General features: G+C 68.9%; 96 protein-coding genes, 1 tRNA gene and 1 pseudogene (1 of these 98 running past the window's edge). 65 read left to right on the forward strand and 33 right to left on the reverse strand.

From position 1 onward, the window contains the following. From EDC29_RS10895 to EDC29_RS10925, 6 genes and pseudogenes are all read left to right on the forward strand, one after another. Window positions 1–165, forward strand: a pseudogene (locus EDC29_RS10895) (IS110 family transposase); the annotation flags it as partial. Between the two features lie 295 nt (window positions 166–460). Continuing rightward, window positions 461–1,594 carry a bifunctional 3,4-dihydroxy-2-butanone-4-phosphate synthase/GTP cyclohydrolase II gene (gene ribBA, locus EDC29_RS10905; protein WP_123140393.1) on the forward strand — a complete coding sequence of 378 codons (1,134 nt, stop codon included), beginning with the start codon at window positions 461–463 and terminating at the stop codon, window positions 1,592–1,594. Between the two features lie 14 nt (window positions 1,595–1,608). Beyond that, window positions 1,609–2,079, forward strand: a complete 471-nt coding sequence (gene ribH / locus EDC29_RS10910; RefSeq protein ID WP_123142589.1) for a 6,7-dimethyl-8-ribityllumazine synthase — start codon at window positions 1,609–1,611, stop codon at window positions 2,077–2,079. A gap of 1 nt (window position 2,080) precedes the next feature. After that, window positions 2,081–2,590 (forward strand): transcription antitermination factor NusB, encoded by a 510-nt coding sequence (gene nusB / locus EDC29_RS10915; protein WP_123140392.1) that lies wholly within the window; start codon window positions 2,081–2,083, stop codon window positions 2,588–2,590. Continuing rightward, window positions 2,580–3,542: a thiamine-phosphate kinase gene (gene thiL, locus EDC29_RS10920; RefSeq protein ID WP_132229813.1), complete on the forward strand. Its 963-nt coding sequence runs from the start codon at window positions 2,580–2,582 to the stop codon at window positions 3,540–3,542. The genes nusB and thiL overlap by 11 nt, the downstream gene beginning before the upstream one ends. Next, window positions 3,520–4,017, forward strand: coding sequence for a phosphatidylglycerophosphatase A family protein (locus EDC29_RS10925; RefSeq protein ID WP_123140390.1), 498 nt, complete (start codon window positions 3,520–3,522; stop codon window positions 4,015–4,017). Before thiL ends, EDC29_RS10925 begins: the two co-directional genes overlap by 23 nt. A 55-nt stretch (window positions 4,018–4,072) precedes the next feature. Here EDC29_RS10925 and EDC29_RS10930 read toward each other — a convergent pair whose 3' ends face one another. From EDC29_RS10930 to EDC29_RS10940, 3 genes are all read right to left on the reverse strand, one after another. Next, a complete protein-coding gene (locus EDC29_RS10930; protein WP_123140389.1) occupies window positions 4,073–4,444 on the reverse strand; it encodes a PilZ domain-containing protein in 372 nt (123 codons plus the stop codon). Between the two features lie 239 nt (window positions 4,445–4,683). Beyond that, window positions 4,684–6,417 (reverse strand): cation acetate symporter, encoded by a 1,734-nt coding sequence (locus EDC29_RS10935; RefSeq protein WP_123140388.1) that lies wholly within the window; start codon window positions 6,415–6,417, stop codon window positions 4,684–4,686. After that, on the reverse strand, window positions 6,414–6,722 hold the full coding sequence (locus EDC29_RS10940) for a DUF485 domain-containing protein (RefSeq protein ID WP_123140387.1): 309 nt from the start codon (window positions 6,720–6,722) through the stop codon (window positions 6,414–6,416). Before EDC29_RS10940 ends, EDC29_RS10935 begins: the two co-directional genes overlap by 4 nt. A gap of 673 nt (window positions 6,723–7,395) precedes the next feature. Between EDC29_RS10940 and EDC29_RS10945 the strand changes: the two genes are divergently transcribed. Next, window positions 7,396–8,412 (forward strand): DUF2333 family protein, encoded by a 1,017-nt coding sequence (locus EDC29_RS10945; RefSeq protein WP_223806094.1) that lies wholly within the window; start codon window positions 7,396–7,398, stop codon window positions 8,410–8,412. A 55-nt stretch (window positions 8,413–8,467) separates the two neighbouring features. Here EDC29_RS10945 and EDC29_RS10950 read toward each other — a convergent pair whose 3' ends face one another. Together EDC29_RS10950 and EDC29_RS10955 are read right to left on the reverse strand one after the other, a co-directional pair. Beyond that, on the reverse strand, window positions 8,468–8,878 hold the full coding sequence (locus EDC29_RS10950) for a hypothetical protein (RefSeq protein WP_123140385.1): 411 nt from the start codon (window positions 8,876–8,878) through the stop codon (window positions 8,468–8,470). 92 nt (window positions 8,879–8,970) lie between these two features. Next, window positions 8,971–9,930, reverse strand: a complete 960-nt coding sequence (locus EDC29_RS10955) for a hydrolase (protein WP_132229815.1) — start codon at window positions 9,928–9,930, stop codon at window positions 8,971–8,973. Window positions 9,931–10,153: 223 nt separating this feature from the next. On the opposite strand from EDC29_RS10955, the gene EDC29_RS10960 reads away from it, so the two are divergent. From EDC29_RS10960 to pufA (EDC29_RS11005), 10 genes are all read left to right on the forward strand, one after another. After that, window positions 10,154–11,503 (forward strand): TolC family outer membrane protein, encoded by a 1,350-nt coding sequence (locus EDC29_RS10960; protein ID WP_123140383.1) that lies wholly within the window; start codon window positions 10,154–10,156, stop codon window positions 11,501–11,503. A 77-nt stretch (window positions 11,504–11,580) separates the two neighbouring features. After that, complete coding sequence (gene aroC / locus EDC29_RS10965) at window positions 11,581–12,687, forward strand: chorismate synthase (RefSeq protein ID WP_123140382.1); 1,107 nt, start codon at window positions 11,581–11,583, stop codon at window positions 12,685–12,687. A 39-nt stretch (window positions 12,688–12,726) separates the two neighbouring features. Continuing rightward, on the forward strand, window positions 12,727–13,881 hold the full coding sequence (locus EDC29_RS10970) for an MFS transporter (RefSeq protein WP_123140430.1): 1,155 nt from the start codon (window positions 12,727–12,729) through the stop codon (window positions 13,879–13,881). Between the two features lie 114 nt (window positions 13,882–13,995). Continuing rightward, window positions 13,996–16,092, forward strand: a complete 2,097-nt coding sequence (glgX, locus tag EDC29_RS10975; RefSeq protein ID WP_132229817.1) for a glycogen debranching protein GlgX — start codon at window positions 13,996–13,998, stop codon at window positions 16,090–16,092. A gap of 265 nt (window positions 16,093–16,357) precedes the next feature. Next, a complete protein-coding gene (locus EDC29_RS10980; RefSeq protein WP_132229819.1) occupies window positions 16,358–17,587 on the forward strand; it encodes a polysaccharide deacetylase family protein in 1,230 nt (409 codons plus the stop codon). A gap of 99 nt (window positions 17,588–17,686) precedes the next feature. After that, window positions 17,687–18,442 (forward strand): hypothetical protein, encoded by a 756-nt coding sequence (locus EDC29_RS10985; protein ID WP_132229821.1) that lies wholly within the window; start codon window positions 17,687–17,689, stop codon window positions 18,440–18,442. Between the two features lie 3 nt (window positions 18,443–18,445). Next, complete coding sequence (locus EDC29_RS10990) at window positions 18,446–19,909, forward strand: glycogen synthase (protein ID WP_132229823.1); 1,464 nt, start codon at window positions 18,446–18,448, stop codon at window positions 19,907–19,909. Between the two features lie 376 nt (window positions 19,910–20,285). Beyond that, window positions 20,286–20,630, forward strand: coding sequence for a light-harvesting antenna LH1, alpha subunit (gene pufA, locus EDC29_RS10995; RefSeq protein WP_132229825.1), 345 nt, complete (start codon window positions 20,286–20,288; stop codon window positions 20,628–20,630). 88 nt (window positions 20,631–20,718) lie between these two features. After that, window positions 20,719–20,859, forward strand: a complete 141-nt coding sequence (pufB, locus tag EDC29_RS11000; protein ID WP_062277812.1) for a light-harvesting antenna LH1, beta subunit — start codon at window positions 20,719–20,721, stop codon at window positions 20,857–20,859. A gap of 48 nt (window positions 20,860–20,907) precedes the next feature. After that, a complete protein-coding gene (gene pufA, locus EDC29_RS11005; protein ID WP_123140376.1) occupies window positions 20,908–21,063 on the forward strand; it encodes a light-harvesting antenna LH1, alpha subunit in 156 nt (51 codons plus the stop codon). Window positions 21,064–21,157: 94 nt separating this feature from the next. Here pufA (EDC29_RS11005) and EDC29_RS11010 read toward each other — a convergent pair whose 3' ends face one another. The 7 genes from EDC29_RS11010 to hoxE all read right to left on the reverse strand — a co-directional run bounded on the left by EDC29_RS11010 (window position 21,158) and on the right by hoxE (window position 26,991). Continuing rightward, window positions 21,158–21,628: a hydrogenase maturation protease gene (locus EDC29_RS11010; RefSeq protein WP_123140375.1), complete on the reverse strand. Its 471-nt coding sequence runs from the start codon at window positions 21,626–21,628 to the stop codon at window positions 21,158–21,160. Further along, a complete protein-coding gene (locus tag EDC29_RS11015; protein WP_132229827.1) occupies window positions 21,616–23,052 on the reverse strand; it encodes a Ni/Fe hydrogenase subunit alpha in 1,437 nt (478 codons plus the stop codon). Before EDC29_RS11015 ends, EDC29_RS11010 begins: the two co-directional genes overlap by 13 nt. A gap of 28 nt (window positions 23,053–23,080) precedes the next feature. Further along, on the reverse strand, window positions 23,081–23,371 hold the full coding sequence (locus EDC29_RS11020) for a hypothetical protein (protein WP_132229829.1): 291 nt from the start codon (window positions 23,369–23,371) through the stop codon (window positions 23,081–23,083). A gap of 23 nt (window positions 23,372–23,394) precedes the next feature. Then, entirely contained in the window at window positions 23,395–23,937 is a 543-nt protein-coding gene (locus EDC29_RS11025) for an NADH-quinone oxidoreductase subunit B family protein (RefSeq protein WP_132229831.1), read from the reverse strand. Then, the gene (gene hoxU / locus EDC29_RS11030; RefSeq protein WP_123140371.1) at window positions 23,934–24,665 is read right to left on the reverse strand and encodes a bidirectional hydrogenase complex protein HoxU; all 732 of its coding nucleotides are present in this window, start codon (window positions 24,663–24,665) and stop codon (window positions 23,934–23,936) included. Before hoxU ends, EDC29_RS11025 begins: the two co-directional genes overlap by 4 nt. 16 nt (window positions 24,666–24,681) lie before the next feature. Further along, complete coding sequence (locus EDC29_RS11035) at window positions 24,682–26,292, reverse strand: (2Fe-2S) ferredoxin domain-containing protein (RefSeq protein WP_123142577.1); 1,611 nt, start codon at window positions 26,290–26,292, stop codon at window positions 24,682–24,684. 156 nt (window positions 26,293–26,448) lie between these two features. Further along, window positions 26,449–26,991 (reverse strand): bidirectional hydrogenase complex protein HoxE, encoded by a 543-nt coding sequence (gene hoxE, locus EDC29_RS11040; RefSeq protein ID WP_123140369.1) that lies wholly within the window; start codon window positions 26,989–26,991, stop codon window positions 26,449–26,451. Between the two features lie 168 nt (window positions 26,992–27,159). Here hoxE and pssA point away from each other — a divergent pair, with 168 nt between their 5' ends. Further along, on the forward strand, window positions 27,160–27,903 hold the full coding sequence (pssA, locus tag EDC29_RS11045) for a CDP-diacylglycerol--serine O-phosphatidyltransferase (RefSeq protein WP_123140368.1): 744 nt from the start codon (window positions 27,160–27,162) through the stop codon (window positions 27,901–27,903). Window positions 27,904–27,922: 19 nt separating this feature from the next. Next, window positions 27,923–28,825 carry a patatin-like phospholipase family protein gene (locus tag EDC29_RS11050; protein ID WP_123140367.1) on the forward strand — a complete coding sequence of 301 codons (903 nt, stop codon included), beginning with the start codon at window positions 27,923–27,925 and terminating at the stop codon, window positions 28,823–28,825. Window positions 28,826–28,841: 16 nt separating this feature from the next. On the opposite strand, the gene EDC29_RS11055 is transcribed toward EDC29_RS11050, so the two are convergent. Beyond that, window positions 28,842–29,093 (reverse strand): hypothetical protein, encoded by a 252-nt coding sequence (locus EDC29_RS11055; protein WP_223806093.1) that lies wholly within the window; start codon window positions 29,091–29,093, stop codon window positions 28,842–28,844. A gap of 322 nt (window positions 29,094–29,415) precedes the next feature. Further along, window positions 29,416–29,880 carry an Lrp/AsnC family transcriptional regulator gene (locus EDC29_RS11060; RefSeq protein WP_123140366.1) on the reverse strand — a complete coding sequence of 155 codons (465 nt, stop codon included), beginning with the start codon at window positions 29,878–29,880 and terminating at the stop codon, window positions 29,416–29,418. 419 nt (window positions 29,881–30,299) lie between these two features. On the opposite strand from EDC29_RS11060, the gene leuA reads away from it, so the two are divergent. The 21 genes from leuA (at window position 30,300) to EDC29_RS11165 (ending at window position 58,913) form a co-directional block, all read left to right on the forward strand. Further along, the gene (leuA, locus tag EDC29_RS11065) at window positions 30,300–31,967 is read left to right on the forward strand and encodes a 2-isopropylmalate synthase (RefSeq protein WP_132229833.1); all 1,668 of its coding nucleotides are present in this window, start codon (window positions 30,300–30,302) and stop codon (window positions 31,965–31,967) included. A gap of 179 nt (window positions 31,968–32,146) precedes the next feature. Beyond that, the gene (locus EDC29_RS11070) at window positions 32,147–35,041 is read left to right on the forward strand and encodes a DUF2868 domain-containing protein (protein ID WP_132229835.1); all 2,895 of its coding nucleotides are present in this window, start codon (window positions 32,147–32,149) and stop codon (window positions 35,039–35,041) included. Beyond that, the gene (locus EDC29_RS11075; protein WP_123142573.1) at window positions 35,041–36,477 is read left to right on the forward strand and encodes a GTPase/DUF3482 domain-containing protein; all 1,437 of its coding nucleotides are present in this window, start codon (window positions 35,041–35,043) and stop codon (window positions 36,475–36,477) included. Before EDC29_RS11070 ends, EDC29_RS11075 begins: the two co-directional genes overlap by 1 nt. Window positions 36,478–36,573: 96 nt before the next feature. Further along, window positions 36,574–37,863: an adenosylmethionine--8-amino-7-oxononanoate transaminase gene (bioA, locus tag EDC29_RS11080; RefSeq protein ID WP_132229837.1), complete on the forward strand. Its 1,290-nt coding sequence runs from the start codon at window positions 36,574–36,576 to the stop codon at window positions 37,861–37,863. Between the two features lie 227 nt (window positions 37,864–38,090). Next, window positions 38,091–39,323 carry an HlyD family secretion protein gene (locus EDC29_RS11085; protein ID WP_132229839.1) on the forward strand — a complete coding sequence of 411 codons (1,233 nt, stop codon included), beginning with the start codon at window positions 38,091–38,093 and terminating at the stop codon, window positions 39,321–39,323. Beyond that, the gene (locus tag EDC29_RS11090; RefSeq protein WP_123140360.1) at window positions 39,320–42,445 is read left to right on the forward strand and encodes an efflux RND transporter permease subunit; all 3,126 of its coding nucleotides are present in this window, start codon (window positions 39,320–39,322) and stop codon (window positions 42,443–42,445) included. Before EDC29_RS11085 ends, EDC29_RS11090 begins: the two co-directional genes overlap by 4 nt. A 196-nt stretch (window positions 42,446–42,641) precedes the next feature. Next, a complete protein-coding gene (locus EDC29_RS11095) occupies window positions 42,642–44,399 on the forward strand; it encodes an asparagine synthetase B family protein (RefSeq protein WP_165913493.1) in 1,758 nt (585 codons plus the stop codon). Beyond that, window positions 44,392–45,507, forward strand: a complete 1,116-nt coding sequence (locus EDC29_RS11100) for a glycosyltransferase family 4 protein (protein WP_165913494.1) — start codon at window positions 44,392–44,394, stop codon at window positions 45,505–45,507. The genes EDC29_RS11095 and EDC29_RS11100 overlap by 8 nt, the downstream gene beginning before the upstream one ends. Beyond that, on the forward strand, window positions 45,504–46,778 hold the full coding sequence (locus EDC29_RS11105) for a putative O-glycosylation ligase, exosortase A system-associated (RefSeq protein ID WP_123140357.1): 1,275 nt from the start codon (window positions 45,504–45,506) through the stop codon (window positions 46,776–46,778). Before EDC29_RS11100 ends, EDC29_RS11105 begins: the two co-directional genes overlap by 4 nt. After that, window positions 46,775–47,998 (forward strand): glycosyl hydrolase, encoded by a 1,224-nt coding sequence (locus EDC29_RS11110; RefSeq protein WP_132229845.1) that lies wholly within the window; start codon window positions 46,775–46,777, stop codon window positions 47,996–47,998. The genes EDC29_RS11105 and EDC29_RS11110 overlap by 4 nt, the downstream gene beginning before the upstream one ends. Next, window positions 47,995–49,137 carry a glycosyltransferase family 4 protein gene (locus EDC29_RS11115; RefSeq protein WP_132229847.1) on the forward strand — a complete coding sequence of 381 codons (1,143 nt, stop codon included), beginning with the start codon at window positions 47,995–47,997 and terminating at the stop codon, window positions 49,135–49,137. Before EDC29_RS11110 ends, EDC29_RS11115 begins: the two co-directional genes overlap by 4 nt. Beyond that, a complete protein-coding gene (locus tag EDC29_RS11120; protein ID WP_132229849.1) occupies window positions 49,137–50,540 on the forward strand; it encodes a phenylacetate--CoA ligase family protein in 1,404 nt (467 codons plus the stop codon). The genes EDC29_RS11115 and EDC29_RS11120 overlap by 1 nt, the downstream gene beginning before the upstream one ends. Next, complete coding sequence (locus EDC29_RS11125) at window positions 50,537–51,757, forward strand: prenyltransferase/squalene oxidase repeat-containing protein (protein ID WP_123140353.1); 1,221 nt, start codon at window positions 50,537–50,539, stop codon at window positions 51,755–51,757. Before EDC29_RS11120 ends, EDC29_RS11125 begins: the two co-directional genes overlap by 4 nt. Continuing rightward, window positions 51,754–52,566, forward strand: a complete 813-nt coding sequence (locus EDC29_RS11130; RefSeq protein ID WP_132229851.1) for a formyl transferase — start codon at window positions 51,754–51,756, stop codon at window positions 52,564–52,566. Before EDC29_RS11125 ends, EDC29_RS11130 begins: the two co-directional genes overlap by 4 nt. A gap of 7 nt (window positions 52,567–52,573) precedes the next feature. Then, entirely contained in the window at window positions 52,574–53,002 is a 429-nt protein-coding gene (locus tag EDC29_RS11135) for a hypothetical protein (protein ID WP_123140351.1), read from the forward strand. Further along, window positions 52,999–53,853, forward strand: coding sequence for an ABC transporter permease (locus EDC29_RS11140; RefSeq protein ID WP_132229853.1), 855 nt, complete (start codon window positions 52,999–53,001; stop codon window positions 53,851–53,853). The genes EDC29_RS11135 and EDC29_RS11140 overlap by 4 nt, the downstream gene beginning before the upstream one ends. 130 nt (window positions 53,854–53,983) lie before the next feature. Next, window positions 53,984–55,042, forward strand: a complete 1,059-nt coding sequence (locus EDC29_RS11145) for a glycosyltransferase (RefSeq protein WP_132229854.1) — start codon at window positions 53,984–53,986, stop codon at window positions 55,040–55,042. 99 nt (window positions 55,043–55,141) lie between these two features. Continuing rightward, complete coding sequence (locus EDC29_RS11150; RefSeq protein WP_242465928.1) at window positions 55,142–56,236, forward strand: glycosyltransferase WbsX family protein; 1,095 nt, start codon at window positions 55,142–55,144, stop codon at window positions 56,234–56,236. 24 nt (window positions 56,237–56,260) lie between these two features. Next, window positions 56,261–57,217: a glycosyltransferase gene (locus tag EDC29_RS11155; RefSeq protein WP_123142563.1), complete on the forward strand. Its 957-nt coding sequence runs from the start codon at window positions 56,261–56,263 to the stop codon at window positions 57,215–57,217. Further along, window positions 57,214–57,984, forward strand: coding sequence for a polysaccharide deacetylase family protein (locus EDC29_RS11160; RefSeq protein ID WP_243695643.1), 771 nt, complete (start codon window positions 57,214–57,216; stop codon window positions 57,982–57,984). The genes EDC29_RS11155 and EDC29_RS11160 overlap by 4 nt, the downstream gene beginning before the upstream one ends. Before the next feature lie 2 nt (window positions 57,985–57,986). Further along, the gene (locus EDC29_RS11165) at window positions 57,987–58,913 is read left to right on the forward strand and encodes a glycosyltransferase family 2 protein (RefSeq protein WP_123140347.1); all 927 of its coding nucleotides are present in this window, start codon (window positions 57,987–57,989) and stop codon (window positions 58,911–58,913) included. A 9-nt stretch (window positions 58,914–58,922) separates the two neighbouring features. Here EDC29_RS11165 and EDC29_RS11170 read toward each other — a convergent pair whose 3' ends face one another. From EDC29_RS11170 to EDC29_RS11195, 6 genes are read right to left on the reverse strand one after another with little or no spacing between them, the layout of a single operon-like run. Next, a complete protein-coding gene (locus EDC29_RS11170) occupies window positions 58,923–60,995 on the reverse strand; it encodes a sulfatase family protein (protein ID WP_132229856.1) in 2,073 nt (690 codons plus the stop codon). Then, the gene (locus EDC29_RS11175; protein ID WP_123142511.1) at window positions 60,992–61,897 is read right to left on the reverse strand and encodes a glycosyltransferase family 2 protein; all 906 of its coding nucleotides are present in this window, start codon (window positions 61,895–61,897) and stop codon (window positions 60,992–60,994) included. The genes EDC29_RS11170 and EDC29_RS11175 overlap by 4 nt, the downstream gene beginning before the upstream one ends. After that, complete coding sequence (locus tag EDC29_RS11180; RefSeq protein ID WP_132229858.1) at window positions 61,881–62,837, reverse strand: sulfotransferase family protein; 957 nt, start codon at window positions 62,835–62,837, stop codon at window positions 61,881–61,883. The genes EDC29_RS11175 and EDC29_RS11180 overlap by 17 nt, the downstream gene beginning before the upstream one ends. After that, window positions 62,821–63,873 (reverse strand): glycosyltransferase family 2 protein, encoded by a 1,053-nt coding sequence (locus EDC29_RS11185; RefSeq protein WP_132229860.1) that lies wholly within the window; start codon window positions 63,871–63,873, stop codon window positions 62,821–62,823. The genes EDC29_RS11180 and EDC29_RS11185 overlap by 17 nt, the downstream gene beginning before the upstream one ends. A 45-nt stretch (window positions 63,874–63,918) precedes the next feature. Further along, window positions 63,919–64,797 (reverse strand): putative capsular polysaccharide synthesis family protein, encoded by an 879-nt coding sequence (locus EDC29_RS11190; protein WP_165913495.1) that lies wholly within the window; start codon window positions 64,795–64,797, stop codon window positions 63,919–63,921. Window positions 64,798–64,836: 39 nt separating this feature from the next. Further along, window positions 64,837–66,051 (reverse strand): TIGR04063 family PEP-CTERM/XrtA system glycosyltransferase, encoded by a 1,215-nt coding sequence (locus EDC29_RS11195; protein WP_132229863.1) that lies wholly within the window; start codon window positions 66,049–66,051, stop codon window positions 64,837–64,839. A 534-nt stretch (window positions 66,052–66,585) separates the two neighbouring features. Between EDC29_RS11195 and EDC29_RS11200 the strand changes: the two genes are divergently transcribed. The 5 genes from EDC29_RS11200 (at window position 66,586) to EDC29_RS11220 (ending at window position 71,087) form a co-directional block, all read left to right on the forward strand. After that, a complete protein-coding gene (locus EDC29_RS11200) occupies window positions 66,586–66,900 on the forward strand; it encodes a hypothetical protein (RefSeq protein WP_123140340.1) in 315 nt (104 codons plus the stop codon). 116 nt (window positions 66,901–67,016) lie between these two features. After that, a complete protein-coding gene (locus tag EDC29_RS11205; RefSeq protein WP_165913496.1) occupies window positions 67,017–67,283 on the forward strand; it encodes an HPr-rel-A system PqqD family peptide chaperone in 267 nt (88 codons plus the stop codon). Between the two features lie 2 nt (window positions 67,284–67,285). Then, complete coding sequence (locus EDC29_RS11210) at window positions 67,286–68,197, forward strand: HprK-related kinase A (RefSeq protein ID WP_243695646.1); 912 nt, start codon at window positions 67,286–67,288, stop codon at window positions 68,195–68,197. Between the two features lie 8 nt (window positions 68,198–68,205). After that, window positions 68,206–69,333 (forward strand): nucleotidyltransferase domain-containing protein, encoded by a 1,128-nt coding sequence (locus EDC29_RS11215; RefSeq protein WP_223806083.1) that lies wholly within the window; start codon window positions 68,206–68,208, stop codon window positions 69,331–69,333. Window positions 69,334–69,698: 365 nt separating this feature from the next. Continuing rightward, entirely contained in the window at window positions 69,699–71,087 is a 1,389-nt protein-coding gene (locus EDC29_RS11220) for a TIGR03013 family XrtA/PEP-CTERM system glycosyltransferase (protein ID WP_123142506.1), read from the forward strand. A 36-nt stretch (window positions 71,088–71,123) separates the two neighbouring features. On the opposite strand, the gene EDC29_RS11225 is transcribed toward EDC29_RS11220, so the two are convergent. From EDC29_RS11225 to EDC29_RS11235, 3 genes are all read right to left on the reverse strand, one after another. Continuing rightward, window positions 71,124–72,065 (reverse strand): HDOD domain-containing protein, encoded by a 942-nt coding sequence (locus EDC29_RS11225; protein ID WP_243695644.1) that lies wholly within the window; start codon window positions 72,063–72,065, stop codon window positions 71,124–71,126. Then, window positions 72,055–73,407: a sigma-54 interaction domain-containing protein gene (locus tag EDC29_RS11230; RefSeq protein WP_132229867.1), complete on the reverse strand. Its 1,353-nt coding sequence runs from the start codon at window positions 73,405–73,407 to the stop codon at window positions 72,055–72,057. The genes EDC29_RS11225 and EDC29_RS11230 overlap by 11 nt, the downstream gene beginning before the upstream one ends. Before the next feature lie 404 nt (window positions 73,408–73,811). Further along, entirely contained in the window at window positions 73,812–74,705 is an 894-nt protein-coding gene (locus tag EDC29_RS11235) for a S1 family peptidase (protein WP_132229869.1), read from the reverse strand. 244 nt (window positions 74,706–74,949) lie between these two features. Here EDC29_RS11235 and EDC29_RS11240 point away from each other — a divergent pair, with 244 nt between their 5' ends. Next, window positions 74,950–75,687 (forward strand): PEP-CTERM/exosortase system-associated acyltransferase, encoded by a 738-nt coding sequence (locus tag EDC29_RS11240; RefSeq protein WP_165913497.1) that lies wholly within the window; start codon window positions 74,950–74,952, stop codon window positions 75,685–75,687. A gap of 14 nt (window positions 75,688–75,701) precedes the next feature. On the opposite strand, the gene EDC29_RS11245 is transcribed toward EDC29_RS11240, so the two are convergent. Then, on the reverse strand, window positions 75,702–76,409 hold the full coding sequence (locus EDC29_RS11245) for an N-acyl amino acid synthase FeeM domain-containing protein (RefSeq protein ID WP_420870442.1): 708 nt from the start codon (window positions 76,407–76,409) through the stop codon (window positions 75,702–75,704). A 92-nt stretch (window positions 76,410–76,501) separates the two neighbouring features. Here EDC29_RS11245 and EDC29_RS11250 point away from each other — a divergent pair, with 92 nt between their 5' ends. The 3 genes from EDC29_RS11250 to prsT all read left to right on the forward strand — a co-directional run bounded on the left by EDC29_RS11250 (window position 76,502) and on the right by prsT (window position 82,812). Beyond that, window positions 76,502–78,118 carry an FAD-binding oxidoreductase gene (locus EDC29_RS11250; protein ID WP_132229875.1) on the forward strand — a complete coding sequence of 539 codons (1,617 nt, stop codon included), beginning with the start codon at window positions 76,502–76,504 and terminating at the stop codon, window positions 78,116–78,118. A gap of 49 nt (window positions 78,119–78,167) precedes the next feature. Beyond that, entirely contained in the window at window positions 78,168–78,956 is a 789-nt protein-coding gene (locus EDC29_RS11255) for a class I SAM-dependent methyltransferase (protein ID WP_123140331.1), read from the forward strand. A 130-nt stretch (window positions 78,957–79,086) separates the two neighbouring features. Beyond that, on the forward strand, window positions 79,087–82,812 hold the full coding sequence (prsT, locus tag EDC29_RS11260; protein ID WP_132229877.1) for an XrtA/PEP-CTERM system TPR-repeat protein PrsT: 3,726 nt from the start codon (window positions 79,087–79,089) through the stop codon (window positions 82,810–82,812). Between the two features lie 134 nt (window positions 82,813–82,946). Here prsT and EDC29_RS11265 read toward each other — a convergent pair whose 3' ends face one another. Then, a complete protein-coding gene (locus EDC29_RS11265) occupies window positions 82,947–83,144 on the reverse strand; it encodes a hypothetical protein (RefSeq protein WP_132229879.1) in 198 nt (65 codons plus the stop codon). 569 nt (window positions 83,145–83,713) lie between these two features. On the opposite strand from EDC29_RS11265, the gene EDC29_RS11270 reads away from it, so the two are divergent. The 13 genes from EDC29_RS11270 (at window position 83,714) to EDC29_RS11330 (ending at window position 102,016) form a co-directional block, all read left to right on the forward strand. Next, window positions 83,714–85,825 (forward strand): AAA family ATPase, encoded by a 2,112-nt coding sequence (locus EDC29_RS11270; protein ID WP_132229881.1) that lies wholly within the window; start codon window positions 83,714–83,716, stop codon window positions 85,823–85,825. Continuing rightward, on the forward strand, window positions 85,822–87,915 hold the full coding sequence (gene prsK, locus EDC29_RS11275) for an XrtA/PEP-CTERM system histidine kinase PrsK (RefSeq protein WP_132229883.1): 2,094 nt from the start codon (window positions 85,822–85,824) through the stop codon (window positions 87,913–87,915). Before EDC29_RS11270 ends, prsK begins: the two co-directional genes overlap by 4 nt. Further along, window positions 87,912–89,270 (forward strand): PEP-CTERM-box response regulator transcription factor, encoded by a 1,359-nt coding sequence (gene prsR, locus EDC29_RS11280; RefSeq protein WP_123142499.1) that lies wholly within the window; start codon window positions 87,912–87,914, stop codon window positions 89,268–89,270. The genes prsK and prsR overlap by 4 nt, the downstream gene beginning before the upstream one ends. Before the next feature lie 256 nt (window positions 89,271–89,526). Beyond that, complete coding sequence (locus tag EDC29_RS11285) at window positions 89,527–90,129, forward strand: XrtA/PEP-CTERM system exopolysaccharide export protein (protein WP_062277964.1); 603 nt, start codon at window positions 89,527–89,529, stop codon at window positions 90,127–90,129. Between the two features lie 51 nt (window positions 90,130–90,180). Then, window positions 90,181–91,719, forward strand: a complete 1,539-nt coding sequence (locus tag EDC29_RS11290; protein ID WP_123140325.1) for an XrtA system polysaccharide chain length determinant — start codon at window positions 90,181–90,183, stop codon at window positions 91,717–91,719. Window positions 91,720–91,933: 214 nt separating this feature from the next. Then, window positions 91,934–92,680 (forward strand): XrtA-associated tyrosine autokinase, encoded by a 747-nt coding sequence (locus tag EDC29_RS11295; RefSeq protein WP_242465929.1) that lies wholly within the window; start codon window positions 91,934–91,936, stop codon window positions 92,678–92,680. 30 nt (window positions 92,681–92,710) lie between these two features. Continuing rightward, the gene (locus tag EDC29_RS11300; protein ID WP_123140323.1) at window positions 92,711–94,156 is read left to right on the forward strand and encodes a TIGR03016 family PEP-CTERM system-associated outer membrane protein; all 1,446 of its coding nucleotides are present in this window, start codon (window positions 92,711–92,713) and stop codon (window positions 94,154–94,156) included. A gap of 92 nt (window positions 94,157–94,248) precedes the next feature. After that, window positions 94,249–95,106, forward strand: coding sequence for an XrtA system polysaccharide deacetylase (locus EDC29_RS11305; RefSeq protein ID WP_123140322.1), 858 nt, complete (start codon window positions 94,249–94,251; stop codon window positions 95,104–95,106). After that, the gene (locus EDC29_RS11310; RefSeq protein WP_123142497.1) at window positions 95,103–96,182 is read left to right on the forward strand and encodes a FemAB family XrtA/PEP-CTERM system-associated protein; all 1,080 of its coding nucleotides are present in this window, start codon (window positions 95,103–95,105) and stop codon (window positions 96,180–96,182) included. The genes EDC29_RS11305 and EDC29_RS11310 overlap by 4 nt, the downstream gene beginning before the upstream one ends. A gap of 15 nt (window positions 96,183–96,197) precedes the next feature. Further along, the gene (locus EDC29_RS11315; protein WP_123142496.1) at window positions 96,198–97,400 is read left to right on the forward strand and encodes a TIGR03087 family PEP-CTERM/XrtA system glycosyltransferase; all 1,203 of its coding nucleotides are present in this window, start codon (window positions 96,198–96,200) and stop codon (window positions 97,398–97,400) included. After that, the gene (gene xrtA, locus EDC29_RS11320; protein WP_132229885.1) at window positions 97,397–98,956 is read left to right on the forward strand and encodes an exosortase A; all 1,560 of its coding nucleotides are present in this window, start codon (window positions 97,397–97,399) and stop codon (window positions 98,954–98,956) included. Before EDC29_RS11315 ends, xrtA begins: the two co-directional genes overlap by 4 nt. Further along, window positions 98,943–100,103 carry a TIGR03088 family PEP-CTERM/XrtA system glycosyltransferase gene (locus tag EDC29_RS11325; RefSeq protein WP_132229887.1) on the forward strand — a complete coding sequence of 387 codons (1,161 nt, stop codon included), beginning with the start codon at window positions 98,943–98,945 and terminating at the stop codon, window positions 100,101–100,103. Before xrtA ends, EDC29_RS11325 begins: the two co-directional genes overlap by 14 nt. Window positions 100,104–100,114: 11 nt before the next feature. Continuing rightward, window positions 100,115–102,016, forward strand: coding sequence for an XrtA/PEP-CTERM system amidotransferase (locus EDC29_RS11330; RefSeq protein WP_132229889.1), 1,902 nt, complete (start codon window positions 100,115–100,117; stop codon window positions 102,014–102,016). A gap of 52 nt (window positions 102,017–102,068) precedes the next feature. On the opposite strand, the gene EDC29_RS11335 is transcribed toward EDC29_RS11330, so the two are convergent. The 5 genes from EDC29_RS11335 to soxX form a co-directional block, all read right to left on the reverse strand. After that, window positions 102,069–102,153, reverse strand: a tRNA-Leu gene (locus EDC29_RS11335). A 71-nt stretch (window positions 102,154–102,224) separates the two neighbouring features. Next, the gene (locus tag EDC29_RS11340) at window positions 102,225–102,896 is read right to left on the reverse strand and encodes a rhodanese-like domain-containing protein (protein WP_132229891.1); all 672 of its coding nucleotides are present in this window, start codon (window positions 102,894–102,896) and stop codon (window positions 102,225–102,227) included. A gap of 15 nt (window positions 102,897–102,911) precedes the next feature. Then, window positions 102,912–103,457 (reverse strand): hypothetical protein, encoded by a 546-nt coding sequence (locus EDC29_RS11345; RefSeq protein ID WP_132229893.1) that lies wholly within the window; start codon window positions 103,455–103,457, stop codon window positions 102,912–102,914. 31 nt (window positions 103,458–103,488) lie between these two features. Further along, window positions 103,489–104,328 (reverse strand): sulfur oxidation c-type cytochrome SoxA, encoded by an 840-nt coding sequence (gene soxA / locus EDC29_RS11350; RefSeq protein ID WP_123142491.1) that lies wholly within the window; start codon window positions 104,326–104,328, stop codon window positions 103,489–103,491. Between the two features lie 41 nt (window positions 104,329–104,369). Beyond that, window positions 104,370–104,750, reverse strand: coding sequence for a sulfur oxidation c-type cytochrome SoxX (gene soxX / locus EDC29_RS11355; RefSeq protein ID WP_132229895.1), 381 nt, complete (start codon window positions 104,748–104,750; stop codon window positions 104,370–104,372). A 334-nt stretch (window positions 104,751–105,084) separates the two neighbouring features. Here soxX and soxB point away from each other — a divergent pair, with 334 nt between their 5' ends. Together soxB and EDC29_RS11365 are read left to right on the forward strand one after the other, a co-directional pair. Continuing rightward, complete coding sequence (gene soxB / locus EDC29_RS11360) at window positions 105,085–106,866, forward strand: thiosulfohydrolase SoxB (protein WP_132229897.1); 1,782 nt, start codon at window positions 105,085–105,087, stop codon at window positions 106,864–106,866. Continuing rightward, on the forward strand, window positions 106,866–108,374 hold the full coding sequence (locus tag EDC29_RS11365) for a diguanylate cyclase domain-containing protein (RefSeq protein ID WP_132229899.1): 1,509 nt from the start codon (window positions 106,866–106,868) through the stop codon (window positions 108,372–108,374). The genes soxB and EDC29_RS11365 overlap by 1 nt, the downstream gene beginning before the upstream one ends. Before the next feature lie 3 nt (window positions 108,375–108,377). On the opposite strand, the gene EDC29_RS11370 is transcribed toward EDC29_RS11365, so the two are convergent. Together EDC29_RS11370 and nifJ are read right to left on the reverse strand one after the other, a co-directional pair. Then, the gene (locus tag EDC29_RS11370; protein WP_132229901.1) at window positions 108,378–109,394 is read right to left on the reverse strand and encodes a dihydroorotate dehydrogenase-like protein; all 1,017 of its coding nucleotides are present in this window, start codon (window positions 109,392–109,394) and stop codon (window positions 108,378–108,380) included. Between the two features lie 33 nt (window positions 109,395–109,427). Then, window positions 109,428–113,027: a pyruvate:ferredoxin (flavodoxin) oxidoreductase gene (gene nifJ, locus EDC29_RS11375; RefSeq protein ID WP_132229903.1), complete on the reverse strand. Its 3,600-nt coding sequence runs from the start codon at window positions 113,025–113,027 to the stop codon at window positions 109,428–109,430. A 212-nt stretch (window positions 113,028–113,239) separates the two neighbouring features. On the opposite strand from nifJ, the gene rimI reads away from it, so the two are divergent. Next, window positions 113,240–113,734, forward strand: coding sequence for a ribosomal protein S18-alanine N-acetyltransferase (gene rimI / locus EDC29_RS11380; RefSeq protein ID WP_132229905.1), 495 nt, complete (start codon window positions 113,240–113,242; stop codon window positions 113,732–113,734). 143 nt (window positions 113,735–113,877) lie between these two features. Here the strand turns inward: rimI and EDC29_RS11385 are convergent, their stop codons facing one another. Continuing rightward, window positions 113,878–114,233, reverse strand: partial view of a peptide chain release factor 3 gene (locus EDC29_RS11385; RefSeq protein WP_132229907.1) — the 3' portion only. It continues 1,225 nt past the right edge of the window; only the last 356 of its 1,581 coding nucleotides appear in the window; its start codon lies beyond the right edge, outside the window; the stop codon is at window positions 113,878–113,880.

Genomic DNA, 114,233 nt, shown 5'->3' on the forward strand with positions numbered 1-114,233 from the left:
ATTCGCTACAACCCTCACGTCAAGGACCTCTACGAACGCCTCCTGGCGCGCGGCAAGCCCAAGATGGTCGCCCTCGGCGCTGCCATGCGGAAACTTGCCCACATCTGTTTCGGCGTGTTCAAGAACCGTCGTCCCTACCAGCCCGATTACGCTTCCGCGGCTTGACGGGAAAGACGGTATCTTTGCGGTTTCAATCTCCTGGTCGCTGGTCGCTGGTCGCTGGTCGCTGGTCGCTGGTCGCTGGTCGCTGGTCGCTGGTCGCTGAACCCTTGATGGGCGCGCTGCGCTTTGTTCATCCTAGGGTGTGGCGGGGCGTCGTTCCATTGGCGACGGCGGGAGAGAACGCCTGCTGGCGGCTGGATGCCGATGGCTGGAGGCTGACTTGCGGCCGCTTCCGTCCACGCAGGTGCTTGGCCGTCTGTTAAACTTAACGGCTTCGCTCGAAAAGACCCAATTTGCTATGAGCCATACCGGCCTGAACACGACCGAGGAGATCATCGCCGAGCTGCGCGCCGGGCGCATGGTGGTGATCATGGACGACGAGGATCGCGAGAACGAGGGCGATCTGCTGCTTCCGGCCGACTGCGTCACCCCGGAGGCGATCAACTTCATGGCCAAGTACGGTCGCGGGCTGATCTGTCTGACCCTCACCCGTGAGCGCTGCGAGCAGCTGCGTCTGGCGCCGATGGTCAACGACAACCAGGCCCCGCACGCGACCGCCTTCACCGTCTCGATCGAGGCCGCCCGGGGCGTCACCACAGGCATCTCCGCAGCCGATCGTGCGACCACGGTGCGCGCCGCGGTCGCGCCTGACGCGACCGAGCGCGATCTGGTGCAGCCCGGACACATCTTTCCGCTGATCGCCCAACCCGGCGGGGTGCTGGTGCGCGCCGGTCATACCGAGGCCGGCTGCGATCTCGCCCGGCTCGCCGGTTTCACCCCGGCGGCGGTGATCGTCGAGGTCCTCAACGAGGACGGCACCATGGCGCGCCGCCCCGATCTCGAGCGCTTCGCCGAGACCCACGGGCTGAAGATCGGCACCATCGCCGATCTCATCCACTATCGGGTGCGCAACGAGCGCGCGGTGGTGCGCGAGAGCGGCTGCGAGCTGCCCACGCCCTACGGGACCTTCAAGCTGCACGCCTATCGCGACAGCATCGATCACGAGCTGCACCTGGCGCTGACCCTCGGCGAGATCGATCCGGAGCACCCCACCCTGGTACGGGTGCACCTGCAAAACAGCCTCTGCGATCTGTTCGAGGCCGATCACGGCGCCTGCGGCTGGCCGCTGCGCGACGTGATGCGTCAGGTCGGCGAGGCCGGCGAGGGGGTGATCGTGGTGCTGCGCAACCGCGATCGAGCCGAGGATCTGCTGGCGCGGATCAAGGATTTCGATTTCCATGACCGTGACGACGAGGTGCCGCCGCGCCGGCAGCAGGACGGTCATACGCTGCGCACCTTCGGTATCGGCGCGCAGATCCTCGCCGATCTCGGCGTGCGCAAGATGCGCGTGATGAGCGCGCCGAAGTCGATGCATGCCATCTCCGGGTTCGACCTGGAGGTGGTTGAGTACACCGGTGGTCGCCAATCCTGAGAGGACAAACCGAGATGACCATTCATACCATCGAAGGCACCATGCGTGCCGATGGCGCCCGCTTCTGTCTGCTGGTGGCGCGCTGGAACAACTTCGTCGTCGATAGCCTGGAGCGGGGCGCGATCGACGCGCTGCGTCGTCACGGTGTCGAGGAGTCGGACATCACCATCGTGCGCGTGCCCGGTGCCTTCGAGATGCCGGTGGCCGCCGAACAGATCGCCACGCGCGGCGGTTTCGACGCCATCGTCGCCCTCGGCGCGGTGATCCGTGGCGGCACCCCCCACTTCGAGTACGTCGCCAACGAGTGCGTCAAGGGGCTCGCCCAGGTCGGTCTCAGCCACCGGCTGCCGATCGCCTTCGGCGTGCTCACCGTCGACAGCATCGAGCAGGCGATCGAGCGTGCCGGCACCAAGGCCGGCAACAAGGGCGCCGAGGCCGCGCTCTCGGCGCTGGAGATGGTCTCGCTGGCACGGCAGTTCGACTGAAATGGTGAGTCCACGCACCCAGGCGCGTCGCTATGCGGCGCTGGCCCTCTACCAGTGGCGTCTCACCGGTGAGGACCCGATGGCGATCAAGCGCCACATGCTCGATGACCCGGATTGGCTCGATGCCGTCTCGGCATCGCTGCAGGGCATCGATGAGGACGAGACGCTGGCCTCGGCGCACCGTTTTCGCTTCAACCTCGAGCTGTTCGAGCAGCTGCTCGCCGGGGTCCCCGAGCGCATCGAGCCGATCGACGCCCAGCTCACCCGCTTTCTCGATCGCCCGATCGAGCAGGTCGATCCGGTGGAGCTGGCGATCCTGCGTATCGGCGCCTTCGAGATCCTGTTCTCGGCGGCGATCCCCGACGGGGTGGCGATCAACGAGGCCGTCGAGCTCACCAAGTTGCTCGGCGCCCACGAGGGCCACAAGTACGTCAACGGCGTACTCGACAAGATCGCCCGTCATCAGGCGGTGGCGCGGCGCGCCGCCGAACGTCCCGACGGTGACGGCTGAACCCGGCGCCGAGTTCGCGCTGATCGGGGCGCACTTCGCCGGGCTCGGCGCGGCACGCGAGGATGTGCTGCTCGGGGTCGGCGACGACTGCGCCCTGTTGCGGGTGCCGCCGGGGCAGTCGTTGGCCGTCAGCCTCGACACCCTGGTCGCCGGCGTCCACTTCTTCCCCGACTGCGATCCCCACGCGCTCGGTCACAAGACCCTGGCGGTGAGCCTCAGCGATCTCGCCGCGATGGGCGCGGAGCCCGCCTGGGCGACCCTGGCGCTGACCCTCCCTGCCTCCGATCCGGCGTGGCTCGCGGCCTTCGCCGCCGGGCTCGGCGAGCTGGCCCGCGCCCACGGAGTGCGGCTGGTCGGTGGCGACACCACTCGGGGGCCGCTGACCATCACCCTGCAGCTCCAGGGGCTGGTGCCGCCCGAAGCGGCGCTGCGTCGTGATGGCGCATGTGCGGGCGATCGCATCTGGGTCAGCGGCACCCTGGGCGACGCGGCGCTGGCGCTCGTCGAGCTGCAGGCCGGTCGCGATCCCGATCCGGCGCTGCGCGCGCGGCTCGAACGTCCGACCCCGAGGGTCGCGCTCGGGCGCGGGTTGCGCGGCATCGCCAGCGCCGCGATCGATCTCTCCGATGGGCTCGTCGCCGACCTCGGGCATGTGCTCGCCGCCTCCGGCGTCGGCGCCGAGCTGCAGCTCGGCGCGCTGCCGCTCGGTGAGGCGGTGGCCGCGCGCGCGGACTGGTCGCTCGCGCTCGCCGGCGGCGACGACTACGAGCTCTGTTTCTGCGCGCCGCCCGGTCGCGACGGTGAGATCCTGGCGCTGGGGCAGCGTCTCGGCTGTCGTCTGACCCCGGTCGGTATCATCCGCGGCGATGACGACGCGCTGCGTTGCCTGCTGCCAGACGGCACCGTGCTGAACCCCACGAGGAAGGGCTATGACCACTTCGCCGGCGCCTGAGCGCCCGGCGCGCGCGGGCTTCGATCCGCGTCGCGCACACCATTGGATCGCCTTCGGGTTCGGCTCGGGGCTGGCGCCGCGCGCGCCCGGCACCTTCGGTACCCTGGCGGCGATCCCGCTCTATCTGCTGTTCGCCGGGCTGTCCTGGCCCTTCTATCTCGGCTTGCTGGTGCTCGCCACCGGCATCGGTATCTGGGCCTGTGGGCGCACCGCGCGCGAGTTGGGGCTGCATGATCCCTCGGCGATCGTGTGGGACGAGTTCGTCGGTTTCTGGCTGACGATGGCGGTCGCCCCCGCCGGCTGGGGCTGGATCCTCGCCGGGTTCCTGTTGTTCCGGCTGTTCGATATCTGGAAGCCCTGGCCGGTGCGCCTCGCCGATCGTCACGTCGAGGGCGGGCTCGGCATCATGCTCGATGACCTGATCGCCGGTGCCATGGCCGCGCTGGTGCTCCTCGGCGCGGTCTGGTTGCTCTGATCGGAAGGGGGGTGATGAGACTGGGCGCGCCGTCCTGCTGGCGCGTGCGGCGGACTCAGTGGGCGTGGGTCTCGGCGGTGGTGTGACGGTCGATGCGCGGCGGATAGGCCGGCGGCGCACAGAAGGCGATGCCGATCATCCAGCGCTGGGCATCGTGTCCGGCCTCGACCCAGACCACCGAGCCGGTCACCTGCAGCGGCTCGATCGTATCCTCGAGCGCCATCTCCAGCAGCAGTCGCGAGCGGATGGCGAAGCGCTCGCCGGCGCTGATGCACATCCCCCCCTCGCCGATGTCGTGGCCGTTGACGTGATAGATGTGCTGACGTCGCTCGATCCGTTCTCCGGAAAGCGGGATCAGCCGCGCCTCACCGGTCCATTCGCGGCGCTCGTAGCGGCGGCGTTCGGCATCATCGCGATTTGCGTACATGGTGTTTTCATCCTCCCGGGGCTGCCTGTTTAATCCGCTGTTTTTCTTGTTTTTATCCAGTATAGACGCTGCTGCGTCCGGTGCTGCCGGGTGAGTGGGCCGTAGATGGCGAAAACGGGAGGGATGCGGGGCGGGAGATGAGGGGCGTCCGGGCGTTGCGCCCGGACGATCGGAGCAGTGGTGGCGCGTCCCTGCGCCTCGACGCCCACCGCCCGCGTGCGCGGGCGGTGAGTGGGACCTCAGTGGCTCGCGGCCCCCTCGGCGCCGATCCCGGTCTCGCAGCGGATGCGCTGGGCACGATAGGCGCTGCGCTCGCGCTGGGCCTGCTCGGAGTTGTCGAGCAGCGAGACCAGCCAGATGAAGAAGAAGGCCATCGGGATGGAGACGATCGCCGGGTTGTCGAGCCCGATCAGGCCGACCGGCACCGGGGTGCCGTCGGGGCCGGGCGCGGTGTGACCGAGCACATCGCCCCACACCGCCTTCGACAGCACCGTCAGCACCACCGCGCTGAGCAGACCGGCGAGACCGCCGGCCAGTGCTCCGCGGGTGGTCATCCGCCCCCAGAAGATCGAGGCGGCCAGCACCGGGAAGTTGGCGCTGGCAGCGATCGCGAAGGCCAGGCCGACCATGAAGGCGACGTTCTGGCTCTCGAAGGCGATGCCGAGTGCGATGGCGACCAGTCCCAGCCCGAAGGTGGCGAAACGCGAGATGCGGATCTCGGTGGCTTCGTTGCCGCGACCGCGCGCGATCACGCTGGCATAGAGGTCGTGGGAGATGGCCGAGGCGCCGGCCAGGGTCAGCCCGGCGACCACGGCGAGGATGGTGGCGAAGGCCACCGCCGAGATGAAGCCGAGGAAGAGGTTGCCGCCGACGGCCTCGGCCAGCCGGATCGCGACCATGTTGGAGCCGCCCTCGACCCCGCTGACCAGGCGCTCGCTGAGTACCGCACCCTCGGCGCTCAGTGCCTCGGGCTTGAAGAACTCGGGGTGCTGGGCGAGCAGCACGATCGAGGCGAAGCCGATGATGAAGGTGAGGATGTAGAAGTAGCCGATGAAGCCGGTGGCGTAGAACACCGACTTGCGCGCCTCCTTGGCATCCGGGACGGTGAAGAAGCGCATCAGGATGTGCGGCAGGCCGGCGGTGCCGAACATCAGCGCCAGCCCCAGCGAGATGGCGTTGATCGGATCCTGCACCAGCGAGCCCGGTCCCATGATGTCGAGACCGTTGGGGTGGATCTCGGTGGCCTGGCGGAACATCTCCTCGGGGGAGAAGCCGAAGGCCGAGAGCGCGGCGAAGGCCATGAAGGTGGCGCCGGAGAGCAGCAGCACCGCCTTGATGATCTGCACCCAGGTGGTGGCGGTCATGCCGCCGAAGATGACGTAGACCATCATCAGCACGCCGACGGCGACCACCGCCATCCAGTACTCGAGACCGAACAGCAACTGAATCAGCTTGCCGGCGCCGACCATCTGCGCGATCAGATAGAAGGCGACCACGACCAGCGAGGAGAGCGCGGCCATGGTGCGGATCTGGGTCTGGCCGAAGCGGTAGGAGGCAACGTCGGCGAAGGTGAACTTGCCGAGGTTACGGATCTGCTCGGCGAGCAGGAACATGATCACCGGCCAGCCGACGAGGAAGCCGATCGAGTAGATCAGGCCGTCGTAGCCGGAGGCGAAGACCAGCCCGGAGATGCCGAGGAAGGAGGCCGCCGACATGTAGTCGCCGGCGATCGCCAGACCGTTCTGGAAGCCGGTGATGCCGCCGCCGGCGGTATAGAAATCCTTGGCGCTGCGGGTGCGGCGCGCCGCCCAGTAGGTGATGCCGAGGGTGCCGACGACGAAGGCGACGAACATGCTGATGGCGGTGACGTTGACCGCCTGTTTCTCCACCGCGCCGCTCATTGCCGGGGCGGCGGCGAGACCGAAGGGGATGAGCAGGGCGGCGAGTACGCCCCAGGGTGCGAAGCGTCTCATCGTGCCTCCTCCTGGATCTCTTTGGTCAGGCGGTCGAAGTGACCGTTGGCGCGCACCACGTAGATGCCGGTGAGCAGGAAGGCGCTGAGGATGATGACCACACCGAGCGGCATGCCGATGGTCATGATCGCGCCCTCGGCGACCGGGATCGCCAGGAGTTCAGGGGCGAAGGCGATGGTGAGGATGAAGCCGTAATAGATGCCCAGCATCAGCAGGGTCAGCACCCAGGCGAAGCGCTTGCGTGATCTGACCAGCTGTTGATAGCGCGGATTCGCCTCGATAGCGTCGATCGATTCTCGTTGCATGGGTTTATCCGAAACACGATGAGTGGGGTCTGTGCCTCGACTCGGCGCCGCGCGCCGCTGCCTGCGGCCCCAGACCAGTGCCGCTCGGCGCTCGATGTCTGTGTTTCGGGTCCAGCTCAGCGGGGACGCGGTGCGCTTGTCGCTTTCCGCACAAAACAAAAGGAAAGACCGATTCTCTTGGTCATTCCTCGCCGATGTCAACAAAAAGTTGATGCGTTATCTCAATCGGGTGGATTGTGAAACTGCACCGGCGCACACAGCATCAAAGGTGGACGAGACGTGTCTTCCGTGCGCGAGCATGGTGGTTACCGATGGCGATGGCGCATGTGTCTTGGGGAACGTTCGGCGCATGGTGCAGTCTCTAGGCAACACCGCATGGACCCGGGGCCGGTCTCGGGGCGAGAATGGTAGGGTCGGGTTTGATGTCAGGGCGGGTTGCGCCCGACACGCCCGGTTGTCTGTCCGCAATCACTCGAGGTGGGCGCGGGCCTCTCGCTCGTCGGGTAGCGCATCGGCGTGGCCCGGGCCGCGGTACGACGAATTTCGGGACGCTGTCCCCCGTACCGCCATGGGGGCTGCGTCCTTGTCAGACTTTCAGTCAGTAAGGAGTCAAGTGATGGACCTGAATCTATCCGGCCTCAGGGCCGCGATCCGTCGACGAGCCAAGAATTTAATGGAACTCTACAACCCGCGCATCTGGCGCGAACGGGGCCTCTGGTGGACCAGCGGAGTATTTCTGGTCACCTATCTGTTGGTGGTACTGGTGCTCGGCATCGTCTGGTCGCGCTCGCCCGGCGAGTTCGATGTGCGCGAGAGCGCACTGGAGATGGTCGGGGGCGACGAGGCCCGACTGGTCCCGGGCACCCTGACCACGGCCACCGCCATCCGCATCGTCGAGACCCTGCTCGACAAGCCCGGTGGCTATCTCTCCAATGATGTGATGCCGCCCGGGGTCTATCTCGACAATATCCCCAGTTGGGAGTTCGGTGCCCTGACCGAGGTGCGCGACCTCGTCGACTCGCTGCGCAATCACCTCAGCCGTGCCCAGTCGCAGTCGATCGAGGACGTCGACCTGCAGATCGCCCAGCCGCAGTTCAACTACAACGCCAACTCCTGGATCCTGCCCTCGAGCGAGTCCGAGTACCGCAAGGGTGCCGATGCGCTCTATCGTTATCTTGAGCGACTCTCCGACGAGCGCGCTCAGGATGGTCAGTTCTTTGCCCGCGCCGACAACCTGACGATGTATCTGGGGCTGGTGGAGAAGCGTCTGGGGAGTCTGGCGCAGCGTCTGTCCTATGCCGTGGGGCAGCGTCAGCTCAACACCGACCTGGCTGGCGACCCAAGCGCGCGTCAGTCGACGGCGGTCCCCGAGGAGCGGGTGCAGAAGACGCCGTGGAACCAGATCGACGACGTCTTCTTCGAGGCGCGTGGTTACACCTGGGCGTTGCTCCACACCCTCCAGGCAATCGAGGGTGATTTCAAGTCGGTGCTCGAGAACAAGAACGCGCTGGTCTCGCTGCGCCAGATCATCCGCAAGCTCGAGGAGACGCAGAGCCCGATCTGGAGCCCGCTGATCCTTAACGGTACCGGCTTCGGCCCGATGGCCAATCACTCGCTGGTGATGGCCTCCTACATCTCACGGGCCAACGCGGCGATCATCGAGCTGCGCACGCTGCTCGAGATGGGCTGAACGGGGCGGGCGGCACGACCGCCGCCCGTTCGTCATCCTACCTGGCCGGGGGCGTTCAGCCCTCGGCCTGCTCTTCCTTCTCAGCGGACGCTGCCGCCTCGACGTCGCTCGGTGCGGTGGTGGCGCGGTGGCTCGCCGCGCAGGCGGCCACGCACTCTTCGCGCTGGATACGGCAGATGCGCAGGTCCGCGCCAAGACAGACGTCGGGCTTCAGGCAGCCGGCGCCGCGATTGGCGACACAGGTCTCGTAGTCTTCCCCGATCATGCGAATATGGGTCTGGCACTCGGTCTCGCGGATCTGCTGGCGCTGCTCGCAATGCGTGCTGGCGATCTCGCAGCGTGCCAGGCAGGTCTGTGACTGCGGGTCCTGGGCCTTGAAGTCACTGCTGGTCTCGGGGGTGGCGCAACCGCCCAGGCTCAGTGCGAGCAGGGCGGCGGCGAGGACGGGGGCGAATGCAAGCGGCATCGGCGGGACTCTCCTTCGAAAATGGGCGAAGACTAGCATAGAAGCCCCGGGCTGAACGCCGCTCGGCGATACCCGGGGCTGAGGGTGGCGATTCAGCCGCGCAGGTCGCGCAACTGCGCGAGGATACGCTGCTCGAGCCAATAGATCGGGCGCCAGGGATGGCTGCCGGAGACGAAGCCGACATGGCCGCCGTGGCGGCTGAGCTCCAGGGTGACGCCGGGGCCGAGTTCGTGTGCCATCGGGACCGTGGACGGATACATGAAGGGGTCGTCGGCGGCGTGGATGATCAGCGTCGGGGTGGTGATCCCGCGCAGATAGCCGCGACAGCTCGAGCGGCTGTAGTAGTCGAAGACACCGGCAAAGCCGTTGAGCGGTGCGGTGATCTGGTCGTCGAAGTCGTTGAAGTCGCCGATCCGCTCGAGGTCGACCGCCAGCGGCAGGGGGCGGTCGGCGAACTTGCGTCGCAGGTTGGCCTTGAGCCGGTCGAGCAGATAGCGACGATAGACCCTCGAGAGCCCACGATTGAAACGCAGCATGCCGTCGCGCAGCACGAAGGGGACGGAGACGGCGATCGCTGCGCCGACCCGCGCGGTGTCGCGCTCGCCGAGATACTTGAGCAACAGGTTGGCGCCGAGCGAGAAGCCGACCGCCGCAAGCGGCTCGCCCTCGGGGTCGGCGGCGAGCTGCTCGAGCACCTCGGCGAGGTCCTCCGAGGCCCCCGAGTGATAGGAGCGATCGAGCCGATTGGGCGCCTCCGAGCAGCCGCGCAGGTGCATGAACACCGGCTGGAAGCCGGTGCCCTCGAGGGCGTGGATCAGTGAGCCGGCGTAGTGCGACTCGAGGTTGCCCTCGAGCCCGTGGATCAACACCACCCGCGGACCGACGGGGCGACCGATGGCGAGATCGATGAAGTCGCCATCGCTGAGCTCGATGCGTCTCGGGGTCAGGTCGAGCGGCGGGCGTCGGCGCATCAGCGCCGGCCAGACGGTCTGCAGATGGGCGCCGGGCAACCACCAGGCGGGACGGAAGTCGCTAGCGACGAGACGTGCCATCGTTGGGGGAATCCTTGTGAGCGGGGAACGGCGGGCGGTCTGCGCGGTGCGGGGACGTCCGGTCGGGGCAGGGCGCCGACGCATTGAGGGCGGGCCCGCTTCTCCCCTATACTGCAATCCAAGCATGATGACGGAATCCCGTCTCGATTGGAACCATCGCCTCCGGATCCAAGCACGATCTCCAGCCGTCGTGCGCGGGTCTGCACCCAGGAAACCAAATCCGATGCGGAAAACCCTTCCGACCCTGATCACGGCTCTTCTGTGCGGGATCGCGCCGCTGAGCCAGGCCGAGGATCTGCTGCAGATCTATGACATGGCCGCGCAGAGCGCGCCCACCCTGCGCGAGGCCGAACAGCGTCTGTTCGCCTCCCGCGAAGCCCGCCCCCAGGCTCAGGCACTGCTGCTGCCGAACCTGAGCGTGCAGGGCGACATCGACTATCAGAGCGTCGACAGCAGCGGTACCAGCACCTTCGGCAGCTTCGACCGCTATGACAAGTACGGCACCCAGGGGCTGCAGGCGGTGGTCAACCAGACCGTCTACGACCGCGCCAGCTGGATGACCCTGAAGCAATCCGATCATGTCATCGCCCAGGCCGAGGCCGAGTTCCGCGACTCCCAGCTCGAACTCATGGTCCAGACCACCGAGGCCTATTTCAACGTGCTGCGCGCTGCCGACGCGGTGACCGTGCAGGAGGCGCTGCTGCGCGCCAACGAGCGCCAGCTCGAGCAGTCGCGCCAGCGCTTCGAGGTCGGTCTGGTGGCGATCACCGACGTCAACGAGAGTCAGGCCGCCTACGACCGCTCGCGCGCCGACCTGATCACCGCGCGCAACGATCTCGACAACGCCTGGGAGGCGCTGCGCACCATCGTCGGCCCGATCCAGGTACCGCTGGCGCGCCTCGGCGACCGCCTGCCGCTCTCGCCGCCCGAACCCAACGAGATCGACGTCTGGGCCAAGACCGCACTGCGCAGCAACTACGGCATCATCGCCGCGAGCGAGGCGGCCAACGCCGCGCGCAAGGGCATCGAGATCGAGCGCTCCGGCCACTACCCCTCGGTCAACCTCCAGGCCGGCTACGACATCTCGCGCTCCGATGCGACCTTCGACACCGACTCCGACACCGGTTTCGTCGGTCTGAGCGTCAACATCCCGGTGTTCCAGGGTGGGGCGGTGAGTTCGCGCACCCGTGAGGCCGGCTACAACTTCCGCGCCGCTCAGGATCGACTCGACCAGACCCGTCGTCAGGTCAGCCAGCAGGTCAAGGACGCCTATCGCGGCATCCTCTCGAGCATCGAGGACGTCAAGGCCCGTCAGGCCTCGATCGTCTCGGCGCGCTCGGCGCTGGAATCGACCCAGGCCGGGCTCGAGGTCGGCACCCGCACCCAGGTCGACGTGCTCAACGCCCAGCGCAACCTGTTCCAGGCCGAGTTCGAGTACCTGAGCGCGCGCTACAACTACATCGTCAATGGGGTCAAGCTTCACCAGGCCACCAGTACCCTGAGTCGCGAGGTGCTGGCCAAGGGCAATGCCTGGCTCGATCCCGACGACATGGTGGCGCCGCCGACCTATTGATCCGTCGGGCCGCGCCGGTGTGCTCGGCGTGGCTCGATCCGTTGTCCTGAATCCTTCTCGTTGCCTGGATCCCGATCATGTCTGGAAGCAGTCTCGGTAAACTGTTCGTCGTCTCCGGTTTCGGCGAGAGCCACGGGCCGGCTATCGGCGGCATGGTCGACGGCTGCCCGCCCGGGCTGGCGCTGTGCGCGGCCGATCTGCAGCGCGACCTCGATCGGCGCAAGCCGGGGCAGTCTCGCCACACCACCCAGCGGCGCGAGTCCGACACCGTCGAGATCCTCTCCGGGGTGTTCGAGGGGCGTACCACGGGGGCACCGATCGGGCTGCTGATCCGTAACGAGGACCAGCGCTCCAAGGACTACTCCGAGATCGCCACCCGCTATCGTCCCGGCCACGCCGACTACTGCTACGACCAGAAGTACGGTCATCGCGACTATCGCGGCGGCGGTCGTTCCTCGGCGCGCGAGACGGCGGTGCGGGTCGCCGCCGGGGCGATCGCCAAGAAGTATCTGGCCGAGCAGGTCGGGGTGCGGATCCGCGGTCATCTCTCCCAGCTCGGCCCGATCCGTCCGCGCGGCTTCGACTGGGCGGCGGTCGAGTCCAACCCCTTCTTCTGGCCGTGTCGCGAGAGCGTGCCCGAGCTCGAGCGCTTCATGGACGAGCTGCGCAAGTCCGGCGATTCGATCGGGGCGGCGCTCACCGTGGTCGCCGAGGGGATGCCCACCGGGCTCGGCGAGCCGATCTACGACCGGCTCGACGCCGACATCGCCCACGCGATGATGGGGATCAACGCGGTCAAGGGGGTCGAGATCGGTGACGGCTTCGCCTGTGTCGAGCAGCGCGGCAGTGAGCATCGCGACGAGATGACCCCGGAGGGCTTCCTCTCCAACCATGCCGGCGGGGTACTCGGCGGCATCTCCTCGGGCCAGGACCTGGTGGTCCGTATCGCGCTCAAGCCGACCTCGAGCATCCGCATTCCCGGGCGCTCGATCGATCGTGACGGCAACCCCGTCGAGGTGGTCACCAAGGGGCGTCACGACCCCTGCGTGGGGATCCGCGCCACGCCGATCGCCGAGGCGGTGTTGGCAATCGTGTTGATGGATCATCTGCTGCGCCACCGCGCCCAGAACGCCGCCACCCAGGCGCCGATCCCACCGATCGCCGCGCGCGCGCCCGGCGCCTGAGTCCGCGTGCGCGCCCCCGTGGCGCCGCGCGCCCCCGTCATGCCCTACTGGCGTCTCTCCGGCTACTACTTCTTCTATTTCGCCTCGCTCGGGGCGTTGGTGCCCTATTGGGGGCTCTATCTGCAGGATCGCGGCTTCGATGCCCTGGCCATCGGCCAGTTGATGGCGATCCTCTACGCCACCAAGGTCGTCGCCCCGCTGGTCTGGGGTCAGCTGGCCGACCGCAGCGGCCGGCGGATGCCCTTGGTGCGGCTCGCCGCGCTGCTCTCGGTCGTGCTCTTCGGGCTGATCTTCTTCGGCGAAGGGTTCTGGGCCACGGCGCTGGCGATGGCGCTGTTCAGCTTTTTCTGGAACGCCTCGTTGCCGCAGCTCGAGGCGGTGACCTTCAATCATCTCCGCCGTCGGCCGACGCGCTATGCGCTGGTGCGGGTGTGGGGTTCGGTCGGCTTCGTGCTGGTGGTGGTGGCGCTGGGGATGGCGCTGCACGTGCAGTCGTTCGCGATCCTGCCCTGGTGGGTGCTGGCGCTGCTCCTTGGGATCTGGTTGACCAGTCTGGTGATCCCCGACAGTGCGCCAGTGCATGCCAAGGGCACCGAGCCCCGGATCGGGGCCTTGTTGCGCCGGCCCGCGGTGCTCGCCTTCTTCGCCGCCTGTCTGCTGATGCAGCTCGCCCATGGCATCTATTACGCCTTCTACTCGATCCATCTCGAGGCCAACGGCTACGGTACCGACGCCGTCGGCGGGCTGTGGGCGTTGGGGGTGGTGGCCGAGGTGGCGATCTTTCTGGTGATGCACCGCCTGCTCGAGCGCTTCGGGGCGCGTCGGGTGCTGCTCTGGAGTCTGGCCCTGGCGGTGGTGCGCTGGCTGGTGATCGGCGCCTGGGTCGAGCTGCTGTGGCTGCAGGTGCTCGCCCAGTTGCTCCATGCCGCGACCTTTGCCACCTTCCATGCCGCGGCGATCCATTGGGTCCACCATGCCTTTCCGGGGCGCACCCAGGGGCGCGGGCAGGCGCTCTACAGCGCGCTGAGCTTCGGCGCCGGCGGCGCCGCCGGCAGCCTGATCGGTGGGTTGTTGTGGGAGGACGCCGGTGCGCTGGTGACCTTCGGCGGCGCGGCGCTGGCCTCGGCGGTGGCCTGGGTGCTGGCCTGGGGCTGGGTCGATCGTCCTGCGCCGGCGGCGGTGCGGCACGCCTGAGGCGGTCGGGGCGAGCGCCCGTGCTATGCTCGCGGTGCCTGTGACGCCGCGGCTGCGTCACCTCTTCAGCTGTCCCTTCCGGCAGCATTCGCAACCGGGGCTGCGTATTCCGTCATGGTCGTTCTCAATGCTCCGTATCACACCCTGCCCGGGCACCGTCACCCGCCGGGGGCGACCGTGGAGGACGCCGGGGTCAACTTCTCGGTGTTCAGTCGTCATGCCACCGGTGCCGAGCTGCTGCTCTATGCCGGTGCCGACAGCGCCGAGCCCTTCCAGGTCATCCGTCTCGACCCCGAGGTCAACCACACCTTCTTCTCCTGGCACGTGCTGGTGGTCGATCTGCCGCCGGGGACCCACTACACCTGGCGCATGGACGGTCCCTTCGATCCGCAGGGCAACGGCTGGCGCTTCGACACGGAGGTCGAGCTGGTCGACCCCTGGGCGCGCGCGGTCAACGTCTGTGACTGGGACCGCTGGCGCCGTCAGGACGAGGGCGTGCGCCCCCACGACTCGCCGCGCGGCGTGGTGCTGGCCGAGGAGTACGACTGGGAGGGCGACACCCCGCTGCGCCGAGCCTGGGAGGAGACCATCATCTACGAGCTGCACGTCGGCGGCTTCACCCGACATCCCAGTGCCGGGGTCGCGCACCCGGGGACCTTCCTCGGGCTGATCGAGAAGATCCCCTATCTGCGCGCGCTCGGCATCAGCCATGTCGAGTTGATGCCGGTGATGGCCTTCGACGAGCAGGACGTGCCGCCGGCGGTGTGGCGAGCGGGGCTGCGCAATTACTGGGGCTACAGCAGCTACGGCTTCTTCTCGCCACACCCGGGCTATTGCGTCGACCCCGAGGCCGGCTGCCACCGGCGCGAGTTCCGTGACTTGGTCAAGGCGCTGCATCGCGCCGGGATCGGGGTGATCCTCGATGTGGTCTTCAACCACACCAGCGAGGGCGGGGCGGGGGGACCGACCCTGACCTTCAAGGGCTTCGGCAACGAGACCTTCTACTGTCTCGACGTGCTCGATCGGCGCATCTATCTCGATTTCACCGGTTGTGGCAATACCGTCAACGCCAATCACCCGCTGGTGGCGCGCTATATCATCGACGCGCTCGAGTACTGGGTGCGCGAGATGCACGTCGACGGCTTTCGCTTCGACCTGGCCAGCGCCATGGCGCGCGACGCCGACGGTCAGCCGCTGGCCAACCCGCCGGTGTTGTGGGGGATCGAGCTCTCCGACACCCTGGCCACCAGCCGGATCATCGCCGAGGCCTGGGACGCCGCCGGGCTCTATCAGGTCGGCAGCTTCCCCGGCTATCGCTGGATGGAGTGGAACGGTCGCTATCGTGACGTGATCCGTCGTTTCGTGCGCGGCGATCCCGGGCTGGTGGCCGAGGTCGCCACCCGGCTCGCCGGCAGCAGTGATCTCTACCAGGCCAACCTCCGCCATCCGCTCAACAGCGTCAACTTCGTCACCTGTCATGACGGTTTCACCCTCTGGGATCTGGTTTCCTATAACCGCAAGCGCAACCTCGCCAACGCCGAGGACAGCCGCGACGGCACCGACGACGATCTGAGCTGGAACTGCGGCATCGAGGGCGAGACCGACGACCCCGAGGTGCTGGCGCTGCGTCGGCGTCAGGCCAAGAACCTGCTTGCGCTGCTGCTGCTCAGTCAGGGGGTGCCGATGCTGCTCGCCGGCGACGAGGTGCTGCGTACCCAGGGCGGCAACAACAACGCCTGGTGTCAGGACAACGCCGAGAACTGGTTCGATTGGTCGCTGGTCGAGCGCAACGCCAGCATGTTGGGTTTCGTGCGCGGCCTGATCGCGCTGCGCCAGCGTCATCCGAGCCTGCGCCGGCGGCGCTTTCTCAGCGGTCGGGCGCGCGCTGGCGGGGGGCTGCCCGACATCCGCTGGCACGGACTCGAACCCGATCAACCCCCCTGGGATGACCCCGAGGCGCGGGTGCTCGCCTTTACCCTGGCGCCGTTGCACAAGACCGAGGCGGTGCTCCATGTCGCTATCAACATGGAGCCCTGTGCCCGCCGCTTCACCCTGCCGCAGCTCCCGGGCGTTGCCTGGTTCCGTGCGCTCGATACCGCCAGGGCCTCACCGACCGACCTGATCGAGCCCGACCTCCAGCCGCCGCACCCGGCCTCGGTGCTGCTGGTGCGCGGCCGTAGCCTGGTGGTGCTCGAGGGGCGGGCCGAGTAGGGCGCGTCGATCGTCAGCCTCCAGCGGCCAGCTTTCAGCCTCCAGGGGCGAGGGCTGGCGTCGGCGGCTGACGGCTGGTGGCTCTTGCCTGTCTCGCGCTCTTTGCGCCATTGCGGTTCAATCCTCCTGGCCGCTGGCCGCTGGCCGCTGGCCGCTGGCCGCTGGCCGCTATCCCGCGCTTTACCCGTCCCGCCCCATTGTTTAATGTGGGATTGCTCTAGCCCGTGGATGTCACGGGACTCGTCGACCCGCTGTTCAGATCCGGATGACCGTCACCAATATCGCCCACGCGCTCGGGCTCCACATGCACCAGCCCCCGGGCAATCTGCGCCTGCTGATCGAGGTCAGCCCCTGGGAGGCCGAGCAGATCATCCGTTGTTACGAACGGGTCCTGCGCTATGCCGAGCACTTTCGCGATGTCGCGGTGTTGCATGTCGGTTTCTCCGGGGTGCTGCTCGAGCAGCTGCTCGATCCTGAGGTGGTCGCGCGCTATCGCGCCATCGTCGACATCCCGGCGATGCTCGAGCGATATCGCCGGGCGGCCAACATCGAGCTGGTGGGGACGGGGTATTCGCATCCGATCTTCCCGTTGATCGCGCGCGCCGACTGGTCCGAGCAACTGGTGCGGGGGCGGGCCCTGATTGAGCGCGCCTTCGGCCGCGCGCCGCGTGGGTTCTGGCCGCCGGAGCTGGCCTTCACCATGGAGATGATCCCGGCGCTGGTGAAGGCTGGTTACGACTATGTGGTGGTCGACGGTGGCCATGTGCGCCCGGCAGATGGCATGAGCGACGTGCTGCGCCCCTATCTGGCCTGTCATGATGGCGCCTGCATCCGTGTGGTGCCGCGCGATCGCGCCCTCTCCGGCGCGCAGCAATCGGGACTGGAGCCCGATGGTTTCGAGCGCGAGGTCTGTGTCCGCGCCGCCCGCTCGCCGCGTCCCCGCGAGCCGCGTTTGCTCACCACCTGGTGCGACGGTGAGAATGGTGCCTGGCTGCGTCAGACCCAGGAGCAGGCTGGCTTCTTCGGTCATTTCTTCGCGCCGCAGATGACGCGCTGGCGCGCCGGCGAGAGCATGATCCGTCCGGTCTCGCTCGGACGCTATCTCGATGCCTTTCATCCACGTGTCCACGCGCGGGTCCAGACCGGTTGCTGGAACACCGACGCCGATGTCGGCGCCGCGCTCTCGCGCTGGACCGGTAGTCGGGCGCAGCGTGCGGCGGTGACCGAGCTGGTGCGACTGAGCGAGCGGTATTGGAGTCTGTTGCGCGAATATCGCGAGGATGACGATGATGGCCACCTGACGCGCGCCCGGCAGTTGATCCTCGAGGCCGAGACCAGCTGCTATCTGTACTGGGGCGAGTCCTGGCTGCCGTATCTGCATCAACGCCTGGAGGCTGCTGCATCCGCCTTGGCCGAGTTCGCGGGAGAGAGCGGCTCGGCGCCGCCTCCGATATGCTGCGCGGTCGACTTGACGTCGGCCGACGCCGAGGCCTGATGGGGCTGATTTGAAGAGGAGCGCAGAGCGATCGATATCCACCAAGACTTCAGCGCGGACGAGGTCAGTGCGCGTCCCGGCGATGCCGCCGATGCGGTGATGGTCGATCCATCGCTGATGTCGTATCCGGTGTCGCTGGATTTCCCTGCGCCCCGGCGTGGCAGTGAGGTGACCCTGTTCGAGCACGCCGCCGGTGGTATCGGGGCGAGCTGGTGTCTCGCCTCGACCGATGTGGCTCGCGCCGCCGCGCTCTTTGGTCCTGGAGGGGCGAGTCCGGTGGTGCGGTTGCTGCGTGCGGATCCGGGCGCCGGCGATCGGCTGGTGGCGGAGCGGGTGGTGCGGGCACGGGTGAGCGGTGGCGCGCATGGGCTGATGGGACTCGTGGAGAGACCGCCGAGCGGTGATTATTGCGCCGAGCTCGGGCTCTCCGACGGCGCCGAGGGCTGGGTGATGATCGCCCGCTCCGAGCCCTTCGCGCATGGACTCGGGCTCGAGGTCGATGTCGAGCGGGTGCGCCGCGGTGTCGTGGCGCGAGGCGATGTCGCCGCCTCGGTGTCGATCGCCGCGCCTGCCGATGTGTCGCGGCCGGAGGAGGCGCGACTGGTCGGTCAGGCCCCGCCGAGATTGGAGTACGCGCAGCCCTCGCCGCGCGCCGAGGATGTCGTGGTCGAGGCGCGGTTGTGCGTCTCGGGCTGGGCGCCGCCGGGGCGCGAGATCGATCTCTTCGGTCAGCCGTATCGGGTGGGGCCCGGTGGGCGCTTCCAGTTCGAGTGTCGGGTCGAGGATCCTGAGTTGCTGCGTGCGATCCTGGCGCAGCATCCGCCAGCGCTGGCGTCGCGCACCGAGGAGGACTGAGCGATGCGCGTGGTCATGGTCGGCGCCGAGTGTGCGCCCTTTGCCAAGGTCGGTGGGCTCGGTGACTTCATCCAGGGGCTGGCGCGCGCCCTGGCCGCGACCGGTGTCGAGGTCCAGGTGCTGCTGCCCTATTATCGCGGGCTGCTGCCGGAGCCTTTCGTCTCGCGGCTCGAGCCGCTCGACGTCGCAGTATCGATCCCGCTCGATGGCGCCGCGCTCGAGTGCACCTGCTGGCGTCTGCGCGCCGAGGGACTCGACTGTGTCCTGATCGATCCGGCGGGTGACTGGTTCCGCCGCCCGCACGTCTACGGTGAGCCCGACGACGGGCTGCGCTTCGCGCTGTTCGCGCGCGCGGCCGATGCGCTGCTGCGCCGCCCCGGATGGCGGCCCGACATCATCCATTGTCACGACTGGCAGAGTGCGCAGCTGCCGGCGCTGCAATGGGCCGTGACGGATGCCGGCGAGCCCCCGGTCCGGGTCTGTCTCACCCTGCACAACCTCGCCCATCAGGGGCTGATCGAGCCGGCGGTGTTGGCCCGTCTCGGGGTCGATGTCGGGACGCTGCTCGGTCCGGGGCCGCTCGACGATCCCGCCGCGCCGGGGCGGGCCAATCTGTTGCGTGGCGCCATCCACTGTGCCGACTTCGTCAATACCGTCTCGCCGCGCTATGCCTGGGAGGTCCTGCACACCGGGCAGGGCATGGGGCTGCAGGGGGTGCTACAGGCCCATGTCGACAAGTTCGGCGGCATCCTCAACGGCATCGACGACGCGCTCTGGGATCCGCGGACCGATCCGCTGATCCCCGTCCACTATGGCCCCGACAGCCTGTCGCTCAAGGCCCGCAACGGCGAGGCGTTACGCCGGCGTCTGGGGTTGCGCGCGCGCGCCGCGCCGATCCTCGCCGTGGTCAGTCGGCTCGACGCGCAGAAGGGTGTCGAGCTGATCCTCGGCGGGATCGACAGCGCGCTCGCGCTCGGCTGTCAGGTGGTGCTGCTCGGCGCCGCGCCGGATGCGGCGGTGGCCGCGCGCTTCGCCGCCAAGCGCGAGGCGCTGGCCGACTGTCCCGATGCCCATCTCGAACTCGCCTTCGACGAGGGGCTGGCCCATCTCATCTATGCCGGTGCCGACATGATCCTGGTGCCGAGCCGCTATGAGCCCTGCGGGCTGACCCAGCTGATCGCGATGCGCTACGGCACCGTCCCCCTGGTGCGTCGGGTCGGCGGTCTGGCCGATACCGTGGTCGACGCCAACCACAGCGATCGCCCGGTGGGTGAGCGCAACGGTTATCTGTTCGAGGCGCAGACGACCGAGGCGGTGCATGCCGTCCTGGGTCGCGCCGCTTGGCTGTGGCGCCATCACCCGGATCACTTCGATCGTCTCCGGGACAACGGGATGCGTGCCGATCACGGTTGGCGGCGCCCGGCGGCGCGTTATCTCGACCTCTATCGCGGGCTGCTCGGCGCGTGATCCCGATGTCTGGCGCGGCGTGCGTGCCGCGCCAGGTTCGGGACGTGAGAGATGGTTCCGGGACCTTCCTGACGTCTGTGGCTTCAGCCTCACCGGGGAGTGGGGTGCGTCGATTTCCGGGTGTCATGGTCGTCTCGGGAAACTAGCAATTATCGAACCATGAAATGTCTTGCGAATTGAAATGAAAGCCGATTCAGCGGCTTGTCTGTCCATTAAAAACATCTGTCCAATTTTATTGACATCACAAGGCGTCAAGCTAATATGACACCTGGGATCCCCAAGGGGTTCTGAGGAATTTCAAGGTCTGGCTGATTGCCAGGCCATTCGGTTCTCGATCACCGAACTCTCAATTCGCAATCCGCCGAGGAGGAGAATCATGCAGGTATTCGACTACAAGCCGATGGAACAGGATTACCGGATCTGGTTGGTCGTCAATCCCTCAACCTGGCTGATTCCGATCCTTGCCGCGGTGCTGGTCGTCGCGCTCGCAGTCCACGTCTATGCCTTCTCGCTCCCGGATCAGGGTTGGGCGGCGCCCGAGGCGGCTGCCGCGCCCGAAGAGGTCGTGGTCGTCGAGGAGGTGGTCATCGTCGAGGAGCCGGCCGCAGTCGAAGAGGCTGCGCCTGCCGCCGAAGAGGCCGCGCCGGTCGAGGACGCTGCACCTGCCGAGGAGGCCGCACCGGCTGAAGAAGCCGCTCCGGCCATGCCCGAGACCGCTTGATCCGTCTCCGTCGTGACGGCGAGCCGTTCGTCGTCGCGGCACACCCGCCGCGGCCCCGGTCGCGGTAACCCATGACCCATCTTGGAGGATGACCCCAATGAGTCTTTCCGGACTGACCGATCAGCAGGCGAAGGAATTCCACGAGCAGTTCAAGGTGACCTACACCGCGTTCGTCGGGCTTGCTGCGCTCGCCCATCTGTTCGTCATCGCGGCCAATCCCTGGTTCTGATCTCACGCCCACCGGCGTCCCTGACCATCACTCAAAGAGAGAGTTGTCATGAGCGATATCGCAAAGCCGAAAAACCCCGATGACGATTGGAAGATCTGGCTCGTCGTCAATCCTGCCACCTGGCTGATGCCGATCCTGTTCTCCGTGCTGGTCATCGCGCTCGCGGTGCACGCGGTGGTGTTCTCGATCGGTCTGGGCTGGTAACGGCCACCGATCCGGTGTCGCCGAGCGGTCTCTGACGGCCGTCGGTGAACCAGATCAACGGGGATGCGTTCGCGCATCCCCGTTTTTCATTGGCTCATGCCTCGCTCCCGGTCTCGGTCGGCGTCTGTTCGAGCAGGCGCTCGATGTGGACCCGCACTGCCGGGATCACCCGCGCGACCTCGGGCGAGAGCCGGTAGCTGGCGTAGTCGAGCGAGGCGGCGCCGACCGAGAGCAGCCAGGCCCTCGGGCGGTGGTCATAGAGGGCCTCGCACCAGGCGAGCAGTTCGCGCGGATCGAGGAAGTGGGCCATGCTCGATCCGCCGGTGCGGCTCGGGTCGAGACGTTGACAACGGATCTCGCCGGGCGCGGTATCGAGCGCGGCGTCGAGGAAGATCACCCGGTCGCAGTCGAGCAGCTCCGGGATCAGGTCGGCGGTGAGGATATGACGGGCATGGATCCGCAGGCGCGGGTCGCTCGTCTCCGCCCCGAGTTGTTCGGCGAGCAGCGGGCCGAAGGCGTCGTCGCCGCGGATCGGGCTGCCGTAGCCGAGGATCAGGACTGGCATGTGCGCTCCAGGCGGTCGAGCAGCCGCTCGCGCTGATCGCGCAGCTCGATGACCAGTGGCATCTGACCGACGGCGTGCGAGGCGCAGGACAGACAGGGATCGTAGCAGCGGATCACCGCCTCGACCCGGTTGAGCATGCCCTCGTTCAAGCTGTTGCCGTCGACATAGGCTGCGGCGACCTGACGGATGCTCTGGTTCATCGCCAGGTTGTTGTGACCGGTGGCGATCACCAGATCGACCCAGGTGATCAGCCCCGTCTCGTCGATGCGGTAGTGGTGCATCAGGGTGCCGCGCGGGGCCTCGGCGACACCGATCCCTTCGTCGCGATTGCTGCGCGCGCGGGCACGCACCCGGGTGTCGAGGATCTCGGGGTGTCTGAGCAGTCGCTCCATCATCTCCAGGGCATAGATGATCTCGACCAGCCGCGCGTAGTGATAGTGGAAGCTGCTGCTCACCGGTCCGGACTCCTGCAGCATGCGGAACTCGGCGAGGGCGACGTCGGCATAGGGGGTGCCGCAGGCGTCGGCGTTGTTGAGCCGCGCCAGCGGGCCGACGCGATAGATCCCCTGCGGATAGCCGTGCGGCTTGTAGTAGGGGAACTTCATGTAGCTGAAGTCCTCGACCGCCTCGCCGATCAGCCGGGGGTATTCGTGCGGCGGCACCTGATCCTCGAGGATTCGACCCTCGGCGTCCTTCACCCGCAACAGCCCGTCGTAGTGCTCGAGCCGTCCCTCGGGGCTGACCAGGCTGAGAAACAGGGTGGGGAAGTTGCCAAAGCGCGTCGCCTCGTCGCGAAAACGCGGCAGCAGTCCCTTGTAGAGGTCGTAGGTGCGCTTGGCAATCTCCAGCCCCTCGGGGAGCAGGCCGAGGATGGCGTCGCGTTGCTCGGCGCCGAGCGGCTCGCTCACCCCGCCGGGCACCACCCAGGTCGGGTGGATCTTCTTGCCGCCCAGGGTCTCGATGATCTGCTGACCGATCTGGCGCAGCCGGATGCCGTCGCGCGCGAGTTCGGGGTGCTGGCGCATCACCCCGAAGATGTTGCGGCTGGCCGGGTCGGCGTCCCAGCCGAGCAGCAGGTCGGGCGAGGAGAGATGGAAGAAGGAGAGCGCGTGCGATTGCGCCAGCTGGGCAAGGTTCATCACCCGGCGCAGCCGCTCGGCCGCCGGCGGGATGCTCACCGAGAGCAGATGATCGCAGGCCTTGTTGGAGGCGAGCAGGTGACTGACCGGGCAGATCCCGCAGGTGCGCGCGGTGAGCGCCGGCATCTCGCGATAGGGCCGACCCTCGCAGAACTTCTCGAAGCCGCGGAACTGGGTGAGATGGAAGCGGGCGTCGGCGACCTCGCCCTGGTCGTCGAGCTGGAGGCTGATCCGGGCGTGTCCCTCGATGCGGGTGACCGGCTCGATGGTGATGGTGCGGCTCATGGTGTCCTCTTGCTCGTGGCGTGCCGGCTCAGGTGCCCGTCTCGCGCCCCTGCTCGTTGGCGAGCGCCCGGGTGGTGATCTCGTGGTAGAGATGGATCATCGAGGCGATGATGCCGCCGAGCTCGGGGTGATCGCGCCAGCGTGGCTGCAGCGACCGGGCGTCGGCGAAGACCTCCTCGAGAAAGCTCAGGTCGAAGGTGTCGAGCGCCTCGCCACGCTCGACCTTGGCCTTGATGTCGAGCGCGCGCGGCAGGCGCTGGGTGCGCAGTCGCCCGAGCAGGGCGACGATCACGCCTTGTTCGGTCTCGGGGTCGGACATGGCCGGTGGTCTCCTGGGGTTGGTCAGGCGCCGAAGCGGGTGAAGGCGCTGGGGTCGGGGTCGCGCCCCTCGAGCAGGGCGACGAGCACCTGCCAGATCGCCTCGGCGCTCGGGGGGCAGCCGGGGACGAAGACGTCGACGGTGACCTCGCCGTGGATCGGCACCACGCGCTGGCGCAGCGCCGGCACCCCGCGCTCGGGCAGCTGTGGCTGCAGGGTGACGTTCTCGCGATAGGCGCGGGCGAGCACCTGCTCGAGCGGGAAGTGGTTGCGCATCGCCGGCACGTTGCCGTTGACCGCGCAGTCGCCGAGGCTCACCAGCACCCGGCAGTGCGCACGGAAGCGGCGGGCGAGCGCGAGGTCGTCGGCGTTGCTGATCGAGCCCTCGAGGATGCCGACGTCGACCCGTTCGGGCAGCACCTTGGCATCGACCAGCGGGCTGTAGACGATATCGATGCGCTCGCTGAGCTCGATCAGCCGCTGGTCCATGTCGAGCAGCGACATGTGACAGCCCGAGCAGCCGTCGAGCCAGGCGGTGGCGACCTTGAGTTTGGGGGTGGCGCTCATCGTGGATGCCTCCGGCGCGCGAGGATCGGCAGGAAGTGCTGGTCCTTGACCATCTCGCCGACCGAGGTGCCCTGCTTGACCAGCGCTCCGGTGGGACAGACCTGGACGCACTTGCCGCAGCTGGTACAGGTCTCGCTCTCGGCCCAGGGCTGAGCCATGTCGGTGATCACCCGACAGTCGCTGCCCCGACCCATCACGTCCCAGGTGTGGGCGCCCTCGATCTCGTCGCACACCCGCACGCAGCGGGTGCAGAGGATGCAGCGGTCGTGATCGACCCGGAACATCTCGTGCGAGCTGTCGACCGGGTAGGAGACGGCGCGTCTGGGCATGCGCATGTGGTCTACCCCGCAGCGTTGCGCCAGAGTCTGCAGCTCGCAGTGACCGTTGGAGACGCACACCGAGCAGACATGGGCGCGCTCGGCGAACAGCAGCTCGACCAGGGTGCGGCGGTAGCGGCGCAGCCGCTCGGTGTCGGTGTGCACCTCCATGCCCTCGACCACCCGCGTCGAGCAGGCGGCGGCCAGGCGTGGTTGGCCGACGATCTCGACCATGCACAAGCGGCACCCGCCCCAGGCCGAGAGCCCCTCGAGGTAGCAGAGGCTGGGGATCGGGATGCGGTGCTCGCGACAGACCTCGATCAGGGTCTCGTCCTCGCGGGCGGAGAGGTCCTGGTCGTCGACCCTGAAGGTGACGACACGGACCTTGGGCTGGCTGGCTGGACCTGGCATGCTCCCTCCCGTGCCTTCAGTCGACGAGTCGCGACTCGTACTCGTCGCGGAAATAGCGTAGCGTGCTCAGCACCGGATTGGGCGCGGTCTGACCGAGCCCGCACAGGCTGGTGGCCTGCACCACCTCGCACAGCTCCTCGAGCAGCGCCAGCTCGGCGCGCCCGGCCTCGGCGGCGGCGATGCGTTCGAGCAGGGCGTGCATCTGCTGGGTGCCGGTGCGACAAGGCACGCACTTGCCGCACGACTCGGTCATGCAGAACTCCATGAAGTAGCGCGCGACATCGACCATGCTCGAGCGCTCGTCCATCACGATCATCCCCCCCGACCCCATGATGGTGCCCAGGCCCTTGAGGCTGTCGTAGTCGACCGGGGTGTCGAGATGGGCGCGGGGGATGCAGCCGCCCGAGGGGCCGCCGGTCTGTACCGCCTTGACCCGACCGCCGCCGGGGATGCCGCCGCCGATGACCTCGATGATGTGCGCCAGGCGGGTGCCCATGGGCACCTCGATCAGCCCGGTGTTGACGATGGTGCCGGCGAGCGCGAAGACCTTGGTGCCCTTGGAGCCCTCGGTGCCGAGGGCGGCGAACCAGTCGCCGCCCTCGCGCACGATGGGGGCGATGTTGGCGAAGGTCTCGACGTTGTTGATCAGCGTCGGACAGCCCCACAGCCCGGCCTCGGCGGGGTAGGGCGGGCGTGGCCGTGGCTGGCCGCGCAGCCCCTGGATCGAGGCCATCAGCGCGGTCTCCTCGCCGCAGACGAAGGCGCCGGCGCCGAGACGGAGCTCGATCTCGAAGCCGAACTGGGTGTCGGCGATCTGGCTGCCGAGGAAGCCGGCGCGCTTGGCCTTGCGGATGGCGTTGGTGAGCCGCTCGACGGCCAGCGGGTACTCGGCGCGGACATAGACATAGCCCTTGCTCGCGCCGACGGCATAGCCGGCGATGGCCATGCCCTCGATCACCCGATGGGGGTCTGACTCGAGCACCGCGCGATCCATGAAGGCGCCGGGGTCGCCCTCGTCGGCGTTGCACACGACATATTTCTGCCCGCCCGGCATCTTCGCCACCGTCGACCACTTCAGTCCGGTCGGGTAGCCGCCGCCGCCGCGACCGCGCAGGCCGCTGCTGGTGACCTCGCGGAGCACCTCGGCCGGGGTCAGCTCGGTGAGCGCGCGCACCAGGGCGCTGTAGCCGCCGACGGCGATGGCGTCGTCGAGGCTGTCGGGGTCGATCCGGCCCGAGTGTTCGAGCACGATGCGATGCTGGGCGGTGAAGAAGGGCTGGTCGGTGGGGCAGTGCAGCCGCTCGATGGGCTCTGGGTTGCCGAGGTTGTCGAGGATCGCCGGGGCGTCGGTGGGGGCGACGTCGCGATAGAGGCGCGAGGCGTTCAGCGTGTCGCCGGGTGCGGCCACCGCGACCAGCGGACCGGCCGAGCACAGCCCCATGCACCCGACCCCCTTGACCCGACAGCTCTGGGTCTGCGGCTCGACCCCGGCACGCAGCGCATCGAGCACCTGGCCGGAGCCCGAGGACTGACAGCTCGCGGCCATGCACACCCGGATCTCGTGTTCGGTCTCCGCGTCGCGGGCGCGGATGGTGGCGGCCTGTTCGGCGAGGTCGTCCAGATGCATCGCTCTGTCGCGGGGAGCCCGGCTGTGGCCGGGTGGGATAGCACGGCTCGTTGGCAAGCCCCGGTCCCGCTCTCCTCTTGAGGTTGGCTATCTCGGTGGCTGACTGGTCGGTGGCGCCTGACGGTGCCCGCCGCCCCCTGTGCTGAGGCCGCCGCCTCAGGCCGGCGCGCGGGCGCGTGGTGGCGGCGCTGGTGCGGTCTTCGCGTGTTCGAGCTGATCGAGCCGTTCGAGCAGTGCTTCCGGGGCGAGCTTGCCGACGACCTCGCCGTCGACCACCGCCGCCGGGGCCAGTCCGCAGGCGCCGACACAGCGCGCGGTGAGCACCGAGAGCGCGCCGTCGGCGGTGGTCTCGCCGGGCTCGACCTGGTGGTGCGCGCGCAGCGCATCGACCAGCACGCCCGCCCCCTTGATATAGCAGGCGGTGCCGGTGCACACCACACAGGTGTGACGTCCCTTGGGCTTGAGTCGGAACAGATGATAGAAGGTGGCGACACCGAAGACCTTGCTCAACGGGACGTCGAGCGAGGCGGCGACGAACCTGAGCGCGGTCTCGTCGAGAAAGCCGAAGGCGTCCTGGACGCTGTGCAGGGTCTCGATCAGGGCGTGATCGGCATAGCCGTTGCGGCGCATGGTGGCGTTGACCAGCTTCCAGCGGGTGTCGTCACTGGGCAGCGGCGGTTTGGGTCGATGCAGGCTCATGTCCCCTCCGTCCGTCTGGCGACGGTGCGTGGATTCGAGCGCGTTCGGTGTCTGTCCCCGGATGATCGCACCCGGATGCGCGTGCCGCTCCTCGCTTTCGGACGGGGTCGGCTCCCGGCTATACTCGCGCCAGTGCAAGTCCTGCTGCGCATCCAGACAAAGGAGACTATGGACGAAACGCTCGCATCCCGCAAACGGGCCCGCGGCATCTATCTGCTGCCCAACCTGTTCACCACTGCCGCGCTGTTCGCGGGCTTCTATGCCGTGCTCTCGGCCACCCATGGGCGTTTCGAAGCCGCTGCGCTGGCGGTGCTCGCGGCCATGGTGCTCGATGGTTTCGACGGGCGCATCGCGCGACTGACCCATACCCAGACCGATTTCGGCGCCGAGTACGACAGCCTCTCGGACATGGTCGCCTTCGGCGTCGCCCCGGCGCTGGTCGCCTATCACTGGGCGCTCTCCGGGCTGGGCAAGGTCGGCTGGCTCGCCGCCTTCGTCTATACCGCCGCCGCCGCGCTGCGGCTGGCGCGTTTCAATACCCAGGTCGGGATCGCCGACAAGCGCTACTTCCAGGGGCTGGCGAGTCCGGCGGCTGCCTCGATCATCGCCACTGGTGTGTGGCTGGGCACCGACCTGGGGGTCGATGGGGCGAGTCTGTCATGGCTCGCCGCGCTGCTCACCGCCGGGGCCGGCCTGTTGATGGTGAGCAATTTCCGCTATCAGAGCTTCAAGCAGGTCAATCTGCAGGGGCGCGTGCCCTTCCTGCTCGCCGTGGTCATCATGCTCAGCTTCGCGGTGGTCTACATCAACCCGCCGCTGGTGCTGTTTGTGATGTCGGTCAGCTATGCGCTCTCGGGTCCGGCATGGACCCAGATCCGTCTGCGTCAGCGTCGCGCGCGGCGGCGCCAGTGAGCGCCCGGGGGTAACCGCGGTGTCGGGACAACTCGTCTCCCTGGTGCTCGGCAGCGGTGGCGCGCGCGGGCTGGTCCACATCGGCGTGATCGAGTGGCTGAATGCCCATGGTTATCGGATCGCCTCGATCAGCGGCGCCTCGATGGGCGCGCTGGTCGGAGGCATCCACGCCGCCGGCGAGCTCGACGCCTACAAGCATTGGGTGTGTGCGCTGCGCCGTCCCGACGTGCTGCGCTTCCTCGACTTCGCCTTCAGCGGCGACGGGCTGATCAAGGGCAACCGCATCATGGACACCCTGCGGGCGATGGTCGGTGACTTCGCCATCGAGGATCTGCCGATCGTCTTCACCGCGGTGGCCACCGACCTCGACCGCCAGCGCGAGGTGTGGATCTCGCGCGGCGCGCTGTTCGACGCCATCCGCGCCTCGATCTCGATCCCCGGTGTGTTCCGCCCGCACTGCTATCTGGGCAAGACCCTGGTCGATGGCGGATTGCTCAATCCGGTGCCGATCGCCCCGACCTTTCGCGACCTCACCGACCTGACCATTGCGGTCAACCTCAATGCCCAGCCCATCCCCGAGGCGCCACGCCCCCGGGTCGAGCGCCGGAATGATGCCGCGGCCTCGGCCACGCCCCCTGCCGAGATCGGTTACGAGCAACGGATTCGCCAGTTTCTCGACGCCATCGGACTCGATCTCGCCCGCGAGGACGAGGACAAGCTGGGGATGTTCGAGCTGATGAACCGCTCCTTCGAGACCATGCAGAACAGTATCGCCGCGGTGCAGCTGGCCGCCTATCGCCCCGACGTGGTGATCGATGTGCCGCGCGATACCTGTGCCGCGCACGAGTTCCACCGCGCCAGCGAGTTGATCGAGCTCGGCCACGCCCTCACCGAGCAGGCCGTCCGCGAGGCGCGTCGCTGAGTTCGGGGCGCTGCTCTCAGCACAGCGCCAGCATGGCCTCCTCGCGGGTGTAGAAGAGCCCGTCGCGAACGAACCCCGAGACGATCCCGGGACGGGTCTGTACCACGTTGCCGGCGGCATCGCGGCGCGCCACCCAGGTCGGCGGCAGGCCGTCGAGCACATGCACCGGCGCCGGGGAGCCGTCACGGAACCGCGACAGCACCCACTCGCCGCTGGTGCTGTCGAGATAGCCGGGGACGAAGTTGGCGGTGCGGTTGTGTTCGCTCACCCCGCGGGTTGTGGCGAAACGGACATTCTCGTCATGCAATGACAGGGCTGTCAGGCCGGCGCTGCGTCGCGAAAGCGGCTCGAGCGGCCAGGAATGGGTGCCTCTGCTCGATGTTTCGTTACACATGATATCTGCTCGTTGCGTGGATGCTGACTGGGTGGTCAGCCCGCTCGGCGCGGCTGAGCCCGGATCCGGCGCGGGGCCGCCGCTGTGATCGCGACGGCGCGCGCGCTGCCTTGCCGTTGATGCAGCACGGACCATGCCTTGTTATCGGCCTTGGCGTCCATTCGAACAGTGGAAAATGTAGGGATTTTGCGCGCGCTCAATCCACCGGCAGTTGGGTACGTTCGAACACCCGCCGCAGCACGAAGCTCGAGTGCACCCCGGAGACCCCCTCGATACGGGTGATACGCTCGATCAACAGTGCCTGATAAGCCTCCATGTCGGGGACGATCACCTTGAGCTGGTAATCGGCGTCGCGCCCGGTGATCAGCAGACACTCCAGGACCTCGGGCATCGCCGCCACCGCCCGCTCGAAGCGCTCGAAGCGCTCCGGGGTGTGGCGATCCATCGAGATGCTGATGATCACCAGCAGGTTGAGCCCGAGCGCCTGGGGCGAAACCAGGGTGCGATGGCCGGTGATGATGCCCGCGGCCTCGAGCGCGCGTACCCGACGCAGACAGGGCGAGGGTGAGAGCCCGACCCGCTCGGCGAGGTCCTGGTTGCTGATGCGTCCGTTGTCCTGTAGTTCGGCGAGGATCCGGCGGTCATAGCGATCGAGTTTCATCAAGGCTCCGCGGTTGCGTCTTCAGTTGTCTGGATGTTTTCAGAGTTGGCATTTTATTGCGCGAAACGCGCTTTTGCGGCGCGAATTCGCAATCCTCTGCCTGAGCCTCCGGCGTAGACTTACAACCGTCGGCCAACCAGCCGCCAACCACCGGCAGACGCCCACCAGGCGCGCGCCGAAACAGGCTCGATGTCCCAACCAGGACGAGAGCGGCCGAGGGTCCTTACCGGGACCAGGCACAGGAGACGACGCTCGCCATGTCTCTGCGCGACGACAGCGCGAGGTCGTCACTTCACAGGCCCTCAGGGTTGACTGCCGGGAAAGACCGGCCCCGATTCATTCGCGGGTCGTCGTCGCACGGCCCGCGTCCCGCCCCGCCGCGTGTCAGCGGCGGGCATCCCCGCCAAGGAGTAGAGCGCATGACCCGCTTTGATCATCGCCGCTACCGGCCGTCCCCGGCGATGGCCATGCCCGACCGCCAGTGGCCGAACCGCACCGTCGAACAGGCCCCGCGCTGGGCCAGCGTCGATCTGCGCGACGGCAACCAGGCACTGCTCGAGCCGATGGATGTCGCGCACAAGCAGCGGTTGTGGCGATTGCTGGTCAAGCTCGGCTTCAAGGAGATCGAGGTCGGTTTCCCGGCCGCCAGCCAGCCCGATTACGACTTCGTGCGCTGGTTGATCGAACACGACGAGATCCCCGAGGACGTCACCGTCCAGGTGTTGGTGCAGGCGCGCGAGGCGCTGGTCGAGCGCACCTTCGCGGCGCTCGCCGGCGCACCGCGGGCGATCGTCCATGTCTACAACTCGACCTCGCCGGTACAGCGCGAGCGCGTCTTCGGTCGCGACCGCGCCGGGGTGATCGAGATCGCCCGCAACGGCGCGCGGCTGTTGCGCGAGGCCGCGGCACGTCATCCCGAGACGCGCTGGACCTTCGAGTACTCGCCGGAGAGCTTCACCGCCACCGAGCCCGACTACGCCCTGGAGGTGTGCGAGGCGGTGCTCGCCGAGTGGGCGCCGACGGTCGATCGCCCCTGCATCATCAACCTGCCGGCCACCGTCGAGGTCGCCAGCCCCAACGTCTTCGCCGATCAGGTCGAGTACATCTCCACCCGGCTCTCGCGACGCGAGGCGGTGGTGCTCTCGGTGCACCCGCACAACGACCGCGGTGGTGGCGTGGCCGCCGCCGAGTTGGCGCTGCTCGCCGGCGCCGATCGCGTCGAGGGCACCTTGTTCGGCAACGGCGAGCGCACCGGCAACGCCGATCTGCTGACCCTGGCGATGAACCTCTACAGCCAGGGCATCGATCCCGAACTCGACCTCTCCGACCCGGCCGAGATCGTCGCCGTCTGCACCGAGTGCACCGGGTTGCCGGTCCATCCGCGTCACCCCTGGTTCGGCGAGCTGGTCTATACCGCCTTCTCCGGCAGCCATCAGGACGCGATCCGCAAGTGTCTCGCCCGGCAGCGCCCCGACGCGCCCTGGGACGTCGCCTATCTGCCGATCGACCCGCAGGATCTGGGCCGTGACTACCGCGCGGTGATCCGCGTCAACAGCCAGTCGGGCAAGGGCGGGGTGGCCTTCGTGCTCGAACAGGACTACGGCTTGCGCCTGCCGCGCTGGTTGCAGGTCGAGTTCGCTCAGGTGGTGCAGCGCGAGAGCGAGCGCCACGGCGGGGCGCTTGCCGCCGCCACCCTCTACGCGCTGTTTCGCGAGCACTATCTGCGCGAACAGGGACCGGCGCGGTTGATCGGCTACCAGCTCGACCATCCCGGTCACGACCGCGTCGAGGCACGGATCGACGCCGGCGAGGGCGAGCAGCGCTGGTGCGGCGAGGGCGAGGGCACCATCGCCGCCTTCGTCGATGCCTGCGCGCGCCGCTTCGACCGCAGCCTGCGGGTGCGGGATTATCAGGAGCACGCGCTCGACGGCGGCACCGAGGCCGAGGCGGTGGCCTATGTCCAGCTCGAGGTCGACGGCGTGCCGATCAGCGGCGTGGCGACCGATCGCGATACCGTGACCGCCTCGCTGCGCGCCGTGCTCCAGGCGCTCAACCGCGCCGCGCTGGCCCGGGCCGAGGCCGCCTGATCGGCGCGCCATGCCCGTCAAGGATATGACGGGCATGGCGCGCACGGGTTATGATCCGCTCCCGGTGGCGGGATCGGAGACGCTCCGCCGAGGCGGTGCATGGGGCACCCCCTGTATGGATCTCGCCGCGCAACCGACGTAGAGTAGCCGGTTGGACTACGGAGCGGCAGTCTGAGCCCATGGATCTCCGACATCACCCAAGCGAATCCCCGGCCGATCACACCCCGGACGCCGCTGCGCGCTGGGACGTCCCGGACCTGATCGACCTCGAATACTATCTCGACGCCGACGAGCGCGCGCTGCGCGACGAGCCCGCCGCCCGTCAGCGTCTCACCGAGCGCGATCGCGCGCTCTATCTCGAACACATCCAGGCGCCTCTCGACGGCGCCGCGCCCCACACCCAGGAACACCGTCGCGCCAGCCTGCGTCGCTGGCTCGCCGAGCGTCGCGCGCGCGAGCCCGCCGGCATGGGCGCGCTGCTGCCCGGCGCGGCCTTTGCCTCGGCGCAGCGACTGGGCAACCTGTTGCTCGGCGGCGCCGGCTTCCTGCTCGGCGTGGCGGTGGCCTCGGCGCTGCTCAACTACGACGGGCTGCAGCCGGTCAGCGTCACCTGGTACCTGTTCCTGCTGGTGTTCGTACAGTTCGCCCTGGTCGTCGCCCTGGTCTCGACCTGGGTGACGCGCCGGGTGCGCACCGGCGCGGCGATCGGCCAGGACCTCTCGCTGCTGACCCGTCTCATCCAGCCCCAGCTCAGCAAGGGCGCGGGCTGGTTGCAGCACCAGCGCCTGGCGCACAGCACCGAGGAGGTGCGCGAGCGCGCCCAGTCCACCCAGGGGCTGCTGCGCGCGCAGTATGCGCTCTACGGTCCGATCGCCTACCTGCCGCTGCTGATCCCGGCCCAGCTCTTCGGGGTGGCCTTCAACCTCGGGGTGATCCTCACCACGGTGATGCTCGAGTGGTTCACCGACATCGCCTTCGGCTGGGGCTCGGCGCTCGCCGTACACCCGCAGACCATCCACGACCTCGCACGGCTGATCGCCACCCCCTGGGGCTGGCTGTTCGGCGAGGGCGTCGGCTATCCGACCCTGGAGCAGATCGAGGGCTCGCGGATCTATCTCGAACAATGGGCGATGTCCTCGGTGGCCCGGCCCGACCCCGAGCACCTGCGCTCCTGGCGCTGGTTCCTGGTGCTGGCGGTAATCTCCTACGGGCTGCTGCCGCGGCTGCTGCTCTACTGGGCCTCGCGCCTGGTCCTGCGGCTGTCGCTGGAGCGGCTGCCCTTCACCCATGGCCGTACCCAGGCGCTCTATGCGCGGATGCTCAACCCCCGGCTCGACTTCACCGGGGTCGGCGGCGAGGGCGGAGCCGAGATGCACATCCCGGCGCCGGTTGCCCCCGGCGAGCGCAAGCCCAAGGAGGCGGGTGAGCCGCGCGCCAAGGTGCCGCTGCACGTCGCCCGGCCCTGGCGCGATCAGGTGCAGCGGCGCGCTCCGGTGCCGCCGCAATCGACCCCGGTGGACGAGACCTCGACCCCGCCAGCCGCCATTCGGTCGGCGCCAGAGACCGCCGCTCGACCGGCGGTCCCTGCGGTCCCGACCATGCCGGTGACGCCGCCCGTCCCGAGCGCGGCACCGTCCGTGGGCGAGGTCGCGGCGGCGGATTCGACCGCCGAGACTGCGGCGGGGACGCCTGGGCCCCGAGCGACCCCGCCGGTGTTCGAGCAGGTCGCCGAGCCCCCGGTCGAGGACCGGACCTCGGCGTCCGAGCCCGTCACCGAGCCCGAGGCCGAGCCGAAGGCGGCGCCGGCGGCCGCCGAACCCGAGGGAGTGCCCGAGCCCCCGCGGCCGGCGGTCGAGCCGGTCGTGGAGCCTGCGTCAGAACCGGAACCCGAGCCCGAGCCGACACCCCGACCCGAGCCCGAGCCCGAGCCCGAGCCAGAGCCAGAGCCAGAGCCAGAGCCAGAGCCCGAGCCCGAGCCGCACGCGGCATCTGAGTCGGGAGAGGGGCAGGAGAGGGTTGGCGATACCGGGGCCGCGCGTCTCATCGAGCCCGATCCGGAGGCCGCGTCGAGGACCGAGCCCGCCGCGCAGTCGGTCGCGGCGGCGTCGCAATCGTCGATCGTGTCCGACGCCGTCTCGTCGGTGGATCAGGCGCGCTCGACCGCGGCGCCCGAGGCGGATGAGCGCGAGTTCGAGAACAAGGCGCCCGAGTCCGTCGCCGAGCCGGAATCCGAGCAAGGGGGCGAGGTGACCGAGGGCGAGACCGAGCCGGAGGCGGAGAAGACGACCGCCGAGCCCGAAGGAGCGCCCGAGCCCCCGCAGACGCAGGCCGCGACGCTCGTCGAGTCGGCCGCAGAGCCCACGTCAGAAGCGGAACGCGTGCCGGAACCCGAGCCCGAGTCGACACCCCAACCTGAGCCTGAGCCTGAGCCTGAGCCTGAGCCTGAGCCTGAGCCTGAGCCTGAGCCTGAGCCCGAGCCTGAGCCTGAGCCTGAGCCCGAGCCCGAGCCCGAGCCCGAGCCCGAGCCCGAGCCTGAGCCCGAGCCCGAGCCCGAACCCGAACCCGAACCCGAACCTGTGGTGCCGGTGGCCTCAGGCGCTGGGCCGCGTTTCGCCCCCGACGGCTGTCTGCTGCTGATCCATGTCGACATCGACGACGTGCTCGAGCCCGAGGATCAGCCGCGACTGGCCGCGCTGCTCGCGCAGCACACCGGGTGGCGGATCGGCGCCCGGGCGCCCTTCGGCGCCGGCAGCCAGATGACCGAGGAGGCGCTCGCCCTGGTGACCGACGGGGCCTGGGAGGCGCCGCCGGCGCGCATCGCCATCATCCAGGACGGCTCGCAGCCGCCGATCACCGAGAACCTGGTGTTCCTGCGCGAGCTGCGCGCCGCCGCCGGCACCCAGGCACAGATGCTGCTCGCGCTGGTCGGCGACCCCGAGGACGAGGACCGCCTGCCGCCGCTCAGCACCTTCGATTACACCGACTGGCAGCGCAAGATCGAGCAGATGGCCGACCCCTATCTGCGTCTCGAGATGCTGGCGCCGCAGCCGCAGCCGCAGGATGGAGAAGATTGATGGCGGTGAAGATCCCACGCCTGGCGATCATGGGACACCCCAACGCGGGCAAGTCCTCGGTGGTCGCCACCCTCACCGAGAACGACCGGATCGCGATCGACAAGCGCGCCGGCACCACCACCGAGTCGACCAGCTACCCGGTGATCATCGATGGCCGCACGGTGGTCGAGTTCATCGACACCCCGGGCTTCCAGAACCCCAACGCCATCCTCGAGTGGTTCCAGGCCAACGAGTCGGTGGGCGATCTGGCGCGCGCCTTCGTCGACACCCATCAGCGCGACCCGCTGTTCGCCCACGACTGCGCCCTGCTGCAGCCGGTGGCCGAGGGCGCGGGCATCATCCTGGTGGTCGACGGCTCCAAGCGCATCAAGGAGAAGGACCGGGTCGAGATCGAGCTGCTGCGTCTCACCGGCCGTCCGCGCATGGCGATCCTCAACAACCTCACCAACCAGGATCGCCACATGGCGCAGTGGCAGGACGCGCTGAGCAAGGCGTTCAACTCGGTGCGCGAGTTCAATGCCCACCGCGCCACCTACAGCGAGCGCATCAAGCTGCTCGAGGCGCTCAAGAGCATCGATCAGCGCTGGGAGGAACGCGTCGAGGAGGCGATCGACGCCTTCGCCTGCGACTGGGAGCGGCGCACTGACCAGGCGGTCAACACCATCCTGCAGTTGCTCAAGGATGCGCTCTCCTATCGCGTGACCCGTACCGTGAAGAACGGCAAGCTGGTGTTCAAGACCGGGCGCGAGCGTATCCGCGACGAGGTCGCCGCCGAGTTCGAGCAGGGGCTGCGCCAGCTCGAACTCGACGCCCAGGAGCATGTCCGCGCCAACTTCCGCCATCATGTCTGGAACCTGCCGCCGGACTCCATCCTCAACCAGGATCTGTTCTCCGACGAGGTCGGTCAGGCACTGGGGCTGTCGCGGCGTCAGCTGGCGATGGTCGGGGTCGCCGCCGGTGCCGCCTCCGGGGCCACCGTCGATCTCGCCGCCGCCGGTCACTCGCTCGGCGCCGGGGCGCTGATCGGCGCCTTCACCGGCGGCGTGCTCGGACTGGTCGGCGGCAAGGCGCTGGCCAAGCTCGATATCGAGCGCGCCCCCGGCACCCAGCGCTTCACCATGGGGCCGGTCTCCGACCCGCGCTTCCCCTTCGTGCTGCTCGATCGCATCGTGCTCTACAGCGCGCGGGCGATGAACTGGGCGCATGGTCGTCAGGCCGCCGACGAGGAGGCGGCGAACAAGGTCCCCGAGCGCGTCGCGGTGCGCCGTGGCTTCTCCGAGGAGCTCACCCAGTCGCAGCAGCGTGAGCTCGCGCGCTTCTTCCAGGCCGCGCGCCGCGGTCGCGACTGCGACCGCGAGGCGGCCTGTCGCGAGATCATCAAGGAGATCCTCTCCGGCGTCGCCACCAGTCGGATCGACAGCCGCGCCGACATGTAGCCGACATGTCATGGCTTCATCCCGTCCGCGAGCAGGGCCGCGCGCGGGCGGTGTGTCCTTCATCCCATCCAAGGCGGCCCGTGCGATCGACCAACCATGCAAGCCAACGACATCCTCGCCATCGATCAGGCCCATGCCTGGCACCCCTATACCTCCACCCGCGATCGCGACCCGGTCTATCCGGTGCGCGCCGCGCGCGGCTGCCGCATCGAGCTGAGCGACGGGCGCGAGCTGATCGACGGCATGTCCTCCTGGTGGTGCGCGATCCACGGCTACAACCACCCGGTGCTCAACCAAGCCGCGCGCGATCAGCTCGAGCGCATGGCGCACGTGATGTTCGGCGGACTCACCCACGAGCCGGCGGCGCAGCTCGTCGAGCGGCTGGTGGCGATCACCCCGGAGCCGCTGCAACACGTCTTCCTCTGCGATTCGGGCTCGGTCTCGGTGGAGGTGGCGATCAAGATGGCGCTGCAGTTCTGGCAGGCCGCCGGTCGCCCCGAGCGCCATCGCCTGATGACCATCCGTCGCGGTTATCACGGCGATACCTTCAACGCCATGTCGGTGTGCGATCCGGTCACCGGGATGCACCACCTGTTCAGCGCCACCCTGCCGCAGCAGGTCTTCGCCCCGGCGCCCGAGTGTCGCTACGGCGAGCCCTGCACGCCGGCGGCGATCGCCGAGTTCGCCACGCTGATCGAGCGCCACCAGCACGAGCTGGCCGCGGTGATCCTCGAACCCATCGTCCAGGGCGCCGGCGGCATGCGCTTCTACAGCGCCGACTACCTGGCGCAGGTGCGAGCGCTGTGCGATCGCTTCGAGGTGCTGCTGATCGCCGACGAGATCGCCACCGGCTTCGGGCGCACCGGGCGGCTGTTCGCCTGCGAGCACGCCGGCATCGCCCCGGACATCATGACCGTCGGCAAGGCACTGACCGGCGGCTACATGACGCTCGCCGCCACCCTCGCCAGCACGCGCGTGGCCGATACCATCTCCGGGGCCGAGCCCGGCGCCTTCATGCACGGACCGACCTTCATGGGCAATCCGCTTGCCTGCGCGGTGGCCAACGCCAGCCTCGGGCTGCTGCTCGAGGACGACTGGCAGGGCCGGGTGGCGGCCATCGCTGCCGGGCTCGAGCGTGCTCTGGCGCCGGCGCGCGCGCTGCCCGGGGTGGCCGAGGTGCGGGTGCTGGGCGCGATCGGTGTGGTCGAGATGACCGAACCGGTGGCGATGCGCGAGATCCAGCGTCGCTTCGTCGAGCGTGGCGTCTGGGTGCGTCCGTTCGGTCGGCTGATCTATCTGATGCCCCCCTTCGTGATCACGCCCGAGGAGCTCGAGGCGCTCTGCGCCGCGGTGGTTGCCGTGGTCGCCGACTCGGCCGCGGACTGATCTCGCTGCCGTCCTGGCGTTGTTTCCGCCCACCGCTGCCCTGATCTGGTGGCGGTGGCGGTAATCGTGGAAACAAATGGCATCCACCACATTTGCCGTAGCAGGGTGGCCTGCGCCTCGGCACAATGCCTCTCCCGGAGGGTGAGACCGCCCGCCGGCCTGGTCATCGTCGCCCCGGGCGCCGATGACGGCGCATCCAACCCCAGCTCAATCGACCAAGGGACACCGTGAATCGTCTGCTCAAGTTGTTGCTGCCCGTCCTGATCCTCGCCGTCGGTTTCGGTGTCTTCCAGTATCTCAAGCAAACCCGCCCCGATCGCCCGGTCACCGAGACCCGCGAGCGGATCTGGCGGGTGGCGCTGGAGCCGCTCGAACCGCGTGCGCTGGCGCCGATGCTCGAACTCTACGGCCAGGTCGAGAACCCCGACCTGCTGCGCGCGGCGGCCTCGGCCTCGGCGCGGGTGGCGCGGGTGCTGGTGCGCGAGGGTGAGCGGGTGGTGCCCGGCCAGCTGCTGCTCGAACTCGATCCGCGCGATCTGGTGCCGGCGCTCGCCCGCACCGGCGCCCAGGTCGCCGAGCTCGAGGCCCAGCTCGAGAGCGAGCGCAACGGTCAGGAGAGCGATCAGGCAGCGCTCGAACAGGAGCACCGCCTGCTCGAACTCTCCGAGGACGCGGTGGCGCGCGCCAAGAGCCTCACCCGCCGTCAGGTCGGCTCGCAGAACGACCTCGACATCGCCGAACAGGACCTGGCCCGTCAGCGTCTGGCGGTGAGCGAACGCAGCATGCGCATCGCCGACTACCCGGCGCGCCGGCGCGCCCTCGAGGCGCGGTTGCAACAGGCCCGTGCCGAGTACGAGGAGGCGCGACTGGCGTTCGCCCGCTCGCGCGTGGTCGCGCCTTACGCCGGGGTGGTCAGCGCGGTGGAGGTCGCTGTGGGCGATCAGGTCAAGACCGACGAGGTGCTGCTCTCGCTCTATCCGCTCGCCGGGCTCGAGGTGCGCGCCCGCATCCCCGCGCCCTATCAGGCCGAGCTTGCCGCCGCGCTGCGCAACGCCGGCTCCTTGCCGGCCTCGGCGCTGGTCGATGGTGGTCGTGTCGGGCTGGTGCTCGAGCGGCTCGCCGGCGAGGCCGATCCGAGCGGCATCGACGGGCTCTTCACCCTCACCGAAGGGGCCGAGTGGTTACGTATTGGTCAGATGCTCACGCTGCGCCTGGAGCGTCCGTTGCGCGAGTCGGTGGTGGCGGTGCCCTTCGCCGCGGTCTACGGCGGCAACCGGGTCTATACCTTCGTCGACGGGCGGATGCGCGCGGTCGCGGTGCGCACCCTGGGGAGCTGGTTCGCGCCCGATGGCGAGGAACGGCTGCTGGTCGCGGCGCCCGAACTCGTCTCCGGTGACCAGCTGGTGGTCACCCACATGCCCAACGCCGTCGACGGGCTGCGGGTGGAGGCGCATCAGTGAGCCGGGCGCGTCGGGCAACGGGACATCGCAGCGACCTGATCGGGCTGTTTGCACACCACAAGGTCGCGGCCAACCTGCTGATGGTGATGATGATCCTCAGCGGCATCTTCGCCCTCGATCGGCTCAACATCCAGTTCTTCCCCAACTTCGATCTCGACATCGTCAGCGTCCGGGTGGTGTGGACCGGGGCCAGTGCCGAGGACGTCGAGGATGGCATCACCAACCCGCTCGAGCAGCGTCTGCGTAGCGTCGACGGACTCAGTGACCTGACCTCGACCTCCTCGCAGGGGATCTCGGCGATCACCCTGGAGTTCGACGAGGACACCGACCCGCTGCTCGCGCTCGATCAGGTCAGGCGGCTGGTCGACAACTTCCGCAACCTGCCGCAGGACGCCGAGAAGCCCGAGGTGGCGCTCGCCACCCGCTACGAGACCGTGGCGCGGCTGCTGGTGAGTGGCCCGGATCGCCCCGAGGAGCTGCGTCATCTGGTGCGCCGCTTCGAGTCCGAGCTGCTCGATCGCGGGATCGACAAGGTCGACATCCGCGGGTTGCCGGAGGAGGAGATCAGCATCGCGGTCGACCACCAGCGTCTCGAGCAGCTCGGCCTGAGCCTGGGGCAGATCGGCGATCGGGTGGCCGCCTTCAGCCGCGATCTGCCGGCCGGTCAGGTCGGTCGCGCCGAGGCCGCGCGCGAGCTGCGCAGCCTCGACAAGCGGCGTGATCCGCTGGAGTTCGCCGACCTGCCGGTGGTGACCGAGGAGGTGCTGCAGATCGATCTCGGCGATGTCTCCGAGATCGAGCGGGTGCCGCGCGACGGTCAGCTGCTGCTCACCGTCGATGGCCGTCCGGCGGTGGAGATGGTGCTGCAGCGCGCCGAGCTCGGCAATTCGCTGGAGGCGGCGCGGGTGCTCGACCAGTGGCTCGCCGACACCCGCCCGACGCTCTCGCCCGGGGTCGAGCTGGTGGTCTACGACGCCGCCTGGCAGTTGATCCGCGACCGCATCATGCTGTTGGTGAGCAACGGCGCCGGGGGCTTGATCCTGGTGGTGGCCATCCTCTTCCTGTTTCTCAGCGGACGGGTGGCCTTCTGGGTCGCCTGGGGCATCCCGGTCTCCTTCATGGCGACCCTGTTCATCCTCTATCTCGCCGGCGGCAGCATCAACATGATGAGCCTGTTCGCGCTGATCATGGCGCTCGGCATCATCGTCGACGATGCCATCGTCGTCGGCGAGGACGCCCAGGCCCATCACCAGATGGGCGAGGATCCGCTGCTCGCCGCCGAGGGCGGGGTGCGGCGGATGCTCGCCCCGGTGCTCGCCTCGTCGTTGACCACCATCGCCGCCTTCCTGCCGCTGATGCTCGTTGGCGGGATCATCGGCAACATCCTCGGCGCCATCCCGCTGGTGGTGGTGGCGGTGATCCTCTCCTCGCTGCTCGAGAGCATGCTGGTGCTGCCCGGGCACCTGCGCGGGGCCTTCGTCCACGCCCATCGCACCCAGCCGGGCTCGTTGCGCGCGCGTCTCGATCGCGGCTTCGAGCGGCTGCGCGACGAGTTCTTCCGCCCGCTGGTGACGCACGCCGTGGAGCACCGCTTCGCCACCATCAGCGCGGCGGTGGCGCTGTTGATGATCGCCGTCGGCCTGCTCGCCGGGGGGCGCATGACCTTCGTCTTCTTCCCCACGCCCGAGAGTCAGATCATCAATGCCAATGTGACCTTCGTCGCCGGCACGCCGCGCGCGCGCGTCGATGACTTCCTCGAACATCTCGACCACACCCTGCGCGAGACCGAGGCGAGCTTCGATCAGGGGCGGCTGGTCAACCTGGCCATCGCGCTGCACGGCAGCAAGCCCGAGAGCGCCGGCTCGACCGCCGATCAGCTCGGCGGGCTGCGCGTCGAGCTCACCCCGACCGATGCGCGCACGGTGCGCAACGCCGAGTTCATCCGCGCCTGGCGCGCGCGCATCGAGCAGCCGCCGGGGCTGGAGTCCTTCACCATCACCTCGCGCCGGGCCGGACCGCCGGGGCGTGATCTCACGGTGCGTCTCAACGGTGCCGAGGCCGAGACCCTCAAGGAGGCCGCGCTGGCGCTCTCCGAGGCGCTCAAGGGCATGCCCGGGGTCGGTGAGGTGGAGGACGACATGGCCTATGGGCGCGAGCAGATCATCTATCGGCTCTCGCCGGCGGGCGAGGCGCTGGGGCTGACCGTCGAGGACCTGGGGCGCCAGCTGCGCAACGCCTTCGACGGCCAGCTGGTACAGATCTTCCAGGACGGCGCCGACGAGGTCGAGGTGCGGGTGCGGTTGCCGCGCGCCGAGCGCGACCAGCTCGGCGCGCTCTATCGCTTCAACGTGCGTCTGCCCGACGGTTCGGCGGTGCCGCTGAGCGCGGTGGCCGAGTGGGATTCGCGCCGTGGCTTCGAGATCCTGCGTCATGCCGGCGGCAAGCTCGCCGTCGAGGTCTCGGCCGATGTCGACTCCGAGGTCAGCGAGGTCGGCGCGGTGCTCGAGTCGCTCGCTGCCGGGCCCTTGCCCGAGCTGCAGCGTCTCCACGGTATCAGCTACTCGTTCGAGGGACGCTCGGCCGATCAGCGCGAGACCCTGGGGGACATGCGCAAGGGCCTGCTGCTCGGGCTGATCCTGATCTATATCATCCTCGCCTGGGTGTTCGCCTCCTACGGCTGGCCGCTGGTGGTGATGGCCGCCATCCCCTTCGGTCTGACCGGGGCGCTGTTCGGGCACTGGTTGATCGACATCGACGTCACCATCCTGTCGCTGTTCGGCATGTTCGGCCTCTCCGGGATCGTGATCAACGATTCGATCATCCTGGTGAAGTTCTATCAGCAGTTGATCGACCAGGGGCTGGGGCGCCAGGACGCCCTGGTCGAGGCTGCCTGTCAGCGTCTGCGCGCGGTGTTGCTGACCAGTCTGACTACGGTCGCCGGGCTGATGCCACTGCTCTTCGAGACCTCGGTTCAGGCCCAGTTCCTGATCCCGATGGCGACCTCGATCGCCTTCGGTCTGGCCTTCGCGACCCTGTTGGTGTTGCTGGTGATCCCGGCGCTGCTGTCGGTGCACGAGAGCATCCATGCCCGGTTGCAGGCGCTGCGCGTGCGGCCCGCCTGAGCACGCTGCGTTTGCCAAGGACGAGGCCAGGGCAGTAGGCTTCGGCCATCATCCCCGTGACGTCGGTTGCGGCGTGACTGGGGATTCGGGGTGAAGCGGTCTGGTGATGCGAAGGGATCGAACCATGCAGCAGTGTTGCGGTTGGATGCCGGCCGAGCAACGGCCGGTGGCGGAGATTCAGGGAAGTCTTGCGACCATGCTCGAGGGCAGTGCCGCCGAGGTGGCGCAGCGCTGTGTTGCCGAGGGTGGGTTTGCGGGTCGCTCCGGGGCCGATCTGGCCGAGTCGGACGGCCTGCTTGTGCTGATCGTCGGTCGTCCACGCAGTGCGCATGATTCCGCTCCGGTCACCGCGCGCGCGCTGCTCGCGCGCTGGCAGGAGCGGGGCAGGGCGCTGCTCGGTGAGCTGCACGGACCCTTCGCGCTGGCCGTGCTCGATCGCCGCCGCCGCACCCTGACCCTGGCGATCGATCGGCTCGGTATCCATTCCCTGGCCTTCGCCGTCGGGCCTCAGGGCGCCGTCTTCGCCACCCGCGCCGACCGGGTCGCCGCCCACCCCGAGGTGGCCGCCGCGCTCTCGCCCCAGGGGCTGTTTCACTATCTCTACTTCTACCAGGTGCCGGCGCCGGGGACGGTGTTCCACGGCGTCGAGAAGCTGCTGCCGGCCGAGTGGGTCGAGATCGACGCCTGCGGCGGGGTGGCGCGCGGTTTCTACTGGCGTCTGGCCTATCGCGACGCGCCCCGCCACGACTTCGCCGCGCAGCGCGCGCGTTTCCACGGGCTGCTGCGCGAGTCGATGACGCGCGCCCGGGGCGAGGACGCGGTCGCCGCCTTCCTCTCCGGCGGCACCGACAGCTCCACCGTCGCCGGGGTGCTCACCGAGCTGCAGGGCACGCCGGCGCGCACCTATTCGATCGGTTTCGCCGCCGAGGGTTTCGACGAGATGGAGTACGCGCGGCTCGCCGCCCGCCACTTCGGGCTCGACGCGCGCGAGTACTACCTGACCCCCGACGACGTCCTCGCCACCATCCCGCTGATCGCCACCACCTACGACGAGCCTTTTGCCAACGAATCGGCGGTCTCGGCCTATCACTGCGCGCGTCTGGCCGCGGCGGACGGCTACCGGGTGATGCTCGGCGGCGATGGCGGCGACGAGATCTTCGGCGGCAACGAGCGCTACGCCAAGCAGGGCGTCTTCGAGCTCTACGCCGCGCTGCCGGCGCCGCTGCGCCGCGGGCTGATCGACCCGCTCGCCGCGCTGCCGGGGATGGGAGCCTGGTGGGGCGGGCGCAAGCTGCAGAGCTATGTGCGCCAGGCGCGCATCCCGCTGCCCGAGCGCATGGAGTCCTACAACTTCGTCCACCGCCAGCCGCTCGCCGAGATGTTCACCGCCGATTTCCTCGCCGCGATCGACCCCGAGGCGCCGGCTGCGCTGCTGCGCGATCCCTACAATCGCGCGGCCAGTGACAGCTACATCAATCGCATGCTCCATCTCGACCTCAAGTTCACCCTCGCCGACAACGATCTGCGCAAGGTCTCGGCGATGGCCGCCGCCGCCGGGGTCGAGGTGCGCTATCCGCTGATCGACGACGCCATGGTCGAGTTCTCCGGCGAGGTGCCGCCGGACTGGAAGGTGCGCCGGGGTTATCTGCGCTGGTTCTTCAAGCGCGCGCTCAAGGGCTATCTGCCCGATGCCATCATCGACAAGAGCAAGCACGGCTTCGGCCTGCCGTTCGGGGTCTGGGTGCGCGAGCACGGACCGCTGCGCGAGCGCGTCTCCGATCGTCTCGCCGACAGCCAGCGTCGCGGCTGGCTGCAGCCGGGCTATGTCGAGCGGCTGCGCCGCGCTCACGAGGCCGAGCACGCGACCTATTTCGGCAAGATGCTGTGGGTGCTGGTGACGCTCGAGGAGTGGCTCGATGCCCAGCCCGACCGGGTCGTGCGGCTCCATGACTGAGCCGTCCGGGGCCGACTGTCCCGCGCGCATCGTCCTGATCGGGCCGCTGCCGCCGCCGGCCGGCGGCATGGCCAACCAGACCCGCCAGCTCGCCGAGCTGCTGCGCGCCGAGGGGCTGGCGGTCGAGCTGGTGCAGGTCAACGCCCCCTACCGCCCGGCCTGGGCCGGACGGCTGCCGGTGGTGCGCGCACTGTTCCGCCTGTTGCCCTATCTGTGGCGACTGTGGCGCGCCATGGGCGGTGGCGGGGTGGTGCACCTGATGGCCAACTCCGGCTGGTCCTGGCACCTCTTCGCCGCCCCGGCGCTGCTGATCGCCCGTGTCCGCGGGCTACCGGCGGTGATCAACTATCGCGGCGGCGAGGCACAGACCTTCCTGCGCGCCCAGGCGCGCTGGGTGGTGCCGCTGATGCGTCGCGCCGCGGCCATCGCCGTGCCCTCGGGCTATCTGCGCGCGGTGTTCGCGCCCTACGGCCTGGAGGCCGAGGTGGTGCCCAACATCGTCGATCTCGAACGCTTCGCCGCGCGCGCCGCCGCCGCGCGCCACCCCGAGGCCCCACACCTGGTGGTCACCCGCAACCTCGAGGCGATCTACGACAACACCACCGCGCTGCGCGCCTTCGCGCGCATCCGCGCGCGCTGGCCGGCGGCACGTCTGACCATCGCCGGGACCGGGCCCGAGGCCGCGGCGCTGGCCGCCGAGGCGCGCGCGCTGGGGATCGCCGAGTCGGTGACCTTCAGCGGTCGGCTCGAGCGCGCGGCGATGGCCGCGCTCTATGCCGAGGCCGACCTGATGCTCAACCCCAGCCGGGTCGACAACACCCCCAACTCGGTGCTCGAGGCCTGGGCGAGCGGGGTGGCGGTGGTCAGCACCCGCGTCGGCGGGCTGCCCTATCTGGTCGAGGACGGGGTCGATGCCGTGCTGGTCGCCCCGGGTGATCCCGAGGCGCTGGCCGAGGCGGCCTGCGCCCTGCTCGACGATCCGCCGCGCCGCGCCGCGCTGGTCGCCGCCGGGCGGCGCGCGGCCGAGCGCTTCTCCTGGCCGGCGGTGCGACCGCTGTGGCTCGCGCTCTATCGGCGGATCGCCGGCGGGGAGGGGTGCGGCGAGTGAGAGACATCGCCATCACCCTGATCATCTTCGGCCTGTTGCCGGTGATCCTCTCGCGCCCCTATGTCGGCATCCTGGTGTGGTCCTGGCTCGGCTACATGAACCCGCACCGGCTCGCCTGGGGGTTCTCGACCACCATGCCCTTCGCGATGATGGTGGCGCTGGCGACCTTCGCCGCGATGATCGCCTCCAAGGAGCGCCACCCGCTGCCCTGGTCGCGCGAGACCGTGGTGCTGCTGATCCTGGTGCTGTGGATGTTCATGACCACGGCGCTCTCGCTCTATCCCTGGCTGGCCTGGCCGCAGTGGGATAAGGTCTGGCGGATCATGCTGATGACCTATGTCACCCTGATGTTGATCAACGATCCGCAGCGGGTGCGGTTGCTGATCTACGTGATCGCACTCTCGATCGGTTTCTACGGCTTCAAGGGCGGGGTCTTCGTGCTCACCGGCGGTAGCGCCAACTCGGTGCTCGGTCCCCAGGGCAGCTTCATCGAGGATCGCAACTCGCTCGGTCTGGCGATGATCATGACGGTGCCGCTGCTCTATTACATGCGTGCGCAGATGACGCATGTGTGGGCGCGGATCGGGCTGCTGGTCGGTATCGTGCTCACCCTGATCGCCATCGTCGGCACCCATTCGCGCGGCGCGCTGCTCGGGTTGGCGGCGATGATGCTGTTCTTCCTGCTCAAGTCGCGACAGAAGTTCGCCGCCATCCTGGCGATGATCCCGCTGGCGCTGGTGCTGCTCTACGTGATGCCCGAGGAGTGGTTCCAGCGCATGGAGACCATCGAGCACTGGGAGGAGGACGAGTCGGCCTCGGAGCGGGTGCGCGCCTGGCACAACGCCATCGATCTCGCCCAGCACCGCTTCATCGGTGGCGGCATGCGCGCGCTGGTGGTCTGGGGCGGGCGCGACTCGCACAGCATCTATTTCGGCATGCTCGGCGAGCACGGCTGGGTGGGGCTCGGGCTGTTCCTGCTGCTGCTGTTGCTCACCTGGCGCTCGGCGAGCTGGATCATCCGCAACGCCAAGCGCCAGCCCGAACTCCGGTGGGCGCGTGATCTCGCGGCGATGATCCAGGTCAGCCTGGTCGGCTACATGGTCGCCGGCGCCTTCCTCGGGCTGCAGTACTTCGACATGTACTACCACCTGGTGGTGATCGTGGTGATGACCAAGATCCTGGTGCGCCGTGCGCTCGAGCCCGATGGGCCGGCGCGCGCGCCACCGCACGTCCGGCGCGCGCCGGCACCGGCACGGGGGCTGGACCGATGAGCCTGGTGTCGACGCTGGTCGTGCTGCTGCTCTGCGCCTGGTGCGCCATCCTCCTCGTCTATCGTCGGCGTCTGCTGCGGCTGTGGCGCGAGCCGGTGCTCGCCGCCCCGGTGCTGATCATCGAGAGCGACGACTGGGGGCCGGGGCCGGCGTCCCATGTCGCCGCGCTCGAGCGCCTGATCGCGCTGCTCGCGCGTCATCGCGACGCCAGCGGGCAGGCGGTGGTGATGACCATCGGCGCAGTGCTCGCGATCGCCGACACCGCCGCGATCCGCGCCGGCGAGATCAGCTGCTACCGACGTCAGCGGCTGTGCGACAGCGACGGCGCGGCGATGCGCGAAGCGCTGCTCGCCGGGCGCGCGCGCGGGGTGCTCGCGCTCCAGCTCCATGGCATGGAGCACTACTGGCCGCCGAGCCTGCTGACGGTCGCGCGCCGCGATGCCGAGGTCCGCGACTGGCTGGAGACTGCCGCCGGCAGCGATACCGAGCGTCTGCCCTCGGCGCTGCAGAGTCGCTGGACGGATGTCACCACGTTGCCCTCACGCCCGCTGCCCGAGTCCGAGATCCGCGCGGCGGTGGCCGAGGAGGTCGCCTGTTTCGAGACCAGCTTCGGCGCGCGTCCGTTGGTCGCGGTGCCGCCGACCTTCGTCTGGACCGAGCAGGTCGAGCGCGCCTGGGCCGAGGCCGGGGTGCGGGTGATCATCACCCCGGGGCGGCGTCTCACCGGGCGCGACCGCGCCGGGCGTCCGGGCGGCTGCGATCGCGACATCCTCAATGGTGAGCGCGGCGCCGGCGGGGTGCGCTATCTGGTGCGCGATCTCTATTTCGAGCCCGCTCTCGGTCACCGCCCCGAGCGGCTGTGCGACGAACTCGCGCGCCACTTCGCGCTGGGGCGCCCGGCGCTGATCGAGACCCACAGGTTCAACTTCACCGGCGAGCACGCCGAGAGCGCCTATGCCGCGCTCGAGACGCTGCTCGAACAGGCGCGCGCGCGCTGGCCGGGACTGCGCTTCATGTCCGCCGAGGCGCTCGCCACGGGCCAGGTGAGGGGCGCGGAGTGGCTGGTGCGCGATCGCGCGCGCCGGCTCGAGGTCTGGCTGCGTCGCGCCGCGCGCGTCGACCGGCTGCGCAAGCTCGCCTGGTCGAGCGGGCTGGTGCTGCCGGCCTGGGCGCTACTGGCGGTCTTGGGCGCGTGGCGCCGAGGAGAGGAACACGGATGACGGATGCACGCTATCTGGTACTGAGCGAGCTGTTCATGCCCACCAAGGGGGGCACGGCGGTGTGGTTCGCCGAGGTCTATCGCCGACTCGGTGGCGCCGGGACCCATATCGTCACCGCGCGGGTGCCGGGCGACGCGGACTACGACCGCACCCAGCCCAACAGCGTCCATCGGGTGACGATGCGCGAGTCGCGCTGGCTGCGCCCGGCCTCGCTGCCGCGCTATCTGGGGCTGTTGCGCGGCGGTCTGGCGGCGATCGCGCGCGCGCGTTTCAGCGCCGTGCACGCCGGTCGGGTGCTGCCCGAGGGGCTGGTCGCCTGGCTGCTGGCGCGACTGATCCGCCGCCCGCTGGTGGTCTACGCCCACGGCGAGGAGATCACCACCTGGTCGCGCTATCCGCGTCGGCTGTGGGCGATGCGCTGGGTCTATCGTCGCGCCGAGCGGGTGGTGGCCAACAGCGACTTCACCCGCGAGCGCCTGCTCGAGCTGGGGGTGCGCCCGGCGCGCATCCGGCTGATCCACCCCGGGGTCGACCTGGCGCGCTTCCACACCGCGATCGACGCCAGCCCGGAGCGCGCCGAGCTGGGGCTCGGCGAGGGCGCGCGGCTGATCCTCTCGGTCGGGCGGCTGAGTCGGCGCAAGGGCTTCGATCGGGTGATCGAGGCGCTGCCCGCGCTGCGCGCGCAGGGGCTCGACGTCCATTACGCGGTGATCGGCATCGGCGAGGACCAGCACTATCTGGAGACGCTCGCCGCGCGTCACGGCTGCGCCGAGCGCGTCCATCTGCTCGGTCACGTCGCCCCCGAGGCGCTGCCGTGCTGGTACGCCGCGGCCGATCTGTTCGCCATGCCCAACCGCGAGATCGACGGCGACACCGAGGGCTTCGGCATGGTCTTTCTCGAGGCCGCCGCCTGCGGTACGCCTTCACTCGCCGGGCGCGCCGGTGGCACCGGTGCGGCGGTGCTCGACGGCGAGACCGGCCTCAGGGTCGAGGGCGCCGACGCCGAGGCGGTGAGCGCCGCGTTGGCGCGGTTGCTCGGCGATCCGCTGTTGCTCGCGCGCATGGGCGAGGCGGCCGCCGCCCGCGCCCATGCCGCGTTCTCCTGGGAGCGGGTCGCCGAGCTGACCCGGACACTGTGATGATCAAGACACCCGCAGCACTCTCGCGCCGACTGGTCTATCCGCTCCAGGAACGGCTGCTGGGACGCCCGACCTTCGCCATGCTCGACGAGCTGGAGCAGAGCCAGTGGTTGTCGCGCGAGGCCATCGAGACCTTGCAGCGGCGCCGGCTCGCGCGGCTGCTCGGCATCGCCAATGGCCACTGTCCCTGGCATGCCGAGCGGCTGGCGGCGGTCGGTCTCGGCACGGTCGATGCCGCCACCGAGCTCACCCCCGAGGACCTCGCGCGCATCCCGACGATGGACAGGCGCGATGCCCAGCTCGCCGGCGAGCGGATGCGCTGGAGCGGGGTGCCGGGCGGGGCGCAGCCCTACAACACCGGCGGGTCGAGCGGTACGCCGCTGCGTTTCGTGTTCGGTCGCGCGCGTCAGGCCGCCGACGCGGCGGGGCGGATGCGGGCGCGACGCTGGTGGGGGGTGGAGGTCGGCGACCCCGAGGTCTATCTCTGGGGCGCGCCGGTCGAACTCTCGCGGACCGATCACGTCAAGCAGCTGCGCGATCGTCTGCTCAACCAGCTGGTGCTCGACGCCTTCGCCATGTCGACGGCCAACATGGACCGTTATCTCGTCGCGCTCGAGCGTTTCGACCCGGCCTGTATCTACGGCTATGCCAGCAGCCTGGCGCTGCTCGCCGAGCATGCCCGGGCGCGGCGTCGCATCCCCCGGTTGCGCGCCCTGCGGGTGGTCTGCGCCACCGGTGAGCCGCTCTATCCGCATCAGCGTGATATCATACGCGACGTGTTCGGCGTGCCCGTGGCCAACGAGTTCGGCAGTCGCGATATCGGCTTCACCGCGCACCAGACGCCCGCCGGTCAGCTGTTGCTGCTGAGCGAGGGGCTGATCCTCGAGGTGCTCGACGATGCCGGGCGCGCGGTGGCCCCGGGCGAGGCGGGCGAGGCGGTGATCACCGGGCTCTGCTCCGAGGCCCAGCCCTTCATCCGCTACCGCACCGGCGATCGGGTGCGGTTGAGCGCCGAACCCTGCCGCGCCGGGCGCGGGCTGCACGTGATCGACGCGGTGCTGGGGCGCTCGACCGACTTCGTGGTCAAGCCCGACGGCACGGTGATGCACGCCCTGGCGGTGATCTACATCCTGCGCGCGGTCGAGGGGGTGGCCGAGTTCAAGGTCATCCAGCACGCGCTCGATGTCATCGAGGTCCAGCTGGTGACCAACGCGCGCTGGCGCGAGGCCTCGCGCCAGACCATCCTCGCCGCCTTCGCCGAGCGGCTCGGCGCGACGGTGCGGGTCGATATCGAGCAGGTCGCAGCGATCGCCCCGGAGGCCTCGGGCAAGCATCGCTATGTCGTCAGTCGGGTCTCGCCGCCGTTCGGTGGGGCCGTGGAGAATGAGGAGTCCAGTCGATGACATCCCCGCTCACCCTGCTGGGGCTGCCCAGGCGTTACCGGTTGTGGCGCCCGACCCATCTGCGCCTGATCGCCGCCGATCTGCTGCGCCCCGCCGCCCAGTCCCCGCGCGACCGGCGCGCGCACCTGAGCGCGGCGATCGACTGGCTGTGCCGCGCCCAGGACCGACGCGACGGGTGCGCCGACGCCGGCGGGGTCTCGGCCGGGTGGAGCTTCGAGGACGGCTGGCTGCCGAGCTATCCCGAGACCAGCGGCTATATCGTCGAGACCCTGCTCGCCGCCGCGCGGGTGCTCGATCGCCCCGAGCTGACCGCGCGCGCCGGGCGCATCCTCGACTGGGAGCTGGGGCTGCAGTTGCCCGACGGCGCCTTCCCCGGACACTTCGGCGAGCCCGGCAGCACCCCGGTGATCTTCAACACCGGCCAGATCATGCACGGCCTGCTCGCCGGTCATCAGCAGCTCGGTCGCGACGACTGTCTCGCCGCGGCGGTGCGCGCGGCGCACTGGATGGTCGCGCGTCAGGACCCCGACGGCTGCTGGCGGCGCAGCGTGCACAACGCCATCCCCCACGTCTACAACACCCGCGCCGCCTGGGCGTTGCTGCGCACCGGACTGGCCAGCGGCGAGCCGGGGCTGGTCGAGGCGGCGCTGGCCAACCTGCGCTGGGCGCGCTCGCAGGCGAGCCCCAGCGGCTGGTGGCGCGAGAACGCCTTCCGTCGCGGCGAGGCGCCCTTCACCCACAACATCGCCTATGCCATGCGCGGCCTGCTCGAGGGCGGGGTGCTCGCGGGCGACCCCGAGCTGGTCGAGTCGGCGGCCTGCGCGGCACGGGCGCTGGTGCGCGCGCAGCGTGCCGACGGCTGGATCGCCGGCGCCTTCGCCGAGGACTGGCGACCGGCGGCGCGCTACAGCTGTCTGACCGGGGTCGCGCAGATCGTGCTCAACTGGCAGCGGCTCGAGCAGCTCGGGGTCGTCGGCGCGTGGCGCGAACCGATCGAGCGCTCGCTGGGGTTCCTCGCGCGCAACCAGCGTCTGCGCGGCGACGGCGCACCGGACGACGGCGCGCTGGCAGGCTCGCTGCCGATTTGGGGTCGCTATTCGCGCTTCGAGTACCCCAACTGGGCGACCAAGTTCCTCGCCGATGCGCTGATCATGGCCTGCTCCGACGAGGTCGTGCCGCCGCTGCCCGAGCGCGCGTCGGTGGAGGCCGGGGCATGAGCGGGCCGCGCGTCATGGTGCTCTGCGGGCGCTCGCCGCGCCACCTCCACCTGGCCAACCGGCTGTGCGCCTGCGCCGAGGTCTGCGCCGTGGTCCACGAGGCGCCGACCCAGTGGACGCGCGAGAAGCTGCTGCGCAACCTGCGCCCGGCGGTGGTCGGGCGCAAGGCGTGGCGCTGGCTGCGCGATCGTCGTCGTTACAGCGGCAACCCCGAGGCGCGCTTCTTCTTCGGCGAGGCCGCGCCGGCGCTCGCGCGGCCCGAGCTGGCGCACGAGGTGCCGAGCGTCAGCGACCCGGCGCTGCTCGCGCTCGCCGAGCGGCTGTCACCCGAGCTGATCTGTGTCTTCGGCACCAGCCTGATCCGTGGTCCGTTGCTCGAACGCTACCCGCTGATCAATCTCCACGGCGGGCTCTCGCCCGAGTATCGCGGCGCCGACTGTACCTTCTGGGCGCTGCACAACGGCGAGCCCGAGCAGGTCGGCTGCACCCTGCACTTCATCGACCAGGGGATCGACACCGGACGGTTGATCGCCCATGTCAGCCCCGAGGTCCGTCCCGACGACGACGAGCTGACGCTGTTCTGGCGCGGGGTGCGCGACAGCGCCGAGGTCTATTGCGAGGCGCTCTCGCGCTGGCGCGCCGGTACCCTGCCGGGGGCGGTGCAGCCGGGGCGGGGGCGGCTCTATCAGGTGCGCGACCGCAGCTGGAGGGCCGAGCGCGCGCTGGCGCGACGCCTGGCGCGCGCGCCGCTGCCGGCGTTGCCGGCGCGGGTGCGCTGGTTCGAGGCCGCCGCGCCCAGTGAACAATGAGGATGTCATGAAGAGGATCGATCAGGTGAGCGAGACGAGTCGGGATCGGGCCGCGGCGCTGCTCGGCGCAGGGCTGCTGTTGCTCGGCGCCGTGCTGCTGGCGCCGTCCCCGGTGCGCGCTGCCGAGCCGACGGCGCTGGAGATCGTGATGTTGCCGCCCTATTGCCAGGCGCGACTGAGCGGTGATCGGGCGGCGATGGAGCAGTGGAGTGCGGCGCTCGGCAAGGAGGTCCATCTGCACATCCACCACTATTGTTACGGCTTGGTCTACGTCAATCGCGCCAACCAGACCTTTGAGCAGCGCAAGCGGCGCTATCTGCTCAATCAGGCGATCAGTGAGTTCGACTATGTGCTCAAGCGCTGGCCGCCGACCTCGACGCTCTATGCCGAGGCCCAGGGGCAGAAGGCGCTGGCGCAGATGCTGGAGCAGCCATGAGCGAGACGGCGGGGCATCCTGGAGCGCAGGCACGGGTGTCGGTATGGCGCGAACTCTACGCCTATCGCGAGCTGATGCTGACCCTCGCCTGGAAGAACGTCATCGTGCGCTACAAGCAGGCCTATCTCGGTCTGGTGTGGGCGGTGCTCAAGCCGTTGCTGCTGATGCTGATCTTCAGCGTGGTCAAGGGGTTCGTCGGCATCGAGACCGGCGGCATCCCCTATCCGGTACTCGCCTTCGCCGCACTGATGCCCTGGATCCTGTTCCAGGAGTCGGCCTCCGAGGGGGTCAACAGCGTGGTCGGCAACGCCGCGCTGATCCGCAAGATCTACTTCCCGCGCGAGATCTTCCCGATCACCGCGACCCTGACCAAGCTCATCGAGCTGCTGATCAGCTTCGCCATCCTCGCCGCGCTGATGGCCTACTATCAGATGGCCCCGACCTGGCAGGTGCTGTGGGTGCCGCTGATCATCGCCTATACCCTGCTCGCGGCACTGATCATCAGCCTGGTCGGCTCGGCGATCAACGTCTACTACCGCGACATCGGGGTGGCGCTGCCGGTGTTGCTGCAGATCGCGATGTATCTCTCGCCGGTGATCTATCCGCTGTCGCTGGTCAAGCAGCGTCTGCTCGAGGACCAGGCCGCCGGGGCCTGGTCGGACTGGCTCTACCTGATCTACACCCTCAATCCGCTGGCCGGGATCATCGACGCCTTCCAGCGCACCATGCTCCACGGCCAGGCCCCCGACCTCGCCAGCCTGTGGCCGGGCATGCTGCTGACGGCGCTGCTGCTGCCGCTCTCCTACCGGCTGTTCAAGCGCGCCGAGTCGCGCTTCGCCGACGTGATCTGAGCCATGCAGGTCCCTCAGGTCATCACCCGGCACCCATCCCGCGCGCGCCCCGAGCGGCGCGGCGCGGGGCACTCCCTTGCCATCCAGGCGCCGCGGCACGGCCGCGGCGCGGACGACCCCGTGGACCCACATGGCCATCTACTATCTCTGTCCTGAGCACCGCCACCCGGTCGGTGGCGTGCGGGTGATCTATCGCCATGTCGACATCCTCAACGCCCACGGCATCCCGGCCTACGTGGTGCATCGCACCCCGGGTTTCCGCACCGACTGGTTCGACAACGACACCGCCATCGTCTACTGGCGCGAGACCCGCGTCGAGCGCCTGCTGGCGCGGCTGCGCCGTCGGCTGTTCCCGGAGGCGGTGATCGAGCTGCCGATCCGTGGCGGGCGCGCCGCGAGGATCGGCGCCGGGGACATCCTGGTGGTGCCGGAGATCTACGGCCCGGACCTGGCCGCCGCCCAGGGGCGCGGTATCCCCAAGGTGGTGCTCAACCAGAACTGCTATCTCACCTTCAACGGTTATTCGCTCGATCCGGAGCGGCGCATCACCCCCTACCAGCACCCCGACGTGCTGGCGACCCTGGTCAACTCGGAGGACGGTGAGGACTATCTCCGCCATGCCTTCCCCGCGCTCGCGCTGCACCGCTTCCGCCTCTCGATCGACCCCGAGCGCTTCGCCTATCGCGGCGAGAAGCGACGCCAGCTCTGCTTCTCCTGCATCAAGAACCGCGCCGACGCGATGCAGGTGATCAACATCCTCAAGTTCCGCGACGCGCTGCGCGGTTTCGAGGTGGTGCCCTTCATCAACCGGCCACAGCACGAGGTGGCGCGGATCTACCAGGACTCGGCGCTGTTCCTGAGCTTCGGCTATCCCGAGGGCTTCGGTCTGCCGGCGGCCGAGGCGATGGCCTGCGGCTGCGTGGTGGTCGGGTTCCACGGCGGCGGCGGGCGCGAGTTCTTCCGCCCCGAGTTCTCCTATCCGATCGAGCAGGGCGACATCCTCGGCTTCGCCCGCACCGTCGAGCGGGTGATCGAGGGGCTCGACCGCGACCCCGAGACCTTCGCCGCCAAGGGGCGCGCGGCCTCCGAGTTCATCCATGCGCACTACGCCCCGGAGCGTGAGGGCGCCGAGGTGCTCGGCGCCTGGCGCGCGATCCTCGAGCACGCCGGACAGGTGGGCGGGGCATGAGTCGTCGCGTCGGCGTGCGCCGCGCGACCTGTAATCCGCGTCCGTGGTGACGGGCGCCAAGGAGTCGATGACGATGAGGCCAGCAAGCAGCACCGAGCGATGCCGGGGGCGGGCGCGATGAAGGCGCGGATGATCGCCTTCCATCTGCCGCAGTTCCACCCGACCCCGGAGAACGACGCCTGGTGGGGCAAGGGGTTCACCGAGTGGACCAATGTCGCCCGCGCCGCGCGGCTCTACCCCGACCACTACCAGCCGCACGTGCCCGCCGACCTCGGCTTCTACGACCTGCGTCTGCCCGAGGCGCGCCAGGCCCAGGCCGATCTGGCCCGAGCCCACGGCATCGAGGGCTTCTGCTACTACCACTATTGGTTCGGTGGGCGGCGCATCCTCGAGCGCCCGGTCGAGGCCATCCTCGCCTCCGGCGAGCCCGACTTCCCCTTCTGTCTGTGCTGGGCGAACCACAGCTGGAACACCGCCTGGCAGGGCACCGACTCGACCCTGATCGAGCAGGTCTATCCCGGCTGGGACGACCATGCCGCGCACTTCGACTGGCTGTTGCGCGCCTTCACCGATCCGCGCTATCTCAAGGTCGACGGCAAGCCGATCTTCGTCATCTACAAGCCCGACCTGATCCCCGACGTCGCCGCGGTGATCGCCTTCTGGCGCCAGCGTGCCGAGCGCGCCGGGCTGCCTGGGCTGCACCTGATCGGGGTGTCGCACCGCAGCGAGCGCTGGGACCCGCGCGAACGCGGTCTCGACGCCTCGACCATGCAGGTGCTGCCGCAGCGCGACGGACGCATCCCGCGGCGCTATCTCGGGCTCAAGCTGCGCCTGGCGCTGCGCGGCAACCGTCACCAGCTGACCATCTGGGACTACGAGGAGATGCGCCCGAGCCTGCTGCGCAGCCGTCCCGCGCCCTGGCGCGACTATCCGCTGGTGCTGCCCAACTGGGACAACACGCCGCGCTCCGGCATGCGCGGTCTGGTGCTCCACGGGGCGACCCCGGAGCGCTTCCGCCCGCACCTGCGCGAGGCCATCGCGCGGGTCGCCGAGCATCCGCCAGAGGAACGCATCGTCTTCCTCAAGGCCTGGAACGAATGGGCCGAGGGCAACCACGTGGAACCCGACCAGCGCTTCGGTACCGGCTGGCTTGAGGTGATCCGCGAGGAGCTCGCGGCGCCGTCCGCGACCTGAACCCCGACCCTGGAGCCCCGAGCGATGCAGCCGAACGCGCCTGACGGCATCTCCGTGATCATGCCCTGCTACAACTGCGCGCGCTTCGTCGCCGAGGCGGTCGACAGCGTGCTCGCCCAGACCCACCCGGCGGTGGAGCTGATCGTGGTCGACGACGGCTCGAGCGATGACTCGCTGCGCATCCTCGAGGGCTATGGGGCGCGCATCCGGTTGCTGCGCCAGCCCAATCGCGGCCCCTATGTGGCGCGCAACCTCGCCCTGCGTCATGCCGAGGGGCGTTATCTGGCCTTTCTCGACGCCGATGACTGGTGGCTGCCGGAGACCCTGGAGCGGCTCCATCGCGCGCTGCGCGAGGCCGAGGCGGATATCGCCTACTGCGGCTGGCAGAACGTCGGCGAGGGGATACGCGCCGCGCCCCATGTGCCGCCCGAGCGGGATCGTCGCGCGCTGCTCGAGCACGCGGTGCGCAGCTGCCCCTGGCCGATCCATGGCGTGCTGGTGCGGAGCGCACTGGTGCAGGGGGTCGGCGGTTTCTCCGAGCGCCGTCGTACCGCGATGGACTACGACCTGTGGCTGCGTCTGCTGGGACTCACCGACCGGGTGGTGCGGGTACCCGAGGTGCTCGCCTTCTATCGCTGGCACGACAGCGGCCAGATCTCCGCAGTGAAGTGGCGTCAGGTGCTCGATGCCTGGGAGGTGCAGCGACGCTTCGTCGCCGAGCACCCGGGGCTGCTCGACTGGATCCCGGCGCGCCGGTTGCGCGCGCTGATCGACGATCAGTTGCGCGACCAGGCCTATCGCGCACTGTGGCGGCGCGATCTGGTCTCGGCGCAGCGGCTGTTCCGCCATGCCTTGCGGGTCGGTGCGCTGGGGCGCGGCGATATTGTCCATGCCCTCGGCGCGCTGCTGCCCGGTTCGCTTTATCGTGCCCTGATCGGGGCGCGTGACCGGGGGCAGCCGGCGCCCGGGGGTGAGTCGTGAGCGCAGGGGCCGAGCGTTGTCCGGTATTGATGTATCACCGGGTCGATCTGCCCGGGTCGCGATTCTGCGTCCCCCCGGCGCGTTTCGCCGCGCAGCTGCGCGCGCTGGCCCGCGCCGGTTTCCGGGCCGTCACCCTGGAGCACTTCACCGCCTGGCTGGCGGGTGAGACGCGGCTCGAGCCGGGGGACTTCCTGCTGACCTTCGATGACGGCTATCGCGACCTCCATCACCATGTCCTGCCGGTGTTGCGCGAACTCGACTGGCCCGGCGTGGTGTTCCTGGTCAGCGACCGGATCGGCGGCGAGAGCCGCTGGGCGACGGATGATGAGGCGCGACCGGTCTATCCGCTGCTCGATGCCGCGATGATCGCCACGCTGCGTGCCCACGGGGTGAGCTTCCAGTCGCACTCGCGCACCCATCCGCGGCTCACCGCGCTCGACGCGACGGCGCTCGCCGATGAGTTGGCGGGTTCGCGCGTGCGGCTCGAGGCCCTGCTCGACGAGCCGGTCGAGGCGCTCGCCTATCCCTTCGGCGCGGTCGACGAGCGGGTGGCCGAGGCCGCGCGCGCCGCCGGCTATCGTCTCGCCTTCTCCACCCGCAGCGGTTTCAACCGTCGCGGCGAGGATCGCTGGAGGCTGCGGCGCATCGATGTCCAAGGCGACGACAGCCCGCGGACGCTGCTGCGCAAGATCCGCCTCGGCACCAACGACGGCGGGCTGATGCCCCTGGTTCGCTACTATCTGCGCCGTCTACTCGGCAAGGTCTGATCATGGACGCCTCGATCATCGTCTGTACCTACAACCGCGCCGACTCCCTGGCCGAGACCCTCGACGCCCTGGCGGCACTGCGTACGCCGCCGGGGTGCGACTGGGAGGTGGTGGTGGTCGACAACAACTCCAGCGATCACACCGCCGCGTTGCTGCGCGAGCGCGCGGCGGGCTGGTCGCGGCTGCGCGCGGTCAGCGAGCCGCGTCAGGGGCTCTCCCATGCGCGCAACCAGGGCATCGCCAGCGCCCGGGGCGAGGTGCTGCTGTTCACCGACGATGATGTGCTGCCCGAGCCCGACTGGCTCGAGCAGGTGCTCGACGGGCTCGAGCGCGAGCGGGCGGACGCCTGCGGCGGCTATATCGCGCCGATCTGGGAGCGACCGCCGCCGTCCTGGCTGAGCGCGCGTTTCCACGGCTTCCTCGCAGTCCGCATGGACGAGCGAGGCCCCTTCGTCTTCAACCCCGGCGACTCGCCCCCCTATGGCGCCAACATGGCCTTCCGCCGCGCGGTGTTCGAGCGCGTCGGCGGGTTCGACGTGAACCGCGGGCGCAAGGGCGCGGTGCTCGCCAGCGGTGAGGACGGCGAGCTGTTCGAGCGGGTGCTGGCCGCCGGGATGCGGGTGGTGTGGCTGCCGCGGGCGCGGGTCCATCACAAGGTCGAGGCCTTCCGTCTCGAACGGCGCTATTTCCGCCGCTGGCGCTACCAGAACAGTCGCAACCTCGCCCAGGCGCGGGGACTGCCCGGGGGGCGCCGGCTGCTCGGCGTGCCGCTCTATGTGCTGCCGCAACTCGCGCGCGCGGTCGGTCGCTGGCTGTTGGCGCTCGCCACCGCGCCGGCCGACGAGACCTTCAGGCGCGAGATCCTGATCCATCACTTCCTCGGTACCATCCACGGGCTCTACGACACCCGCGCGCGCGGCCACGAGTGAGCGCGACGCTCAGTGCAGCCAGGGCTGGAGCCTCGCCCTGAGCCGCGCGACCACCTCGGGGTGCGCGGCGGCCCGGTCGTGGCGACAGTCGGGGTCGTGTTCGAGGTCGAACAGCAGCCAGATCGCGCCCGCGACGAGTGGCTGATAGGTCAGCTTCCAGCGCCCCTCGCGCACCATCCGGTCCTTGGCGCGGACCACCAGATCGGCGTACTCGGGGCGGATGGCGAGGGTGCCGCTGCGGTGATCGGGCACGTCGAGCAGACCCAGCAGGTCGGGGTAGCGCAGATGGCCCTCGGGCATCCCCGGCAGGTCGGTCAGCCAGATCCCGCTCTCGGTGTAGGCGGTGAGTGCGGGTGCGGGTGCGCCGCCGAGACAGGCGGCGAGCGAGACCCCGTCCATCGCCGGCGGCGGGCGCAGCCCGCAGCGCTCGAGCAGGGTGGGGGCGAGGTCGACGCTGCGCACGATCCCCTCGACGCGGTGTCCGCCGCACTCGCCCGGGTCGCGTACGATCAACGGGATGCGCGCGCTGTGATCGCTCAGCACGCTGTTGCCCTGGCCCCAGGTGTCGTGCTCGAAGAACTCCATGCCGTGGTCGCTGTAGATCACCACCAGGGTGCGCTCGGCCAGTCCGCAGCGCCCGAGATGATCGAGGATGGCGCCGACCTCGTCGTCGAAGCGCTTCACGCAGCCGTCGTAGAGCCTGAGGATCTGGTCGAGGTCGAACTCGCGTCTCGGCTCGCCCTGGCGGCGGATGATCTCGAAGGGGTCGGTGAGGCGCGCCATCGCGAACTTCGACGGCCCGCTGTAGCCGGGCTCGGCATAGCGGGCGTAGTAGGGATGCTCGCAGGCGAAGGGCGGGTGGGTGGTGGAGAAGAAGGCATTGAGCAGGAAGGGGCGCTCGTCCTCGGCCAGCCGGCTGAGCCGGGCGCGCACCTCGGCGCCGAGCGCGCTGGTCGAGGGTACCCCGCCGAGATAATAGACCTCGGGCAACAGCCGCTTGCCGAGCCGGTTGTGGAGAAACAGCGAGAGGAAGAGTCGCAGGTCCTTGGGGCCCTGGCGCAGCAGATAGCGCAGGTTCCAGGAGTCGTCGGGCAGGTCGAGCCGGTCGAAGCCGAAGTCGAACTTGCCGAGATCGGCGCCGCACCAATCGCTGATCGCCTCGCTGCGATAGCCCGCCGCGCCGAGCAGCCGGGGCAGGCTCGGCACCCGCAGCCGGGTGGCGGCGTCGGCGACGAAGTTGTCGCGGATCCCGTGGGTCTGCGGCCAGGTGCCGGTGAGCAGCGAGATCAGGCTCGGTGCGGTCCGCCCGCAGGGCACGTAGCAGTGCGCGAACTGGGTGCCGGCGGCGGCGAGCGCGTCGATGTTGGGGGTCAGACCCCGCGGGTGCCCGGCGCAGCCGAGCCAGTCGGCGCGCAGGGTGTCGCAGCCGATCAACAGCAGGTTGGGGCGCTCGCGGCTGCCGGCGCGCCCCTGGCGCGCCGGGGCGCGTGGCCGCTGGCTGGCGAGCGCGGCGAGACCGAGCAGCAGCGCCAGGGTGGCGAGCAGCAGCAGGCTCCCGGCCCGGTCGCCGGTGCGCGCCGGGGCCAGCGCCCCGAGCAGCATCGGCACCAGCCCGGCGACGAGCAGTCCCCGCTCGATGCGCCGCAACCGGACCGGGCTGAGCCGTGACCACAACGGATAGAAGCGGCTGATGCGATAGTGCGAGGAGGCGACGATCAGCCCGGGGTTGTGCAGCAGGGCGTGGACGAAGCGCCACAGGGTGGCGCCGGCGATCGTCAGGGCCGCGGCGAGTGCCACCCCGGCCATGGTCGTCTGGTGACCGAGCAGGGTGGCGACCCCCTGCCTCCACAGCGCCCCGGCCAGCGCCCAGTAGCCGGCGACCAGCAGCGCCCAGACGGCCAGCCGCGCCAGTGCCCAGACGGCGTAGCCGCGGAAGCGGTGCACCACCTCGTCGGGCAGCATGGGACCGGCGGTGGTGTAGTCGCGGACCGACTTGAGGGTGAGCGCCAGGGTGAAGGCCAGCGCCGCGAGCAGGGCGCCGCCGTGGACGGTCGCGGCGAGCTGCGCGAGCGTCGGGGTCAAAGCGTCCGTCCCGCACCCATCGCGGCGAGCAGCCCGAGCAGCATCCGGCCCCGGCTCAGCGGCGCCAGCGCCAGCCCCTCGGCGAGGTGCAGCATGGCGCGGCCGCGTTGGCCTGCGCGGTACTCCCACTTGGCGAAGTCGGCGAGCACGCTGGCATAGCCCGCGCGCCACAGCCGACCGCGCGCCGCTCGCGGGAGCAGGTGGCGGTTCTTGCGCATCACCCGTAGCGCGGCCGCGCGCATCACCGCGAGGTTGCGGCTCATGCTCCCGGGGTGCTTGACCACCAGGGTGAGGGGCTCGTCGATGCAGGCATAGCCGCTGACCGCGGCCAGGCGCATCCACATGTCGATGTCCTCGAGGCTGCGCAGGCTCTCGTCGAAGCCGCCGACCCGGGCGAACAGGTCGCGCCTGACCATCACCCCAGAGCCGCTGCCGGGGACGGCGCCGTTGCGCAGGAACAGGGTCTCGAGCAGGGTGCCCGCGTCGTCGGGGCAGTCCCAGTGGTTGAGCAGCCTGCCCGCCGGGTCCTCGACCCGGGTGCGGGTGGAGCAGAAGCCGAGCGCGGGGTCGGACTCGAGCCGCGCGAGCTGGCGGGCGAGCTTGTCGGGGTGCCAGCGGTCGTCGGCATCGAGAAAGGCGACGAAGGTGCCCCGAGCCTCGGCGATGCCGCGGTTGCGGGCGTTCGACAGGCCGCCGTTGGGCTGGCGGATCACCCGGATGCGCTCGCCGAATCCGGCGAGCAGCTCGGCGGTGGCGTCGCGACTGCCGTCGTCGACCACCACCACCTCGACCCCCGCGAGGGTCTGGGCGAGCACGCTCTCGACCGCGCCGACGATGTGCGCGGCGGCGTCGTAGGCCGGGATCACCGCGCTCACCCGCGGGGTCTCAGGCGTCGCAGTCATAGCCGAGCTCCTCCATCAGCGGGCGGATGCGCGGCAGGATGCGCGCGATCGCCTCGGGGTTGCGGGTGCGCCACTTGGCCCGCTGGGGCGGGCCGGAGACGATGCTGGTGGGACGCTGGTCGAGGGCGCGGCAGTGCGCGCGCAGCGGTTCGTCGAAGGGGATGCCGAGTCGCGCGAAGACCTCGGCGAAGACCGCTTCCGGTCGTGCCACCAGGTCCTCGTAACGGATCTGGATCCATTGCTCGGCGGGGATCTCGGCGGCGGCGTCGAGCGCCCTGCGGTTGGCGCTGAGCCACTGGTAGGCGCAGACCTCCTCGAGGCTGGCGTGGTTGTAGTCGCGCCAGCCCGGGGGCAGGAAGAAGTGCCACTGGGTGAACTCGCCGTCGTTGATCGCCACCGGCTCGGGGGATGGGCCGAAGAACTGGTCGAGCCCGAAGCCCCCATCGGTGCGGCCCTGGCGCCAGCCATCGATCATCGAGCTGATGTTGTCGCGCCCGTCGCGATGGATGAAGACGAAGCGCGCCTCGGGAAAGAGTGCGTGGAGATAGGGCAGGCGCAGGGTGTTGATGCAGGTCTTGTCGAGCACCCAGCCGCCTCCCAGGTGCTGGTAGAAGAAGCGCAGCGCGGCGTCGCGGTGTTCGGGGCGGGCGTCGGCACGGTCCGCCGCCTCCGAGGCCCAGCCGTTGTTGAGCGGCCCATGACATCCGTTCCACAGTCGCGGCACCTCGTAGCCGAGGCTCAGCAGCTGCGGCGCGGCGGCCAGGGTCTCGTAGGTCACGGTGGTGCCGGAGCGCGAGCAGCCGACCAGGAACACCGGGTCGGGCACCCGGGGCCGGGTCAGGTCCCACCAGCGTCCGCGCGCGCCGAGACGCAGTGCGCGCCAGTTCTTGGCGCGGATCTCGGGGTCGCGCAGTTTGGCGAGCTTAGCGAGTGGGCGCATCCGGATCGCTCCCTGACGGTGATTCCGGGTGGGGATCACGCACCTGCTGGCTGAACCCCTTGATCTCGCCGAGCGCGGCGGCGAGCCGGGTGAGATAGAAACGTCGCGCCGGCCAGTCGAGGGCGAACAGGGCGCGCAGCCCGTAGCCGACGACCTTGCGCAGCATGTAGCGCGGCGGCCAGCGGTGCGGGTGCTCGCTCGGCGCGATGCGCAGGGTCGAGGCGGAGCGCTCGTAGGCCTTGCGCAGCACATAGCCGAGGGTCATGCGGTCGGCCTCGACATAGTGGTACTGACACATCCCGGGGACATAGTGCAGTGGCGCGCCGCTGGCCACGGCGCGCTTGACCCACTCGATGTCCTCGGCGCCGCCGAGGTTGTGACCGTGCGGTCCGAGTTCGAGGCGGAAGGGACCGATGCGCGCGAACAGCCCCTGACGGATGGCGAGATTGCCGCCGCCCGGGGTGGCGCTGCCGGGGACCACCGGATGGGGCTCGGCGCCGAGGTCGAAGCGCGGCACCGGCAGCGGATAGATGCGGTAGGGCCCCTGGTCGTGGACCCAGGCCGGTTCGCTGCCGTCCCAGTCGGGGAGGATGCGGCCACAGAAGAGCTCGGCCTCGGGCTGGGTGCGGGCGGCCTCGACCAGGGCGAGCAGATAGCCGGGGTCGAGTCGGTGATCGTCGTCGACGAAGGCGATCAGCGGGGCGCGTGCCTGCGGCAGAGCGAGGTTGAGCGCGTGGCTCTTGCCCGGGACCGGATCGACGATCCAGCGCAGCGGCAGCCGCGCGGTGTCGGTCGCGGCGGCGCGCTCGGCGAGCAGTCTGGGGGTGTCGTCGCTGCAGGCGTTGGCGACCACGAAGACGCCGAGCGGACAGTCCGCCGGGCGCGTCGCCGCCTCCAGCGAGTCGAGCGCGCGCGCCAGCAGCCGGGCGCGCTGATGGGTGCAGATCAGCACCTCGAGCGCCGGCCGTGACGGGTAGTGTCGGCTCTGCTGGGCGTTCACCTGGAGCGTCGCGCCTGGGGGTTGCGATGACGGCATTGTGCCCGTCCCGGGTGACGGCGGGATTGCCGTGTGCGGTCGCGCTCAGTCATCGCCGCCCCACTTGTGTCTGAGTCGGGCGATCTCGGCCTCGCCGTAGAAGTGGCGGGCGAAGGCGGTGTCGTAGAGTCGGTCGAGATAGTCCGCCGGCAGCCGGACATTGGCGATGAAGTCCTTGTACATCGAGTAGGCCGGATCCTCCTCGGTGACATGGGTCTGCTCGAGCCCGGGGATGTCGACCCCGAGGAACTCGGCGAAGGCCGGGGCATAGCAGTCGTTGAGACGCTCGACCTTGATCAGCAACAGCTCGATGCCCGGTGCGCGGACGATCTGGTAGCCCTGCCCGGCGGGGAAGGGATGGGCGTAGACATCGATGCCGAAGGTGTCGCGGATCTCCTCGTCGAACCAGCGCACCGGCTCCTCGTGCGGGAAGCGTTCGAGGAAGGTGGCGAGGATCTCGGCGTCGTCGAGTTCGCCGCGGGCGTGGCGGGCGAAGAAGTCGGGGATGAACTCCTCGATGCTGAGGAAGTAGACCGAGAGGTTGCGCGCCACCGGCTCGCGAAAGACGGTGACCAGGTGCCAGGGGCGGTGGCGGGGACCGTGACGCTGCAGCTCTTCGCCGACGCGGCGGGCGACGCGCACGTTCAGCGGCATGCGCCGATCCGCCACCCCGGCGAAACGGTCGAGACGCTTGCGGATGTTGGCCGGGTTGAGCCAGTGGGTGTGGAACACCGGCATCGTCAGTCCGGCGGCGCGCAGGGTGTTGACCGTGGTCATCGAGCCGGCGCGGCCCATCTGATGGACCAGCAGCGCCGGCTCCTGTGTGGCCAGGTGTGCCTCGAGCGCGGCGATGCTGCGCTGGTTCTTGTGGCGGGTGTGCCAGGTGTAGAGGCGTTGGCGCGCCTGTTCCAGAGTCAGTTTCATCATCTCTCCCGAAAGGTCGCCGTCGGCCGCGCGCCGCGATCAGGCCTGGCGGCCGAGTGCCTGGGCATAGGCCGGTCCGTAGTGGGCGATGCTGGCGCGCCAGTTGCGCGTCTGCTCGACGAAGTCTCGGCCCGCCGCACGCATCGCCGGCCATCGTTCGCGTGTCTCGAGCGTCTCCGTGACCACGGTGGCGAGCGCTGCGACGTCACCGGCGCGGAACAGTCGGCCGGTCTCGCCGTCGCGGATCAGCTCGCGGTGTCCGCCGACGTCCGAGGCGACGAACAGCCGTCCCTGGGCCATCGCCTCGAGCGGCTTGAGCGGGGTGACCAGCTCGGTGAGACGGATCGAGTGACGGGGGTAGACCAGCAGGTCGATCAGGTCGTAGTAGCGCTGCACCTCCTGGTGCGGCACCCGTCCGGTGAAGCGGACCGCCGCGGTGAGGCCGAGGCGCTCGGCGTGCGCGCGCAGCGCCGCCTCCTGGGGGCCGCCGCCGACCAGCAGCAGCCGCAGCCCCGGGCGCTGTCGCAACAGTTGTGGCAGCGCCTCGAGCAGCAGGTCGAGCCCCTCGTAGGCGTAGAAGGAGCCGACGAAGCCGAGTACCTCGGTGGCGTCCGCGAGCCCGAGCTGGTGCGCCAGCGCCGGGTCCGGCGCGGCGCTCGGGCGGAAGTGTTCGATGTCGACGGCGTTGGGGATCACGGTGACCCGCTGCGCCGGGATGCCGCGGGCGATGATGTCGTTGCGCAACCCCTCGCAGATGGTGAAGACGTGCGCGGCGCGGCGCAGCGCACGGGTCTCGAGCGTGCGGGTGGCGCGATAGCGCAGGCTGCCGGCGCTGGTGGTGCCGTGATCGACCGCGGCGTCCTCCCAGAAGGCACGTACCTCGTAGACCACCGGGATGCCGAGCCGGCGCCCGACGCGGAGCGCGGGCAGGGCGTCGAGCACCGGCGAGTGAGCGTGCAGCAGATCGGGTTCGACACGTTGCGCGAGATCGAGCAGCCGCCGCTCGGTGGCGCGCATCTCCAGCCAGGGGCCGAGCGCGGGGTGACGGGCGAGCGTCCCCCGGGGTGGTGCGGTGCGGTGGAACTCGAACCCGTCGCTGTGCTCGCTGCCGGCCTGTTGATTGCCGTGTCGCGGTCCGGTGAGGTGGATGGTCTCCCAGCCGAGCCGGCGCTGCTCGCGCAGGATGTTGGCGGTCCTGAAGGTGTAGCCGGAGTGGAGCGGCAGCGAGTGGTCGAGGACGTGGAGGATGCGCATCGTTGGGGGCTCAGGGGGCTCAATCCGGCAGGTGGCGCGCATGCGAGGCCTCGGCCCCGTGGGTTGGGCTGTACAACGGCATGCTCCTGTGACGGGCTGGATGGGCCGAAAGCTACGGAATGTGTGGGGTTCGCGTCAAGTCGGCCGGCGTGCCTCAGATGGATATCTTACTGTGCTGGGCGTTTACGCGGATCGAGGTGTCGGTTTTTTTTACAGTTCGGGTTCGGTGCGTGTGCGCAGGGGTGGCGATACGGTATGATGATTCGAACAGTCCCCATTCAGGTGCGCTGTCCCGTCGGGTGTGTCGGCAGGTGGCGTGAAAATTGCCGCTTGTACCTGGCGCCGCCCGTCGCCAAGAAAGAATGCTGTAACCGTTCACCGTTTAAATGTGCGAGACGCATGTCGTTGAGTCCATGGCAGTGGATCCTGTCGCGCGATCCAGCGCAGGGCTTGATGCGCTGGGGGCGGTGCTTCATCAAGGTCGCAGGGGCTTGCGCCCGCCTCGAAACCAGGCCAACACGCTGAGACATCATCATGACTACCCCGAATTCGTCCGACGCCGAACATGGCCAGAACCCTCAGACAGCACGACGGCGACTGCTCAAGCAGGCCGCCATCGCCGCGCCGGCGATCCTGACCCTGCGCAGTGGCGCGGCGCTCGCCCAGACCAGTGGCTGTCTCGACGTCATCGAGCGCAACGTCAAGCGCGAACTCAATCCCGGCGAGGCCTGCGACGGCTTCCTCACCGACGAGACCAATAATGGCGTGACCACCACCCAGTGCAACGGCAACATCGTCACCGCCTCGTCGGCGACCTCGCTGGGGCCGGATGCGCCGCTTTGCGAGTAGCGCCGCTCCCGTGCTCGCCGAGCCTTGCCCGCATGCGCCTTGCCCGCATGCGCCTTGCCCGGCGACGGTGAGCGATGACCGTGCCGTCGTCGACAGCCGTTCAACGGCGCTGGCGCTTGAGCAGCGCCCCCCTGCTCGAGGTCGAGTGGGACGGTGAGCGGTTGCTCTATCATGGCGCCTCGGGCGAGACCCACTTTCTCAACGCCACCGGCGCGCGGGTGGTCGAACGGTTGCGCGAGGGCGATGCCGATCTCGACGAGCTGCTCGCGGCGCTCGACCCCGAGTCCCTGGGGATCGCCCCCGAACTGTTGCGCGATCAGCTCGATGCGCTGCTCACGCGTCTCGACGAACTGGGGATCGTGATCGGGACGACGACGGCGTGAGGATCGGTGATCTCAGCGACGGCGAGCTCGCTCGCCAGGTGCGTGCTCGCCCCGGACTCGACGTGCGCATCGGCCCCTTCCTGGTGAACCTGCGCCTCGGTCTGTGCGAGCCGCTGCCGCTGCTGCAGCGGATGTGGCACGACTATCCCCTGGAGCCGTCTGCCGGGATACGCGACTTCCACGTCAGCCTCGATCACAACGGCTGGCTGCGGCGCTGGTGGCGCCCGCAGGCGCGTTTCACCGTCGATGGCCGCTCTCCCTTCCAGCCGCTCGCAGCAGCGCACCATTTCCCGATGCTGGAGTGGGGCCTGAACTGGTGCGTGGCCCGTCGTGGCCACCATCTGTTGATGCTCCATGCCGCAGTGCTCGAACGCGGTGGACGTGCACTGATCCTGCCCGGTGCTCCGGGCGCGGGGAAGTCGACGCTGTGCACCGCGCTGGCCCATCGTGGCTGGCGGCTGCTCTCCGACGAGTTCGCGCTGGTGTGTCCACAATACGGGCGCCTGCTGCCGCTGCCGCGCCCGATCCCGCTGAAGAATGGCTCGATCGGGGTGATCCGAGACTTCGCGCCGGAGGCCGAGATCGGCCCCGCGTTCACCGGCACGCGCAAGGGCACTGTGGCGCATGTGCGTCCCCCCAGCGCGGCGGTCGCGCGCATGGACGAGCCGGCGACCCCAGGTTGGCTGGTGTTCCCGCGTTGGCAGGCCGGGGCGGACACCCAACTCGAGCCGTTGAGCAGGAGCGATGCCTTCCTGCTGGTGGCGAGCAACGCCTTCAACTACGAGTTGCTTGGCGAGACCGGTTTCATCACCGCGGCACGTCTGGTCGAGCGCTGTGGTTGCCATACCCTGAGCTACTCCAATCTCGACGAGGCGATCGTCAGGCTCGGCGCGCTGGCGGAGGCCGCGGCATGAGTCGGCGCATGGCCGAATCACGCCGTGCCGCGGCATTGCTGGTGGCGGCGCTGAGAGCACCGGAGCGGTTGCCGACACTGGCCGACGAGGACTGGGACCTGTTGCTGCGCATCGCCCGACACGCACGCCTGCTCGGGCGGCTCGATGCCGATCTCGGCACGCTCGGTCTGCACGCGCGGGTGCCAGAGCGAGTGTGTCATCACCTGGAGTCGGCGCGTCAACAGGTCGCCTATCGGCAGCGGTTGCTGACCTGGGAGGTCGATCGTGTGCTGCGCGCGCTCGAGGGCCTCGATGTCCAGGTGGTGGCGCTCAAGGGGGTGGCCTATGTCCTCACCGGGGTGCCGGCGGCACGTGGTCGGATGTTCGCCGACGTCGATCTGCTGGTCCCGATGGCGGCGCTCGAGCCGCTCGAGCAGCGCCTGCATGCGCGTGGCTGGCTGTCGCTCGGTCATTCGGAGTATGACGAGCGCTACTATCGCGACTGGATGCACGAGATCCCGCCGCTGCGCCATGCCGAGCGCGACAACGAGATCGATATCCACCACCGCCTGCTGCCCCGGACCAGCCGCTTCCATTTCGATCCGGCGCCACTGTTCACCGCCAGTCAGGCACTCGATGGGCACGGGGCGCTGCGGGTGCTGGGCGCGCCCGACATGGTGCTGCACGCGGTAGTGCACCTGTTCCTGGAGGGGGATGCGCGCGAGGGCCTGAGGTTGCGCGACCTGGTCGATGTCTGGGACCTGATCCGTCACTTCGAGGCCCGCACGGGGTTCTGGGACGCGCTGCTTGATCGTGCCGAGCAGCTCGGGCTGCAGCGTCCGCTGTTCCATGCGCTGCGTCAGGCGCAATCGCTGTTCGCACTCGAGCCGCCGGCGCACTGTCGCGCCAGACTCGCCGGGTGGGGACCGGTGGCGCCGGTGCGGTGGCTCATGGACCGTCTGGTGCCGTTGGCGCTCTTTCCCGATCATGCCGGGCGGGCGCCGCTCCGGGTGAGGCTGGCGCGACTGGCGCTCTATGTCCGCGCGCACTGGCTGCGGATGCCTTCCGGGTTGCTGCTGCGCCATCTCGGCTACAAGGGTTGGCTGCGGGTGCGCGGGTGGCTGATGACAGGTCGGGAGGAGGCGGCACGCCGTTGATCGGGGCGCTTTCGGGGTTGGTGTAGCATACACGCTTCGATGTGTCTGGCCTTGTCGGATGGAGGTGCGTCGATCCCTCATCGGCCAATACCGACATGATGCGAGATGGGCGGTTTCTGAACATGCTTTTCGTTAGTCTCTTGTGATTTTTGTGGGCGTGTCCGATGTGCCTTCGATCATGTTTCGACTGCCGTCTCTCGATGGTTGGTGGCCACGTTTCGGGGGGCGTTGGCAGTGCCTGCGCATCAGCCGGTCGCCGGCACGAGTCGCGCGTTGTGATCAACAGTGCCCGGACATGTTTTTTCGTCCGTCGCGGGGCAGCCTTCGTCTGTCGCTCCGTGCGATGCTAGCCAGGAATCCAGCTCATGCGTTCGGTTCGTATCTTTCGTCATTACATGCGCCTGCCCCTGCTGATCCTGGCCGGGGTCGAGGGGCTGATGTTCGTCGCCTGTTTCCATGCCAGCTTCCATCTGCGTTGGTGGTCGATCGGTGCCGAGGTACCGGCCTCGACCTCGGGGGTGATGGCCTACTCGGTGGTGCTGGCGGTCGTCTTCGTGCTCTCGATGGGCGCCATGGGGCTCTACGAGGCCAGCCTCCGCGAGGGCTGGTGGGGCTCGCTGCTGCGCATCGTGCTGGCGTTGCTGCTCGGCGCCGTGGCGCTGGCGGCGATCTCCTTCAGCTTCCCGCACATCGAGCTGTGGCGCAGCATCCTGGCGCTGACCGTGGTGCTCTCGATCATCGTCGTGAGCGGTCTGCGGTTGCTCTCCTATGTCATCAAGCCGGGCATCTTCAAGCGTCGTGTGCTGGTGCTCGGTGCCGGACCGCTCGCCGAGGCGGTGATGGTCGCCAATCCACGTGGGCTCGATATCGTCGGGCTGGTGCCCCTGCAGGCCGATGTGGACGAGCGCGACTTGCCGAAGCGCATCCCCTATGACCGGCCGCTGCTGCGCATCGTCACCGAGACCCAGGCCGATGAGCTGGTGGTGGCGGTCAAGGACCGGCGCGGCAAGCTGCCGATCGAGGAGCTGCTCGACTGTCGCATGGCGGGGATCCAGGTGCTCGAGCCGCAGGGCTTCTTCGAGCGTGAGATGGGGGTGGTCAAGCTCGATCTGCTGACCCCGAGCTGGCTGATGCTCTCCGATGGCTTCCAGCACGGGGCGATGACGATGCTGCTCAAGCGGCTGTTCGACGTGCTGGTCTCGGTGGTCTTCCTGGTGCTGCTGTGGCCGGTGATGCTGGTGACCGCGCTGGCGATCGCCGCCGAGAGCCGCTTCCGCCACCCGGTGTTCTATCGTCAGACCCGGATCGGCGAGAACGGCATGCCCTTCGACGTGGTCAAGTTCCGCAGCATGCGGGTCGACGCCGAGGCCGATGGGCGGGCGCGCTGGGCGACCAAGAACGACTCGCGCATCACCCGTGTCGGGCGCTTCATCCGCAAGACCCGGATCGACGAGCTGCCGCAGATCTTCAACGTCCTCAAGGGTGAGATGAGTTTCGTCGGTCCGCGCCCCGAGCGCCCCGAGTTCGTCGCCACCCTGGCGAGCAAGTACGACTATTACGCCGCGCGTCACCGCGTCAAGCCGGGGCTGACCGGCTGGGCCCAGCTCTGCTACCCCTACGGCAGCTCCGAGGAGGATGCGCTGCGCAAGCTCGAGTACGACCTTTATTACGTCAAGAACTACAGCATCTTCCTCGACCTGTTGATCCTGATCGAGACGGTCGAGGTGGTGGTGTTCGGCAAGGGGGCCGTCTAGCGGCGAGCCGCCGCGGGCATCGCTCCAGGGCCGTCGTCAGTCGTCGTTGTCCTCTTCCTCGCAGTCGGCGAGCGCGCTCAGGGCGTGCTCGCAGGCGTGCTCGCCGAGCCCGAGGCGTTCGAGCAGGCCGGTCCGGGTCTCGGGATCGCTGGGGCGGGCGCCGAGTCCGTCGCCGCGCCCTTCCAGCAATTGATCGGCCAGACAGGTGAGCAGCACCAGCGATTGGTGCTCGCCGCTGTAGGCGGGGTTGTGGTGCTGGCGCTGCACCGTCTGCAGTGCCTCGGGCATCTCCCAGGCCTCGAACAGCCAGCCGCCGAGTTGGGTGTGTTCGACGCCGATGGCGAAGCGCTCGAGGGTCGGCAGCGCCAGCCCGGGGTTGGATTGGATGAAGCGTCCGAGCAGCTGGAAGTGTTCGGGGAGCAGGTGTCCGAGCAGCAGATAACCGATGTTCTGGGTGACCCCGGCGAGCTCGATCAGGCCGCTGGCCGGGCGTATCTCGGCGGGTTGCTCGCGCGCGAGCGCCTGCATCAGGGTGGCGCACTGCATGCCGTGACGCCAGATGCGGTCGCGACTGAGTGGTCCGGTGTTGGGGGTCTTGAGCGGGCTGAGCGCCGCCAGCCCGAGCGCGAGGCTGAACGAGAGGTTGAAGCCGAGTGCGCGCACGATGGCGTCGCGCACGGTGCTGACCGGGCTGCGCGGGGCATAGTAGGGGGAGTTGGCCCAGCGCAGCAGCTGTGCCGAGAGCATCGGGTCGAGTCCGACCGCCTCGGCCAGCATCAATGCATTGGCGTCGGGGTCGGCGCGCAGCTCGAGCAGCCGGCGGGTGATCTCGGGCAGGGGCGGGAGCGCCTCGCTCGAACGAATGCGGTCGCGGATGTCGCCCGGTGCGGCCAGGGTCTGTCCGGCGCCGGTGGCCGACTCCAGGTTCCAGCGCAGGGTCTGGATCTCGTCGGCGGTCCTGGAACGCTCAACTGCCACTGTGTGTTCGTTCATCGGTTGTATTGAGCCGGTAGCGCTTGAGTTTGCGATAGAGCGTGCGCTCGCTGATCGACATGCTGGCCGCGACCTCCTTGCGGCTGCCGCGATGACGCTGCAGCAGTTGCAGGATGTACTTGGCCTCGACGGCCTCGACCGGCGAGAGCGTGGTCATGCTGGGGTGCTCATGCAAGAGCTCTGCCGCCTCGCTGCTGGGAATCGTCGGCGATGCCGGTTGCTCGGCCGTGACCGGCAGGCGGATGGCCTCGGCGTCGATCACGCCGTCTGCGCTGAGCACGGTGGCCAGGTGCAGCAGGTTGCGCAGCTCGCGGATGTTGCCCGGGAACTGGTAGAGCAGGAGCTTGCGCAGCGCATCCTTGGTGATCCGGTAAGGGTGGCCCGACTGCGCCGAGATCTCCTGTAGCAGGTGCTCGGTGAGTTCGGGGATGTCGGCGCGCCGTCCGCGCAGCGGCGGAATCGCCAGCGGCAGGACGGCGAGACGATAGTAGAGGTCCTGGCGGAAGTGCCCCTGCCGGACCATGGCGAGGAGGTCGCGATGGGTGGCGCTGACCACGCGCACATTGGCCTGGCGGATCTTGGTCGAGCCGACCTGTCTGAACATGCCGCTCTCGAGCGCGCGCAGCAGCTTGGGCTGTTGCGAGAGCGGCAGCTCGCCGATCTCATCGAGGAACAGTGTCCCGGCGTCGGCCAGCTCGAGCAGGCCGGTCTTGTTGCCGACGGCGCCGGTGAAGGCCCCCTTGACGTGGCCGAACAGCTCGCTCTCGAACAGGTCCTCGCTGAGCACCGTGCAATCGACCACCACGAAGGGGCCGTTGGCGCGGGTGGAGTGCTGGTGAAGGAACTCGGCGGCCAGCTCCTTGCCCGAGCCGGTCTCGCCCTGGAGCAGCACGGAGACATCGGTGGCGGCGGCGCGCTTGAGTTCCTGGACGAGGCCACGCATCTGCTCCGAGCGACCGATCATCCGTCCGGGCTGGCGCTGCCCCTGGAACAGGTGCAGTGATTCGCCGAGAAAGATCTGCCCCTGGCCGTCGACGATGGGGAAGCCCTGGATCTGGGCGAAGTGGACCTCGCCCCGGCCATCGGCCAGGGCGCGGGTCTCGACATAGGGTTCCAGGTCACGGAAGAAGCGGCGATGACGGCAGCCGTCCTCGGCGGCGTTCGCATCCAGTCGACAGCAGGGGCTGCCGATCAATTCGCTGGTGTCGTATCCCAGGGTGGTCTCGAGCGATGCATTGACACTGCGGATGCGCGCGTCGGCATCGATGACCACGAAGGGGTTTCTCTGGGCGAGCAGCAGGCTCGAGAAGTACGGTGTCCGCGACATGGGGGGCTAGGCTGTGTCCTGACGTCCTCCACTCCCGGCGCCGTCGGGGCTCCGCCGTGCGCGTGATCGTGAGAGTGGCCATTGTGGTATTGAGCCGCCCCGGGACGCACGAGCGTCCAGGCCGACCGGTATCCGTCGAGCAGCGTGGGGCGGGCGCCCTGAACGGCGCAGCCACGACGCGCGGCGGCTCGGGTGTCGCGGTTGGCCAGCGTGGGCGGGTACCAAGGCAGTGTAGCAGTGCCCGCGCGGGCCTCTCAAAGACAGCGCATACCATCGCCTCCCCCCGCCGTTGTCGATGCTGTGGCCTGGAACGCTCGAGGTCAAGCGCATGACCATGGCGGTTATGGGCAGGCGGTGTCGCCCGCTGTCTGCCAGATCTGGCAGTGGCCAGACCCGCTCCGGGGTCATCGCCAGCACTCGACCCGTGCGATGAATGCGTGGGTGTACTCGAGCATGTCGTCCGGCGGTGTCGATGGCGCCGTTTCCTCGATGCCGATGCCGTGCCGCTCGAGGAACGGCAGGGTGACGGTGTTGGGGATGGAGACCCCGATGTTGCGCACCACGCGTCCGGTGTGCTCGTAGACCGCCGGGGTGTCGACCGCGGCGAAGACCACGCCGACCACTCGACCATCGTCGGCGAGGACCGGACCGCCGCTGTTGCCGGGGCGGATGTCGGCATTGAGGGTGAGGGTGCGCGGTGGGGTGGTGATCAGCCGGGTGGGGGCGATGGTGCCGATGGTCAGCAGCGGGCGCAGTGGCGGCAGTCCCTGGTTGGGATAGCCGACGATTGCCACCGTCTCGGGCAGTGGGGCATCGAGCGGCATGAAGGGGGCGGCGCGTTCCGGGCGATAGTCGGTGGCGAGCAGCGCCAGATCGGCGCGGCTGTCCACCGCGATGGGGCGGGCCGGCGCCATCTCGCCGCGATCGCGCGAGACGGTGATGGTGGTGCAGTTGTTGACCACGTGGGCGTTGGTGAGCAGGTGTCCGGCTGGATCGACGAAGAAGCCGGCACCGATGCGCTCGAGGCGCCTGCCGAGTACCCGGGGGTTGCTGTTGACCTCGAGCGAGTCGCGTACATAGCTGCGCCGCCGCTCACGGATGGCCGCCGCCTCGGCATCGCTCACCGCGCGACCCTGACAGTCCTCCTGACGGGTACGGACCACCATCTCGCGTTGTGCGTCGTAGCAGTTGACCAGGGTGGCGCCCACCACGGTGCGGGTGGGCAGGATGCCTGTCAGCAGCAGGAGCACGACGGGCAGGGTGATGAGCGCCGGTCGCGCGCAGGGGAGGGCGTGCATGCTTGGAGTTCCTGTTCGGTCGGGCCATATGGTCGGGAGGAGAGGCCGGTGTCAGCGCTGCCGGTCTGCTTCGCGGTCTGCGTTGCGTGTTCCTCGGAGTGATCTGGATCCTACAATCGGTCATGATAAGCATGACCCCGTCATCGTCGAGAGGTGGCTCGCTGGCGCCATGTGGCAGCCTGGACGGTTGCGGGGCCCGACGATTAAGGACGCAAACCCGTTTCTGCCAGGGAGACCCCTTTCCATGTCGAAGGTCGATCTCGTTACACCGTACAAGGAATACTTCAAGATCATCGCGGCGACAACGGACGAGTTGCGCGACCGGGTGTTCGCGCTGCGCTATGAGGTGTACTGCAAGGAACTCGGCTGGGAAGATGCCGCAGCCTTTCCGGACCAGCGTGAAACCGACGCCTTCGATGATGATGCCGTGCACTGTCTGCTGTTCCATCGCCGCTCGGGGCGCGATGCCGGCACCGTCCGCCTGGTTCGCTCCCGCCCCGAGGATCCCGAGCCCAGGTTGCCGCTGATCGAGCACTATGATCGCAGTCTGTTCCGCACCGAGCACAATCCGCTGACCATGCCCAAGGGCTGTTTCGGCGAGATCTCCAGGCTGGCCCTGCACGAGCAGTTCAGGCGTCGCCCGGGGGAGCAGTCGACGCCCGAGGGACATGGCACCGAACTCTTCCAGTGGACCCAGGACGATCGCCGCCGGTTCCCGCACATGGCGCTGGGGCTGTATCTGGCGGCGGCGACCATCGGTCTGTCCGAGGGCATGGAGGGCGTCTACGCGATGATGGAGCCACGGCTGGCGCGTCATCTGCACTTCGGCGGCATCTATTTCGAGCAGGTCGGCGAGGCGATCGAGTTTCGCGGCGCGCGCGCGCCCTTCTACATCTCGCGCCAGATGCTGTTCGAGCGTCTCACGCCGCCGCTGCAGGCATTGCTCGATGCCATCGCCGAGGATCTCGACGTGGCGCTGTGAGGTTCGCGGCATGCTCACAGCGTCTTGCTGCCGGCGCGGCCGAAGGCTGGGTTGTGATCGAGCTGCGGGATGTAGCGGCTCTGTGTGAAGGCGTGTCGACTGCAGTCCTCCACCCGTCCGATCATCGGCACCACATGATCGCCGATCTCGGGGATCCACAGCGGTTCATGGATCGGCCTGAAACCGATGCGTCGATACAGTGGGGTCAGCTTCGGGGTCGAGTTGAGGATGACGTGGGTTGCGCCCCAGTGCTGGAAGCAGTGGGTCGCGGCCCGGAACAGGGCGCGCAGGATGTTGTAGCGTCGGCGCCAGGGGCTGCGGATCACCAGCATGCTGCCCGATGCGGCAAGACAACGACCGCCCGGTTGCTGCTCGTGCATACGCAGCTCGGCGATGGCGGGACGGAAGTCGAAGTGGGTCTCGGGGGGGAGTCCGTGGCCGGTCTCGAGGTTGACGCGGATGGCCGCCACCGGTTGCGCGCGATCATAGGCGAGGATGTGGCGCACCCCCCCGAGCCGGTCGAAGCGATCGGTGAGTTTCGCCGCGGGCAACGGGACTCCGCCGTAGCGCCCTTCCTCGACGATGTACACTTGGTGTCTGAGCCAGAAGGCGTCCTCGATTTGATCTGGCGTCCTAGCGATCAGTATCTTAATCGTCATCGTCGATGATAGAGCTGTGCTTTTTGGGCTGGTCGCGTCCGCTGCGGTCCATGGTTGAGCCATGCTAACGGATTCGTGCACTGGGTCACATTCTTTTCACACGAGCGGTTGCATCGGCGGGAGGATTACACGCAATGGAGGCACGAAGGATGTGCATGAGCGACGCTGCCGACCTGAACTCGGCGCTGGAACTCTGGAAGGAGCAGCTCGGAGCGCAGCGTGTTCTGGTCGGCGAGGCGGCCGAACGCAGGTACGGAGGCGACACCACCGGAACGCAGCGTCGGATCGCCGCTGCGCTGCTGGTCGAGGACGCCAGCCAGGTTGCCCCCCTGGTGAGCGTTGCCGCCCGCCACGGGCTCTCCCTGTATCCGATCAGCACGGGCAGGAACTGGGGGTATGGCGGCGCCCTGCCAGTTCGCGATGACTGCGTGATCGTCGATCTCGGCGCGCTGCGCCGGATTCTCGACTTCGATCCCGAGCTCGGCGTGGTCACCCTCGAGCCCGGGGTGACCCAGGCGCAGCTCGCCGAGTTTCTCGACCAGGGCGAGCACCCCTTCCTGGTGCCGGTGACCGGTGCCGGTCCACACTGCAGCCTGATCGGCAATGCGCTGGAACGTGGCTACGGCATCACCCCGCATATCGATCATTTCGGCGCGCTGACCGACCTCGAGGCGGTGCTCGCCGATGGCTCGATCTATCGCTCGATGCTCAGCGAGGCCGGTGGCGAGGGCCTCGCCCGGTTGTTTCGCTGGGGCATCGGTCCCTATACCAACGGGCTCTTCACCCAGAGCGGCTTTGGCATCGTCACCCGTGCCAGCATCGCGCTGGCGCGCCGCCCCGAACGGGTCGGCATCTTTCTCTTCAGCCTCAGGAACGAGGCGGCGCTCGAGTCGGCCATCATCCGCGTGCGCGATATCCTGCAGCGTCTGCCCGGGGTGGTCGGCGGGGTGAACCTGATGAATCGTCGCCGCGTGCTCGCCATGGCCGCGCCCTATCCGCAGTCGCGTCTCGACCGGCACGGGCTGATCCCCCAGGCGGTGATCGACGAACTCGGCGCCCAGTATCAGGTGCTGCCCTGGACCGGCTTCGGCACCCTCTACGGCTCGGCGGCGGTGATGGCCGCGGCGCGCCGCGAGATCCGTCGCGCGCTCTCTGGGGTCGGCGTGCGGCTGATCTTCCTCAGCCCGGAGCGCGCCGCGCAGCTTGCCCGGTTCGCACGCTGGCTGCCCGGCCGTATCGGTCGTGGTCTGGCCAGTACCGCCATGACCCTCGCCAGCTCGCTCGAACTGGTGGCCGGTCGTCCCAACCAGACGGCGCTGCCGCTGTGCTACTGGCGCAACCCGGCGGCGATGGGCGAGGGGATGCTCGATCCGGCGCGCGATGGTTGTGGTCTGCGCTGGTACTCGCCGCTGGTGCCGATGCGCCCGCGTCAGGTGCGCGAATATGTCGACATGGTCGAGCGCATCGGGTTGGAGCACGGCATCGAGCCTCTGATCACCCTCACCAGCCTCAACGATCGGGTGTTCGACAGCACGGTGCCGCTGATCTTCGCCCGTGACGAGAGCGGTGCCGGCCAGCGCGCCGCGCGCGCGTGTCATCGCGCGCTGGTGGCGGCCGGACGCGAGATCGGTTGTTTTCCCTATCGCGTGGGGGTCGATGGCATGGGCGAGCTCGACAGCCTGCTCGATCACTCCAGGGACTTCGGGCGGCGGCTGCGCCAGGCCCTCGATCCCGCCGGGGTGATCGCGCCTGGTCGTTACGAGGGGGGCTGATGCCGCACCTCGGGACGGACCCCTTCACCGATCAGGAGCCTGGCCGACGATGATGCAACAACGTATCCATCTCTTCGAACTCGAGGATCTGCCCTGGTTGCCGGCCGCGATCCGCGACGGTATCACCGACTTCCTCGAGTTCGCGGTGCGGGTTCCCGACCTCTATCGCCCGGTGGCGCCGCGTCTCGAACGTGCCCTGAAGGAGAGCGGGGCGTCGACCATCCTCGACCTTTGCGCCGGCGGCGGCGGTCCCTGGATGCGGATGCTCGATCAGCTCGGTCCGGTTCGCGCCGGCGAGGTCCGCGTGTTGGTGAGCGATCTCTATCCCAATCGCACCGCCCTGGCGCGGCTGCGCGAGCAGGCCGGGGCGCGGGTCGAGGTGGTCGAGCGCTCGGTGAGCGCGATGGCGGTGCCGCGAGATCTCGAAGGCTTCCGCACCCTGTTCTCCGCCTTCCATCACTTTCGCCCGCGCGAGGCGCGGGCGATCCTCGCCGATGCCGTCGAGCAGGGGCGGGGGATCGCGGTGTTCGAGTCGACCCAGCGGCATCCGCTGCTGCTGCTCTATATGCTCTTCACCCCCCTGCTGGTGCTGCTTGCCACCCCCTTCATCCGTCCCTTTCGCTGGAGCCGGCTGTTCTGGACCTATCTGATCCCGGCGATCCCGCTGGCGGTGATGTTCGACGGTATCGTCTCCTGTCTGCGCACCTACAGCGTCGCCGAACTCGATGCGCTCACCCGTGGGCTCGAGCGCGAGGGTTATCGCTGGGAGCGTGGCGTGGCGCGGCTGGGACCCTTGCCGGTGGGGGTGACCTATCTCATCGGATTGCCGGGGCGCTGAGCGGGCACCGTCTCGGCTCCTGGTGTCTGTCGGTGATCGCGCCGGCAGTACACTCGTGCAACGAAGGTGAGGGCGTGTCGTGCTGGCCTCGGACGCCCCGCCTCGAGGCCATTTCGCAAGAGGATGATCGATGTCGCGTGCAACGAAAATGATCGAGCTGGTCGCAGTCTCCACCGCACTGACGCTGTTGAGCGGGGCTGCCCTGGCCACCCCCGCCGCCCCCCTGCAGCGCGGCGCCGCCGCCCTCGCCGCGGGTGAGCCGCGGGTGGCGGTGATCGAGCTGAAGAATGCCCTGCAGGCTGATCCGCGCAATGCCCGGGCCCGGGTCCTGCTCGGGCGCGCCCTGCTCGCTCAGGGGGATGTCAACGCCGCCGCCCAGGAGTTCGCGCGTGCACAGCGACTCGGCGCCGATGCCGCGCTGCTCCAGCCCTGGCTCGCCCGCGCCTGGCTGCGTCGTGGCGAGTTCGAGCAGTTGCGCGCGCTCGCGGTGACCCCGGAGCTGTCGCCCGCGCATCGTGCCGAGCTGCTCGCGCTGCGTGCCGAGGCCGAGCTGGCTGACGGCGAGTCGGGCGCGGCGCGGGCGACGCTCGAGCGTGCCGCTGCGCTGCAGCCCGATGCGCCCGCGGTACAGCTCGCCCTGGCCCGCGTCGAGGTCGCCGAGGGGGCGGTCGATGAGGCGCGTGCGCGGCTCGCGACCCTGCTCGAAAACGCCCCGGAGGCAACCCGGGCCTGGTCGCTGAGCGGTGAGCTGGCGCGCCAGGCGGGTGACATGGACGCGGCCGAGGCGGCCTTTTCGCAGGCCTTGGAAGACCCGTTGGAGCAGGCCCAGGCGCGTCTCAATCGGGCCTATGTGCGGATCCAGGATGGTCGACTCGATGCGGCCCAGGCCGATCTCGATCAGCTGCGCCGCGCCGCGCCCGACAATCCGCTGGTCAAGTACGCGCAGGGCTTGCTGTTCTACAGCCGTGAGGACTATGCCGCCGCGATCGAGCAGCTGGATGCCGCGCTCGGTGCGCTGCCCGATTTCGCCCCGGCGCAGTCGTTGGCGGGGGCGACGCGACTGGCGCTGGGCGAGCCCGAACTCGCGCGCATCCATCTCGAGCGCGCCCGCTCGCTGCGCCCGGATGATGCGTCGACCCAGCGGCTGTTGGCGATGACCCTGTTGCAGCAGGGCGAGGCGGCCAAGGCCGAGCAGCTGGCGCGCGCGGTGCTCGAGCGTCAGCCCGAGGACCTCGCCACCATGGACCTGCTGGCAAGCGCTCTGCTGCAGCAGGGCCGGCGCGAGGAGAGCCTGCCCTATCTGCGTCGGGTCAAGGCGGAGCTGCCCGACTCCCCCGTGGCCAGCGCGCGGCTCGGTGCGGCGCTGCTCGCCGACCCCGGATCCGACGAGGGGGTGCTGGAGTTGCAGGCCGCGCTGGCGCAGGACCCCGATTTCCAGGGCGCGGCCGAGCAGTTGGTGATCGGTCGGTTGGCTCGCGGTGAATTCGACCAGGCACTGGCCGCGGCGCGTGACTATCGCGACCGTCACCCCGACTCGGCGCGCGCCCACACCCTGCTCGGGGTGGTCGAGCTGCGTCGCGAGGCGTCGCAGGCTGCGCGCGCGGCGTTCGAGCAGGCGCTGGCGCTGGATGCCTCGGACCTTGCCGCGACCACCGGACTGGCGACCCTGGCGCTCGCGCGTCAGGACCTTGCCGAGGCGCGGCGGCTGTTCGGCGAGAGTCTCGAGGCGCGTCCCGATGATCCGCGGGTGCTGATCGCCCTGGCCCGGATCGCACTGACCGAGGGCGAGACCGCACAGGCGCAGGCACTGCTCGAGCGGGCGGTGACGCACAACCCCGAGACACTGGCTCCCAGACTCTATCTGGCCGCCTATCTGTTGCGTCACGGTGAGCCCGGGCAGGCGCTCGAGATGCTCGATGCGGCGCGTGCGCGCTTTGCCGAGACCCCGGTGCTGCTCGGTCTGATCGCGGATGCGCAGCTCGTCCTCGCGCGTCACGGTGCCGCGCGCGATACCCTGATGCGTCTGGTCGAGCTGGCGCCCGCCGATCCCCGGGTGCGGGTCGCCCTGGCGACCAGTCTGGTGGGTCTGGACGAACTCCCCGCCGCGCGTGACCAGCTCGATCGTGCCCTGGTGATCGATCCCGAGTTCGCTCCGGCGCTTGCCTGGTCGGCACGGTTGGCGCTGGCCGAGGGTGAGTTCGAGCAGGCCGAGGCGCGGCTGGAGCAGCTGCGCCGGGTCCGTGGCGCGCTCGATGCCGATGTGCTGCTGATCCAGGGCCAGTTGGCGCAGCAGCGCGGTGATCTGTCGAGCGTCGCCGATGCCTTCACCGAGCTGCTCGAGGGCGCGAGCGAGGACCCTGCGCTCGGCCTCGACCCGCAGCGTCTCGACGCCGCCGAACAGCTGGTGCTCGGTCAGGTGCGACGTGGTGACCTGGCCGCTGCGATCGATGCCGCGCGCGCACTCTGTGCGCGTGAACCCGATGCCGCGCGACCGCGTGCGCTGCTCGGGATGATCTATCTGCGCGCCGATCAGCGCGAGGCGGCGGCGACGGCCTTCGCCGAGGCGCTCGACCGCGACCCCGGCATGGCGATGGCGGTCGACGGGCTGGTCTCGCTCGATCTCGAGGGCGATGATCCGGACACCGCCGCGGGGCGTTATCGCAGTGCGCTGGAGGCGGCGCCCGGAGACGCCGAACTGCTGATCGGCCAGGCGCGGCTGGCACTGCTGCGTGAGGATCCGCAAGGCGCGCAGCAGGCCCTCGAGGCGGCGGTGGCGGCCAACCCCGAGCAGCTGCGTCCGCGGCTCTATCTGGCGGCCTACCAGCTGCAGCGTGGCCAGCCACAGGAGGCCCTCGACGTGCTTGGCACCGTGGCGGCGGCCCATGCCGATGCCCCCGATCTGCTCGGGCTGCGCGCCGAGGCCCAGCTCGCGCTGGGGCACAACGAGGACGCGCGTCAGAGCCTGGTGGAACTGGCCCGGCTGCAGCCGGGTGCGCCCGGGATATTGACCGCCCTGGCGACCGCCGAGGCGCGGCTGGGACGCATGGCGCTGGCCGAGGAGGCGCTGCGACGCGCCCTGGAGCAAGCGCCCGATTCGGTCGCCGCGCACGCCGGGCTGGTCCGGTTGGCGCTGGCCGAAGAGGACATGGTGTTGGCCGGTGAGCGACTCGAGTCACTGCGGGCAGTGGTCGGTGAGGCGCACCCCGAGGTGCTGCTGCTCGAGGGGTTGATCGCCGACGGACAGGGGGATGGCGTGGCTGCACTGGCCAGCTATCAGCGTCTGTTCGAGGTGGCGCCGAACTCGGTCAACCTGCTGCGGCTGGCGCGAGCGCAGCGCCAGGCCGATGATCCGGCGGCCGCTGTCGCGACCCTTGAGGGCTGGCTCGTGGAGCACCCCGAGGATGTCCGCATTCAGTTCAACCTGGCGCAGACACAGATGGAGGTCGGGGAGTTGTCACAGGCGATTGCCGCCTTCGAGCGCACCATCGAGATCGCGCCGGAACATGCCATCGCGCTCAACAACCTGGCCTGGTTGATCCGCGACCGGGATCGTGCGCGTGCCCTGGACTATGCACGCCGCGCCTATGCCGCGGCACCTGAGTCGGCAGACGTGGCCGACACCCTGGCCGTAGTGTTGTTCGAGGAGGGCGCGCTCGACGAGGCGAGACGGATCATCGACGAGGCCCAGGCGCTCGCGCCGAAGAGCGCGACGGTGCGCTTCCACAAGGCGCAGATCCTGGTCTCCCAGGGGCTCGACGATGAGGCCGGACGGTTGCTTGAGTCGATCCTCGCCGATGTCGCAGACTTCCCCGAGCGCACCGAGGCCGAGTCGTTGCTCGAGAGTCTCGATCGCTGAACTCCGCGCCCCGTTTCGTCCGAGCCGATCCGGGGCCCTCGTGCATCGGCCTCGCCCCATCCGGGGAGAGGCCTGACACCCGCTCCGTCGGACACGATCTGTCGGCCACTGCCGGCAGATCGTGTCGGTGCGCGTCAGGTCAGCGCCTGATGGCTGGTGTGGTGCTCCTTGTCATAGCGTTGCAGCAGACAGCGATAGACATTGACCAGAACCTCCTCTCTGAAGGTCGCCGGCGGGGTCAGGTCAGCGATCTCGCGCCGGTAATGATCGATGCGTGCGTCGAGATTCATTTCATCGATTGCAACGTCGTTATCGTTCTGATGCTTGTGCATGATTCGGCCTGCTTGTCGTGCGTGAAGTGGATGCGAGCGCGGGGACGGTCATTGCCGTTCCGTGCCGGCTGAGCGGCCCGCTCTAGGCAGCAAAATACGTGCCTTTCTGGTCTTCATGAGCGACATCCGTATCTGCCTGACTGCGAGGGCGTTGTCGAGCGCCCCAGTGGTGCCGCCATACGCGGCATGAGAACGGTTGTGCGCGAACGGGTCGTGGTGCAATGGGTCGTTCACCGTCTTCACATTGCTGCCGTGCGACGCGAGTGTCAGAATCTGACGACCTGTTGCCAATGCTGCCCGTCGTCTTGTTCTATCAGTCCTTGAGTGCGAGATGGGGGCTGGCGCGGCTGCTCGTACGCTACCGCAGATGCGTGTGTCAGGTGCGTCTTCTTTTCCGATATTCGTAGTTGCGGTCTGGCCCTTGTATTGCAATGTCGACTGCACGCAGACAGGGGTGATGCCGACATTTCGGGCCGTGCGCCGCCGTAGCCACTGCCACTGGCCACACCCCGTGATCTTTACCACGAAAAGAATCGCGCCGCCAGATCGATCAGAGGTCTTGAGCCATTATGTACGAGCATTTCTATGCCCTCGGGGCCGATCCGTTTCGCTTGAGCCCGGATCATCGTTTCTGTTTCACCCACAGGAACTACGCCCGTGCGCGCTCTTATATCGATTATGCGCTGCACCGTGGCGAGGGCTTCGTCATGATCACCGGTCGACCGGGGACAGGCAAGACCACGCTGATCAATGACCTGCTCGATCGTCTGCCGACACAGGAGGTGTCCGTCTCCATGTTGGTCAGCACCCAGCTGGCCGCCGAGGATCTGCTGCGGATGACCGCCCACGGTTTCGGGTTGAGTGCCGGCGCCCCGCGCAAGGCGGATGTGTTGCAGGGACTGATGGCGTTCCTCGAGCGCCAGCACCAGGCCGGGCGGCGTGCCCTGCTGATCATCGACGAGGCGCAGGACCTGGCTGCCTCGGCGCTCGAGGAGCTGCGGCTGCTGACCAATCTGCAGCGCCAGGGGCGTCCGCTGCTGCAGATCGTGTTGGTCGGTCAGGAGCGGCTGCGCGAGCTGGTCCAGGGGCCGGATATGGAGCAGGTCCATCAGCGCCTGGTTGCGGCCTGGCATCTCGAGCCGCTGGGACCGGTCGAAACCTTGGCCTATGTCCGCCACCGCTTGGAGAAGGGGGGGTGGCACGGTGACCCGGAGTTCGCGCCCGGGGTGCTGCGTACCGTCTTTGAGTTCAGCGGTGGGGTGCCGCGGCGGATCAACCTGATCTGCAGCCGGTTGCTGCTGCACGGCTTCATCGAGGAGCGCCGCCTGATCAGCGCCGAGGATGCCGAGGGGGTGCTCGATGAGTTGCAGCAGGAGTCGCTGACCGGCGCGTCACCGGAGATCGAGGTCGATTGGGACGCGCTCGACCAGGGATTGAGCGCGTCGCCCGACCTTGCTCCGGTGATCGCCGAGACGCCGCGGCCTGGGGAGGCTCCGCCGTCACAGATGTCTCCGCCACCGTTGGTCGATGACGCCCCGTCCGCAAGCCAGGCCGCCGAGCCGGTGTTCGAGCTCGACGAGGCGGTCGACGGCGAGGTGCCGCCATCCGATGACGAGTTCCCGTTGCGTGAGGCGGTGTTGCTGCCCGAGGAGCTCGATGAGCTCGTCACCGAGCCGGCGGTCGCCCCTGGACGGCGTCGCTCGCCCGCCCGCTGGGTCGTCGGCGGCAGTGTCCTGGCCGCCAGCTGTCTGCTCGGTGCCTTCTATCTGCTCCAGCCGCAGCAGACCGTCGAGTTGGGGCGAGCGACCTTCGCGTGGGTGGCGCGATCGCTGCACGAGCTGAGGGTCGAGGTGATGCCCCCCGCCGCCGACGATCGGGTCGCCGGCCTCTCGCCGGCCGATGAGCCGCCACCGGTCGCGCCCGAGGCGCTATCGCCTGTCGAGACGATGCCGGCTGCTGTGGTGGTTGAGTCCGGGCTGGTAGCCGAGGAGTCGTCTGTGGCGCCACGACCGGCGCCGATCGAGCCCGAGCCCGAGCCTAACGAGCCTCGCGCACGCGCTCAGTCTCGTCCTGCGGTCGCAGTGGCCGACGCAGTCGGGTCAAGTGTGACCGCCGCCGATCAGGCGCTGCCGGTGGGGCGAGCGACCGCGGATGGGTCCATGGCGGTCTCCACCGAGGTCAGCGATGAGCCTCCGGTGCTCAGGGTGGCCGATCTCCGCTCGGTGGCGCCGTCTCCGTCGACCGCTGCCGCCGCTGTATCGGCCGTTGACAGCTCCGCGGCGGTGCGCGAGGTGTCGCGTGGGCCCTGGCCGGAGCCGCTCCAGGTGGTGTTCGGGTGGAACAGCACCGAGGTCGAGGGGCGTTTCGCCGGGCGGCTCGATGTGCTGATCGAGGCGTATCGATCGCGTGATGATCTCGGCATCGAGATCGTCGGTTATTCCGACGCCCTCGGCGATCCCGCCTACAATCTCGACCTGTCGCGGCGTCGTGCACAGGCGGTTGCCGATTATCTGGTCGCCGGCGGTCTCGCCCCTGATCGATTGCGGGTCGAGGGCCGAGGTCCGGTCGAACCGGAGGCGTTGGAGGGGCAGTCGGCCGAGGCGGCCGGGTCGCGCGGTCGCATGGTCGAGCTCACCCCCTATGCGCCGGAGAGGGTGGAGATGGATGAGGAGAACGGATGAGCGTGCCCACCATCAGCTATGCGGCGGCGCTGATCGCCTATCTGGTGCTGACCCTGCTGCTGGCCACTGCGTGGCGTGGGCGCCTGTTGGGGCTGTTTGCGCTGGTGGCGAGCATGGCCGGCGTCTGCTGGGCGGCGATCGTGTTGGCGATGACGCATGGTCTGCTGCCTGCGGGGCAGTGGTCGGCGGTGGCCGAGCTGATCCGCAGTGGTGCCTGGTTCATCTTCCTGTCGCGGGTGCTGGTGGCCGAGCACGATCCGAGTCAGCTGCGTTTCTGGGCGCAGGCACCGTGGTGGGTGATCAGCGGTGGCGCGCTGCTCACCCTGGGGGTGCCGTTGCTCGAGGTCCCGCTCGGCCTCGACGGCGCCCAGGTGATCAATGCGATGCTGCTCGGCTGGGTGCTGTGGTCGATCTTCGGTCTGGTATTGCTCGAGCAGATCTTCCGCAATCGCCGCCCCGAGCAGCGCTGGGGCATCAAGCACCTGTGTCTCGGGCTCGGGGCGGTGTTCGCCTTCGACCTGTACTTCTTCTCCGATGCCCTGTTGCTGCATCGGGTTGATCCCGTGCTGTGGCAGGCGCGCGGCCTAGTGCACGCCTTGGTGGTGCCGTTGGTCGCGGTCTCGGCGGCGCGTAATCCGAGCTGGTCGCTGGAGGTGCACGTCTCGCGTCACGCGGTGTTCCACTCCGCCACGCTGACCGCCGCCGGGCTCTATCTGCTGGCGATGGCCGCCGCCGGCTACTACATCCGCTATTTCGGCGGCGCCTGGGGGGCGGTGCTGCAGATCACCTTCCTGTTCGCGGCCCTGCTGTTTCTGCTGGCGGTGCTGTTCTCGGGGCAGCTGCGCGCGCGCCTACGGGTCCTGCTCAGCAAGCACTTCTTCAGCTTCAAGTACGACTATCGCGAGGAATGGCTGGGCTTCACCACGGCACTGTCGCGTCCCGGCGTGGCGTTGCCGGAGGCGGTGATCTCGGCGCTCGGCGGGATCGTCAACAGCCCGGGCGGGATGCTTTGGGTGAAAGGTGAGCACGGCGCGTTCGAGTTCTGTGCCCAGAGCCATTTGGGTGAGTCGCAGGCGCAGATCCTCGCTGCCGACGCGCCGATGATCACCTTCCTGGCGCGCAGCGGCTGGGTGGTCGATCTCGAGGAGTATCGCCGCCACCCGGAGCGCTACCAGGGCTTCTCGGCGCCGTCCTGGCTCGCGTCGCTGGCCGATGCCTGGTTGATCATCCCATTGCTGCATCGCGAGTCGCTGTGCGGCTTCGTGGTGCTGGCCCGCCCGGGAGGCGCCGGGGCGCTCAACTGGGAGGACCGCTCACTGTTGCGCACCGCGGGGCGTCAGGCGGCGACCCATGTCGCTCAGCACCTGGCCGACCAGGCGCTGATCAGGGCGCGTCAGTTCGAGGCGTTCAGCCAGCTCTCGGCCTATGTCGCTCATGACCTCAAGAACCTGCTCGCCCAGCAGTCCCTGCTGGTCTCCAATGCCGAGCGTCATCGCGACAATCCTGCCTTTTTCGATGATGTCATCCGTACCGTGCGCAGCTCGGTCGAGCGCATGACCCGGTTGATGGAGCAGTTGCGCGATGGTGTGCGCGGCGAGGCGCCGCAGCGACTGAGTCTGGCGCCCTTGCTGGAGGAGTTGGTGCGCGGGCGTGGCGGGCATGCCCCGGTGCCGGTGTTCGAGGCGCCGCTATCGTCGCCCTGTGTGTGTGCCGATCGCGAGCGTTTGCTGACTGTGTTCGGTCATTTGGTGCAAAATGCACAGGAAGCGACCACGCCGGAAGGGCGCGTGGTGGTTCGTCTGTTCGCAGAGGGCCGATTCGCGATCGTCGAGATCGAGGATGATGGCGTCGGCATGTCGCAGGAATTCGTCCGCGAGCGGCTGTTCAGGCCCTTCGACTCGACCAAGGGCTTGACCGGCATGGGGATCGGCGCATTCGAGAGCCGCGAGTTCATCCGGCTGCTCGGCGGTGATCTTTTGGTGTGTAGTCAGCCGGGGGAGGGTACGCTGTTTCGTGTATGCTTGCCGCTGGATGGCGAGTTACAGCAGGAGGAGCGCGTGCACGCCGGGCATCATGGAGTGGCCTCATGAAGGGCTCGGAGAAGTGTCTGTTGGTCGTCGAGGACGACCCAGGGCTGCAGAGCCAGCTGCGCTGGTGCTTTGATGGTTTCGAGGTGGTGCTCGCCGGTGATCGGCGTGAGGCGCTGGCGCAGTTGCGTCGCCACCGTCCCAGCGTGGTCACCCTGGACCTTGGCCTGCCGCCCGACCCCGGCGGGGTGAGCGAGGGGCTCGCGCTGCTCGAGGAGATCGTCGCGCTGGCCCCACAGACCAAGGTCGTGGTGGTCACCGGCAACGATGATCGCAGTCATGCGCTCAAGGCGATCAGCCTCGGGGCCTACGACTTCTATCTCAAGCCGATCGACGCCGAGACCCTCAACCTGGTGGTCGAGCGTGGCCATCGGCTGCATGCGCTCGAGACCGAGAATCTCCGCCTGCAGCACAGCCAGATGGACTCGCCGCTGCGCGGCATCATCGCCAGCAGCACGCCGATGCTCGAGGTCTGTCGTGCGGTCGAGAAGGTCGCGCCGACCGACGTCACCACCCTGATCCTCGGCGAGAGCGGGACCGGCAAGGAGCTGTTCGCCCGCGCCCTGCACGAGATGGGGCCGCGCGCCTCGGGCCGGCTGGTGGCGATCAACTGTGCCGCCATCCCCGAGAACCTGCTCGAGAGCGAACTGTTCGGCTACGAGAAGGGCGCCTTCACCGGCGCGGTCAAGCAGACCCGAGGCAAGATCGAGTACGCCGATGGCGGCACCCTGTTTCTCGACGAGATCGGCGACCTGTCGCAGCCGCTGCAGGCGAAGCTGCTGCGTTTTCTGCAGGAGCGGGTGATCGAGCGGGTCGGTGGTCGTCAGGAGATCCCCGTCGACCTGCGGGTGATCTGCGCGACCCATCGCGATCTGCGGGCACAGATCGCCGAGGGCAGTTTTCGCGAGGACCTTTTCTATCGGGTCAGCGAGGTGACCATCACCCTGCCGCCGCTGCGCGATCGCGAGGGTGATCTGCTGGTGCTGGCGCGCGCCTTTCTCGAGCGCTACAACCGTGAGTACGCCAAGACGGTGCGTGGTTTCACCAAGGATGCGCTGGCGGCGATGGAGACCTATGCGTGGTCGGGCAATGTGCGCGAACTCGAGAGTCGGGTCAGGCGGGCGGTGATCATGGCCGATGGGCAGCAGTTGACACCTGCCGATCTCGAGCTGGCGCCCGCCGGCGCCGAGCCGGTCCTGCCGCTGAACCTGCAGCAGGTCCGTGAACAGGCCGAGACTCGGGCGATCCGTCAGGCGCTTGCCCGGGTCGACGGCAATATCACTCAGGCTGCGCGGTTGCTGGGCGTGACCCGTCCGACCCTGTACGGCCTGCTCGATAAGTATGGGCTCAAGGAATGAGGTCGTGGCGACCTTCAGGCACTGTGATCGTGTTTACACGATTGGTGCTTGGTGCTTTGTCCTCGTGGTTTGCGCCACATCTATGCAACGCATGGCGGAGTACGGACGCGGCGCTCGGCGAAGATCATGAACAAGCCGCGCCCGGCCTCGCCGGGCGCGGTATCGGACCAGGGCTGGTCCCTGGAGCTTGGTTACAGGGGGAACACTGTTGAGCGCGTATCTTGGATCGATCGACGGCGCCTGGTCGCGGTTGTGCATGGGCGCGGCACTGGTGCTGCTGGCCGGTTGTTCTGGCTCCGGCAAGGACCTGCCGCCGGTCCCGCCGGAGCAGCGCGAGCTGGCGGTACAGCAGGGATACTTCTACGAGATCGCTCCGGGCGATTCGGTCAGCATCTTCGTTTGGGGCCTCAACGACCTCTCGGGAACGGTCCCCGTGCGCCCCGACGGCATGCTCACCACGCCGCTGATCGAGGACATGCCGGCGAGCGGCAAGACCCCGTCGCAGCTTGCCCGCGATCTCGAAAAGGAATATGCGGTCTATGTCCGCTCGCCGATCGTTACCGTGATCGTCAAGGGCTTCGTCGGACTGCCCTCGCAGCAGGTGCGGGTCATCGGCGAGGCGATGGCGCCAGCCGCGGTGCCGTTTCGCAAGCACATGACCCTGCTCGACCTGATGATCGCCGTCGGCGGACTGACCGATTTCGCCGCCGGCAACAAATCGGTGCTGGTGCGCTACTACGGTGGCGAGCGCCAGGAGTACTCGGTACGGCTGGATGATCTCATTCGCGATGGTGAAATCGCGGAGAACGTGAGCTTGCTCCCGGGCGATATCCTGATCATCCCCGAAGCTTGGTTCTGAAGCCGTGCAACAGCCCGGCGTGATGCAGGTTTAGACTGAAAGAGGACGGCGATGCACGAACTCCTGGCCCAACTGTTCGGCTACGCGCGCGGCATGTGGCGTTACCGCTGGCTCGCGCTCGTCGTCGCCTGGGCGATTGCGATCGCCGGATGGACCATCGTCTCGCGTATCCCCGATGAGTATCGCTCCTCGGCGCGGGTGTTCGTCGACACCAACAGTGTGCTGCGGCCTCTGCTGCGTGGTCTGACCATCCAGCCGGATCTGGTGCAGCGCGTGGCGCTGATGAGCCGAATGCTGCTGAGCCGACCGAATCTGGAAAAGATCATCCGCATGAGCGATCTGGATCTGAAGCTGCGCACCGAGGCCGAGCGCGAGCGGCTGATCAGCGATCTCGGCAACAAGATCAAGATCCGTGGCGATCGCTCCAACCCCTCGCTCTACACCATCTCCTTCGAGGATCGCGATCCCCAGAGCGCCAAGCTGGTGGTGCAGTCGCTGGTGTCGATCTTCATCGAGGAGGCGCTGGTGAGCGATCAGCGCGCCACCTCCAACGCCCAGGACTTCCTCGATCAGGAAATCGAGGAGTACGAGGCACGGTTGCGTGACTCCGAGCACCGTCTCGCCGATTTCAAGCGTCGCTATGCCGGGTTGCTGTCGGGAGATATCGGCAGTTACTACTCCAACCTCCAAGCGGCGCAGAAGGAGCTCAAGGACGCCGAGCTGACCCTGCAGGAGGCCAAGCGGCGTCGTGATCAGCTCCAGCAGCAGATCGAGACCCAGGAGCAGGCGCTGGAGAACGCCGAGGCGCTGGTTCCGCAATTGCCCGATGATCCGCGCATCGCTGCGCTGCAGACCAAGCTCGACGAGCTGCTGCTGCGCTACACCGAACGCCACCCCGATGTCATCGAGCTGCGCCGATTGATCCGCGAGATCCGCTCGCGTCAGCAGCAGCGCAACGAGATCACCGGTAGCTCGCTGATGGCCACCACGGTACAGGCCGACAGCCTCTATGGCAGCCTGCGCATGGCGCTCAGTCAGGCCGATGCACAGGTGGCGGCACTGCAGGCGCGGGTCGATGATCATGGCCAGCGGGTGCGTGACCTCGATCAGAAGATCGACACCATCCCCGAGATCGAGGCGGAGCTGACCCAGCTCACCCGTAACTACAAGACGATCGTCGCCCAGCATGCCGAGTTGCTCGAGCGGCGTGAATCGGCGCGGCTCTCGAGCGAGGTCGAGAAGACCGCCGAGGGGGTCAAGTTCCGCGTCATCGATCCACCAGTGGCGCCGCTCAAGCCCTCGGCGCCGAACCGGCTGCTGCTCGCCAGCGGCGTGTTGCTGGTCGCCCTCGGTGGCGGTCTGCTCGCCGCCCTGGCGATGGATCTGGTTCGTCCCGTGTTCGACGATCGGCGGCTGCTCTATCGTGCCACTGGTCTGCCGGTGCTCGGCACCGTGGCCCTGGTGCGCTCGCCCACCGAGCGCAGACGTGAACGGGTCATGCTGATCCCGTTCTTCGCGATGACCGTGGGGCTTGCGGTCGCCTTCATCTTAGTTGTCTCCGGTCTGCCGCTGTTGCAGTCTCTCATCTAGTCCGACACACGGACATGCAGGGGGTATCCTTGTGAGTACCATCGAAAAGGCCATTGCCAAGATCGGTCGCCAGGGCGCAGCGGAGCCTGGCGTTGCCGATTCGTCCACCGGTTGGGCGACGTCCGCAGGGAGGCAGGGGCACGTATCGGAGGGAGCCATCACCGACCCGGGACGGGTCCAGCACCTGGCGCTCGAGCGTCTGCGTGCCCAGGGCTTGCTGACCCCAGATGCCAAGCGCTCACAGCTGGCCGAGGAGTACCGGCTGATCAAGCGTCCGCTGCTGATGAATGTCGACAAGAAGGGTGCCGACATCGTCGACAACGCCAACATGATCATGGTCACCAGCGCCCTGCCGGGCGAGGGCAAGACCTTCTCGGCGATCAACCTGGCGATGAGCATCGCCATGGAGCGCGATCGCACGGTGCTGCTGGTCGATGGTGACGTGGCCAAGCCGACCGCGGCCAAGCGCCTGGGGATCGAGGCCGAGCTGGGGTTGACCGATCTGCTCGACGGTAGCTGCGACTCGGTGGCCGACGTACTCGTGCATGCCGATGTGGCCAACATGCGCATCCTGCCGGCCGGGCGTCGTCACGAGCGTGCCACCGAGCTGCTGGCCAGCGAACGGATGAGCATGGTCATGGCCGAGCTCTCGACCCGCTACAGTGATCGTGTGGTGATCTTCGACTCACCGCCGCTGCTGCTGGCCAGCGAGAGCGCGGTACTGGCCGAGATGATGGGGCAGGTGATCATGGTGGTGGCTGCCGAGCAGACGGGGCAGCACGCGGTCAACGAGGGGTTGGCGCGACTCGGCGAGGACAAGATCATCGGGTTGCTGCTCAACAAGTACCGCCCCGGGCTCGGCAATCGCTATGGCACCGGTTACCGATATGGTTATGGATACGGATACGGTTATGGACAAGCGCCAACGGCGGACGAATCGGCGGCCCAGCCCGGCGTCTGACCCGGGTCCGTGCTGTCGGGGAGTGGAGTCATGCTGAAGCCCGCGCGGCATCGTCATCTGGTGTCGTTGTGCCTGTGTGCGACCGCGCCCCTGATCTGGGGCGCCGCCTGGGGCGCGGACTGGCGGCTGTCGCGTCAGCTCAGCGTCAACGGGGTCTATACCGACAACCTCTCGCTCTCCGAGGAGGATCAGGGCAGCGACTTCTATGTCGAGCTGACCCCGGGCTTCGTGGTCTCAGGCAAGGGAGGGCGCGCGGAACTCGATCTCGCCTATTCGCTGCAGTACCTCAACTATCTCAGTTCGGACAGCGGCGACCGGGCCAATCACCGCCTGCAGGGCAACGGCCGGGTCGAGCTGCTCAGGGAGCGGCTGTTCGTCGATGCCAAGACGACTGCGCGCCAGGAGTTGATCGACCCACTTGGTCCGACCAGCGGCGATGCCACCAACCGCTCCGATAACCTCCAGACCAGTTACACCTACGAGATCTCGCCTTCTTATTACGAGCGCTTCGGTCGTCGTGCGGAGCTGACCGCGCGCTTCTCCAACAACGGGGTCTTCTACTCCGACGAGGGCAGTGACAGCATCGGCTACGATGGCTCGATCGAGCTGCGCAGTGGTCCGGCCTTCGGCACCACCAACTGGGCCCTGTTGATCTCTTCCGAGCAGATCGACTACCAGGACGACGAGGTGCCCTCGGATACCTATTCCGATGCCAGCTTTCTGCTCGGCAACCAGCTCTCGCGGCGCTGGCGCCTCGACGCCACGCTGCTCTACGAGGACAACGACTACACCTCGCGTGATGGCACCAGTGGGGCCGGTTGGGAGCTGTCGACCACCTGGACGCCGACGCCTCGGACCTCGCTGCGGGTCGGTGTCGGTCACCGCTATTTCGGCATGACGCCGGTGCTCGACTTCTCCCATCGCAGCAAGCGCTCGATGTGGCGCGCGAGCTATGCTCGCGATGTCTCCAGTGCGCGGGGCGATCGTCTCGATTCGGAGGTCTTCGCGTTCGAGGACGTCTTCGGCGATCCGACCGTCCCCGAGGTGACCGCACCCTTCGAGGTCACCGACGACACCGCGGCACCGACCACCGGAACCTATATCAGCAACACCTTCGAGACCAGCTACACCCTGCAGACCCGACGCAGCACCCTGGGGGCCTCGCTCGGCTATGTGCTGCGCGAGTACGAGGCCACCGCGGAGGATCAGTCGACGATGCGCGCCCGGCTGTTCTGGAGTCGGCAACTCTCCGGCCTGACCCGCTCCAACCTCACCCTCGGCTGGAGCCGGAGCGAGCTCGACCAGACCAGCGTGACCGATGGCAGTGACGAGCGCGACGAATACACCCTCGATGCCGGACTGAGCCGGCGCGTCGGCACCAACACCCGGGTGGCGCTGCAGTATCGGTTGAGCAGCTCCGATGACATCACCGAGAACCGCGTGACCCTGGGCCTGGTCACCAGCTGGTCGGACTGAACGTGCTGGATGCCGTCCCGTCCCCATCCCTTCGCATGCGTCCGGCGCCGGAGCGGCGTCCGGGGCAGAGTCCTGTCGCGAGTCCGTCAGCCATGCTGAACGCCATGACCATCGACGTGGAGGATTACTTCCAGGTCTCCGCCTTCGAGCGTCACATCGCTCGCACCGACTGGGAGCAGATCCCCTGCCGGATCGAGCGCAACATGGATCGAATCCTCGAGCTGCTCGAGCGTCATGCCACCCGCGCGACCTTCTTCACCCTCGGCTGGATCGCCGAGCGCCATCCCCGGGTGGTGCGCGAGCTGGTCGCCGCCGGGCACGAGCTGGCCTGTCATGGGTTGGCCCATGTGCGCGTCACCCAGCAGACGCCGACGTCCTTTCGCGAGGATGTGCGCCGCAGCAAGGCGCTGCTCGAGGACATCGGCGGGGTCGAGGTCCGTGGCTATCGCGCGGCCAGCTACTCGATCGATCGCGACAACCAGCGCTGGGCGCACGAGACGCTGTACGACTGCGGCTACCGCTACAGCTCCAGCGTCTACCCGGTACGTCATGATCTCTACGGCATCCCCGAGGCGCCGCGCTTTGCCTACCGACCGCTCGCCGGGGTCGAGGACTTCGTCGAGATCCCGATCACCACCAGCACGCTCCTCGGGCGCCGCCTGCCCAGTGGCGGCGGTGGTTTCTTCAGACTCTATCCCTACGCGCTCTCGCGCCAGGCGATCCGGCGGATCAACCGTCGCGAGGGCGCCGCCGCGATCTTCTACTTCCACCCCTGGGAGATCGACCCCGACCAGCCCCGTGTCGGCGGTCTCCCGCCGCGTACCCGGGTGCGTCACTATCTCAACCTGGCACGCACCGAGGCGCGGCTCGAGCGCCTGCTCCAGGATTTTCACTGGGGACGCATGGACCAGGTCTTTCTCGAACCGCAAGGAGTGTCTGTTCGCCGATGATGGACTCGCCATCGACCGCCCCCGCCGACCCGGACACGTCAACCGCCGCAATCCGTATCGCCCGACTCGAGACGGACGCCGATCTCGCCCGCTGGGACGCCTTCGTCGACCGTCACCCCGAGGCGACCTTCTTCCACCGTGCCGGCTGGAAGCAGGTGCTCGAGCAGGGGCTCGGTCATCGTGCGCCCTTCCTGTACGCCGAGCGTGACGGCGAGCTGTGCGGCATCCTGCCGCTCGGCGAGATCCGCAGCCTGTTGTTCGGGCGCGCGCTGATCTCCACCCCTTTTTGTGTCTACGGCGGCGCGGTCGCCGACGACCCGGAGGTCCGCGGGCTGCTCGAGGCCGAGGCCTGCCGGCTCGCCGAGACCGCCGGGGTGGGGCACCTGGAGCTGCGCGAGCGCGAGCCGCATCACCCGGAGTGGCCGGGCAAGGCGCTCTATGCCACCTTCCGTCGAGCGATCGATCCCGACCCCGAGCGCAACCTGCAACAGATCCCGCGCAAGCAGCGGGCGATGGTGCGCAAGGGGATCAAGGCGGGGCTGTCGAGCCGCTTCGACGAGGGCGTCGATGCTCTCTATCGGGTCTACAGCGAGAGCGTGCGCAACCTCGGCACCCCGGTGTTCCCGCGTCGTTATTTTCGCGTGCTCAAGCAGGTCTTCGGCGATGATTGCGAGGTGCTGCTGGTCGAGCACCAGGGCGCGCTGGTCTCCGGGGTGATGAGCTTTCGCTTCCGCGACGAGGTGCTGCCCTACTATGGCGGCGGCACCCAGGCGGCGCGCGCGCTCAAGGCCAACGACTTCATGTACTGGGAGGTGATGCGCCGGGCCTGCGTCGACGGCGCGCGTACCTTCGACTTCGGGCGCAGCAAGCGCGGCACCGGGGCCTTCGACTTCAAGCGCAACTGGGGCTTCGAGCCCGAGCCGCTGCACTATGCCTATCGGCTGGTGCGTGCCAGCGAGCTGCCCGACGTCAACCCGCTCAACCCCAAGTATCGGCTCTTCATCGCGGCCTGGAAGCGGCTGCCGCTGCCGCTGAGCCAGCTCATCGGCCCGCTGCTGGCCAGGAATCTCGGCTGAGGATCACACCCGGACATGGATGATCTGCTGTTTCTGGTCCACCGCATCCCCTATCCACCGAACAAGGGCGACAAGATCCGTTCCTTTCACCTGCTGCGCTTCCTCAGCGAGCACTATCGGGTGCACCTGGCGACCTTCATCGACCAGCCCGAGGACCGCGTCCATCGCGCGCGTGTCGCCGAGTGCTGCGCGAGCAGCTGGTTCGGTACCCTCGATCCGCGCCGCGACAAGCTCCTGAGCCTGCGCGGGCTGCTCGGCGGCGAGCCGTTGACGCTTACCTATTACCGCGATCGCGCGCTGCGGCGCTGGCTGCGCGAGACTCGCGCGCGTCATGCCATCGGTCGCGTGCTCGCCTTCTCCTCATCGATGGGCCAGTACCTGTTCGATCCGGCCTGCGCCGATCTGCGCCGGGTGATCGACCTGGTCGATGTCGACTCGGAGAAATGGCGCCAGTACGCCGCCGAGAGTCCGCCGCCGATGCGCTGGGTCTATGCCCGCGAGGCGCGGCGACTGGGCGCGTTCGAGCGTCGCCTGGCCACCGCCTGTGATGCCTCGACGCTGGTCTCCGAGGCCGAGGCGGCGCTCTTTCGTGAGCGGCTCGATGACGCCTCGGCGCGGGTCGAGGTGGTCGGCAATGGTGTCGACACCGCGCACTTCGCCGTGGCTCCCGGGACGCCATCGCCCTATCCGGACCTCGCCCCCAGGCTGGTCTTCACCGGCGCCATGGACTACTGGGCCAATGCCCAGGGCGCGGCCTGGTTCGCCGAGCAGGTGCTGCCGCGGATCCGCGCACGTCGGGCCGATGCCGAGTTCTGGGTGGTGGGGATGAATCCGACCCGCGCGGTGCGCCAGCTCGGGCGGCTGCCCGGCGTGGTGGTCACCGGCGCGGTGCCCGACGTGCGACCCTATCTGCAACATGCCGCCGCGGCAGTGGTGCCGCTGCACATCGCCCGCGGTATCCAGAACAAGGTGCTCGAGGCGATGGCGATGGCGCGTCCGGTCATCGCCACCCCGCAGGCGCTGGAGGGGATCCCGGCGGCCCCGGGGCGCGAGGCCCGGGTGGCCGAGGCAGTCGAGCCCTTCGCCGCCGAGTGTCTCGCCGCGCTGGCGACGTCCGATGACCCGATGGGCGCACAGGGTCGGGCGCTGGTCGAGCGCCATTTCGCCTGGGAGGCGACCCTGCCCAGGCTGGTCGAGCTGTTGGAGGGTGGATCATGAGTCGAGTCGACTGGTTGTCCCGACCGCTCTCGCCGCGGGCGCGGCTGATCTGGCTTGCGCTGCTGCTGCTCGTGCTGCTCGCCGCCTTCTGGCCGACGGTTGCCGGGATGATCGAGATCTGGACGCGCTCGGAGACCTTCACCCACGGCTTCCTGGTGCTGCCGGCGGTGTTGTTCATGATCTGGCGCGAGCGCGCCGGGCTGCGCGAGGTGGTGCTGCGCGGCGAGCCGCTGGCGCTGCTGGCGATCGCCGCCGGGGGGCTGGTGTGGCTGCTGGCGCGGCTCACCGAGGTGGCGGTGATCGAGCAGCTGGCGCTGGTCGGGCTGAGCTGGGCGCTGATCGGGCTGGTGCTCGGCCGGACGATGCTGTGGCGTCTGGCCTTTCCGCTCGCCTTCCTGCTGTTTGCGGTGCCCATGGGCGAGGGGTTGATCTACCCGCTGATGGAGTTCACCGCTGCCTTCACCGTCAACCTGCTGCGCCTGACCGGCATCCCGGTGTTCTGGGACGGCACCTTCTTCAGCATCCCCAGCGGTGACTGGTCGGTGGTGGAGGGCTGCAGCGGGGTGCGCTATCTGATCGCCTCGCTCTTCCTCGGGGTGATCTACGCCTATCTCAGCTATCGCTCGCCCTGGCGCCGGCTTGCCTTCATCGTCCTGGCGGCGGTGGTGCCGCTGCTCGCCAACGGGTTGCGCGCCTATCTGATCGTGATCATCGCCCACCTCAGCGACATGCGCCTGGCCGTCGGCGTCGATCACCTGATCTACGGCTGGGTGTTCTTCGGGCTGGTGATGTTCGTGCTCTTTCTCATCGGCGGGCTGTGGCGCGAGCCGCCGCGCGCCGAGCCAGAGACGCCGACGGTGTCCTCCACCGCCGATCGGCGGGGCGCGCGGCGGCGTGGCGGACACGCGCTGCCCGCGCTCGGGCTGGCGTTGCTGCTCGCCTGGCCGGCGCTCGCCGCCGACCTCGAGCGCCCGCGCGCGATTCAGCCGCTCGCGCTCGCGCCGCTCGCGGCCCCCGCCGACTGGACGACGGGCGCGGCCTTCACCGAGTGGCGCCCGACCTATCTCGGCGCGAGCGCCACCCTGGAGCAGGTCTTCGTCCGCGATGGCGAGCCCGTCGGGTTCTATCTCGCCGGTTATGCCGGCGAGGGCGGCGAGCTGGTCAACTCGCAGAACGTGCTGGTCGCGCAGAAGCACCCGAGGTGGAAGATGCCGCAGCAGGCGCCGCGTCGCGAGGACCTTGCCGGTGGCTCGCTGGGGCTGATCGAGTCGCGGGTACGGACCCCCGAGCAGACCCTGCTGGTGTGGCACTGGTACTGGATCGACGGCGCGCATCTCGCCAACGACTACCTGGCCAAGCTCCATGAGGCGCTGGCGCTGCTCCAGGGGCGCGGGCGTCACGAGGCCGGGGTGGTGATCTACACCCCGCTCGGACTCGATCCGCAGGCCGCGCGCGCGCGGTTGCGTGCCCTGGCCGAGCCATTGCGCCCCGCGCTCGACGCCCTGCTCGAGGCCCCCAGTCGTCCCGCCGCCGGAGTCCATGATGGCCGAGAATAATCCGCCGCTGATCGTCCATGTCATCCACCGGCTCGCCGTCGGCGGGCTGGAGAACGGACTGGTCAACCTGATCAACCGCACCCCGGAGGGGCGCTATCGTCATGCGATCCTCGCCCTCGAGGGCGTGGATCCTGACTTCCGCGCGCGCATCGAGCGACCGGTCGAGGTCCACGACCTCGCCAAGCGCCCGGGGCAGGACCTCGGGCTCTATCTGCGGATGTGGCGCGCGCTGCGGCGGCTGCGCCCGGCGATCGTCCATACCCGTAACCTCGCCACCCTGGAGATGCAGCTCCCGGCGCGATTGGCCGGGGTGGCGCACCGCGTCCACGGCGAGCACGGGCGTGACGTCCACGACCTCGACAACACCCGCCGCCGGTATCGCTGGCTGCGCCGTGCCTTCCGTCCGCTGGTCGAGGCCTACATCCCGCTCTCGCGCGAGCTGGCCGAGTATCTGCGCGAGGATATCGGGGTCGCGCCCGAACGCATCCACACCATCCGCAACGGGGTCGACGAGCAGCGCTTCCGCCCCGCGCGGCCCGACGAGGAGGCGCGCGCGGTCCTGCCCGCGGGCTTCGCCGGACCGGATGACCTCGTCATCGGCACCGTCGGGCGGCTCGAGCCGGTGAAGGATCAGGCCACCCTGGTGCGTGCCTTCATCGCCCTGGTGCGCGAGGACCCGGCGCGCGGCGCGCGGTTGCGGCTGGTGCTGATCGGCGACGGCTCGCAGCGCACCCGGCTCGGCGCCCTGGTCGATGCCGCCGGGCTCGGCGCCCAGGTGTGGTTCGCCGGCAGTCGCGACGATGTGCCGGCCTGTCTGCGCGCGCTCGATCTGTTCGTGCTGCCCTCGCTCGGCGAGGGCATCTCCAACACCATCCTCGAGGCGATGGCCTCGGGGCTGGCGGTGGTGGCGACCGAGGTCGGCGGCAACGGCGAGCTGGTGGTGGCCGGGGAGACCGGCGCCCTGGTGCCGCGCGACGACACCCAGGCACTTGCCGCCGCGCTGCGGGGCTATCTCGCCGACCCGGCGCTGGCGCGTACCCAGGGCGCGGCGGCGCGCTCGCGAATCGAGGCCGAGTTCGGCCTCGGCACCATGGTCGCGCGTTATCTCGAGGTCTATGACGGGCTCCTCGCGGGGCCGGGGGAGTAGGACAGTCCATCATGTGCGGAATCGCAGGCATCTTCGATACCCGGGGACCGGGGCCGATCGACCCCGAGCTGCTCGGGCGGATGAACGAGGCGCAGCATCATCGCGGCCCGGACGACGGCGGGGTCCACATCGAGCCCGGGGTGGGGCTGGCGCACCGACGTCTGTCGATCATCGACCTCTCCGGCGGGCATCAGCCGCTGTTCAACGAGGACGAGACCGTCGCCGTGGTGTTCAACGGCGAGATCTACAACTTCCAGGAACTGGCCGCCGAGCTGCGCGCCGCCGGGCACCGCTTCCGCACCCACAGCGACACCGAGGTGATCGTCCATGCCTGGGAGGCCTGGGGCGAGGCCTGTGTCGAGCGCTTTCGCGGCATGTTCGCCTTCGCCATCTGGGATCGCGGACGCGAGACCCTGTTCCTCGCCCGTGACCGGCTCGGCATCAAGCCGCTGCACTACGCGCTGCTCGACGACGGCCGGCTGCTGTTCGGCTCCGAGCTGAAGGCGCTGCTGGTCGACCCGACGCTGCCGCGCGCGCTCGACCCCCAGGCGATCGAGGAATACTTCGGCTTCGGCTATATCCCCGATCCACGCACCATCTTCGGCGCGGTGCGCAAGCTCGAACCCGGTCATACCCTGACCCTGCGCCGGGGCCGCACGGTGCCGCCGCAGCCGCGCCGCTACTGGGACCTGGATTTCGCCGACAACGGCGTGCGCGATCTCGACGGCGCCGGCGAGGAGCTCATCGAGCGGCTGCGCGAGGCGGTGCGTATCCGTCTGATCTCCGAGGTGCCGCTCGGTGCCTTCCTCTCCGGCGGGGTCGACTCCAGCGCGGTGGTGGCGATGATGGCCGGGCTCTCCGAGCAGCCGGTCAACACCTGCTCGATCTCCTTCGGCGATCCGCGCTACAACGAGTCGCGCTATGCCGAGCAGGTGGCCGGGCGCTTCGCCACCCGGCACCTGGTCGAATCGGTCGACCCCGACGATTTCGCCCTGCTCGAACGGCTCTCGGCGCTCTACGACGAGCCCTATGCCGACAGCTCGGCGCTGCCGACCTATCGTGTCTGCGAGCTGGCGCGCAAGCGCGTGACCGTCTGTCTCTCCGGTGACGGCGGCGACGAGAGCCTCGCCGGCTATCGCCGCTATCGCTGGCATCTCTACGAGGAACGGCTGCGGCGGTTGTTGCCGCAGGGGATGCGCGGGCCGCTGTTCGGGCTGCTCGGGCGGGTCTATCCCAAGGCCGACTGGGCGCCCAAGGTGCTGCGCGCCAAGTCGACCTTCCAGGCGCTGGCGCGCGACTCGCTCGAGGGCTATTTCGAGAGCGTCTCGATCCTTGGCGACGGGCTGCGTCAGTCGCTGTTCTCGGCCGATTTCAGGCGCGAGTTACAGGGCTATCGCGCCGTCGAGGTGCTGCGTCGTCATGCCGAACGCGCCCCTGATCATCCGCTCTCGCGGGTGCAGTATCTCGACCTCAAGACCTATCTCCCCGGCGACATCCTCACCAAGGTCGATCGCGCCAGCATGGCCCACGGGCTGGAGGTGCGGGTGCCGATCCTCGACCACCAGCTGCTCGAGTGGAGCGCCGGGCTCGCCCCCGGCCTCAAGCTCTCCGGGCGCGAGGGCAAGTATGTGTTCAAGCGCGCGCTCGAGCGCCATCTCGACCCGGAGATCCTCTATCGTCCGAAGATGGGCTTCGCGGTGCCGCTCTCGGCCTGGTTCCGCGGGCCGCTGCGCGAGCAGGTGCGCGAGACCCTGCTCGGCGACCGGCTCGCCGACACCGGGCTGTTCGACAGCAAGCAGCTCGCCTGGATCGTCGACCAGCATCAGTCGGGGATGCGCGAGTTCAGTCCGGCGATCTGGAGTCTGTTCATGTTCGCCGCATTCCACCGGCGGGTGATCGACGGCGAGGGCTGAGGGAGATCCCGGTCGGCCATCGCCGGTGGGACAAGGAAGAGAGGAGGGAGGCTGGTGCGCGAGGGGGGACTTGAACCCCCACGGATTGCTCCACTGGAACCTAAATCCAGCGCGTCTACCAATTCCGCCACCCGCGCAAGCGCATCATTCTATACCGAATCCACCGCGAGATTAAACGGGCGCCGATCGCCATCGGCGCCCGTGTCGTTCAGGGCGTGACCGTGGTCAGGCCGACGCTCACCCAGTCCTGCATCCCGCCGCGATACCACTTGAGCTTGTGCAGCGGATAGCCGATCTCGACCAGGTTCTTGATGTTGGCGGTCGACTGCGGGCACCAGATGCCGTTGCAGAACAGCACCAGGGTCTTGGCCTCGCCGAAGTCCCAGCCGCCCCCGGCCAGTGGTTCGGCGGCGAAGGTGTCGGCCAACACGTGGTGGAAGGTGTCGGCCTCGGTGGGGGTCTCGAAGGTGCCGGCGTTGTCGCGGCTGATGGTGTTCCAGGGGATGTTGACCGATCCCGGGATGGTGCCGCGCAGTACCCAGTCCGGGGTGCGCGAGTCGACCACCAGGATGTTGTCGTCGCCCTGCTCGATGCGCTTGAGATAGTCGAGCAGCTCCAGCTCGCCGATGGTCTCGACGCCGGGGACGGCGACCATCGGCTGGACGCAGAAGGGCGGGCAGCCGCGATCTGTCTTCTGGAACGCCTCGGGCAGGGTCGCGTCGCGGTCGTGACCGCGGGCGATGGTGACGCTCTCGCCCTGGTGGGTGACGGTGACCGATTCGATCTCGGGGGAGATCCGGTTCTCGGCGGCCGGTGCGGCGGTGGCGACGCCGAGCGCGCCGGTCAGCGCGACCAGGATCAGGGTGCTGTTCGCGTGCATGGAGGTCTCCTGGGCTCAGGGTTGGCGGATATAGTCGGGGAAGTCGGCGTCGCGCTCGCGCAGCGCCTGCGCGTGACCGAGTTCGCCCTGGCGGCGGGCGCGTTCGGCGAGCGCGATGGCGGCCTCAAAGTCACCGGCGCGGGCCAGTCCCTGCGCTTCGGCGATCAGTTTGGCGGTGTCGCGCCACTCGCCGCCGACCGCGTCGGCGCGCGCGCGTGCGGCCTCGGCCGCGGCGATCGCCGCCTCGGCTGCGGCGGCGCCGGGCTCGGTCTCGTCGCGTTGCGTCTGTTCGTAGGCATGGGTGTCCTGGGCGATCGCCTGCTCGGCGATCCGCACCGCCTTGGTGTATTGGCGCGAGGGCAGCAGTCCCGCCGCGCGTTCGATCAGCGCCGCGGTCTCGTCGACCTCGGCCCCGGCCTCGACGGCGCGTTCGTGAGCGGCGCGCGCCGCGGCGATCGCCGCCTCGGCCTCGCTGCGGTGGGTGGCCCAGGCGGGTGCGATCATCAGTGTGGTGAGCGCCAGAACGAGGGTGAAGCGGGCGCGGGTGCGAAATGGCGTCATGCCGTCATCTCCTCTGGTGCGTGGGCCGGGATCATTTGCGCGCGCCCGGGCCGTTGAGCGGCAGACCGTTGTTCATGTAGGTCATGAAGAACTCCAGGTTGCGATATTCCTCGCCCTGGGCGGGGAAGGCCTTGGCGCGGACCTGCTCGTTGCAGCCGCTGAAGCGGCGGTGCAGGGTGCCCATCTCGCCCCACTTGGAGCGATAGACCGGGAAATGGGTGGTGTGGCCGTAGGCGGGACTGAGGATCTCGGTGCGCAGCGTGGTGCCCGAATTGCCCATATGGCAGTGGCTGCAGGCGAAGTTGAGCTGGCCGCGACGGGCGAAATAGAACTGTCTGCCCTGTTCGTAGGCGGCCAGCGCGCGGGGGTCGTCCTCGGGGATCTCGACGGCGGTGATCTGGCCGCGCGAGGCGAAGGCGATGTAGGCGACCAGGTCGGCGATCGGGCCCTTCTTGTACTTCAGCGGTGGCTCGTCGTTGGCCGCGCGGCAGTCGTTGAGCGCCAGCGGCAGGGTGATCACCATGCCGCGCTCGCGGTCCCAGTGCGGATAGCGCCCGGCGATCGCCGGCCCGTCGGGGAAGCAGTCGGCATAGCCCTGGCCGTTGGCGAAGGGGGTGTTCCACATCTCCTCGCCCTTGCTGAGGGCGGTCTCGTAGGGGGGGAATTCCTCGATCGCCTCCCAGTTCTCGCGCCCGACCGGGTCGAGTGCGTAGGCGCCGTTGATGAAGTCCTCGGTGGCGATGGCGGGGAAGCGGGTCTCGAAATACTGCTGGAAGGCGGCGCGGTCCTCCTCGGGACCGGCCGCGACCGGGGCGGCGAGCAGTGCGCCGGCGAGCAGCGCCAGGGCGCGATGGCTGGTCTTGGCTGTCATGCGTGCTCCTCCGTGTCGGGTGGCTGCGGTGCCGTGATCCTCTATAGCGACCAGACGAACTCGACCACATCGGCGAATTCCCGCTCGGTGAGGATCTCGTGCTTGCCGAAGGGCGGCATCACCACCTCGGGGTTCTGCGCCGTGGGGTCCCAGATCTGTTCGGCGAGCGCGCGTTTGCTCGGGTAGCGGGTCTGCATGGCGATCAGTATCGGGCCGATGGCGCCAGGGCTCTCGGCGCCGGCGATCACGTGGCAGGCGACGCAATTGCCCTTGGCGCGCGTGGTGGCGACGATGCGCCCGGCCTCGATGTCGCCCTCGAGCGTGAGGTCGGAGGGCATTTCGGCCCGCGTCGGCGCGGTGCCGAGCGCCAGGGTGAGCGAGAGTGCGGTCAGCACCAGCCTGGGGTGCGGGGACGAGCTCATGCGGGGCCTCCTGGATCTCCGTTGGTGACGGTGGTGGTCTGGGGCGGCCAGGGGCGTGATCGTCGGCGATCCGGTCGAGCGTCGGTGGTGTCGCGCGCATCGTGGAGCGGTGCGCGCCGGGTCGAACGGTACCGGATGTCTTCTATGGTTATTGTGTGCGCCGCCCCGTGCGCCGAAAGTGAAGGTGACGACCGGTGTTTTCAATCTCGTCGTGACACCTTCGATGTCGTCGCGGGGTGTCTTGCAATCGTGGCGGGAGCGCCGATTTCTTTGTCTTGTTAGTCGGCACGGCCCGATGCCGAGCCCGAGAGAACCCAGCAGGAGGACATCCCCGATGACCCTGTCGCGACGTGACTTCGTGCGCCTGCTCGCCCTCGCGGGCGCCGCCGGCATGCTCCCGCTCAGCGCCCGCGCCGCGCGGCGCATCCCCGCCGATCCCTACGACCTGCCGGTCTTCGGCAACCTCCGGCTGCTCCACATCACCGACACCCATGCCCAGCTCAACCCGGTCTACTACCGCGAGCCCAACGTCAACCTCGGGCTGGGGGCGGCGCGTGGGCGAGCGCCGCACCTGGTCGGGCAGGCGCTGCTCGATCACTTCGGGGTCGCACCGGGGGGGCTCGAGGCCCATGCGCTGACCTATCTCGACTATGCCGAGCAGGCCGAGCGCTTCGGCCGGGTCGGCGGCTTTGCCCAGCTGCGTACCCTGGTCGAGCGGCTGCGCGCCGAGCGCGGGCGCGAGGCCACCCTGCTGCTCGACGGCGGCGACACCTGGCAGGGCTCGGGGACGGCTTACTGGACCCGTGGGCGCGACATGGTCGGCGCCTGCAACCTGCTCGGCGTCGACGTGATGACCGGGCACTGGGAGTTCACCTATCGCGATGCCGAGGTGATCGACAACATCGCCGCCTTCGCCGGCGACTTCGTCGCGCAGAACGTCAAGGTGCGCGAGGAGGCGCTGTTCGACTATCGCTTCGAGGACTTCGCCGGCTTCGACGAGGACCTCGGGCTGGCCTTCGACCCCTATGTGATCCGCGAGGCCGGCGGGGTGCGGGTGGCGGTGATCGGCCAGGCCTTCCCCTATACCCCGATCGCCAATCCGAGCCGATTCATCCCCGACTGGACCTTCGGCATCCAGGAGGGGCGGCTGCAGGAGATCGTCGATCGGGTGCGTGAGCGCGAGCGCCCGGCGCTGGTGGTGCTGCTCTCGCACAACGGCATGGACGTCGATCTCAAGCTCGCCTCGCGGGTGCGCGGCATCGATCTGATCCTCGGCGGTCACACCCACGACGGCGTGCCCGCGCCGCAGGTGGTCGACAACCCGGGCGGGCGCACCCTGGTGACCAACGCCGGCTCCAACGGCAAGTTCCTCGGGGTGATGGACCTCGATGTCGGCCCGGGGGGGCTGCGCGACTTCCGCTATCGGCTGCTGCCGGTGTTCTCCGACCTGATCGCGCCCGATCCGGAGATGACCGACTATATCGCCGGGGTGCGTGCACCCTATCGCGCGCGCCTCGAAGAGCCCCTGGCGGTGGCCGGGCAGACGCTGTATCGTCGCGGCAACTTCAACGGCACCTTCGACCAGCTCATCTGCGATGCGCTGCGCACGGTCAAGGACGCCGAGATCGCTCTCTCGCCCGGGTTCCGCTGGGGAACCACCCTGCTGCCGGGCCAGACCATCACCATGGAACACGTGCTCGACCAGACCTGCATCACCTACCCCGAGACCTATCGGCGCGAGATGACCGGCGCCGAGCTCAAGGCCATCCTCGAGGACGTCTGCGACAACCTCTTCAACCCCGATCCCTATGTCCAGCAGGGCGGCGACATGGTGCGTAGCGGCGGGCTCGACTATGTCTGCGAGCCGGGCGCGGCGATCGGCTCGCGGATCCGGTCGCTGCGTCTCGCCGACGGCACCCCCATCGAGGCCGACAGGCGCTATGTGGTGGCCGGCTGGGCGAGCGTCGGCGCCCAGGCCGAGGGCGAGCCGATCTGGGAGACGGTGGCGACCTATCTGCGCGATCGCGAGCGGATCGACATCGCCCGGCTCGAGACCCCACGTCTCGCCGGTGTCGCCGACAACCCCGGCATCGCCGATTATCCAGGAGAGGTTTAGTGCGTGATGGCAGTGGGCGCGTCGCGGTGTGGCGCGCAGCGGGTGCGGTGCTGGCCGTGGGTTGGAGCGGTGCGGCCAGCGCCGAGCCGGTGGCGGGGTTGATCGAGCCAGCGTGGCTGATCGGACCGTTGTTGCTGCTGGTGGTGACCTTCTTGATCTGGAATCGGCGACTGCGTCGCGAGGTCGTACAGCGGCGTGCCGCCGAGCAGGCGTTGCGGCGCTATCGCCAGGTGGTCTCGGCGACCCAGGACTCGATCTCGCTGATCGACCGCAATGCCGTCTATCTGCTGGTCAACGAGTCGTATCTGCGCATCTTCGAGCGTCGCTATGACGACATCGTCGGCCATTCGGCCCGCGAGCTGCTCGGCGCCGAGACCTTCGAGCGCGTGGTGGCGCCGCGGTTGGCGCGCTGTCTGGCCGGCGAGACGGTCAACTATCAGGCCTGGTTCGAGCGGCCCAGCACCGGGCGCTGTTATCTCGACGTGATCTATGCCCCTTACCGCGATCAGGGCACGGAGATCGACGGCGTACTGGTCAGCGTGCGCGACATCACCGAGCGGCGCCGTGCCGAGGAGGCGCGCCAGCTCGCCGCCAACGTCTTCACCCATGCCCGCGAGGGCATCGTCATCACCGACCCGCAGGGGGTCATCGTCGACCTGAATGCCGCCTTCGTCGAGATCACCGGCGAGTCGCGCGAGACCCTGCTCGGTCGCCGTCCGGCGGTGCTCGAGTCCGGCGCCGGGCTGCTCGGTGGCAGCGATGCCGTCACCGTCGAGGCGATCTGGACGACCCTGGCCGATCAGGGCCACTGGGAGGGCGAGTTCTGGGGCCGACGACGCGGCGGCGAGAGCTATGTGGCGATGATCACCATGACCGCGGTCGGCGACGAGGCGGGCGCGTTGCAGCACTATGTCCTGCTCTATCACGACATCACCGCGCTCAAGCTGCAACAGCGCAGGCTCGAACAGGCGGCGCACTACGACGGCCTCACCGGGCTGCCCAACCGCGCGCTGCTGTTCGATCGGCTCGAGCAGGCGATGACTCAGGTGCAGCGACGTGGCGGCACCCTGGCGCTGGTCTATTTCGACCTCGACGGCTTCAAGGCGGTCAACGACGGGCTCGGCCACGAGGCCGGCGACCGTCTGCTCGCCGGCCTCGCCGTGCGGATGCGCGGGGTGTTGCGCGAGGGCGATACCGTCGCCCGGCTCGGCGGTGACGAGTTCGTCGCCGTGCTGCTCGATCCGGGCGGGATCGCCGAACTCGCGCCGCTGCTCGATCGTCTGCTCGAGGCGCTCTCGCGCCCCATGCCGATCACCGATCACCTGGTGCAGGTCTCGGCCAGCCTCGGCGTCAGTTGCTTCAAGCAGGGCGACGAGACCACCCCGGATCTGCTGCTGCGCCGCGCCGATCAGGCGATGTATCAGGCCAAGCTCGCCGGCAAGGGGCGCTATCGCTTCTTCACCCCGGGGGTCGACGACGCCCCGCGCCGTCACGCGCTCGCCGGCTGAGGCTCACAGCCTGACCCCGGGCGAGGCGCTGTAGCTGTCGAGCACGTTGACATAGTTGGCGCGCTCGAACTCCGCCGGGTTGGGCACGGCCAGGGCGCTGACCCGGCCACGGAAGTCCTTCACCGACTCGAACCCCTGCTCCTCCATCCATTGCTCCACCCCGCCGATCACCTCGCCGAGATAGGCCGGGCCGTGGGCGAGCAGCGCGCTGCACAGGTGTACCACGTCGGCGCCGGCGAGCAGCAGCTTGATCGCGTCCGCGGCGGTGTGCACGCCGCCGGTGGCGCCCAGCGACAGGCCCTCGAAGCGACCGTGGAGCAGGGCGATCCAGCGCATCGCCAGCAGCGCCTCGGCCGAGGTCGAGGGGTGCAGGCTCGGCTGCAGGCGCAGGGTGTCGATGTTGATGTCGGGCTGATAGAAGCGGTTGAACAGCGCCACCCCGTTGGCCCCGGCGGCGGCGAGCTGACCGATCAGGTGGCCGAGCGAGCTGAAGCTCGGCGAGAGCTTCATGTTGATGGGGATGGCGACGTGAGCGCGCAGGTCGCGCAGCAGGTCGAGATAGCGTGCCTCGACCGTGGCGCCGTCCTGACCGATGTCGCCGGCGACATAGTAGACGTTGAGTTCCAGGGCGTCGGCCCCGGCACGCTCGATCTCGCCGGCATGGGCGATCCAGCCGCCGGGGGTGACGCCGTTGAGGCTGGCGATGACGGGGATGTCGAGCGCCGCCTTGAGCCGGCCGATGTGCGCCAGGTACTGCTCGAGCGGGCTGTCGAAGTCGTGATAGTCGGGCAGGAAGCCGTCATCGGCCTCGGCGAAGCCGATCTCCTGGTGGTGGAGGAAGCGCACCATGGCCTCGGACTCGGCGCTGACCGCCTCCTCGAACAGCGACCAGAGGATGATCGCCGAGGCGCCGTGGTCCTCGAGCGCGCGCGCCTGGTCGAGGCTGCGCGACAGCGGCGAGGCGGAGGGGACGAAGGGGTTGCTGAGGTCGAGACCCAGATACTTGGTCGCTAGATCCATGATCGGCTCCGTGTTCGGTCCGGGACGGTGTGTTCAGTGGTTGTGCTCGTCGGCATCGGCCGCTGGCGCCTTCTGCAGCGCGATCTGCGCGAGCTGCTCGTAGAGGCTGAAGCGTGTCTGCACATGACGCTGGGCCTGTTGCAGGTAGCGTTCGGCGGCCTCGGGGTGGATGCGCTCGAGCACGCTGAAGCGGGTCTCGGTGGCGATGAAGTCGCGATAGGGCAGGCTCGGCGGCTTGCTGTCGATGTGCAGCGGGTGTTCGCCGGCGGCGGCGCGGCGCGGGTCGTAGCGCAGCAGCGACCAGTGTCCCGAGTTGACCGCCATGTCCTGCTGGCGCAGGTTGTTGGAGAGATCGACGCCGTGGGCGATGCAGGGCGCGTAGCAGATGATCACCGAGGGGCCGGGGTAGGACTCGGCCTCGAGGAAGGCGCGCACCGTCTGCACGTCCTTGGCGCCGAAGGCGACCTGGGCGACATAGACGTTCTCGTAGGCCATCGCCATCAGCGCCAGGTCCTTCTTGAAGGTCGGCTTGCCGCCGGCGGAGAACTTGGCCACGGCGCCGAGCGGGGTGGCCTTGGAGGTCTGGCCGCCGGTGTTGGAATAGACCTCGGTGTCGAGGATCAACAGGTTGACGTCGCGTCCGCTGGCGAGCACGTGATCGACACCGCCGTAGCCGATGTCGTAGGCCCAGCCGTCGCCGCCGACGATCCACACGCTGCGCTTGACCAGCTGATCGCACAGCCCCTCGAGCAGTCGCGCCTCGGGCGCGTCGATGCCGCTGAGCGCCAGGCGCAGCCGCTCGATGCGTGCGCGCTGGGCGTGGATGCCGGCCTCGTCGGACTGCCCGGCCTCGAGGATCTCGCGCGCCAGCCCCACGCCGATGGTGTCGGCGAGCCGACCGAGCAGCTCGCGCGCCTGATCGCGCTGCTTGTCGATCGCCAGGCGCATGCCCAGGCCGAATTCGGCGTTGTCCTCGAACAGCGAGTTGTTCCAGGTCGGTCCGCGGCCCTCGGGATCGGTGGTGTAGGGCGTGGTCGGCAGGTTGCCACCGTAGATCGAGGAGCAGCCGGTGGCGTTGGCGATCAGCATGCGGTCGCCGAAGAGCTGGGTGGCGAGCTTGACGTAGGGCGTCTCGCCGCAGCCGACACAGGCCCCGGAGAACTCGAACAGCGGCTGCATCAGCATCGCGTGCTTGATCTTGGTCGGTTCGAGCTGGGTGCGGTCGTACTCGGGGAGATCGAGGAAGAAGTCCCAGTGTGTCTGCTCGGCGGCATGGATCTCGCCGGCCTCGACCAGGTTGAGCGCCTTGCGGCTCGGGTCCTTGCGGTCGCGGATCGGGCAGACCTCGACACAGAGCCCGCAGCCGGTGCAGTCGTCGGGGGCGATCTGGTAGCTGATGCGGTGTCCGGCGGGGAAGTCGCGTCCCTTGACCGGGGCGCTGAGAAAGCCCGCGGGCGCGCTCGCCAGCGTCTCCTCCGGATAGACCTTGGCGCGGATCGCCGCGTGCGGGCAGACCAGCGGGCACTTGCCGCACTGGGTGCACAGCTCCGGCTCCCACAGCGGCAGTTGCAGCGCGATGTTGCGCTTCTCAAAGCGGGTGGTGCCGGTCGGCCAGGTGCCGTCGGCGGGCATCAGGCTCACCGGCAGCCGGTCGCCGAGTCCGGCGATCAGCGGTGCGGTGACCTGGCGGACGAACTCGGGGGCATCGGCCGGGACCACCGGCGGGCGCTCGAAGTCGCTGCTCGGCGTCGCCGGCACACTGACCTGGTGCAGCCCGGCGAGCGCGGCGTCGATCGCGCGATAGTTGCGATCGAGCAGGCGCTGGCCCTTGCGTCCGTAGGTCTTGCGCACCGCCTCCTTGATGTGGGTGATGGCCTCGTCGCGGGGCAGCACCCCGGAGATGGCGAAGAAGCAGGTCTGCATGATGGTGTTGATGCGCCGTCCCATGCCGGTCGCGGCGGCGATCCCGTAGGCGTCGACGACATAGAAGGCGAGCCCCTTGTCGATCATCTGTTGCTGCATCGACCGTGGCAGGCCGTTCCACGCCTGATCGGGCGGGGCGGCGCTGTTGAGCAGGAAGGTCGCCCCGGGGGCGGCGAGCGCGAGCATGTCGTAGCGCTCGAGGAAGGTCGGTTGGTGACAGGCGACGAACTGCGCCTCGTCGGCGCCGATCAGATAGGTGCTGGAGATCGGTCGCGGGCCGAAGCGCAGATGGCTGATGGTGACCGCGCCGGCCTTCTTGGAGTCGTACTGGAAATAGCCCTGGCCGTAGTTGGGCGTCTCCTCGCTGATGATCTTGATCGAGTTCTTGTTGGCCGAGACGGTGCCGTCCGAGCCGAGTCCGTAGAAGACGCAGGCGCTCACGCCGGCGCTGGCGTCGGGGCGGAAGGCGGGGTCCCAGTCGAGGCTGGTGTGGCCGACGTCGTCGATGATGCCGACGGTGAAGGGGCAGCGCGGCTGCTCGGCGGTGAGCTCGTCGAGCACCGCCTTGGCCATCGCCGGGGTGAACTCCTTGGAGGACAGCCCGAAGCGCCCGCCGATCACCCGGGGCATCGTCGCGCGCGCGCCGCTGGCATGGGCTTGGGCGAGGGCGGTGAGCACGTCCTTGTAGAGCGGCTCGCCGTCGGCGCCGGGCTCCTTGGTGCGATCGAGCACCGCGATCCGCGCGGCGCTGGCGGGCAGCGCGGCGAGCAGCGCCTTGGGCGCGAAGGGACGGAACAGCCGCACCTTGACCAGCCCGACCCGCTCGCCGCGCGCGACCAGGTGCTCGATGGTCTCCTCGGCCGCCCCGATCCCCGAGCCCATCAGCACCAGCACGCGCTCGGCGTCGGGTGCGCCGACATAGTCGAAGGGCTGGTAGTGACGACCGGTGTGTCCGGCGAAGCGGGTCATCACCCGGGCGACGATCTCCGCGGTGGCCTCATAGTAGGGGTTGACCGACTCGCGCCCCTGGAAATAGACGTCGGGGTTCTGCGAGGTGCCGCGGATCACCGGTCGGTCGGGGTTGAGGGCGCGCGCGCGACAGGCCCGTACCTGCTCCTCGCTGATCAGCGCGCGCACCGTCTCCTGCGGGATGCGCGCGATCTTGCTGACCTCGTGCGAGGTGCGGAAGCCGTCGAAGAAGTGCAGGAAGGGCACCCGGCTCTCCAGGGTCGCGGCCTGGGCGATCAGCGCAAAATCCATCACCTCCTGCACCGAGGCCGCGCACAGCATCGCGAAGCCGGTGCCGCGACAGGCCATGACGTCACCGTGATCGCCGAAGATCGACAGCGCCTGGGCGGCCAGCGAGCGCGCCGAGACATGGATCACCGTCGGGGTCAGCTCGCCGGCGATCTTGTACATGTTGGGGATCATCAGCAGCAGCCCCTGCGAGGCGGTGAAGGTGGTCGCGAGCGACCCCGCCTGCAGCGCCCCGTGGACCGCGCCAGCGGCACCGGCCTCGCTCTGCATCTCGACCACGTCGGGGACCGTGCCCCACAGATTGGTGACCCCCAGCGAGGACCACTCGTCCGACCACTCACCCATCGGCGAGGCCGGGGTGATCGGGTAGATGGCGATGACCTCGTTGGTCATGTGGGCGATGTAGGCCGCGGCTTCGTTGCCGTCGAGCGAGACCATTTCTGTGTGCGACATCGATCTGTCCCGGGTTGCGAGGTGGCTGGAGCGGGGGCGCGGCGGTTGCTCGTGACCCCTGGTCCGGAGGCTGTCCCGACCACTGGGGCGCGAGCCGGTCTGTCATCCGGCGTCCGGCACGTCGCCCCGATCAACTATAGTCGCTATCTGTGAATGCTTTTGATCGCCGGGCAAGCGGCGATCGACCGACGGGGATGATGTCAGGAACCCTGATGAATGCAGTGATCGAACAGGCGGGGTTGGCCCTGCGCGAGATGCGCGAGACCGACCTCGCGACGGTGATGATGGTGGAGCGGGCGGCCTATCCCCACCCCTGGAGCGAGGGGGTGATGCGCGACTGTCTGCGCGCCGGCTACGACTGCCGGGTGGGCGAGCTCGACGGCAGGCCGGTGGCCCATGCGGTGGTTTCGGTGGCGGTCGGTGAGTGTCACGTGCTCAACATCACCGTCCATCCCGACTGCCAGCGTCGCGGCTTCGGTCGCGCCCTGCTGCGCGCGCTGGTCGAGCGCGCCCGCGCCAAGGGAGCGCAGACCGCCTTTCTCGAGGTGCGCGCCTCCAACACCGCCGCACGCGCGCTCTACGAGGCCGAGGGCTTCTGCGAGATCGGCCGCCGCCGCGGCTACTACCCCGCCGCCAACGGCCGCGAGGACGCCCTGGTGCTGGCGCGGGAACTCGGTGGGATGCATGGCGTGTTGGCCAGGGATTGAACCGCAAAGACACAAAGCACGCGAAGGCGTTGCAGGGGACGGAGAGGCTCCGACGGCGATGGCGCCGCTGTCAGTCGCTGGAAGCGACTGACAGCGAGTGACGAGGATTGCTTTGCGTGCTTCGCGTCTTTGCGGTTGGGGACTTATAGCTCGCGCGTGGCGGAGAAGCGGACCTCGGGCCAGCGCTCCTGGGCGAGGCTGAGGTTGACGCGGGTGGGGGCGAGATAGACGAGCTGGTCGTCGCCGTCGAGGGCGAGATACTCGTGGTTTTTGTCCTTGAAGCGCTCGAACAGCTTGGCGTCGTCGCAGCTCACCCAGCGCGCGGTCTGGACGTTCACGGCCTCGACGATGGCGTCGACGCCGTACTCGTCCTTGAGGCGGTAGGCGGCGACGTCGAACTGCAGCACGCCGACCGCGCCGAGGATCATGTCGTTGTTCTTGAGCGGGCGGAAGACCTGGGTCGCGCCCTCCTCGGCGAGCTGCACCACGCCTTTCTGCA

The sequence above is a fragment of the Marichromatium gracile genome, assembly GCF_004343155.1.
Taxonomy (GTDB): domain Bacteria; phylum Pseudomonadota; class Gammaproteobacteria; order Chromatiales; family Chromatiaceae; genus Marichromatium; species Marichromatium gracile.

Excerpts from the sequence above, each read along its gene's own strand:
- EDC29_RS11255 (WP_123140331.1), top strand. The coding sequence starts at position 78,168 with ATGATGCAACAACGTATCCATCTCTTCGAACTCGAGGATCTGCCCTGG.
- EDC29_RS11245 (WP_420870442.1), bottom strand. The coding sequence starts at position 76,409 with ATGGCTCAACCATGGACCGCAGCGGACGCGACCAGCCCAAAAAGCACA.
- EDC29_RS11300 (WP_123140323.1), top strand. The coding sequence starts at position 92,711 with ATGCTGAAGCCCGCGCGGCATCGTCATCTGGTGTCGTTGTGCCTGTGT.
- EDC29_RS11370 (WP_132229901.1), bottom strand. The coding sequence starts at position 109,394 with ATGGATCTAGCGACCAAGTATCTGGGTCTCGACCTCAGCAACCCCTTC.
- EDC29_RS11190 (WP_165913495.1), bottom strand. The coding sequence starts at position 64,797 with ATGAAACTGACTCTGGAACAGGCGCGCCAACGCCTCTACACCTGGCAC.
- EDC29_RS11290 (WP_123140325.1), top strand. The coding sequence starts at position 90,181 with ATGCACGAACTCCTGGCCCAACTGTTCGGCTACGCGCGCGGCATGTGG.
- hoxE (WP_123140369.1), bottom strand. The coding sequence starts at position 26,991 with ATGAGCCTGCATCGACCCAAACCGCCGCTGCCCAGTGACGACACCCGC.
- rimI (WP_132229905.1), top strand. The coding sequence starts at position 113,240 with ATGAATGCAGTGATCGAACAGGCGGGGTTGGCCCTGCGCGAGATGCGC.
- glgX (WP_132229817.1), top strand. The coding sequence starts at position 13,996 with ATGGTCGTTCTCAATGCTCCGTATCACACCCTGCCCGGGCACCGTCAC.
- EDC29_RS11110 (WP_132229845.1), top strand. The coding sequence starts at position 46,775 with ATGAGCCTGGTGTCGACGCTGGTCGTGCTGCTGCTCTGCGCCTGGTGC.
- EDC29_RS10980 (WP_132229819.1), top strand. The coding sequence starts at position 16,358 with ATGACCGTCACCAATATCGCCCACGCGCTCGGGCTCCACATGCACCAG.
- EDC29_RS11185 (WP_132229860.1), bottom strand. The coding sequence starts at position 63,873 with ATGCCGTCATCGCAACCCCCAGGCGCGACGCTCCAGGTGAACGCCCAG.
- EDC29_RS10990 (WP_132229823.1), top strand. The coding sequence starts at position 18,446 with ATGCGCGTGGTCATGGTCGGCGCCGAGTGTGCGCCCTTTGCCAAGGTC.
- EDC29_RS11100 (WP_165913494.1), top strand. The coding sequence starts at position 44,392 with ATGACTGAGCCGTCCGGGGCCGACTGTCCCGCGCGCATCGTCCTGATC.
- EDC29_RS11215 (WP_223806083.1), top strand. The coding sequence starts at position 68,206 with ATGGCCGAATCACGCCGTGCCGCGGCATTGCTGGTGGCGGCGCTGAGA.
- EDC29_RS11200 (WP_123140340.1), top strand. The coding sequence starts at position 66,586 with ATGACTACCCCGAATTCGTCCGACGCCGAACATGGCCAGAACCCTCAG.
- EDC29_RS11015 (WP_132229827.1), bottom strand. The coding sequence starts at position 23,052 with ATGAGCCGCACCATCACCATCGAGCCGGTCACCCGCATCGAGGGACAC.
- EDC29_RS11180 (WP_132229858.1), bottom strand. The coding sequence starts at position 62,837 with ATGCGCCCACTCGCTAAGCTCGCCAAACTGCGCGACCCCGAGATCCGC.
- EDC29_RS11165 (WP_123140347.1), top strand. The coding sequence starts at position 57,987 with ATGGACGCCTCGATCATCGTCTGTACCTACAACCGCGCCGACTCCCTG.
- EDC29_RS10955 (WP_132229815.1), bottom strand. The coding sequence starts at position 9,930 with ATGGCACGTCTCGTCGCTAGCGACTTCCGTCCCGCCTGGTGGTTGCCC.
- EDC29_RS11120 (WP_132229849.1), top strand. The coding sequence starts at position 49,137 with ATGATCAAGACACCCGCAGCACTCTCGCGCCGACTGGTCTATCCGCTC.
- prsK (WP_132229883.1), top strand. The coding sequence starts at position 85,822 with ATGAGCGTGCCCACCATCAGCTATGCGGCGGCGCTGATCGCCTATCTG.
- EDC29_RS11340 (WP_132229891.1), bottom strand. The coding sequence starts at position 102,896 with ATGCACGCGAACAGCACCCTGATCCTGGTCGCGCTGACCGGCGCGCTC.
- pufA (WP_132229825.1), top strand. The coding sequence starts at position 20,286 with ATGCAGGTATTCGACTACAAGCCGATGGAACAGGATTACCGGATCTGG.
- soxA (WP_123142491.1), bottom strand. The coding sequence starts at position 104,328 with ATGACAGCCAAGACCAGCCATCGCGCCCTGGCGCTGCTCGCCGGCGCA.
- EDC29_RS11345 (WP_132229893.1), bottom strand. The coding sequence starts at position 103,457 with ATGACGCCATTTCGCACCCGCGCCCGCTTCACCCTCGTTCTGGCGCTC.
- EDC29_RS11035 (WP_123142577.1), bottom strand. The coding sequence starts at position 26,292 with ATGCATCTGGACGACCTCGCCGAACAGGCCGCCACCATCCGCGCCCGC.
- EDC29_RS11175 (WP_123142511.1), bottom strand. The coding sequence starts at position 61,897 with ATGACTGCGACGCCTGAGACCCCGCGGGTGAGCGCGGTGATCCCGGCC.
- prsR (WP_123142499.1), top strand. The coding sequence starts at position 87,912 with ATGAAGGGCTCGGAGAAGTGTCTGTTGGTCGTCGAGGACGACCCAGGG.
- EDC29_RS11250 (WP_132229875.1), top strand. The coding sequence starts at position 76,502 with ATGAGCGACGCTGCCGACCTGAACTCGGCGCTGGAACTCTGGAAGGAG.
- soxX (WP_132229895.1), bottom strand. The coding sequence starts at position 104,750 with ATGAGCTCGTCCCCGCACCCCAGGCTGGTGCTGACCGCACTCTCGCTC.
- EDC29_RS11240 (WP_165913497.1), top strand. The coding sequence starts at position 74,950 with ATGTCGAAGGTCGATCTCGTTACACCGTACAAGGAATACTTCAAGATC.
- EDC29_RS10960 (WP_123140383.1), top strand. The coding sequence starts at position 10,154 with ATGCGGAAAACCCTTCCGACCCTGATCACGGCTCTTCTGTGCGGGATC.
- EDC29_RS10930 (WP_123140389.1), bottom strand. The coding sequence starts at position 4,444 with ATGTACGCAAATCGCGATGATGCCGAACGCCGCCGCTACGAGCGCCGC.
- xrtA (WP_132229885.1), top strand. The coding sequence starts at position 97,397 with ATGAGTCGAGTCGACTGGTTGTCCCGACCGCTCTCGCCGCGGGCGCGG.
- EDC29_RS10950 (WP_123140385.1), bottom strand. The coding sequence starts at position 8,878 with ATGCCGCTTGCATTCGCCCCCGTCCTCGCCGCCGCCCTGCTCGCACTG.
- EDC29_RS11305 (WP_123140322.1), top strand. The coding sequence starts at position 94,249 with ATGCTGAACGCCATGACCATCGACGTGGAGGATTACTTCCAGGTCTCC.
- EDC29_RS11135 (WP_123140351.1), top strand. The coding sequence starts at position 52,574 with ATGAAGAGGATCGATCAGGTGAGCGAGACGAGTCGGGATCGGGCCGCG.
- EDC29_RS11235 (WP_132229869.1), bottom strand. The coding sequence starts at position 74,705 with ATGCACGCCCTCCCCTGCGCGCGACCGGCGCTCATCACCCTGCCCGTC.
- EDC29_RS10970 (WP_123140430.1), top strand. The coding sequence starts at position 12,727 with ATGCCCTACTGGCGTCTCTCCGGCTACTACTTCTTCTATTTCGCCTCG.
- EDC29_RS11060 (WP_123140366.1), bottom strand. The coding sequence starts at position 29,880 with ATGAAACTCGATCGCTATGACCGCCGGATCCTCGCCGAACTACAGGAC.
- EDC29_RS11075 (WP_123142573.1), top strand. The coding sequence starts at position 35,041 with ATGGCGGTGAAGATCCCACGCCTGGCGATCATGGGACACCCCAACGCG.
- EDC29_RS10945 (WP_223806094.1), top strand. The coding sequence starts at position 7,396 with ATGGAACTCTACAACCCGCGCATCTGGCGCGAACGGGGCCTCTGGTGG.
- nifJ (WP_132229903.1), bottom strand. The coding sequence starts at position 113,027 with ATGTCGCACACAGAAATGGTCTCGCTCGACGGCAACGAAGCCGCGGCC.
- EDC29_RS10935 (WP_123140388.1), bottom strand. The coding sequence starts at position 6,417 with ATGAGACGCTTCGCACCCTGGGGCGTACTCGCCGCCCTGCTCATCCCC.
- EDC29_RS11310 (WP_123142497.1), top strand. The coding sequence starts at position 95,103 with ATGATGGACTCGCCATCGACCGCCCCCGCCGACCCGGACACGTCAACC.
- pssA (WP_123140368.1), top strand. The coding sequence starts at position 27,160 with ATGGACGAAACGCTCGCATCCCGCAAACGGGCCCGCGGCATCTATCTG.
- hoxU (WP_123140371.1), bottom strand. The coding sequence starts at position 24,665 with ATGCCAGGTCCAGCCAGCCAGCCCAAGGTCCGTGTCGTCACCTTCAGG.
- nusB (WP_123140392.1), top strand. The coding sequence starts at position 2,081 with ATGGTGAGTCCACGCACCCAGGCGCGTCGCTATGCGGCGCTGGCCCTC.
- bioA (WP_132229837.1), top strand. The coding sequence starts at position 36,574 with ATGCAAGCCAACGACATCCTCGCCATCGATCAGGCCCATGCCTGGCAC.
- EDC29_RS10925 (WP_123140390.1), top strand. The coding sequence starts at position 3,520 with ATGACCACTTCGCCGGCGCCTGAGCGCCCGGCGCGCGCGGGCTTCGAT.
- ribBA (WP_123140393.1), top strand. The coding sequence starts at position 461 with ATGAGCCATACCGGCCTGAACACGACCGAGGAGATCATCGCCGAGCTG.
- EDC29_RS11220 (WP_123142506.1), top strand. The coding sequence starts at position 69,699 with ATGCGTTCGGTTCGTATCTTTCGTCATTACATGCGCCTGCCCCTGCTG.
- aroC (WP_123140382.1), top strand. The coding sequence starts at position 11,581 with ATGTCTGGAAGCAGTCTCGGTAAACTGTTCGTCGTCTCCGGTTTCGGC.
- EDC29_RS11115 (WP_132229847.1), top strand. The coding sequence starts at position 47,995 with ATGACGGATGCACGCTATCTGGTACTGAGCGAGCTGTTCATGCCCACC.
- pufB (WP_062277812.1), top strand. The coding sequence starts at position 20,719 with ATGACCCCAATGAGTCTTTCCGGACTGACCGATCAGCAGGCGAAGGAA.
- prsT (WP_132229877.1), top strand. The coding sequence starts at position 79,087 with ATGTCGCGTGCAACGAAAATGATCGAGCTGGTCGCAGTCTCCACCGCA.
- EDC29_RS11010 (WP_123140375.1), bottom strand. The coding sequence starts at position 21,628 with ATGCCAGTCCTGATCCTCGGCTACGGCAGCCCGATCCGCGGCGACGAC.
- EDC29_RS11020 (WP_132229829.1), bottom strand. The coding sequence starts at position 23,371 with ATGTCCGACCCCGAGACCGAACAAGGCGTGATCGTCGCCCTGCTCGGG.
- EDC29_RS10940 (WP_123140387.1), bottom strand. The coding sequence starts at position 6,722 with ATGCAACGAGAATCGATCGACGCTATCGAGGCGAATCCGCGCTATCAA.
- EDC29_RS10985 (WP_132229821.1), top strand. The coding sequence starts at position 17,687 with ATGGTCGATCCATCGCTGATGTCGTATCCGGTGTCGCTGGATTTCCCT.
- EDC29_RS11130 (WP_132229851.1), top strand. The coding sequence starts at position 51,754 with ATGAGCGGGCCGCGCGTCATGGTGCTCTGCGGGCGCTCGCCGCGCCAC.
- EDC29_RS11125 (WP_123140353.1), top strand. The coding sequence starts at position 50,537 with ATGACATCCCCGCTCACCCTGCTGGGGCTGCCCAGGCGTTACCGGTTG.
- pufA (WP_123140376.1), top strand. The coding sequence starts at position 20,908 with ATGAGCGATATCGCAAAGCCGAAAAACCCCGATGACGATTGGAAGATC.
- EDC29_RS11325 (WP_132229887.1), top strand. The coding sequence starts at position 98,943 with ATGGCCGAGAATAATCCGCCGCTGATCGTCCATGTCATCCACCGGCTC.
- EDC29_RS11145 (WP_132229854.1), top strand. The coding sequence starts at position 53,984 with ATGGCCATCTACTATCTCTGTCCTGAGCACCGCCACCCGGTCGGTGGC.
- EDC29_RS11195 (WP_132229863.1), bottom strand. The coding sequence starts at position 66,051 with ATGCGCATCCTCCACGTCCTCGACCACTCGCTGCCGCTCCACTCCGGC.
- EDC29_RS11140 (WP_132229853.1), top strand. The coding sequence starts at position 52,999 with ATGAGCGAGACGGCGGGGCATCCTGGAGCGCAGGCACGGGTGTCGGTA.
- EDC29_RS11230 (WP_132229867.1), bottom strand. The coding sequence starts at position 73,407 with ATGTCGCGGACACCGTACTTCTCGAGCCTGCTGCTCGCCCAGAGAAAC.
- EDC29_RS11150 (WP_242465928.1), top strand. The coding sequence starts at position 55,142 with ATGCCGGGGGCGGGCGCGATGAAGGCGCGGATGATCGCCTTCCATCTG.
- soxB (WP_132229897.1), top strand. The coding sequence starts at position 105,085 with ATGACCCTGTCGCGACGTGACTTCGTGCGCCTGCTCGCCCTCGCGGGC.
- EDC29_RS11285 (WP_062277964.1), top strand. The coding sequence starts at position 89,527 with ATGGGCGCGGCACTGGTGCTGCTGGCCGGTTGTTCTGGCTCCGGCAAG.
- EDC29_RS11155 (WP_123142563.1), top strand. The coding sequence starts at position 56,261 with ATGCAGCCGAACGCGCCTGACGGCATCTCCGTGATCATGCCCTGCTAC.
- EDC29_RS11025 (WP_132229831.1), bottom strand. The coding sequence starts at position 23,937 with ATGAGCGCCACCCCCAAACTCAAGGTCGCCACCGCCTGGCTCGACGGC.
- EDC29_RS11270 (WP_132229881.1), top strand. The coding sequence starts at position 83,714 with ATGTACGAGCATTTCTATGCCCTCGGGGCCGATCCGTTTCGCTTGAGC.
- EDC29_RS11265 (WP_132229879.1), bottom strand. The coding sequence starts at position 83,144 with ATGCACAAGCATCAGAACGATAACGACGTTGCAATCGATGAAATGAAT.
- EDC29_RS11095 (WP_165913493.1), top strand. The coding sequence starts at position 42,642 with ATGCTCGAGGGCAGTGCCGCCGAGGTGGCGCAGCGCTGTGTTGCCGAG.
- EDC29_RS11070 (WP_132229835.1), top strand. The coding sequence starts at position 32,147 with ATGGATCTCCGACATCACCCAAGCGAATCCCCGGCCGATCACACCCCG.
- EDC29_RS11315 (WP_123142496.1), top strand. The coding sequence starts at position 96,198 with ATGGATGATCTGCTGTTTCTGGTCCACCGCATCCCCTATCCACCGAAC.
- ribH (WP_123142589.1), top strand. The coding sequence starts at position 1,609 with ATGACCATTCATACCATCGAAGGCACCATGCGTGCCGATGGCGCCCGC.
- leuA (WP_132229833.1), top strand. The coding sequence starts at position 30,300 with ATGACCCGCTTTGATCATCGCCGCTACCGGCCGTCCCCGGCGATGGCC.
- EDC29_RS11330 (WP_132229889.1), top strand. The coding sequence starts at position 100,115 with ATGTGCGGAATCGCAGGCATCTTCGATACCCGGGGACCGGGGCCGATC.